The sequence below is a fragment of the Streptomyces sp. SID5464 genome (assembly GCF_009862985.1).
Taxonomy (GTDB): Bacteria; Actinomycetota; Actinomycetes; order Streptomycetales; family Streptomycetaceae; genus Streptomyces; species Streptomyces chartreusis_D.
Genome location: NZ_WWIQ01000075.1, coordinates 165644 through 248995, shown reverse-complemented (window position 1 = coordinate 248995; position 83352 = coordinate 165644). Strand labels below are relative to the sequence as shown.

Genomic DNA, 83352 nt, shown 5'->3' with positions numbered 1-83352 from the left:
GAGAGTAGGACGCCGCCGAACTCCTTTTAGAGCTCTGGCTCTTGGGCACTCAGCCCGAGAGCCAGAGCTTTTTTGCGTTGAGGTAAGGTCAGGGAGCATCATTGGCACGTTTCCCACAGGAGGCCCCCGGGTGGAGGTTCAGGAGACTCGCGTCCAGACGGACCGTGTGCTCACCATCCCGAACATCCTCAGCATGGCCCGCCTCGTCGGCGTGCCCCTCTTCCTGTGGCTGATTCTGCGGCCTGAGTTCGGTGGGCCCAAGAGTGACGGCTGGGCCCTTCTGGTACTGGCCCTGAGCGGCATCAGTGACTACCTGGACGGCAAGCTCGCGCGGCGCTGGAACCAGATCAGCAGCCTCGGCCGGCTGCTCGACCCCGCGGCCGACCGGCTCTACATTCTTTCGACTTTGGTCGGCCTCACCTGGCGCGAGATTCTGCCCCTCTGGTTGACCGCTGTACTTCTGGCGCGAGAGCTGGTTCTGCTGGTGATGGTGGGCATCCTGCGCCGGCACGGCTATCCGCCGCCACAGGTGAACTTCCTGGGCAAGGCCGCCACCTTCAACTTGATGTATGCCTTCCCGCTGCTCCTGCTCAGTGACGGAAGTGGTTGGATCTCGTCACTGGCTGCTATTTTCGGATGGGCGTTCGCCGGATGGGGTACAACGCTGTACTGGTGGGCAGGAGTCCTCTACGTGGTACAAGTCCGCCGCCTGGTCCGTGCGGACGCCACGCCCGATTGAACTCGCGGATTGCTCCCACCGAAGCGGTGCGATGGCCCGTCGTGCAAAAGTGCGGGACAATCCTCGCGGGGGAAGTCGGCTAGACCGTCGTCTCTTTGAGGAGGACGCTTCCGACATGAAGGCCGTCGTGATGGCCGGAGGCGAAGGCACGCGCCTTCGCCCCATGACCTCAAGCATGCCCAAGCCGCTCCTGCCCGTGGCCAACCGCCCGATCATGGAGCATGTGCTGCGGCTGCTCAAAAGGCATGGGCTCAACGAAACAGTCGTAACTGTCCAGTTCCTGGCCTCGCTCGTCAAGAACTACTTCGGTGACGGCGAAGAGCTCGGTATGGAGCTCACCTATGCCAATGAGGAGAAGCCACTCGGTACTGCCGGAAGCGTCAAGAATGCCGAAGAGGCGTTGAAGGACGATGCCTTCCTCGTCATCTCAGGCGATGCGCTGACGGATTTCGACCTCACCGAGCTCATCAATTTCCACAAGGAGAAGGGTGCACTGGTCACGGTCTGTCTGACGCGTGTGCCCAATCCGCTGGAATTCGGCATCACCATTGTCGACGAGGAAGGCAAGGTGGAGCGCTTCCTCGAGAAGCCCACCTGGGGCCAGGTCTTCTCCGACACCGTGAACACCGGCATCTACGTGATGGAGCCCGAGGTCTTCGACTATGTCGAGCCCGATGTGCCCGTCGACTGGTCCGGCGATGTCTTCCCGCAGTTGATGAAGGAAGGCAAGCCGATCTACGGCTATGTGGCCGAGGGGTACTGGGAGGACGTCGGCACCCATGAGAGCTATGTGAAGGCGCAGGCCGACGTCCTGGAGGGCAAGGTCGACGTCGACATCGACGGGTTCGAGATCTCCGCCGGGGTGTGGGTCGCCGAAGGCGCCGAGGTCCATCCCGACGCCGTGCTCCGCGGGCCGCTTTACATCGGTGACTACGCCAAGGTCGAGGCCGGCGCCGAAATCCGCGAGCACACCGTCGTGGGCTCCAACGTGGTCGTCAAGAGCGGCGCATTTCTGCACAAGGCCGTCGTTCACGACAACGTCTACGTGGGGCCCCACAGCAATCTGCGTGGCTGCGTGGTCGGAAAGAACACCGACATCATGCGCGCGGCGCGGATCGAGGACGGCGCGGTCATCGGTGATGAGTGCCTGATCGGTGAAGAATCGATCGTTCAGGGTAATGTTCGGGTCTATCCGTTCAAGACCATCGAAGCCGGTGCCTTCGTCAATACGTCGGTCATCTGGGAATCCAGGGGACAGGCGCACCTCTTCGGCGCCCGCGGTGTGTCCGGAATCCTGAACGTGGAGATCACGCCGGAGCTGGCGGTACGGCTTGCCGGCGCCTATGCGACCACCCTGAAGAAGGGCTCGACCGTCACCACGGCCCGCGACCACTCGCGTGGTGCCCGCGCGCTGAAGCGAGCGGTGATTTCCGCGTTGCAGGCCAGCGCCATCGACGTACGCGACCTGGAGAACGTGCCGCTGCCCGTGGCCCGGCAGCAGACGGCGCGCGGCAGTGCGGGCGGGATCATGATCCGTACGACGCCCGGGGTGCAGGATTCCGTCGACATCATGTTCTTCGACGGGCAGGGCGCCGACCTGTCGCAGGGCAGCCAGCGCAAGCTGGACCGGGTGTTCGCGCGGCAGGAGTACCGGCGTGCGTTCCCCGGGGAGATCGGTGACCTGCACTTCCCGGCGAGTGTCTTCGACTCGTACACCGGGTCGCTGCTGCGGAATGTCGACACGACCGGGATCGCGGACTCCGGCCTGAAGGTGGTCGTGGACGCGTCCAACGGAAGTGCGGGACTCGTCCTGCCGAGTCTGCTGGGGAAGCTCGGTGTCGACTCGCTGACGATCAATCCCGGTCTCGACGAGTCCAGGCCGACGGAGACGGCCGACATGCGCCGGTCGGGGATGGTGCGTCTCGGGGAGATCGTGGCGTCCTCGGGGGCCGCGTTCGGGGTGCGGTTCGATCCCGTCGGCGAGCGGCTGTCCCTCGTCGACGAGAAGGGGCGCATCATCGAGGACGACCGGGCGCTGCTGGTGATGCTGGACCTCGTCGCCGCCGAGCGGCGCAGCGGCCGGGTCGCGCTTCCGGTGACCACGACCAGGATCGCCGAGCAGGTGGCGGCGTACCACGGGACCCAGGTCGAGTGGACGACCACGTCTCCCGACGACCTCACGCGCGTGGGTGGTGAGGAAGGGACGATCTTCGGCGGCGACGGCAAGGGCGGGTTCATCGTCCCGGAGTTCAGCAGCGTGTACGACGCCACCGCGGCCTTCGTACGGCTCATCGGGCTCGTGGCGCGGACGCAGCTCACGCTCAGCCAGATCGACGCGCGGATCCCGCGGGCGCACGTCCTGAAGCGGGATCTGGCGACTCCGTGGGCCGTCAAGGGGCTCGTGATGAGGCGGGTCGTCGAGGCGGCCGGAGACCGGTTCGTGGACACCACGGACGGCGTGCGGGTGGTGGAGACGGACGGCCGTTGGGTGATGGTGCTGCCCGACCCGGCCGAGGCCGTCACCCACCTGTGGGCCGAGGGGCCGGACGATGCCTCCGCGCAGGCCCTGCTGGACGAGTGGTCGGCGGTCGTGGACAGCGCCGGCCGGTAGAACGGTCTGCACGCGGGCGTGCCGGACAGGTGTCCCCAACGGGGCCTGTCCGGCATGCCGGTGGGGCCGTTTCGGAGGTGGTGGCCGCGACGTGCGACGATGTGCGGCATGCCGCAGCAACCCCCCATTCGGAGCACACCGACGCGGCCCCGGCGCCCGGACGCGTCCATGTCGTTGATCACCAACGTCATGGACCACAGCCTCGACGACGGATACGCCGAGGCCGCCGCGCGGAAGCGGGCCGCGGGCGACGGTGGCATGCCGAAGACCCTCAGGGCGAAGCTGGGACTCGCTGCGGGGCTGGTGCTCGCGGCGCTCATCGTGACCGTGGGAGCGGCCCAGGCGCGCGTCGCCGCTCCGGTCGTCGCCAAGGAGCGGGAGGAACTGGTCGACCGGATCGACCGGGAGACCGAGAAGGCGGACAAGCTGGAGGACTCCGTCGACCGGCTGCGCGAGGACGTGAGTGCCCGCCAGCGGGAGGCGCTGAAGCACAGCGGCGGCAGCGCCGGGTCCGAGATCGTGGGCATCCTGTCGGGCGCCACAGCGGTGCACGGCCCCGGCGTGAAGCTCGTGGTGAACGACGCCAAGGACGCCGGTTCCGGTGGTGACGGCAACCCGCGTGAGACCACCGGGTTCTCCGATACGGGCCGGGTGCGCGACCGGGACATGCAGCGCGTGGTCAACGGGCTGTGGGAGTCGGGCGCCGAGGCCGTCTCGATCAACGGGCAGCGGCTCACGGCGCTGTCCGCGATCAGGGCTGCGGGGGACGCGATACTGGTCGACAACAAGCCGCTGGTGCCGCCGTACACGGTGCTCGCGGTGGGGGACGGGCAGCGGCTGAGCACCCGGTTCCAGAACAGCGCGGACGGGCTGTATCTGAACGCGCTCCAGGAGAGCTACGGCATCAGGACAGGCATCTCCGTGGAGGACGACCTCCGGCTGCCTGCCGCGCCGAGTGTGATCGTACGTACAGCACAGCCGAGCATTGAGAAGAGCGAGAAGGGCACATCGTGATCGCCGTACTGGGCCTCGTCGTGGGAGTCGTGGCCGGCCTGTTGGTCCGGCCTGAGGTTCCGGCGGTGGTCGAGCCTTATCTGCCGATCGCTGTCGTGGCGGCGCTCGACGCCGTCTTCGGCGGCCTGCGGGCCATGCTCGACGGCATCTTCGACGACAAGGTCTTCGTGGTGTCGTTCCTGTCGAACGTGGTGGTGGCCGCGTTGATCGTCTTCCTGGGGGACAAGCTGGGCGTGGGTGCTCAGCTGTCCACCGGTGTGGTGGTCGTCCTCGGCATCCGGATCTTCTCCAACGCCGCGGCGATCCGCCGGCACGTGTTCCGGGCGTGAGGCAGATGAGCGAGCACGACGACAAGCGCCCCGCGGAGAACGGCGATCCGCGCGCGGACCAGCGCGACGGGAACGGCGAGTCCGGTAGCCGACTCCGCAAGGAACTGCCCCAAGAGGTGTCCGCGCCGGTATCCGCCGCCCGGGACGCCCCGGAGCCGGAACCGGAACCAGAGCCGGAACCGGGGCCCGAACCGCAGGCGGCTGCCGCGTCCGAGCCGCAGCTGACCGGACGGCAGCGGCTGGTGAAGGGGCTGTGGCCGCCGCGGGTCTCACGGGCCCAACTCATCGTCGCGCTGCTGCTGTTCGGCCTCGGGTTCGGGCTGGCCGTGCAGGTGGCCTCGCACAGCAACAGTGACAGCGCGCTGCGCGGTGCGCGTCAGGAAGATCTTGTCCGCATCCTCGATGAACTGGATGACCGTACGCAGCGTCTTGAGGACGAGAAGCAGGGTCTCGAGAAGCAGCGTGACGAGCTGGAGAACAGCTCGGACCAGGCCGAGGAGGCCCGGAAGCAGACCATCGAGAAGGAGAGGCAACTCGGCATCCTGGCCGGCACGGTGGCCGCGCAGGGGCCCGGCATCACCATGACCATCGAGGACACGAAGGGGACGGTCGAGGCGGACATGCTGCTCGACGCGATCCAGGAGCTGCGCGCGGCGGGTGCCGAGGCGATCCAGGTGAACGGCGTGCGGGTCGTCGCGGGCACGTATCTGACGGACTCCGGCAAGGGCGTGAGCGTCGACGGGAACAAGATCAACGCGCCCTATCGTTTCAAGGTCATCGGCAAGCCGCAGGATCTCGAGCCGGCGCTCAACATCCCCGGAGGCGTGGTGCAGACTCTCGAGAAGGAACAGGCCACGGTCACCATCGAGCGGTCGACCAAGATCGTCGTGGACGCCTTGCGGGCGGTGAAGCGGCCTGACTACGCTCGGTCGTCCTCGCAGTGAACCGGGGGTGCATGGGCGAGGTCCGGCGAGGGCATGAGGTTGCGGGGGGTCGGCGCACCGAATGGGTGGTGCGTGGTGGAAACTGTCTGGTGCAGACGGACGTTGTCAGGATGTCCGGGTCGGCCAGAGTGTTCAGTCAGGGTTCGTCCTGCCCCACGGGCGGGTCTGTTTCGGTCAAGGGGAATCGCCCGTGAAGTTGTTTGCGAAGTTGTTCGGCAAGAGCGCGCGAGAGGGCAGCGACAATGCGACCGCTCGCCATCGCGCACAGCCTGACGCGGAGGGCCAGCGGCCGCTGTTCCGGGACCAGGTCGGTGGCCCGGGCGGTGACGTTTCCGGAGGTCAGGGCGCGCCGTCGGTTGACCCTGCGCGGCCCGGCGGCATAGGTTTCGGGCAACCCTCAAGTGCGGGTGGAGGGTTTTCCGACCCGTATGCGTCCAATGCCCCCGGTGGGCAGCCGCGGCAGGAGGATCCGATGTCGGCCCTGGTGTGTACGAGGTGCGGTAACCGCAACGCGGAGAACAGCCGCTTCTGTTCCAACTGCGGCGCGCCGCTGCGGGCGGGGGCGGCGGCGGAGCGTCCGTCCGAGACGACCTCCACGATCTCCATCTCCGGTCTCGAGGCCTACGACAGCGAGACCACCGGCCAGACGCCGATGCCGACGCTGTCGCCCGAGGCGCAGGCGGCGGTCGACGCGCTGCCGCTGGGTTCCGCGCTCCTGGTCGTGCGCCGCGGGCCGAACTCGGGCAGCCGCTTCCTGCTGGACGGCGATCTGACCACGGCCGGGCGCCATCCGCAGAGCGACATCTTCCTGGACGACGTGACGGTCTCCCGGCGGCATGTGGAGTTCCGCCGCGGGCAGGACGGCTCGTTCACGGTGGCCGACGTGGGCAGCCTGAACGGCACGTACGTGAACCGCGAGCGGATCGACCAGGTCGCCTTGAACAACGGCGACGAGGTGCAGATCGGCAAGTACCGGCTGGTCTTCTACGCCAGCCAGCGGGGCTACTGACCGGATTCCGGCCGGGGAACCCCGCGAAGGTCCGTCCGTCAGGGAAGGTCCATGCTGCAAACACCGAGCGGCGGTGCCGGGCACGGCACCGCCGCCACGGACAGGCTGATGAGCATCGGCACGGTGCTGAACGTGCTGCGCGACGAGTTCCCCGAAGTCACCATCTCCAAGATCCGTTTCCTGGAGGCGGAGGGGCTCATCGAGCCGCAGCGGACCCCGTCGGGGTATCGCAAGTTCAGCGCTCACGACGTCGAGCGTCTCGGCCATGTCCTGAGGATGCAGCGGGACCACTATCTGCCCCTGAAGGTGATCCGCGAGCATCTGGAGGCCATGGAGCGCGGCGAGGCCGTCCAGCTGCCGGCCCTGGGCCGTCAGCGCGACGGCGAGAGCGTGGCCGAGCCGCCCGAGGCGCCCACGGCGGCCAGGATCGGGCGCCAGGAGCTGCTCGCCGCCGCCGGTGTCGGCGAGGAGGAGCTCAGGGAGTGGGAGTCGTACGGGCTCGTCACTCCACTGGAGGACGGGGTGTACGACGCGGAGGCGGTCACGGTGGCCTCGCTGATCGCCGAACTGGGGCGGTTCGGGATCGAGCCGCGGCACCTGCGGGTGATGAAGGCCGCCGCCGATCGCGAGGCCGGGCTCGTGGACCAGGTGGTGGCCCCGCTGAAGCGGCACCGGAACCCGCAGACCAGGGCTCATGCCGAGACCCGTACCAAGGAGCTTGCGGGGCTCACGGTGAAGTTGCACGCGGCGCTGGTGCAGACGGCGCTCGGGGTGCGGCTGCCGTGAGACGGCCGGTCGTGGGCGGGCCGGATCAGGCGCCCGTTCCCGGCCCGACTACCCAAACGTCCCGAGCACGGCCTAGGGTTGCTGTGTGAACGAGCTCGATGTCGTAGGTGTCCGGGTGGAAATGCCCTCCAACCAACCGATCGTGCTGCTGCGTGAAGTGGGGGGCGACCGTTACCTCCCCATTTGGATCGGACCGGGGGAGGCGACGGCGATCGCCTTCGCCCAGCAGGGCATGGCTCCCGCGCGGCCGCTGACCCACGACCTGTTCAAGGACGTGCTGGAGGCCGTCGGCCAGGAGCTCACGGAAGTGCGCATCACGGACCTGCGTGAGGGCGTCTTCTACGCGGAGCTGGTCTTCGCCAGCGGCGTCGAGGTGAGCGCCCGCCCGTCCGACGCCATAGCGCTGGCCCTGCGCACCGGGACACCGATCTACGGCAGTGACACGGTGCTCGACGACGCCGGCATCGCGATCCCGGACGAGCAGGAGGACGAGGTGGAGAAGTTCCGCGAGTTCCTCGACCAGATCTCCCCGGAGGACTTCGGCAGCAGCAGCCAGTGAGCGCTGGATTCCGGCGAGAGCCGGATGGCGGGGAGTGGCGGCGGCCAGTGAGGCGTGTGGGCGGCCCGGCGGACGATGTGGTCCGCGGCAGGGTCGCCCGCCGTGTGTGACGGGTGAAATGCCCGCATGTGCCGGAGGCGAGTGAGAGCGTCACGCGGCCCGTATCGGAGGCATTCGGCTAGCCTTTCCCCGCGGTGGGGCACGGGAAACCACTCTTAGGGTGATTATCACTCGGCGTGGCGAGTGTGGCGATCGTTGACGCACCCCGGGTGACTGCCTACCGTCGAGAAGGCAGGTCAAGGACGGAGGTCGGCGTGAGAAGCAGCGGCGACGGTACGGCTGGGGGTGGCCCCGAGCGCAGTCTCAGGGCGAGCGGTCCGTACCCTCCCCCGGGCTCACGGCTCCGCCCGAGCGGGGGGCGCCCCCAACCGGGCGGCGTGGCTGATCACGTTCCGCAGCGACCGACGGCCGTGCCGAGCAGCGGAGGGACGACGTCCATGGCGTCCGAGCAGATCGGCTATCGCGGCCCCACCGCCTGTGCGGCCGCCGGTATCACCTACCGGCAGCTCGACTACTGGGCCCGCACCGGCCTCGTCGAGCCGAGTGTGCGCCCCGCCTACGGGTCGGGGACGCAGCGGCTGTACAGCTTCCGGGACGTCGTCGTCCTGAAGATCGTCAAGCGGTTCCTCGACACCGGGGTGTCGCTCCAGAACATCCGCACGGCCGTCCAGCACCTCAGAGAACGCGGTTTCCGCGACCTGGAGCGGATGACGCTGATGAGTGACGGAGCGACGGTCTACGAGTGCACCTCGCCGGACGAGGTCCATGCCCTGCTCCAAGGGGGTCAGGGCGTCTTCGGGATCGCCGTCGGTGTGGTGTGGCGGGATGTCGAGAGCGCGCTGTCCCAGCTGCACGGCGAGCGGATCGACACCGGCGAGACCCTGGTCGGGCCCAACCCTGCGGACGAGCTGGCGCGGCGGCGGAACCGGGCCGTCTGAGTCGTCCGGCAGGGCGGTGGCTTCGTGGTTGTTACCGGCGGGACGTTTCCGCGCCGGGCTGCAAGCGCTTTCTCCCGGGGGCGTAGGTGCGTTGGCGGGGGCGTTGTCAGTGGCGTAGGGCAGCATCGGAGATGTGAGAACCGCGCCCACGATCCTGCATCTCGACATGGATGCCTTCTTCGCCTCGGTGGAGCAGGCGTCCAAGCCGAGTCTGCGCGGGAAGGCCGTCGTCGTGGGCGGGCTCGGGCCGCGGGGTGTGGTGGCCACGGCGTCGTACGAGGCCAGGGTCTTCGGTGTGCATTCGGCGATGCCGATGGGGCAGGCCCGGCGGCTCGCGCCCCATGCCGCGTATCTCGTGCCGCGCTTCGGTTTCTACAAGGCGATCAGCGAGCGGGTGATGGAGCTGCTGCGGGCGTTGTCGCCGCTGGTGGAGCCGCTGAGCCTGGACGAGGCGTTCGTGGACCTGGAGGCCGGTGGAGCGGCCTGGGACGAGCAGTCGGCGCGGCTGGTCGGAACGCGGTTGCGCGCGGACATACGGGCCGTCACCGGGCTCACGGGGTCGGTGGGGCTCGCCGCCTCCAAGATGCTCGCGAAGATCGCTTCGGAGCAGGCCAAGCCGGACGGACTGGTGGTGATCGAGCCGGGGACCGAGCGGGCGATGCTGGGGCCGATGTCGGTGCGGACGTTGCCGGGGGTCGGGCCGGCGACCGGTGACCATCTGCGGCGGGCCGGGATCACCACGGTCGAGGAGATCGCCGAGGCGGGGGAGGACGAGCTGGTCCGGCTGCTGGGCAAGGCGCACGGGCACGGGCTCTACGCCATGGCGCTGGCGCGGGACGACCGGCCTGTCGTGGCGGAGCGGGAGGCGAAGTCGGTGTCGGTCGAGGACACCTACGACGTGGACATCCACGACCGGGTGCGGGTCGGTCTAGAGGTGCAGCGACTGGCCGATCGGTGTGTGCGGAGGCTGCGCGGGGCGGGGCTGTCCGGGCGGACCATCGTGCTGAAGGTGCGGCGGTACGACTTCTCGACGCTCACCCGGTCCGAGACGCTGCGCGGACCGACGGACGATCCCGGGGTGATCCGGGAGGCGGCGGCCAGGCTGCTCGACTCGGTCGACACGACGGGCGGTGTGCGGCTGCTCGGGGTGGGCGTCAGCGGTCTCGCCGACTACACGCAGGAGGATCTCTTCGCGCAGGCGGCGGGGGAGCGGGCGGAGACGGAGGGGCCCGTCGAGAAGGATGCCGTGGCGCCGGTCGAGGAGCAGCCGGCGCTCGCCGAGCGGCGGTGGCCCGCCGGGCACGACGTACGGCACACCCTGTTCGGGCACGGGTGGGTGCAGGGCAGCGGTCTGGGGCGGGTCACCGTGCGGTTCGAGACGCCCGGCTCGGAGCCCGGGCGGGTGCGGACCTTCCGCGTCGACGATCCGGACCTGGAGCCGGCTGATCCGTTGCCCCTGGTGTTATCGAGACCGGAGGAGAGCCCTGGGACGGAAGGTGGGGCCGGAGCCGTGGGGCTGCGGTCCGCTGCTCCATAGGTGGCTTGCCGGGCTTCAGGCCGTCTCGTCCGTGCCCGCCAACTTGCCGAAGTCGCGGTCCGCGAGAGGGGGAGGCGCGGTGACGTCGAGGCCGTAGTGGTGGTAGAGCTGCAGCTCTTGCTCCGGGGAGAGGTGGCGGCCCACGCCGAAGTCGGGGGCGTCCTTGATCAGGGCGCGGTCGAAGGGCACGTGGAGGGCGCCGTCGATCAGTTCGCTGGGCTCGAGGGGGACGAAAGCGTCCCTGCTGAACAGGCCGGTCCGTATGGCCGCCCATTCCGGCTCGCCGGTGGCGTCGTCGAGGTAGACCTCGTCGATCGTGCCGATCCTGGTTCCGTTGCGGTCGAACGCCTTGCGGCCGATCAGGTTGCGCGGATCGATATCGGTTCGCACGGGCCCTCCACATGGGTCGCAACTCATCCGTAAGCACAACAAAACGGCACAATCGGAGAGGTGGCCACTCGAAGGTTCGTCCGTGAGCCTCGCTGGTACGCTGGCAGCGGCTGCTGACCCCGTGCGGGAGAGTCCTCCAGACACCATCGGAGGCGCCGAAGGAGCAAATCCTCCCCGGAATCTCTCAGGCTCACGTACCGCACGGACGAGGTCACTCTGGAAAGCAGGGCGGGTGTCGACGGCTTCCGCTCTCACCGACGGTGAAAGCCGGAGGCCTTCGGGCGATCCGGTGAAGCTCTCAGGTTGAGATGACAGAGGGGGAGGCCGTCCGGGTACCCGTGCCGTGGTGCCCCTCGAAGGTCGTGTCAGACCAGGAGGCCTCCGCAAATGACCGCCCATCGCATCCCGCTCTCCGAACTCGAAGAGGCAGTCCCCTTCGAGCAGCGCCACATCGGCCCCGACCACGAGGCCTGTGCCAAGATGCTCGCGCAGGTCGGCTACGGCTCGCTGGACGAGCTCACGGCCGCCGCTGTCCCGGCCGTGATCAAGAGCGCCGAGGCGCTGGACCTGCCGGGCGCCCGCAGCGAGGCCGAGGTGATCGCCGAGCTGCGCTCCCTCGCCGACCGCAACCAGGTCCTCGGCTCCATGATCGGGCTCGGGTACTACGGCACGTTCACGCCGCCGGTCATCATGCGCAACGTCATGGAGAACCCGGCCTGGTACACGGCCTACACGCCGTACCAGCCGGAGATCTCGCAGGGGCGGCTCGAGGCGCTGCTCAACTTCCAGACGATGGTCGCCGACCTCACCGGACTGCCCACCTCCGGTGCCTCCCTGCTCGACGAGGGCACCGCGGCCGCCGAGGCCATGGCGCTGTCGCGGCGCCTCGGCAAGAACAAGAAGGGCCTGTTCCTGGTCGACGCGGACGCCTTGCCGCAGACCATCGCCGTGATCCAGACCCGGGCCGAGCCGACCGGCGTCGAGGTCGTCGTCGCCGACCTCGGCGAGGGCATTCCCGCCGAGATCGCCGAGCGCGAGATCAACGGCGTGCTGATCCAGTACCCGGGCGCCTCCGGGGCCGTACGGGACATCAAGCCGGTCGTCGACCAGGCGCACGAGCTCGGGGCGCTCGTCACCGTCGCCGCGGATCTGCTCGCCCTGACGCTGCTGAAGTCCCCCGGTGAGCTCGGCGCGGACATCGCCGTCGGGACGACACAGCGCTTCGGCGTGCCGATGGGCTTCGGCGGTCCGCACGCCGGTTACATGGCGGTCAAGGACAAGATGGCGCGCAGCCTGCCCGGGCGGCTCGTCGGCGTGTCCGTGGACGCCGACGGGAACAAGGCGTACCGGCTGGCGCTCCAGACGCGTGAGCAGCACATCCGCCGCGAGAAGGCCACCAGCAACATCTGCACCGCCCAGGTGCTGCTCGCCGTCATGGCCGGCATGTACGCCGTCTACCACGGGCCGGAGGGCCTCAAGGGCATCGCGCGGCGCACCCACCGGTACGCCACGGTCCTCGCCGCCGGGCTCGCGAACGGCGGGGTCGAGGTCGTGCACGGGTCCTACTTCGACACCCTGACCGTGCGCGTCGCGGGCCGGGCCGCCGACGTCGTGGCCGCCGCGCAGGAGAACGGGGTCAACCTGCGGCTCGTCGACGCCGACCACGTCTCGATCGCCTGCGACGAGACCACCACGCGGGCCCAGCTGCGTGCCGTATGGGCCGCCTTCGGGGTCGAGGGCGTCGTCGAGGCGCTGGACGCGGCCACGGAGGACGGGCTTCCGCAGGCCCTGCTGCGGACCGACGAGTACCTGACGCACCCCGTCTTCCACCAGCACCGCTCCGAGACCGCCATGCTGCGCTACCTGCGCCGGCTGGCCGACCGCGACTACGCGCTCGACCGGGGCATGATCCCGCTGGGCTCCTGCACCATGAAGCTCAACGCGACCACGGAGATGGAGCCGGTCACCTGGCCCGAGTTCGGGCAGCTGCACCCCTTCGCGCCCGCCGAGCAGGCCGGCGGCTACCTCACGCTCATCCGTGAGCTGGAGGACCGTCTCGCCGAGGTCACCGGGTACGACAAGGTGTCCCTCCAGCCGAACGCCGGGTCGCAGGGCGAGCTGGCCGGTCTGCTCGCCGTACGCGGGTACCACCGGGCCAACGGGGACGAGCAGCGCACCGTGTGCCTGATTCCCTCGTCCGCGCACGGGACCAACGCCGCGAGCGCGGTGATGGCGGGCATGAAGGTCGTCGTCGTGAAGACCGCCGAGGACGGCGAGATCGACGTCGAGGACCTGCGGGCGAAGATCGAGCAGTACCGCGACGAGCTGGCGGTGCTGATGATCACGTACCCGTCCACGCACGGCGTGTTCGAGGAGCACGTCTCCGAGATCTGCGCCCAGGTGCACGAGGCGGGCGGGCAGGTCTACGTCGACGGGGCCAACCTCAACGCGCTCGTCGGACTCGCCAAGCCGGGGCACTTCGGCGGGGACGTCTCGCACCTGAACCTGCACAAGACCTTCTGCATCCCGCACGGCGGTGGCGGCCCCGGTGTCGGTCCGGTGGCGGTGCGTGAGCACCTCGCGCCGTACCTGCCGAACCACCCGCTCCAGCCCGAGGCGGGCCCTCACACGGGTGTCGGTCCCATCTCCGCGGCGCCGTGGGGCTCCGCCGGCATCCTGCCGATCTCCTGGGCGTACGTCCGGCTCATGGGCGGCGAGGGGCTGAAGCGGGCCACGCAGGTCGCGGTGCTCAGTGCCAACTACATCGCCAAGCGCCTGGAGCCGCACTACCCGGTGCTCTACACCGGCCCCGGCGGGCTCGTCGCGCACGAGTGCATCATCGACCTGCGCCCGCTGACCAAGGCGACCGGGGTGAGCGTCGACGACGTCGCCAAGCGGCTGATCGACTACGGCTTCCACGCGCCGACGATGTCGTTCCCGGTGGCCGGGACGCTGATGATCGAGCCGACCGAGTCGGAGGACCTGACCGAGCTGGACCGGTTCTGCGAGGCGATGATCGCCATCCGTGCGGAGATCGAGAAGGTCGGCTCCGGCGAGTGGCCCGCGGACGACAACCCCCTGCGGGGTGCCCCGCACACCGCCGGGACCCTCGCCGGCGAGTGGGAGCACGCATACAGCCGTGAGGAGGCCGTCTTCCCGGCCGGGGTCTCGACCGCCGACAAGTACTGGCCGCCGGTGCGCCGCATCGACCAGGCCTTCGGCGACCGGAACCTGGTCTGCTCCTGCCCGCCGCTGGACGCCTACGAGGACTGATCGGCCGCCCGGTCGTCCGGGCGCAGGAGAGGGGCCCCGCACCGCGGAGCCCCTCTCGTCATTCGGCGGCGAGGGACACCTCGGTCGACTTGATCAGGGCGACGACGGGGGTTCCGGCCGACAGGCCGAGGTCGTCCGCGGCGTCCCTGGTGATCGCGGCGGTCAGTTCGCCGCCTTCGACGGTGACCCGCACGGACGCCATCGCGTCACCGGTGGCGATGCCTCTGACCGTGCCGGGGAGCCGGTTGCGGATGGAAAGGCCCTCGACGGGGGCGGTGGCCAGCGAGACCTCCGTCGACTTCACCAGGGCGCGCACGGCGGTGCCCGGCGTGAGACCGAGGTCGTCCGCCGCCTCGCGGGTGATCGCCGCGGTGAGGGCCTGGCCGCCGGTGAGGCGCACCCTGACGATCGCCATGGCCTCGCCCGGCGTGACGGCGGTGACGGTGCCGGGAAGCTGGTTGCGGATGCTCAGGCTCATGGGTGCACGGTAGCCCGGCGAGCCCCTTATGCCGGGTATGCGTGCGTCTGCGTCGCCTTGACCGTCGCCCATACCGCGGCGCCGGGATGCAGGTCGAGTTCGGCCGCGGCGACCGTGGTGAGGTCGGCGGTCAGGGGGAGTTCGCCGGTGAGGTCCGCGCGGATCTGGTCGCCGTGCGTCTCCAGCCCGGCGACCTCGCAGCGCCACAGGTTGCGGGCGCTGGAGCCGGTGGGGCGCTCCCGGTACAGCGTCACGGCGCCGGGCGGGAACGCCACGAAGGCCGGGCCCGAGAGCTCTTCCGTGGTCGTGACGGCCGGGCCCGCGTCGAGCCGGACGGCGTGGCCCTCGGCCCGTCCTCGGTAGAGGTTGAGGCCGACGAGCCGGGCGATGTAGTCCGTGCGGGGGTGGCGGGCGATGTGGGAGGGCGTGCCCTCCTGGACGACGTGGCCGTGCTCGACGACGACCAGGCGGTCGGCCAGCACCATGGCGTCCAGCGGGTCGTGCGTGACGAGGACGGCCACGGCCTCGAACTCGGCGAGGTGGCGACGGAGCTGGGCGCGCACCTCCAGGCGGGTGCGGGCGTCGAGCGCGGCGAGGGGTTCGTCCAGGAGCAGCAGCCGGGGCCGGGTGGCCAGGGCACGGGCCAGCGCCACGCGCTGGGCCTGGCCGCCCGACAGACGGCGGGGCTTGGCGCCGGCGTGGTCGGCCAGGCCCATCCGGTCCAGCCACTCGGCGGCCTGGGCGCGGGCCTCGGCCCTGCCGGCGCCCCGGCAGCGCGGCCCGAAGGCGACGTTGTCCAGGGCGGTCAGGTGCGGGAAGAGCAGGTAGTCCTGGAAGACGACGCCGACCGGGCGGGACTCGGGCGGCGTACGGTCCAACGGCCTACCCTCCAGCACCAGATGCCCCGAGGTGAGCGGGGCGAGGCCGGCGAGGGCGCGCAGGGCGGTGGTCTTGCCGGCGCCGTTGGGGCCGAGCAGCGCGACGACGTCGCCGGGGGCGGCGGTGAGGGCGACATCGAGGCGGAAGGAGCCGCGGTCGACGACGAGGTGGGCGTCGAGGCCCTCGGTGCGGAGGCCGGGGGTTGGGCCGTCGCGGTCGGTCGTCTCGGTCATGAGGTTCGCGTCCAGGTGGTCAGGGGGGGCAGAGGGCCGTCATCCGGTTCCGGGCCGTGCCGGCAGGCCCTCGTCCGGCAGTCGGTCCCGGACATCACGACGGCGTCATCCAGCGGTCGCGCAGGGCCGCCAGTACCGCGATGGACACCGCCAGCAGTACCAGGCTGAGGGCGATCGCCGCCGCCGGGTCGTTCTGGAGAGCCAGGTAGACCGCCAGCGGCATGGTCTGGGTGCGGCCCGGGAAGTTGCCCGCGAAGGTGATCGTCGCGCCGAACTCGCCGAGGGCCCGTGCCCAGGCCAGCACGGCACCGGCCGCGATGCCCGGCGCGATCAGCGGCAGGGTGACCCGGCGGAACGCGGTGAAGCGGGAGGCCCCCAGGGTGGTGGCCGCCTCCTCGTAGCGCGGGTCGGCGGCCCGCAGGGTGCCCTCCACGCTGATGACGAGGAACGGCATCGCCACGAACGTCTCGGCGAGTACGACACCCGTCGTGGTGAAGGGCAGGGTGATCCCGAACCAGGAGTCGAGCCACTGCCCGATGACGCCGTTGCGCCCGAAGGCGAGCAGCAGGGCCACACCGCCCACCACCGGCGGCAGCACCAGGGGCAGGGTCACCAGGGCCCGGACGAAACCCCGGCCGGGGAACCGTGTGCGGGCCAGCAGCCAGGCCAGCGGTACGCCGACGACCAGACTCAGGCCCGTCGCCGCCGTGGCGCAGAGGAGCGACAGCCGGAGTGCCTCCCACACCTCGGCACTCGTCAGCTGCTCGGGGAGGCCGCGCCACGGCGCCCGTACGAGCAGGGCGATCAGAGGCAGGAGCAGGAACGCCAGGCCGACCAGGGCGGGCACCAGCAGGGGCACCGGCACCGCTCGTGCCCGGCCACGGGTGCGATCGCGGCGGGGCCGGCTTTCCAGCGTGTCGGTCACGGCTTGAGGAACCCGGCCTCGGAGAGCACCCTCTGGCCCTCGGCGGATCGCACGAGGGCGACGAACGCCTTCGCCGTCCCGGGGTTGGGGGCGTTCTTGAGCAGGGCGATCGGATAGTCGTTGACGGCCTGGGCCGACTCGGGGAACTCCACGCCGTACACCTTGTCACCCGCCGCCCGCACGTCGGTCCGGTAGACGACGGCGGCGTCGGCCTCCTTCAGCTCGACCTTGGTCAGGGCGCTCTTGACGTCCTGTTCGTACGAGACGGGGGTGAGCTTCAGGCCGCCGGTGTCCAGCGCCTTCTGGGCGGCGGCGCCGCACGGCACGGTCTTGTCGCACAGGACGACCTTCAGGCCGGGCTTGGTGAGGTCCTTCAGGGAGGAGATCCGGTCGGGGTTGCCCGGGGGCGTGGCGATCTCCAGCCGGTTGCGGACGAAGGTGACCGGCGTGTCCGCCGCGTCCTGCTTGTCCGTCACGGTCGCCATGGTCTTGGCGCTGGCGGCGGCGAAGACATCGGCCGGGGCGCCGCTGGTGATGCTGGCGGCGAGGGTGTCGCTGCCGCCGAAGTTGAAGGTGACCTTCGTGCCCGGGTGCTCCTTCTCGAACGTCTTGCCCAGGGCCTTGAAGCTCTCCTCCAGGGAGGCGGCGGCGAAGACGGTGACCGTGCCGGAGGGTTTCGAAGGGGAGGAGCCCTTGTCCGAGCCGGTGCCGGAGGAGCAGGCGCTCAGAGTCAGCAGCGCGGCTGCGGACACACCGGCGACCTGGAGGATCCGGCGGGTCCGGTGCGCGGAACGGGTCATCTCGGGGCCACTCCCTCGGTGTGCGGGGGAAGAGCCGCTGGGCTCCTCCGATACGCCGATCATACTGACGCATCTGCGAGGCGTAGGTCTGCTGTGGCTTCGCATGAGCCAGGGGAAGAGGGCTGCTGGGTGTGTATGTGCGTTCCTACGGACCTCAGACCCGGTCGATATGGACGTTCGTCGACTTCACGCGGGCCGTCGCCTCCATGCCGACCTCCAGGCCCAGTTCCTCGACGGCCTCGCGGGTGAGCAGGGAGACGAGGCGGTGCGGGCCGGCCTGGATCTCCACCTGGGCGGCGACGTCACCGAGCTTGATCGCGGTGACGATGCCGGGGAAGGCGTTGCGGGCCGAGGTGTACGGGGTGTCCTCCTCGGCGGTGCCGGACCTGGCGAGTTCCACCGAGAACGCGGCCAGGTCCCGTCCGTCGACGAGCCGCCGTCCGGCCTCGTCGCGATGGGTGGTGATGCGGCCCGCGTCCGCCCAGCGCCGGGCGGTGTCCGGGCTCACGCCGAGCAGTCGTGCTGCCTGGCCGATCGTGTAGGACTGCATGCCGGTCACGATAGGGGCGTGGGACGGGAACGGCGGATGCGGGGTTGGCCGTTGGGTATAACGCGATATAGCGTTAGTCGTCGAGTGGGTGGGCCGGGTGCGTGCCCGGGGAGAGTCGGGGAGAAGTGATGACGGGGGAACTCTCGCGTACCGGTGGATCGCCCGAGGTGAGGGCCTCGCACGCGGACCGGGACCGGACCGTGGACGTGCTGCGCGTCGCCGCGGGGGACGGCCGGCTCACCCTGGAGGAGCTCGACGAACGGCTGGAGGCCGCGCTGTCCGCCCGTACGGTGGGCGAGCTCGCGGTGCTGACCGCGGATCTGCCCGCAGTGGCGGGCGGGACCGGCGTCGACGCCCAGGAGGTCGTCCGGATCGAGCAGGAAGGGTCCTCGACCCGGCGCGGTGACGGCTGGGTGGTGCCGCGGCGGCTGGAGGTCCGGTCGGCGTGGGGCGAGGTGACGCTCGACTTCACCGACGCGGTGATCACCCAGGACACGCTGCACATCGACCTGGCCATGCGGGCCGGGGCCCTGAAGCTGCTGACCCGGCCGGGGGTCGTGGTGGACACCGGCGCGCTCGTGACGAACTACTCCCAGATCAAGGCGCGTGCGGCGGCGGACGCCCCGGTCGTGCTGCGGGTACGGATCACCGGCGAGATCAACTACGGGCAGATCGTGGTGCGCCCGCCCCGCAGGGGCTTCGGCCGGCGGAGACCGACGGCCTGACTCAGCCCACGTGCACCCTCGGCCGCCGCTTCCGGTCCGGTTCCGCCTCGCGCAGGACCTCGCGGGTCACCGGGGCGACTTCGCCCTGCCCGAACAGGAAGAAGCGCAGGAGGTTGGCGAAGGGGCCCCCTTCGGTCCACTCGAAGTAGATGTGCGGGGTGCGGCCGGTCATGTCCCGGACGTGCAGGAGGAGCGCGGCCAGGGCGTTGGGGATGGAGGAGGACTCCAGGGTCAGGACGCGGTAGCGGCCGTGGAGTACGTCGCCGCGTACGGTCAGGCCCGCCTCGAACTCGGACGGGTCGGTGACCGTCACCTCGACGAAGACGAAGTCCTCCTGCCCGGATACGTCGTTGTCGTGCCGGATCTGCTCGATCTTGTCGCGGTACTCGGCGATGTCGCGCCGGTCGGGTTCGTTGGCGATGAACCGCATCCGTCGGCTGGCCATGTCCCGGACGAAACGCTCCGCCATGGAGTCCAGCGTCACGCTGGTCACGCGGAGTTCGAACGACCGGGCCAGCCGGGACAGCAGGGAGACCAGGATGATGCCGGCGATGAAGCAGGCGCCGATCTTCACGCCGTCCGGGCGCTCGATGACGTTCGCGACCGTCGTGTAGAGGAACACCGCGGAGATGACCGCGAAGGCGATGGTCCAGTTCCGCTGCCGTGCCTTGCGGGCGGCGATGGTCACCGCGATGGCCGCGGAGCTGATGAGGACCAGCACACCGGTGGCGTAGGCGCCGCCCTGCGCGTTGACATCGGCGTCGAAGATCCAGGTGACGAGGAAGGCGATCAGCGTGAAGACGATGACCATGGGGCGGACGGCCCTGGCCCAGTGCGGTGCCATGCCGTAGCGGGGGAGGTAGCGCGGCATCAGATTGAGCAGGCCGGCCATCGCGGAGGCGCCGGCGAACCACAGGATGGCGATCGTCGAGGCGTCGTAGACGGTGCCGAAGGTGTTGCCCAGGTACTGGTGCGCCAGATAGGCCAGCGCACGCCCGTTGGCCTGGCCGCCCGCCTCGAACTCCTTCTCCGGGATGAGGAGCGTGGTGATGAAGCTGGTGGTGATCAGGAAGCCGCTCATGATGAGGGCGGCCGTGGTGAGCAGTTTCTTCGTGTCGCGGATGCGGCCGGCCGGCCGTTCCTCCGTGTCGTCCGGGTCGCCCTTGACGTGCGGCATCACGGCCACGCCGGTCTCGAACCCGGAGAGGCCGAGGGCCAGCTTCGGGAAGACGAGCAGGGCCACGCCGATCATGACGAAGACATTGCTGTGCTGAGTGGTGAGGGCACCGGCCCAGTCGGTGACCACATGGCCCGCGGTGACCACGTGGTAGAAGCCGACGGCCACCACGACCACGTTGAGCGCGAGGTAGGCGCCCACCAGGGCGACCGCGACACCGATGGCCTCCAGGAAGCCCTTGAGGAACACCGCGCCGAGCAGTGCCACGAGGACGAGCGTGATCAGCATCTGCTTGTCGTGCAGGACGCCGGTCAGATGAGGGTTCTCCACGAGGTGGGTGGATGCGTCGGCGGCCGACAGGGTGATGGTGATCAGGAAGTCGGTGGCGGCGAAGCCCAGCAGGGTCAGCACGAACAGCTTGCCCTGCCAGAAGGAGAGCAGCCGCTCCAGCATCGCGATCGAGCCCTCGCCGTGCGGGCTCTCCTCGGCCACCCGGCGGTAGACCGGCAGGGCGCCCGCCAGGGTGACGATGACCAGCACGATCGTCGCGACCGGCGACAGCAGCCCGGCGGCGAGCGCCGCGATGCCCGGCTGGTAGCCGAGCGTGGAGAAGTAGTCGACGCCGGTCAGGCACATCACCCGCCACCAGCGCTGGCCCTTGTGCGGGGGCTCCGGTTCGGCATGGGGCCCGGTGTGGCCGCCGCCCTTGCCCATGTCGGACAGACCCTCCAGCATCCAGGCGCGCAGGCGACTGGGTGGAGCGGGCTCCGTACGGCTCGGCGGCGGGTGCTCAGTGGTGGCCATCGACGTGCTCCCGATGTGCGTTCAGCATGATTCCGGCCATCACTGGACGGCCCGATCAGCGTAAGCGGAGCGTGATGCGATGGCCTGTGGATGAGGTCACTGAGCGCGTCAAGCTTCCGTTAAGACTGGCCGCCGGGGCGGCGGATCTGCGCCGTGAACGTCAAACCACGAGCTGAGAGCATGTTGGGCGGTCGCCGAGCCGCGTATTCCGTTATGCGGGCGACGGTCCTGCGCCGGCCGAGGGGTGAACACCCTCCGTGATCGCGGACGCGGAGGGCGTCGGGTATCGGTCTTCTTGTCGCCGGAGTGGGTGACACCTGCAGGGCACCTTCGTAACGTTCGCCAAGTGACCCGAATGTTTCGTCCCCCAGCATCCATGTGCGGGCTCCCACAGCGCACCCGGCTCTCCTTCTATTACCTCGTCTGCTCCCTCAGTTCCACCTCCTCGGTCCTTCGAACCCGAGCCGGTGCGCGACGACTTCGATGGGGTGCGCCCAGCCGGTCACGGCACGCTTGTCTTCTCGCTCGGCGGAGGCGGCGAACGACTGGTCCGCATGCGTCCCCGCCTCCGTCCGACCGCTCCTTCCGGAAGGCCGCGGAAAGTCGACGCTCGGCCCAGCCTCCTTCAAGCCCCGTGTGCCGGTGACAGATTCACCGTGCACAAGGGGTTGCCACCGTTTGGCGGCTGTCTCTAGGGTGCGGCAACAACGAAGCTTTCTGGATCTCTTTCGAAACTTTCGATCCAGTGGACGGACGCGGTAGCGCCGTCCCGTACCCAAGGAGCGCATGATGGGCGACCCGGCACTGTCCCGCCGCGGCTTCCTGGCGGCCTCCGCCGCGGCCGGTCTGGGAATGGCACTGACCGCATGCGGCGGGGACTCGGACGGAGGGTCGTCGGGGACGACCACGATCGAGTGGTGGAACATCTCCACCACCGAGCCGGCCAAGACCGTCTGGGCCGCCCTCGCCCGGAAGTTCGAGGCCCAGAACCCCAAGGTCAAGGTAAAGATCGTCCAGATGGAGAACGACGCCTACAAGTCGAAGATGACGGCGTTGACCTCCTCGGGCAAGCTGCCCGACATCTTCCACACCTGGGGCGGTGGCGTACTCAAGCAGCAGGTCGACGCAGGCCTCGTCGAGGACCTCACGGACAGCACCAAGCCGTGGGGCGACGCCCTGCTCCCGGCCGCCCGGGAGCCGTACCTGATCGACGACAGGGTCTACGGCATCCCGTTCGACATCGGCATGATCGGCTTCTGGTACAACAAGGCGCTCTTCGCGAAGGCCGGCATCAGCGCACCCCCGACCACCTGGAACGGCTTCCTCGACGCCGTACGCAAGCTGAAGTCCGCCGGTGTCACGCCCCTGGCGCTGGCCGGCAAGGAGAAGTGGCCCGGCATGTACTACTGGGCCTACCTGGCGATGCGCACCGCCGGTGTCGAGGCCCTGCAGAAGGCCTACGACGACAAGGACTTCACCAGCGCCCCCTTCGTCGAGGCGGGAGAGCACCTGAAGGAACTCGTCGGCCTCCAGCCGTTCCAGAAGGGCTTCCTCGGCGCCGCCTACTCCACCCCCACCGGCCAGGCCGCCGCCGTCGGCAACGGCAAGGCGGCCATGGAACTCATGGGCCAGTGGGCGCCCGTGGTGCAGGCCGACGCGGGCAAGGGCCTCGGCAAGGACCTCGGGTTCTTCCCGTTCCCCGCGGTCGAGGGCGGCAAGGGCGCCATCACCGAGGTGTTCGGCGGAGGCGGCGGGCACGCCCTGCGCCGGGGCGCCCCGCAGGAGGCCGTCGACTTCCTGAAGTTCTTCGCCTCCGAGGCGACCGACCTGGAGCTGGTCAAGAAGACCGGCGTCCTGCCCGTCGTCCCGGCGGCCGAGAGCGCCATCGCCGACCCCAACATCAAGGCCGTACAGGAGCAGCTGAAGAAGACCACCGGCTTCCAGCTCTACCTCGACCAGGCGTACGCGCCCGCCGTCGGCCAGGAGGTCAACGACAGCGTCGCCGCGCTCATCGCCGGTTCCCGGTCGCCCGAGCAGGTCGGCCAGTCGATCACGAAGACCGCGAAGGAAGAGCAGTAACCGGCGATGACCTCCACGTTCCTGCCGGACAAACGGACCGGCCGCGACGCCGGCCTCCCGCCCCCGGCCGCGGACCGCCCCCGGAGCCGGGCCCGGCGACGGGTTCTGAACTGGCTGACCGCGGCCGGCTTCCAACTGCCCGCCCTGGTGCTGTTCATGGGGCTCGTCCTGCTGCCGATGCTGTTCGCGCTGTACGCCGCGTTCTTCCGCTGGGGCGGCTTCGGCATGCCCTCCGACTACGTCGGCGGCGAGAACTTCACCCGGCTCTTCCAGGACGACGTCTTCCTGGGCGACCTGTGGCGCTGCCTGGTCCTGGTGGTGCTGTCGCTGGTCATCCAACTGCCGTTCGCGCTCGCCATGGCCGTCCTGCTCAACCAGCGGATGCGCGGCCGGGCCGTGTACCGGATGCTGTTCTTCGCCCCGTACGTCCTGTCCGAGGCCATCACCGGAATCCTCTTCGGCATGATCTTCGCCCCGGACGACGGCTTCGCCGACCAAGTCCTCGGCAAGATCGGACTGGAGGGGCTGGGCGGGGAGTGGTTCGCCGATCCGTCCACCGTCATGGCGACCCTGTTCCTCGTCATGACCTGGAAGTACTTCGGCTTCCACATGATGCTGTGCCTGGCCGGGCTCCAGGCCGTCCCCCGGGAGCTGACCGAGGCGGCCCTCATCGACGGGGCCGGCCCATGGCAGCGCTTCCGCAACGTGACGCTGCCGCTGCTCGCGCCCACCCTGCGCATCAGCGTCTTCCTGGCGGTCATCGGGTCCATCCAGCTCTTCGACCTGGTGTGGGTGACCACCGCGGGCGGACCGGACCACCACTCCGAGACCATGGCCGTGACCATGTTCCAGTACGGGTTCAAGCGCTACCAGGTCGGCTACGCCAGCGCGATCAGCGTGGTCATGTTCGCCATCAGTCTCGTCTTCGCCCTCGCCTACCAGCGGTTCGTGCTCCGGCGCGACCTGGAAGGGGCCACCACGACCATGCGGGGAGACGGAAAGTGACGCACAGTCGGACATCCCGCAGGGGCAGGAGCCTCCCTCTGCACCTCGTCCTGGTCCTCGTCGGCGCGGTCATGGCCGTCCCCCTGGTCTACGCCGCGCTCTCCGGCTTCAAGTCCACCGACGAGCTCTCCCGCAACCCGGTCGGTCTGCCCGAGTCGTGGGTGACCTCCAACTACACCCAGATCCTCGGCTCGGGGGACTTCTGGCGGCTGATCGGCAACAGCACGCTGATCGCGGTGGGCACGACCGTGCTGGTCGTCGCGGTCTCCGCCCTGTCGGCCTTCTCGTTCGCGCGGTTCGCCTTCCGCGGCCGGGAGGTGCTGTTCACGCTGTTCACGATGGGGCTGATGTTCCCGTTCGCGGTGGCGGCCCTGCCGCTGTTCCTGCTGCTGCGGTCCCTGGACCTGCTGGACAACCCGCTCGGCGTGATCCTCCCGCAGGCCGCCTTCGGGCTGCCGATGACCATCATCATCCTGCGCGGCTTCTTCCGGCAGATCCCGGGCGAGCTGGAGGAGGCGGCGACGCTCGACGGGTGCAGCTCGTTCGGCTTCTTCTGGCGGGTGCTGCTGCCCATGGCGCGGCCCGCGCTCGGCACCGTCTCCGTGCTGGCCGTCGTCACCAGCTGGAACAACTTCTTCCTGCCGCTGCTGGTGTTCACCGACGCGCAGTGGTGGACGCTGCCGATCGGGGTGCAGCAGTACCAGGGGCAGTACTCCGCGGAGTACGCCAAGGTCTTCGCCTATCTGGTGCTGGCCATGGTCCCTGCCCTGGCCTTCTACTCGGTCGCCGAGCGCCAGCTCGTCGGCGGCCTCACCGCGGGCGCCACCAAGGGCTGACGCGCGCCGCGAACGTACGGCTCTGTTCTCCCCATCCCTGTCGTGAGGAGTCGCACCATGCGCAAGAACCGTCTGAGACTCGTCGGCGCCGTCACGGCGCTTCTGGTCGCCGCCGGCATCGGCGTCGGCTCGCCCGCCCAAGCGGGTCACCAGCAACCCACCCTCGCCGATCTCGCCCAGCGGCACGGCCGCTACTTCGGCAGCGCCACCGACAATCCCGAGCTCGTCGACGAGCCGTACAAGGCCCTGCTCGGCAGCGAGTTCGACCAGATCACCCCCGGCAACGGCATGAAGTGGTACGCGACCGAGCCCGAGCAGGGCGTGTTCGACTTCTCCAAGGGCGACGAGATCGTGAACCTCGCCCGCGCCAACCGGCAGAAGGTGCGCGGCCACACCCTCGTCTGGCACAGCCAGCTGCCGGAATGGCTCACGGAGCGGGAGTGGACGGCCCCTGAGCTGAGGGCCGTGCTGAAGAAGCACATCCAGACCGAGGTACGGCACTACCGGGGCAAGGTGTTCGCCTGGGACGTCGTCAACGAGGCGTTCAACGAGGACGGTACGTACCGGGAGTCGGTCTTCTACAAGACGCTCGGGCCCGGTTACATCGCCGACGCGCTGCGCTGGGCGCACCAGGCCGATCCGCGCGTGAAGCTGTACCTCAACGACTACAACATCGAGGGGATCGGCCCGAAGAGCGACGCGTACTACAAGCTGGCCAAGGAACTGAAGGCCAAGGGCGTCCCGCTGCACGGAATCGGCCTCCAGGCCCATCTGGCCCTCCAGTACGGCTATCCCTCCACACTGGAGGACAACCTCCGCCGCTTCTCCCGGCTCGGCCTCGACACCGCGCTCACCGAGGTCGACATCCGGATGCAGCTGCCCGCGACCGAGGAGAAGCTGGCCCAGCAGGCCGAGTGGTACCGGGACCTGACCGAGGCCTGCCTGGCGGTGCGCCGCTGCGTCGGAGTCACCCTCTGGGACTACACGGACAAGTACTCGTGGATCCCGGCGTTCTTCCCCGGCGAGGGCGCGGCCCTGCCGTGGGATGAGCAACTCACCCCGAAACCGGCGTACTTCGCGCTCCGTGAGGCGCTCGGGGGGAGGTAGCGGGGGCGGGGGACCTGCCGCAGGGGGTGCTGTGGGGGCACCGGTTGGTCCGGCCTTGGCGGGCGGTGGGGCGCGGCCCGCCAAGGCCGACGGGTGGCGTCGGGCCTTGCGCCGGTGCGGGATCGGTTGTCTTGTCGGGGCCGGGTCGGTGCCTTCGCTGGTGCTGGGTCGGGTGTCTTGCGCCGGTGCGGGGTGGGTCGGGTGTCTTGTCGGGGCCGGGTCTCTGCCTTCGCTGGTGCTGGGCCGGGCGGCTTTCGCCGGTGCTGGGTTGGGTGTCTTGTCGGTGCCGGGTTGATGCCTTCGCTGGTGCTGGGCCGGGTGCCTTCCGCCGGGGCTGGGTCGGCGACCTCCCCGGTGCGGGGCCGGGTGGTTCTCCTCGGTGGTGGGTTCGCGTTCCCGTCGGCACCGGGCCGCGCGCTCCTGTCGGCGCCCGGCCCGCGGCGCCCCCGGCCGGCTTCCGCCCAGTCGGGTGAGTGCGTCAGGCACGTCCCGGTGGGGGTGCCGTGCTGGCCCGGACCACCAGGTCGGTTCCCAGTTCCACCCGGGGTGACCCGGGCTGTTCGTCGCGGGTGAGCTGGAGGACCGTGCGGACGGCCAGTTTGCCCATGTCGGCCAGGGGCTGGCGGACGGTGGTCAGGGGCGGGGCCGACCAGCGGACTTCCGGAAGGTCGTCGAAACCGACCACGCTCATGTCCTGCGGCACCCGCAGCCCTCGTCGGCGCAGTGCCTCGATCGCGCCGAGTGCCATCTGGTCGCTGGCCGCGAACACGGCGGTCGGCGGCTCGGGCAGGCGGAGCAGGGCGTCGCAGGCGGTGAAGCCGGACTCGGGGCGGAAGTCGCCGGGGACGACGAGGGACTCGTCCATCGCGATGCCGGCGCCTTCCAGAGCCGCGCGGTAGCCGTCCAGCCGGGCCCGGGAGCACAGCAGCCGGGGCGGCCCCGCGATCAGACCGATCCGGCGGTGGCCCAGGGACAGCAGGTGCTCGGTGGCCGCCATGCCCCCCGACCAGTTGGCGGCACCGATGGTGGGAGCCTCCAGGGCGGGTGAGCCCGCCGGGTCGACGACGACCAGCGGGACGCCGAGAAAGCGCAACTCCTCGTGGAGCGTCGGCTCCAGGGCCGAGGTGACGAGGATGACGCCGTCCGAGGCCCGCGCCCGGAGGTTGCGCATCCACTCGCGGGCGTCGCCCGAGTGCCCGTGGATGGCCGACACCACCGTGCCCGCCCCGGCCGCGTGCGCGGCCTCCTCGACCCCGCGGATGATCTCCACGGCCCAGGGGCTGTCGAGGTTGTTGAAGACCAGGTCGAGCAGGCCGGCACGGGTGCCCGGGGTCCCGGGGCGCTTGCGGTAGCCGTGCCGGCGCAGCAGATCCTCGACGCGGGCACGGGTCTGCGGCGACACGTCGGACCGGCCGTTGACGACCCGGGACACGGTCGGTACGGACACGCCGGCCTGCCGGGCGATCTCCGTGATCGTGACCTTGCCCCCGGCCTCACCTGCTGCCACTGGCCCCACCTCCGTCGACGAGTGACCCCGAAACTTCCAGGAGTCTTCCGGAAAACGGGCATCCGGGGGAAGGCGTACCAGCAAGGCGTACGAGCCATGAACGGGGCGTCGCAGGAAGTGACGTGGAGTGACGACTCCCGCCACACGCGTCGGGGCCGGTTCGCAGGGTGCCCCGCGGCCGGCCCCTCATGTGTGCGGGCGGGACGTCACGCCGCCCGACGACCTCAGGCGGCCGTCATCACCTGGCTGGAGGCCAGCGGACGGTGCGGGGCGATGATCCTGCCGTCCGGCAGGAGCTCGCCGGTGTCCTCGAAGAGCACCACACCGTTGCACAGCAGGCTCCAACCCTGCTCCGGGTGGTGCGCCACGAGACGGGCGGATTCCCGGTCGGCGGATTCGGCTGACGGGCACGGAGTCTGGTGCTGGCACATGGGTGGGATCTCTCGCTGTGTCGTGGTGGATGAGATGAACGAGTCGGCCGAGTCGGCTGAGTGGGCTGTCGAGTCTGTTCCGCGGCTAGAAGTGTCGTTCATGGCCGCCCCCCGTTGTGATAAGTCGTCGGAACCCAGTGTTGCCCCACGGGCGTCGATCCGCAGGGATTTCGCGGCACCGCTTCTCACAGGTTCATGACGCGTCACCCGCGCGGATGGTTCATCCCAACTGGACTGTCACTTCGGATGGTTCGTGGTGGCCGAATGGGGCTAGTCCGGTCGGGCAGACGGTCGATTCCGGCTCGTACGAGCTATTCAGTGCTCGTACGAGCGGGAAAGGGCGACCGAGCGGAAAAAGGGCGACCCCGCCGCCGGAGAATTCGGCGACGGGGTGCGGAGGGCTTCGGTGCGGAGACTTTCGGGGCGCGGCGCTTCAGGCGGGTGAGCCGAGCAGCCGCGTCGGAGTCACCCGGTGGGTCAGCACCGGGAGCAGCTCGGCGACGCGGTGCGGGCGATGGGCCGCGATACCGGGAGGTGCGGGGGCGAGTGGGACGAGCAGATCGGTGGCGGCGGGATGGCCGGCGGCGCCGTCGGCGGTGCAGTCCTCGTGCAGCCAGAGCGTCAGCATGTACAGGCCGGGCACGGACAACAGGCGCGGCTGGTACGGCTGCGGCATCGTCTCGGCCTGGCGCAGGGCACGCTCGGTGGAGGCGATGTACGGGCCCTCGAAGAACCGGGAGAAGGCCCAGCCGTCGGGGGTCAGCACGGTGTCCGCGGCGGCCACCGCACCGTCGCCGCAGCGGATCAGGAAGCGCCACCCGGCCAGCCGGGTGGCCGACACCCCCTCGGCCGTGACGCGGTCGAGGACGTGGACGGGCAGGGGGAGCTCCGCAGTGGCGGGTCCCTGGGCGCGGAGCAGGGAGGGAGTTCGGGCCTCGACGACCGCGGTGGGAGAGGAGAGCGCAGTCAGTACGGAACGGAGTGCGGGCGCGGGAGCCGGGGGGACATGCAGCGGCATGGTGGGTCGCCTCTCATTTCAAAGGCACGGTGGCACGAGGGCGGGGGCGGACGGCGCTGTCAGCTCACGAAGGTCAGAGAGGCAGGGGCCGGGGTCTCAAGAACGAGAGGGGGGTGGGGTCCGCCGAACAAGGCCTCGACGGCATGACCCATCGACCGTGGGCGCCAACCTTCTGCCTGTTCGCGGAGTTTATACGACACGGGTTCAGACTGTGTTTCGTCTAGCCGTTTCCGGTGAGTAGAACAAGGGTACATTCGGTCGGCGATACGCGAGAATTATCCCGATTCCACGCGGGTGTGTGCGGCGATGACCTCGGCGAATGCCCGCGGGGCGGTCGGCCTATTCTCGTCGGCGTTTTTCACGAGTTCGCGTGATCCCGAAACCCGGGCTTGACGCGTCATGCCGAGTGAATGTGCCACCGGTCATACGTGACCAGCGTAGCGGTCGACGGGTCCGTCCGGGACGTTATCGATCGCTTTCGCTGGGCATCCTCCACCTGACCGGGACCCCGGCGGCCGGATCTTCGGCCCGCATCATCCGAGGAGGGACGCATCGATGGGGGAGAAGGTCGTGGCAGGCCGGTTCGACCTGTCCGATCGCCAGCGCTACCGCGACAAGCTCCGTCGGTGCCTGACGGGCTTGGAGCGACTCCTGGCGGAGAAGCGGTTCGATCGCCCCAAGAACCTCATGGGGCTGGAGATCGAGTTGAATCTCGCGGGCGCCGACGGCATGCCGAAAATGTTGAACGCGCAAGTCCTGGAGCGTATCGCGAGCCGCGATTTCCAAACAGAACTCGCCATGTTCAACCTGGAAGTCAACATTCCCCCACACCGTCTGGGAGGTCGGGTATTCGACCGGCTCGCGGAGGAACTCCGTACGTCACTGGCATATGCCGACCGGAAAGCCGGTGAGGTCGATGCGGGAATCGTGATGATCGGTATTCTGCCGACCCTCGACCGGGACGACCTGGTGTCGTCGAACCTCTCCGACGTCGACCGCTACACCCTCCTCAACGACCAGATCGTGGCCGCCCGCGGCGAGGAGTTCACCCTCGACATCGCCGGCGTGGAGCACCTCAGCTGCACCTCCAAGTCCATCGCGCCGGAGGCCGCCTGCACCTCCGTGCAACTGCATCTCCAGGTCACCCCCGCCCGCTTCGCCGACGTGTGGAACGCGGCCCAGGCGGTCGCCGCCGCGCAGATCGCCGTCGGCGCCAACTCGCCGTTCCTCTTCGGCCGTGAGCTGTGGCGCGAGTCGCGGCCCCCGCTGTTCCAGCAGTCCACCGACACCCGCCCGCCCGAACTCCAGGCCCAGGGCGTCCGGCCACGCACCTGGTTCGGGGAGCGCTGGATCACCTCGGCGTACGACCTGTTCGAGGAGAACCTGCGCTACTACCCGGCGCTGCTGCCGATCTGCGACGACGAGGACCCGCTGGAGGTGCTCGACCAGGGCGGCACCCCGTCGCTCGCCGAGCTCGTCCTGCACAACGGCACGATCTACCGCTGGAACCGCCCGGTGTACGGCATCGCCGACGGCGTCCCCCACCTGCGCGTGGAGAACCGCGTCCTGCCCGCCGGGCCCAGCGTCATCGACGTCGTCGCCAACGCCGCGTTCTACTACGGCGTCGTCCGCGCCCTCGCCGAGGAGGCCCGGCCGGTGTGGGCCCGGCTGCCGTTCGAGGCGGCCGCCGCCAACTTCGACGCCGCGTGCAAGGACGGCATCGACGCCCGCTTCACCTGGCCCCGGCGCGGCCGCTACGGCGGCACCGCGCAGGTCGACGCGGTGAGCCTGGTCCGCGACGAACTGCTGCCGCTCGCCGAGGCCGGGTTGGACGCGTGGGGCGTGGAGCCGGCCGACCGCGACCTGTACCTGGGTGTGATCGAGGAGCGGTGCCGGCGCAGGGTGAACGGGGCGAGCTGGCAGGCCGCGACCTTCCACAAGGCGCTGGACGCGGGCCACTCGCGCGGGTCCGCGCTGGCCGCCACGACCCGGCGCTATCGCGAGCTGATGCACAAGGGGGAGCCGGTGCACACCTGGCCCGTGGGGCTGCCGGAGCCGGTGCCGTTGGGTTGACGCGCCGCTGGGCCGGTGCACCGCCGGCCTCATACTGATCCGACAGGTCGGTGAAGTGGAGGCAGGTGTGCAGGCGGAGGCGGGCCCGGTGGCCGACGATTCCATTCCCCAGCAGCGTCTCTCGCGGCGGATGCTCCGCAACGAGACGCTGCTCGTGCTGGCGCTCTCGCTGGGGGCGAGCGGAGTCTCCGCCCTGATCAGCTTCATCGGCTCGGTCACCAAGCCCGGCGGGCTGAAGGACCAGGCGGCCACGATGAACGCCTCGGCCGCGCCCGGCCGTCCCTGGCTCGACCTGGCCTGGCAGCTCTTCGGGATCACCACCGCGCTCGTGCCCGTCGTACTCGTCGCGCACTTCCTGCTGCGCGAGGGCGCGGGCCTGCGCGCCATCGGGTTCGACCGCACCCGGCCCTGGCCCGACCTCGGCCGCGGGGCGGCGATCGCGGCGGTCATCGGCAGCACGGGCATCGCCTTCTACCTGGCCGCCCGCGGCCTCGGCTTCAACCTCACGGTGGTCCCCGAGGCGTTGCCCGCCGTGTGGTGGAAGTACCCCGTGCTGATCCTCTCGGCGATCCAGAACGCGGTACTGGAGGAAGTGATCGTCGTCGGCTACCTGCTGCGCCGCCTCGGCCAGCTGGGCTGGACGCCGACGGCCGCGCTGGTCGGCAGCTCGGTCCTGCGCGGCTCGTACCACCTCTACCAGGGCATCGGCGGCTTCATCGGCAACATGGTCATGGGCGTGGTGTTCGTCTACCTGTACCGACGCTGGGGTCGGGTGGGCCCGCTGGTGGTGGCCCACTCGCTGCTCGACATCGGTGCCTTCGTGGGCTACGCCCTGCTGGCGGGCAAGGTCGGGTGGCTTCCGACGGCGTGAGACACCCGGGGGAGGGGCGTCTCAGGCCAGCAGCTCGCCCTCGATGACGGTGACCGCCCTGCCGGACAGCAGGGTGCGCTCGCCGCGCAGCTCTGTGCGGACGCGGCCGGAGCGGGGCGAGGCCTGGAGGCCGGTGAGGCGGGGGCTGTCGAGGCGCTCGGACCAGAACGGGGCGAGCGCCGTGTGCGCGCTGCCGGTCACCGGGTCCTCGTCGATGCCGACGTTCGGGAAGAAGCAGCGCGAGACGAAGTCGTAGCCCCGGTCGGGGTCGTCCGCGCGGGCCGTGGCGATGACGCCGCGCTCGGAGTGGGCGGCGAGGGCCTTGAGGTCGGGGACGAGGCCGTGCACCGTCTTCTCGTCTGCGACCTCGACCAGCAGGTCGCCGATGTTCGGGCCGGTGTCGAGGACCGTGAGCGGCTCGGTGCCCAGGGACTCGGCGAGGCCGTCCGGCGGGTCGATCCGGGTGAGGGGAGCCGTCGGGAAGTCCAGCGTGACGGAGCCGTCCTCGGCGGGCGTGGCGGCGAGGACGCCGCTGCGGGTGGCGAACCGTACCGGGCCCACGTGGATGCCGGTGGTGTGCAGGACGTGGGCGGTGGCCAGGGTCGCGTGGCCGCACATCGCGACCTCGGTGGCCGGCGTGAACCAGCGCAGCGCCCAGTCGGCCTCCCCGCCCTCGGGGAGGGGGTGCGCGAAGGCCGTCTCGGCGTGGTTGACCTCCAGGGCGACGTTCTGGAGCCAGGTGTCGTCCGGGAAGGCGTCCGCGTCGTTCAGAAGAACGACTCCGGCCGGGTTTCCGGAGAAGGGGCGATCGGTGAAGGCGTCGACGATTCGAATCCGCATGCCCCGACGCTAGAGGCTCGCCGAAGCGGCGGACCAAGGCCAATCGGCGAGTCCTGGCCCGATTCACTCACGAGCCTCCTCTCTCGCCAGGCGCTCACCGAGGGCGACGCGGAGCGGTCGCCTGTCGGTCGCCCGGACGGCCAGTGCGCAGGCCGCGAATCCCGCCCCGAGGAGGCTGGAGCCCGCCCAGCCGTAGGTGGTGAACACGGCGGTCGTCGCGGCCGCGCCGAGGGCGGAGCCGAGTGAGTAGAAGACCATGTAGCCGCCGATGACGCTGCTGACGCGGTCCGGATACGCGGTGGTGAGCAGGTGCTGGTTGCTCACGTGCACGGCCTGGACGGCGAAGTCGAGAACCACGATCCCGGCGATGAGGAACCACAGTGACCACGGCAGTTGCGCGACCGCTGCCCAGGAGAGGATGAGCAGGGCGAGCGCGAGACCGGTGACCGGGGCCGCCCGCCCGGCATCCGCCCACCGTCCCGCGCGTGCCGCGCCGAGCGCGCCGGCGAGCCCGGCGATGCCGAACAGCCCGATCTGGCTCTCGCTCAGCTGCCACGGCGGGTCCGCCAGCGGCAGGGAGAGTCCGCTCCACAGGGTCCCGAACGACGCGAACAAGAAGAACGCGATGACCCCGCGCGTGAGGAAGGCACGCTGCCGGAACAGCCCGCCGAGCGAGGCGACGACCTGCCGGTACCCCGCAGGTGGCGTGAGGCGCTCGTCCGTCGGCAGCGCCGCGAGGACGAGGGCTGCGAGCCCGAGTGACAGCACCGCGAGTACGGCATAGACGCTCCGCCAGCCCCACAGCTCGGCGAGAGTGCCGGTGACGACCCGCGCACCGAGGATGCCGACGACGACGCCCGAGGTCACGACACCGATGTTCCGTCCGCGCTCGGCGGGCAGCGACACCGACGCGGCGTAGGCCACGGTGGTCTGCACCACGACCGCGAACACCCCAGCCGCAGTGAGTCCCGCGAACGCCACCCAGGCTGCTGACGCCGAGGCCGTAAGGATCATGCCCACGGCCGTGATCGCCAGGTGCACGGCGATGAGCCGACGCCTGTCGACCACATCGCCCAGCGGCACCAGGAGCACCAGGCCTGCCAGATAGCCGAACTGGCCGGCCGCGACGATCCACCCGGTGAGTTCCGTCGGCACACCGAGGTCGCGTCCCATCGGCGCCAGAACCGGCTGGGCGGCGTAGATGCTCGCCACGGCGACACCACACACCACCGCGAGCAGCAACCGCCGCCACGCGTCCATAGCTCCCCGACCCCAATCAGTAGCAGATTGCAACTGACCTGACCGTACGGCAGAATAGTTTCAATCCGCAACTCATTGGGAGGTGCCATGCCGCGTACCGCCACGCGCGCCTCGAACCCCGACTGGACCGACCCCGGCTGCCCCGTCGCCCGCACACTCGACCTCGTCGGCGACAGGTGGAGCCTTCTCGTCGTCCGTGACGCGATGGACGGGGCGCGATCGTTCACCGAGTTCCAGCGCCGGACCGGCATCGCCCGCAACATCCTCACGGACCGACTGCGCAAGCTCACCGCTCACGGGGTCCTCGTGCAGCGCGCCGCACCATCGGGGCGCCGCCAGGAGTACGTACTCACCGATGCCGGCCGCGACCTCTTCCCGGTCATCGTCACCCTGCGCCAGTGGGGAGAACGCCACGCCTTCGCCCCCGGCGAGACTCACTCCACCCTCGTCGACCGGTACGGCACCCCCGTGCCGGAGATCGTGCCGACCGGCGCCGACGGCACGCTCCTCGGCGCCGAGACCACCCGCGTGCAGAAGGTCTGACGGAGGTGTCCCCGGGCGGCAGGCGATCTTCTCTATGACGGCCTACGGTCGGGGCGACATCACTCCATCGACTCCAGGATGCGGTCGAGTGTCCGGCGCCCCATTCTGCTCATCGTCGGATTGCTCTCGGCGTAGTACCAGACAAGGCCCATCGCCTGTTCGAACGCCCATGCCTTGCCGCGCTCCCACTCCAGATCGTCACAGACCAGTGTCCGCCGGAGCACTTCTCGCGGGCCTGACTGCAACAGGTGCCAGGCACTGACCAGATCCAGCGCGGGGTCGGCCGGGCCGAAGCCGCCGGTGTCGAGTACGCCGCAGAGCCGGTCTCCCGCGACCAGTACATTGCCGGGAATCAAGTCACCATGGCTCATCACGTCGGCACCCGTGCGTGGCAACTCCCGAAACTGACTCCACACCCGGCGCAGCCGGGGCACGTCGAGCAGCCCCTCACTCTCCTCGAAGCACTCCGCCATCCAATCGTCGTGGTGGGCGAGGACGCCGCCACGATTCTCACCGCTGAAAAGCCGCCCCCGCGTCCCGGCGTCCCGCAGGGCTGCGATGAAGGCCGCAAGGTCCTCGGCGAAAGCGTCCGACCCACTCGGGTCGGCATCAAAGGCGACCGTTCCCGGCAGCCATGTCTGGACCGACCACGGCATGGGGTAACCGGCTCCGGGCTTTCCCAAGGCGACGGGTTCCGGGGCGGGGAACCGAGACACCTGTGCCAACTCCGCGCTCGCCCGGGCTTCCCGTTCCAGCACCGTCAGCACATCGGCAGCATCGGCCAGGCGCAGTGGGAAGCGCGCAGAAAGGTCGTTTCCGATGCGGAAGATGGCGTGGACCGTCCCGGTCGACGACAGGGGTTGGATCGCCTTGCCGCTCCACTGAGGGAACTGCTCTTGGATCAAGGCCGCAACGATGTCGGTGGTCACGTCCACCTGGTCATCGTGCATGGTCATCTCGCAGCCCCTCCGCTAGTCCCATTCGAAGCGCCGGAAGCAGACCGGATCACTGAGACGACAGCCAGTATTCATGGGCCAGGGTCCAGATCGACTGAGTTTTTTTCGGCCACCCAGGTGCCTCAACCGTTCTGGTCGCCCCAGGTCCCAACCGCGGCGGAGGCCTGCATCTGCTTGGCCGACCGCACGCGCATCGACGACCCGTGGTCCGGGGCTTGCCATGCGGACACTACCGATATATCGTTGAGGCATCGCGACAGATCAACGATGGAATGGAGAGTGTTTGCGATGCATACTCACGGATTCGAGCACGGGCATGGCCACGGTGGACCCCGTCACGGTGGCCGGGGCGGTTTCGAGGGGCTGCGTGCGGCCTTCGGGCCCTTCGGGCCGGGTGGTCCCGGCTGGGGCGGACCCGGTGGCCCGGGTTTCGGTCCCGGGCCCTGGGGCGGGCGAGGACGCGGGGGACCGAGGGGAAGGGCGCGGCGCGGTGACGTACGGGCCTCGATCCTGGCCCTGCTGAAGGACCGGCCGATGCACGGCTACGAGATGATCCAGGAGATCGCCGAGCGCAGCGGCGGGGCGTGGAAGCCCAGTCCCGGCTCGGTGTACCCCACCCTTCAGCTGCTGGAGGACGAGGGCCTGATCACCAGTGAGTCCGAGGGCGGCAAGAAGCTGTTCTCGCTCACCGAGGCGGGCCGGGCCGCGGCCGAAGAGGGGCCCGAGGCGCCCTGGGAGGAGGCCTCCCGCGGGGTCGACTGGGAGGCCCTCGGGGAGATCCGCCAGGCCGGCTTCGGTCTCATGGAGGCCTTCGGCCAGGTCTGGAAGACCGGCAGCAAGGAGCAGCGGGAGAAGGCGCTCGGCGTCATCAACGAGGCCCGCAAGAAGCTGTATCTGATCCTCGCCGACGAGGACTGACGAGGGCTGACGACGAGCACTGACGTGGACTCATGAGGCGCCCCGTGGAGTGATCCGCGGGGCGCCTCGGCCTGCGCCGGACTGCCTGGCGTGTCAGGTCACCAACCCGTCCAGCTTGCGCAGCGACTCGTTCAGGGCGGCCGTCGCCGAGTCCTTGAGCTTGCCCGCCATCAGCGACACCGTCGCGCCCGTGAACTCGCCGTCGATGCGGACCGCCGTCGCGTCGCCGTCGGGCGTGAGGGTGTAGCGCGTCGCGACGGTCACGCCCATCGGGCCCTTGCCGCGGATGGCGAGCACCCGGGCCGCTTCCAGTGCCTCGACGGTCCACTCCACCTCGGCCGGGAAGTTCATGAGCCGCATGTTCTCCCGGAACGTCGAACCCACTTCGAGGGGTTCGGGGCCGCCCGCCGGGAAGCTCGTGTGGGTCGCGTTCCACTCGCCGTACGCGGACCAGTCCGTGAGTCCGGCCCACACCTTCTCGGGCGGTGCCCCGATGCGGGCCTCCGCGCTGACTTCGGCCATGCGACCACCTCTTCACGTCGGGCTGGATGTCGCGGAACGTAGCCGCGACGGTCGTAATGTTCAATACTGACGAACTGTCAGGCCTGTTCTGACTGCCGGGTGAAACAGCCTGATGTCCTCCGTAAGGAGGAGATTCCGGCCGGCGATGTCCACTTCCTGTGGGACGCCGAAATGCTTCCCTCCGGGGATGACCCGGGCCCTCGGGACTGATGGGGTAGGGGATGTGCAACCCCGTATCCCCCGCCAGTCGGCCCTAGAGCACGGCATCCACCGCGCGGAGAGTGATGCCAGGTTCAGTGACGAGCTGGCATCGGTGATCACCGGTGCCCGCCGGAGAGCGGTCAGGGACGCGGACCGGCAGATCGACACCGCCCATCTGCTCCACTCGCTGCTGGAGTCCGACTCCGAGGCGCGTGCCGTCTGCGGCGACGGGCCGCAGATCGCGCGGCTGCTCGGCTACCTCGTCCAGCGCAGCATCGGCTACGGCCTGCGCTGGCAGAGCGGCGTCGAGGACTCCGGCGCCGTACCCGTCGTGACGGGGACCGCGGGTTACTCGCCGCTCGCCGCGGCCTCGATGGAGTACGCCTGCGAACGGGCCGCGCGGCACGGCGGTCCGGCCCGCGGCGTCGACCTGCTCGCGGCGATCGTCGTCGACTCACAGGCGCGCGCCGTCGAGGTGCTCCGACGCGCCGGGATCGACCCGCACGAGGTGCTCGCCCGGATCGACGGCTGGTCCGCGCGGCCTCAGGAACGCGTCGCCTGGTCCGAGGAGGGTGCCGACAGGTCTCAGGAGTGCGTCCGAGGGGGCGAAGGTCCTTGCTGACCGCCTGTGCGGAGCAGCCTCTCGCGTCCAGGCAGTGAGACAGGTGCCATAGGGGGTGACGCTCCTGTCAGGGCCTGTCATCATGTGCCGGTGCGTACGTCTGACAGCAGCCCCAGCAGGCACGGCAAGGGGGTCGGGCTCGGCCTCGCGCTCCTGTCCGCGGTCGCCTTCGGCGGATCCGGTGTCGCGGCCAAGCCGCTGATCGAGGCGGGCCTGGACCCGCTGCACGTGGTGTGGCTGCGCGTGACCGGGGCGGCCCTGGTGATGCTGCCGCTCGCCGTGCGCCACCGTGCGCTGCCGCGCCGCCGCCCCGGACTGCTCGCGGGGTTCGGGCTGCTGGCCGTCGCCGGTGTCCAGGCCTGTTACTTCGCCTCGCTCTCCCGTATCCCCGTCGGGGTGGCGTTGCTCATCGAGTACCTGGCGCCCGCCCTCGTGCTGGGCTGGGTGCGGTTCGTGCAGCGGCGGCCCGTGACGCGTGCCGCAGCGGTCGGTGTCGTCCTCGCGGTCGGGGGGCTCGCCTGTGTCGTCGAGGTGTGGTCGGGGCTCCGCTTCGACGCCCTGGGGCTGCTGCTCGCACTCGGCGCGGCCTGCTGCCAGGTCGGCTACTTCGTCCTCTCCGACCAGGGCAGCGACGCCGGGGACGAGGCGCCCGACCCGCTCGGCGTCATCGCCTACGGCCTGCTCGTCGGTGCGGCCGTACTGACCGCCGTCACCCGGCCCTGGAGCATGGACTGGGCCGTGCTCACGGGCACCGCGCGCATGGACGGCACGCCCGTCGCCGCGGTCGCCCTGCTCGCCTGGATCGTCCTCGTCGCCACGGTCGTCGCGTACGTCACGGGCGTGCTCGCCGTGCGCCGGCTCTCCCCGCAGGTCGCCGGTGTCGTGGCCTGTCTCGAAGCGGTCATCGCCACCGTCCTGGCCTGGATCCTGCTGGGCGAGCACCTGTCGGCACCGCAGCTCGCCGGTGGCGTGATCGTGCTGGCGGGCGCGTTCATCGCGCAGTCCTCGACGCCTGCGAAGGGCTCCGAAAGGCCGGTGGCGAGCGGCGGCCCGGAAAGGAAGTTGTCCCGGCCCGGAACGGCCGCATAGGGTGCCGATCATGCCTTCGAGCGCACTCGTTCTCCCGCCTCCGGCCGCCTGAGGCGGGCCCTCCGGAAACCGCGCCCGGCGTGTCACCGCCGGGCCGAACGGTGCTGCCCGCAGACGAAGTCCGCGGACCCCGCTGATCCGACGTGATCCGGGGCCCTTCCCGAACTTCCGCGCACCAGCCGCCGCCGATGCCGTGCGGTGCGCCGTGCGCGTCTGCGGAGAGAACACGTGTCGAACACTGCATCCGGCCTGCCCGTCGGGCGAGGCCTCCTCTATCTGATCGTCGCCGGTGTCGCCTGGGGCACCGCGGGCGCGGCCGCCTCACTGGTCTACCGGGCCAGTGACATGGGGCCCGTCGCCCTCTCCTTCTGGCGCTGCGCCGCCGGTCTCGTGCTGCTGCTCGCCGTCCGCCTCGTCCGGCCGCGCGCCCAGGACGCCGTACGCGGGCCGATCGGCCGCCGGGCGCTGCGGGCCGGGGTCACCGGGCTCGGGCTCGCGGTGTTCCAGACGGCCTACTTCGCGGCAGTCTCCGCCACCGGTCTCGCCGTGGCCACGGTCGTCACCCTCGGCGCCGGGCCCGTGCTCATCGCGCTCGGCGCCCGGCTGACGCTCGCCGAGCGCCTCGGCCGGGGCGGGACGGCGGCCGTCGCGGGCGCTCTCGCCGGACTCGCGGTCCTCGTCCTCGGCGGCGGGGGCACGGCCGTGCGCCCGTGGGGCGTGCTGCTCGCGCTGGTGTCGGCGGCCGGGTACAGCCTGATGACGCTGCTCACCCGCCGGTGGGGCCGGGACGGTGAGGCCGACGCCTCCGGGACGACCGTCGGGGTCTTCGCCGTCACGAGCCTGTGCCTGTTGCCGTTCGCCGTGGCAGAGGGGCTGCTGCCGCACACCGCGGAACCCGGCCGGGTCCTGGTGCTGCTGGCGTACGTCGCCGCCGTCCCCACGGCCCTCGCCTACGGCCTCTACTTCGCGGGTGCGGCCGTCGTACGGTCGGCCACCGTCTCGGTGATCATGCTGCTGGAGCCGGTGAGCGCGGCGGTGCTCGCCGTCGTCCTGCTCGGCGAGCGCCTCACGGTGGCGACGCTGGCCGGCACGTTGCTGATGCTGGGCTCGGTCACGGGGCTCGCGGTGGGGGAGGCGCGGGGTGCGAGGGCGCCCGAGGAACCAGGGACCCCCATCGCGGCGGGGCCGCACACCAGCGCGGCCCCGCGCCCCTGAAGGGCTTCGACCTCACCGTGCCCGCAAGTAGTCGGGCAGTTCGGTGCCGGGGGCCAGGTCGGGGTTGGGGACCGGGGCGTCGTAGCCCTTGCGCAGCGGGACGACGCCGGCCCAGTGGGGGAGGGCGAGGTCCTCGGGTTCGTCGTTCGCTCCGCCGGTGCGGACCTTGGCGGAGACCTCGTCCAGGTCCAGGCGGAGCACCGCGGTGGCGGCCAGCTCCTTCCTGTTGGCCGGCCGCGAGTCGGCGGAGCGGCCCGGTACGACGTGGTCGACCAGGGCGTCGAGGGCCTGCCGCTTCTCCTCGGGGTCCGTCACGTCGTGGGCGACGCCGTGCACCACCACGGAGCGGTAGTTGATCGAGTGGTGGAAGGCCGAGCGGGCCAGGACCAGCCCGTCGACGTGCGTGACGGTCAGGCAGACCGGGAGACCCGGGTCGGCCTGGCCGGCCTCCCGCAGCGGGCGCGAGCCCGTCGAGCCGTGCACATAGAGCCGCTCGCCGACCCGGGCGTACAGCGTCGGCAGTACCACCGGCGCGCCGTCGCGGACGAAGCCCAGGTGGCAGACGTACGCCTCGTCGAGCAGCGAGTGCACCAGGTCCTTGTCGTACGAGGCCCGGTCCGCCGAGCGAGTGGGGACGGTGCGGTCGGTCGGGGTGTAGGCGGCGGACTGCGACGGCGTCTGCGTGGTCCCCATGCGCTCTCCATTGTACTAGTGCATAATTAGCTTTGTGCTAGGAGAATATCGGATCAGTGGGCGTCGCGCAGCGGACATTTCCGCGAGCATCGAGCGGGCGGTGGGCAGCGGTGAGCTGCCGCCGGGTCAATTGCTGCCGCCCATGCGGGAGTTGGCGGAGCAGTTGGGGGTGAATCCCAACACGGTCGCGGCCGCGTACCGGACCCTGCGCGAGCGCGGGGTCATCGAGACCGCGGGCCGGCGCGGCAGCCGGGTGCGGCCCGCGCCGGCCACGACCGGGCGGGACCACATCAGGGTGGACGTCCCCGACGGCGTGCGCGACGTGGCGAACGGCAATCCGGACCCGGCGCTGCTGCCGCCGCTCGCCGGGGCGTTCGCGGCGGCAGCCGCCGAGGGCGACCGCGCGCCGGTCCTGTACGGGGCCGACCCGCTGGAGCCGGAGCTGGCCCGGATCGCCCGCGCCGCTCTCGACGCCGACGGGGTACCGGAGGGGCCGCTCACCGTGGTCTCCGGGGCGCTCGACGGGGTCGAGCGGGTGCTCGCGGCCCACCTCAAGCCCGGCGACACCGTCGCCGTGGAGGATCCCGGCTGGGGCCGCACCCTCGACCTCGTGCCGGCGCTGGGGCTCAGGACCGTCCCCGTAGGGGTCGACGACGAGGGGCCCCGTGCCGACGACGTACGGCGGGCGCTGGAGGCCGGGGCGCGCGCCCTGATCGTCACCGACCGGGCGCAGAACCCGACCGGCGCGGCGGTCAGCGCCACGCGTGCGCGTGCCCTGCGGTCCGTGCTCCAGGAGCACCCGGAGACCCTCCTCATCGAGGACGACCACGGGCACGGCATCGTCGACGTGCCCCTGCACCCCCTGGGGGGCGCCACCCGGCACTGGGCGTTCGTGCGCTCGGTCGCCAAGGCCTACGGACCCGATCTGCGCCTCGCCCTGCTCACCGGGGACGCCGTCACCGTCGACCGGGTCCGCGGCCGGCAGCGGCTCGGGCCCGGCTGGGTGAGTCGGCTGATGCAGCGGGCGTTGGTGCGGCTGTGGGCCGACGGGGCGGTGGACACGCGCGCGGTGGCGGCGGCGTACGGCAGGCGCCGGGACGTGCTGATCGGCGCGCTCGGCCGGCGCGGTGTCGTGGCGCACGGACGCAGCGGTCTGAACGTGTGGGTGCCCGTGCCGGACGAGACCGGTGCCGTGGCGCGGCTGCTGCACGCCGGCTGGGCCGTCGCCCCCGGCGCCCGCTTCCGGCTGAGCGCACCGCCGGGCATCCGGGTCACCGTCTCGACGCTCACCGAGGACGAGACCGAGGCGCTCGCCGCCGCGATCGCCTCGGCTCTCGAACCGGCTCCGGCACGGAGTTACGTCTGAGGCTTCCCGGCTGGGTCGCAGGTGTCGGCCCGGAGCCGCTGTGCCCGAGGCTTCGGCCGTACCTGTGTGAGTGCCGCACCGATCAGGACGATGACCGCCCCGACCGGTGTCGACCAGGTGAGCGACTCGTCGAGGAGGGCGACGCCCGCGGCCGTGGCGATGACCGGGATGAAGTACGTGACCATCTGGGCGGTCGTCGGCCCGACCTCGGCGACCAGGCCGTACTGGAGGAGGACGGCGAGGCCCGTGCCCAGTGCGCCCAGGGCGGCGATCGCCAGCAGCGGCCCGGCGGACAGGCTGGTCGGCAGGGTCGTGAACAGCGGTGTGACGACGGCCAGTTGTACCGTCGCGAGCAGCAACTGCGCGCCGGTCATCGACAGGTGTGAGTGGCTGGTACCGGCTAGGGTGCGGCGGACGTAGATCCAGCCGATCGGGTAGCTGAGCGAGGCCAGCAGGGCCAGCGCCGTGCCGCCGGCGTCCAGGCCGTGGAAGCCCTGCCAGGCGCCCAGCACCGTGAGCACCCCGAGGAAGCCGAGGCCGAGCCCGGCGACCCGCACCCGGGTCGGGCGGTCCTCCGACAGGGCGACCAGCGACAGTGCCATGCCCCACAGCGGCGAGGTCGCGTTGCAGATGCCCGCCAGCGTGGACGGGATGGTCAGCTCGGCGTACGCGAACAGCGAGAACGGCAGGGCGTTGAGCAGGAACGCGGCGACCGCCAGATGCCCCCAGGTGCGCGCCCCGCGCGGCAGTCGCTCGCGACGCACCGCCATCGCGGCGGCCAGCACCGCCGTGCCGAACACCAGTCGGCCGAGCGTGACCTGGAACGGTGCGTACCCCTCGGTGCCCACCTTGATGAGGAGGAAGCTGAAGCCCCAGATCAGGGACAGGGCGGCGAAGCGCAGACGCCAGTCGAGGCGGCGACGGGGGTGGTCGCCCGAGGGGGTGGTGACCCGGCCGGGGGTGGTGACGGTGCTCATGGGACCACGATGCGGGGCAGGAACCTCGTAGCACAATCGAAATTTCGTACCCGTAATTGCGTAGTATTGCTTACATGTTGAACTTGGAGCGCCTGCGCACTCTCGACGCCCTCGCCCGGCACGGCTCGGTCAGCGGCGCGGCCGAGGGCCTGCACATCACGACCTCCGCCGTCTCCCAGCAGATGTCCAAGCTGGAGCGGGAGGTCGGCCAGCAGCTCCTGGCCAAGAACGGCCGGGGCGTGCGCCTCACCGACGCGGGGCGGCTGCTCGCCGAGCACGCCGCGCGCATCCTGTCCCAGGTCGAACTCGCCCAGTCCGACCTGGAGGCGCAGCGCGGACAGGTCGCCGGCGAGCTGAGACTCTCGGCGTTCCCGACGGCCGCCCGCGGCCTGTTCCCGCTCGCGCTGTCCGCGCTGCGCGAGCGGCATCCCGCGCTCCGGCTGCGCTCCTGCGAGCTGGAACCGGAGCGCAGCATCGCCGGGGTGGTGCGCGGCGACCTCGACCTCGCCGTGGTGCTCGACTGGTACAACAAGCCGATGGCGCTGCCGGACGGCCTGGTCAAGGCACCGATCATGGACGACCCGGCCGATGTCGCCATGCCCGCGGACCACCGGCTCGCCGGGCGTGACGAAGTGGACCTCGCCGAGTTCGCCGACGACGAGTGGATCACCTGGGGCGAGGGGGAGTTCTGCCACGAGTGGCTGATGTTCACGCTCCGCTCGAAGGGCATCGAGCCGCTCGTCGGCCACCGCGCCGCCGAGACCCACACCCAGCTCGCGCTGGTCGCCGCGGGTCTGGGCGTGTGCGTCGCCCCGCTGCTCGGACGCCGTCCCGTGCCCGCCGGGGTCGTGACCGTCCCCGTCAGGCAGCGGGTCCGGCGGCATGTGTACGTGGTCTGGCGGGCGGACGCCGACCGCCGCCCGTCGATCCGGGCCGCGGTGAAGGCCCTTCAGGCGGCGGGGGAGAGCCTCGGCTGAGCCGGGGCCGCCTCTCTACTGCGCCGCCAGCTTGCGGAAGTCCCAGGAGACGATCTTCTGCGGCGTCAGACGCAGCCAGGCGTGCCGGCCGTCGTGCGGCATCTCCTCCAGGCCGAAGTTCTTCCGGGCGAACAACGTCTCGGGGACGTCGAGTTCGGCGCGCAGCTCGCCGGTGCGCGGGATCTCGCCCACGAACTCGGCGGTGCCCGACAGCTCGACGCCGCGCAGTTCGTCGTACTCCTCGCCGGTGTCGACGACGATCGCCACCCGGGGGTCGCGCCGCAGGTCGGTCCACCGTTTGCTGCGCACGACCGAGTACAGCCACATCGAGGTGCCGTCCCAGGCGAACCACAGTGTGCTCACATGCGGGGCGCCGTCGGCCGACACCGTGGCGACCCGGCAGGTGCGCTGGGTGGTGAGGAAATCGTCCAGCTCGCCGGGCGTCATCATGATCTTCCGGCCGCGGCGCTGCTGAGTGACGGTCATGCTCCCCCTCTTTCCTTCTTCTCTCACGTCGCGTCAGAGGAGATCCTCTGACATCACGTCAGAAAAGAATGTGTTCTCTTCCGTCCGTGCGCAATGGTGGCTACGCTCGCGCGCCCAGCCGCCGGCGCCCAGGGGGAACCGTGCCCGCGTACACAGAGCTCAGCGAACTCCTCGATCCGCGGACCACCGTGCTGCTCACCGTCGAGTGCCAGGAGGGCGTCGTCGGAGCGGACAGCGCACTGCCGGAACTCGCCGCGCAGGCACGCGCCGGCGGGGTGCTCGCCAACATCGCGCGGCTGGTGGACGCCGCCCACCGAGGAGGCGTCCAGGTCGTCCACGCCATCGCCGAGCGCCGCCCCGACGGTCGCGGGGCCAGCCGCAACGCCCGCCTGTTCCGGGCCGCCGAACGCCTGCCCGTCCAGCAGGTGTCCGGCACGCCGGCGGTGCGGGTCGCAACCCCGATCGAGGTCGCCGAGGAGGACCTCGTCGTACGGCGCCTGCACGGGCTGTCGCCCCTCCAGGGCACCGACGTCGACCCGCTGCTGCGCAACCTCGGCTGCCGCACGCTGATCGTCACCGGGGTCTCGGCCAACGTGGCCGTTCCCAACGCCGTGTTCGACGCCGTGAACCGCGGCTACACCGCCGTCGTCCCGGCGGATGCCATCGCGGGAGTGCCGTTCGACTACACCCCCGCGATGATCCGCCACACCCTCGCGTTGGTCGCCACGGTCGCGACCACGGACGAGGTGCTGGCGTCTCTGGAGCGTCCGGGTGGGGTCAGGCAAGCGTGATGGAGTCGCCGTTCACGCTGATCTGCTTCGCCTCCAGCGGCTCGACCGCGGGACCCTTCTTCACGCTGCCGTCGAGGACGGAGAACTGACTGCCGTGGCAGGTGCAGGAGATGATGTCGTCCTTGAGGTCCACCATCGGGCAGTCCCGGTGGGTGCAGATCGTCGAAAAGGCCTTGTAGTCGCCCGCGGCCGGCTGCGAGACCACGACCTTCTGGTCCTTGAAGATCTTGCCGCTGCCCTCGGGGATGTCGGTGGTCTTCGCGAGTGCCGCGCCCCCGGCTCCCGCCTCGGGCGACGAGCCGCCGCCGGCGCCCTGCTCGGTCGACGAGTCGGAGGCCTTGTCGTCCGATCCGCACGCCGTCAGCCCCACGGTGAGCCCTGCCGCGCCCACCGCCGCCACGAGGGTACGGCGGCTCGGTCCCGACTTCGGCTGAACTGATTCGCTGGTCATGCTGACGTTCCTTCCGCGGGTTCGTGATCTGCCGAGAGGTACGGCCGCTGGGGACCGGCTGTTCAGACAGTGTCGGAATCCTGACCGGTTCGTGGAACGACGCGGGTAAAGCGGAGCTGTCGGTTCGCTGTCGGGTTCCGGACTGCCACCGCGAGGCCGGGGGCCGGGCGGCCGCGTTGTCCGGTTTCTTTCCGTGCCCATTGCGAACGGAAAGGAAAATGAACTGCCGCTCCCGCGGCACCCGGCACACCCCGGCGGCGCACCGGCCGGGTCAGCAGCCGGCACCGCCCGCCTGCGCCCCTGACCCGTGATCACCCTCGGTTACTATGCTCACTTGATTGCCGAGGCCGGAAGCAGCGGGCCCACTGCCATCGATGGACTGCTCGGAAAGCAGGAAGACCCCCATGCCAGTCGAAAAATGTTGAACGAGGTCACCGCGACCCGCTACATCACGCCCCTGCGTGAGGGCGGTTCGCTGCCGGGACTCGTCGAGGGCGACGACTTCGGGACGTACGTCCTGAAGTTCACCGGCGCGGGACAGGGGCGCAAGACACTCGTCGCCGAGGTGGTCTGCGGGGAACTCGCCCGCCGGCTCGGGCTGCGGGTGCCACGCCTGGTCACGGTCGAGCTCGACGCGGAGCTGGGGCTCGGCGAACCCGACCAGGAGGTGCAGAGCCTGCTCAGGTCCAGCGGCGGCACCAACCTCGGCATGGAATTCCTCTCCGGCGCGCTCGGCTTCGACCCGCTCGCCTTCCCGGTGAGTCCCGGGGAGGCCGGGCGGATCGTCTGGTTCGACGCGCTGGTCAACAACGTCGACCGGTCCTGGCGCAACCCCAATCTGCTGATGTGGCGGGGCGAGCTGTGGCTCGTCGACCACGGGGCGACCATGATCTGGCACCACAACTGGCCCGGCGCGCAGGCCTCCGCGGCCCGTCCCTACGACGCCTCCGACCATGCCCTGGCGCCCTTCCGGCCCGATGTCGCCGCCGCAGCGGCCGAGTTGGCGCCCCGGGTCACCGAGGAACTGCTGGCCGACGTCACCGCGCGGATCCCGGACGCCTGGCTGACGGGGGAGCCCGGCTTCGGTACGCCGGACGAGCTGAGGCGGGCCTATGCACGGCCGCTGCTCGCACGGGCCGCCGTCATCCACGACCGCATCCAGGGGATCACGTGAGCGACCGGCACATCATCAAGGGCGGGACGCGCGACCGCCAGATCTACGAGTACGCCGTCCTGCGCGTCGTCCCGCGCGTCGAGCGCGGCGAGTGCATCAACGCCGGGGTGCTCGTCTACTGCCGCGCCGAGTCCTACGTCGGCGCCCGCACCCACCTCGACGAGGCGCGCCTGCTGGCCCTCGACCCCCGGGCCGACGTGGCCGGCGTCCACGCCGCGCTGCGCGCCGTGGAGGGCATGTGCGCGGGCGGCTCCGCGGCCGGCCAGGCGGCGGTCGACGCCCCCGGCCGCCGCTTCCGCTGGCTGGTCGCCCCTCGCTCCACGATCGTCCAGCCCGGCCCCGTCCACACCGGCCTGACCACGGACCCGGCGGCGGAGACCGAACGTCTGCTGGACCTGCTGGTGAGGTGACCGGTGTCCCCGGCCGTCAGTGCCGGCGGCGCTTCAGCACGTAACCGGCGGCGGCGACGGCGGCACCCGCCGCGAAGGTCAGGCCGATGGCGATGTCCCAGTCGCTCGGCCCCGAGGCCACCGCACCCCCGAGCCCGCCTCGCACGCCCCGGGTCGGGGCGGTGGTTGGAGTCGCGGTGACGGAAGCGGAGGGGCTGACGGAGGGACTGGCGGAGGGGCTGGGCGAGGTGGTGGGGAAGATGATTCCGCGGTGGGACAAGGCCTCACACGCGATGCCGTCGTCCGGGCCCTGGTCCTCGTCGAGTCTGTTGGGATCACTCGGATCCGCGTCGAAGACGGCCTGCGCGTCCTCCTGGAAGGAGAAGTCGCGGCAGTCCAGGTCCTGCCTGGCATGAGCGGGGTCGGCCAACGGCACGATGGCGGCGATCGCGAACAGCGTGCCTATGGCACCGGTACGACGGCGCATGGAGTGCCTCCCTTCACGAGTGGGTCGCGCTCCGACGCTAGGCGCCCAGAGGCGCGGTGGCGCGCGGCCGTAGGCCGAGCGGGTGTCCCGCAGGGCGTCGCCGGGCAGGGCAGGCGCGGGTAATGGATCACATGCCGAGCGTGGCCGTTGACACCGCGTGCCAGGGCTTCTAGCGTCACACCCACTGAAGGTACTAAGCGGTCGCTCATCTGAGGAGAAGCAGTCATGTCCACCACTGAGCAGCGGGTCGCCGTCGTCACCGGTGCCGCGCGCGGGATCGGCGCCGCCACCGCCGTACGACTGGCCGCCGAGGGCCGCGCGGTCGCCGTGCTCGACCTCGACGAGGCGGCCTGCAAGGACACCGTCGAGAAGATCACCGCCGCCGGTGGCAAGGCCATCGCGGTCGGCTGCGACGTCTCGGACGAGGCGCAGGTCGAGGCGGCCGTCGCGCGGATCACCGAGGAGCTGGGCGCACCGACGATCCTGGTCAACAACGCCGGCGTGCTGCGCGACAACCTGCTGTTCAAGATGAGCGTCTCCGACTGGGACACCGTCATGAACGTGCACCTGCGCGGCGCCTTCCTGATGTCCAAGGCATGCCAGAAGCACATGGTGGACGCGGGCTTCGGCCGGATCGTCAACCTGTCGTCGTCCTCGGCGCTGGGCAACCGCGGGCAGGTCAACTACTCGGCCGCCAAGGCCGGCCTCCAGGGCTTCACCAAGACCCTCGCCAAGGAGCTCGGCAAGTTCGGCGTCACCGCCAACGCCGTCGCTCCCGGCTTCATCGCCACCGAGATGACCAAGGCCACCGCCGAGCGCGTCGGCATGGGCTTCGAGGACTTCAAGGCCGCTGCCGCCACCCAGATCCCGGTGGCGCGCGTCGGTGAGCCGGAGGACATCGCCAACGCCATCGCCTTCTTCACCGGCGAGGCGGCCGGGTTCGTCTCCGGCCAGGTGCTGTACGTGGCCGGCGGACCGCTCGACTAGGGATCACAGGAGCCCACGGACATGACTGAACTCTCCGGCAAGGTCGCGCTCGTCACGGGCGCCAGCCGCGGCATCGGCTACGGCGTCGCCGAGGCGCTCGTCGCACGCGGCGACCGCGTGTGCATCACCGGCCGCAACGAGGACGCTCTGAAGGAGGCCGTCGAGCAGCTCGGCGCCGACCGCGTGATCCACGTCGCGGGCAAGGCGCACGACGAGGCCCACCAGGCCGTCGCCGTCGAGCGCACGATGGAGGCCTTCGGCCGCGTCGACTTCCTGGTCAACAACGCCGGCACGAACCCGGTGTTCGGGCCGATCGCCGACCTCGACCTGAACGTCGCCCGCAAGGTCTTCGAGACCAACGTCGTCTCGGCGCTGGGCTTCGCCCAGAAGACCTGGCACGCCTGGCAGAAGGACAACGGCGGCGCGATCGTCAACATCGCCTCCGTCGCGGGCCTGTCGCCCTCGCCGTTCATCGGCGCGTACGGCGTCAGCAAGGCGGCGATGATCAACCTGACGCTGCAGCTCGCGCACGAGTTCGCGCCCAAGGTGCGGGTCAACGCGATCGCCCCGGCCGTCGTGAAGACCAAGTTCGCCCAGGCGCTGTACGAGGGCCGGGAGGAGGAGGCCGCCGCGGCCTACCCGCTCGGCCGGCTCGGTGTGCCCTCCGACATCGGCGGCGCGGCGGCGTTCCTCACCTCCGGGCAGTCCGACTGGGTCACCGGCCAGACGCTCGTCGTGGACGGCGGCATCTTCCTCAACGCCGGCACGGGCTGACCCGCCGATGACACGGCCCGGCACGGGCGCCCCTGCGTACAGGCGGCGTCCGTGCCGGCGTAAAGTCCCGGCAAAGGGCGATGACAACGTCGTCAAAGGTTTATCGATCAAGGAGTCATGCCCCGGGGCGGGTCAGCGGGCACGGCACTGCGGTATGGTCTGCCGACCCTTGGTATGGCAGATCGAGGAGCGTGCGCGTGTTCAACCGGAACCGATGCCTGCGGCGGGTGGCGGCCATCGCGTCCATATCGTCCCTGGTCGCCGGGTGCGGCGTGCTGTCGTCCGACACTCCGGAGGACGAGGGGCCGATCGTCGTGGGCACCACCAGTGCTCCCAGCACGCTCGATCCCGCGGCCTCCTGGGACAGCTCCTGGGAGCTGTTCCGCAACATCTACCAGACGCTCCTGAGCTATCCGACCGGCGCGAGCGAGCCCCAGCCGGACGCCGCCGAGAGTTGCGGCTTCAGCGACTCCTCGAACCAGGTGTACCGCTGCGAGCTGCGCGAGGGTCTGAAGTTCTCCAACGGCGACGCGCTCGACGCCCAGGCCGTGAAGTACTCGTTCGACCGGATCCGCAAGATCAACGTCAACGGCGGCCCCGCCGGTCTGCTCGGCAGCCTCGAACGCGTCCAGGCGCCGAACGACCGCGAGGTGATCTTCCACCTCAACAAGCCCGACGCGACCTTCCCGTTCGTGCTCGCCACCCCTGCCATGTCGATCGTCTCCCCGGCCGCCTACCCGGAGAACTCCCTGCGCAAGGGCAGCGACGTCGTCGGCTCCGGGCCGTACGCCCTCGACTCGTACGACGAGGGCAAGGAGGCCGTCCTCGTCCGCAACGACGGCTACAAGGGCTACGCCGAGCGCCGGAACGACGCGGTGACCATCCGCTACTTCCAGGACTCCGGCGCCATGGTCAAGGCGCTGCGGGACGAGCAGATCGACGTGACCTACCGCGGTCTGGGCGCCGGTGACGTGGTCGACCTCCAGAGCAAGTCCTCCAACGAGGACGAGATCCAGCTCGTCGAGGGCACCGGCACCGACATCAACTACCTGGTGTTCAACCCGAAGGACTCCTGGGCCAACCGCAAGGCCGTGCGCCAGGCCATCGCGCAGGTCGTCGACCGGGCGGCGATCGCCCACAAGGTCTACAAGGACACCGTCGACCCGCTGTACTCCATGGTCCCCAAGGGCCTCACCGGTCACACGACGGGCTTCTTCGACGACTACGGCGACCCGGACGTCGCCAAGGCCCGCAAGATCCTCACCGGCGCGGGCATCAACCAGCGGGTCCCGCTCACCTTCTGGTACACGAGCGACCGCTACGGCTCCGAGACCGCGGCGGAGTTCAAGGAGCTGGAGCGTCAGCTCGAGGACTCCGGCCTGTTCGAGATCACCCTGAAGAGCCGCCCCTGGAAGACGTACGTCGAGGGCTACCGCAAGGGCGAGTACCCGGTGTTCGGGCGTGGCTGGTTCCCCGACTTCCCGGACGCCGAGAACTTCATCGCGCCGTTCGTCGGCGAGCAGAACGCCCTCGGAACGCCCTACCCGGCGCCCGAGATCACCGGCGACCTGCTCCCCCGGTCGCGCCGCGAGAGCGATCGCGCGAACGTGGAGAAGGAGTTCGAGGAGGCCCAGCGGATCCTCGTGGACGACGCGCGGCTGCTGCCGCTGTGGCAGGGCCGGCAGTACGTGGCGGCCAGCCAGGACATCTCGGGCGCGGAGCGGGCCATGGACCCGTCGACGATCATGATGATGTGGGAGCTGCACCGCAAGACCGCCTGGTAGGCGGGCGGGCGCCGGGCTCTCCCGGGCACGTTGTCAGTGGTCGCCTGTAGGTTCTGTGGCCTGGAAGTGACCGCACATCGTGAGGACGTTGACGTGACCGACATCGCCATGCTGCCCGAGTCCTGGCGCGGGGTTCTGGGTGACGAGCTGCAGCAGCCCTGGTTCAAGGAGCTGACGGAGTTCGTCGAGGAGGAGCGGGCGAAGGGTCCCGTCTATCCGCCGCGCGAGGAGGTCTTCGCCGCGCTGGACGCCACGCCGTACGAGAGGGTGAAGGTCCTGATCCTCGGTCAGGACCCGTACCACGGCGAGGGGCAGGGGCACGGGCTGTGCTTCTCGGTCCGGCCCGGTGTGCGGATCCCGCCGTCCCTGCGGAACATCTACAAGGAGATGCACGAGGAGCTGGGCACGCCGATCCCGGACAACGGCTATCTGATGCCGTGGGCGCGGCAGGGCGTCCTGCTGCTCAACGCGGTGCTCACCGTTCGCGGCGGTGAGGCCAACTCGCACAAGGGCCGGGGCTGGGAGAGGTTCACCGACGCGGTCATCCGCGCGGTGGCCGGCCGGCCCGACCCGGCCGTGTTCGTGCTGTGGGGGAACTACGCGCAGAAGAAGCTCCCGCTGATCGACGAGTCGCGGCATGTGGTGGTCAAGGGCGCGCATCCCTCGCCGCTGTCGGCGAAGAAGTTCTTCGGCTCGCGTCCGTTCACGCAGATCAACGCGGCGGTGGCGGCGCAGGGGCACGAGCCGATCGACTGGACGATTCCGAACCTGGGCTGACGGCTGACGCCCCGGCGACGTACGGAGCGGCCTCAGCTGGATCCTCCCCTCCTGCCGTTAGCGTCGGGAGGAACAGCGGGCGAGCGGTGCGGAGGGCGTGGCCGTGGAGCGACAGGGACAGGCGGCGCCGGATGCCGTGCCGACGCGGATCGGGCAGGTCGTCATGCTGCACCACGCCGGGGACCGGGAGGAGGCCCGGCAGCGGTTCCTGGACCTGTGGGCGGAGATCGGGGAGCACGGCGACCCGCTGCACCGCTGCACCCTCGCCCACTACCTGGCCGACACGCAGGACGATCCCGCCGACGAACTGGCCTGGGACCTGCGCGCGCTGACGGCGGCGGAGGAGATCACCGACGCCGGGACCACCTCGGGGGAGGGGGCCCTCGTGGTGCGCGCGCTCTACCCCTCGCTGCACCTCAACCTGGCCGCCGACTACGACAGACTCGGCCACCGCGACGCCGCCCGCGCACACCTGCGGCGGGCGCGGGGAGCGGCCACGGCCCTCACCGACGACCCCTACGGCGAGGGCGTCCGGGCGGCCATCAGCCGACTGGAGTCCCGGCTGGGCGAGGACGGCGGGGGGACGTGGGCACCGCCGAGGCAGCGGCCGTGAAGGAACGGGGCAGGGCCTGCCCGGCCCACCTGTCCCGGGGGCGCGTTTCGAGGGTGGTTCAACGCCCGTAGGTGTCGCGGCAGATGGTGGCCTCCGGGCTGTCCGCCCGCCAGCCTCCGTAGCGCCTGCCCAACGCACAGACGTCCGTGTTCTTCGGGACGTTCTCCCGGACGTCCTGACGTACCGAATCCGGGACGTCGGGCAGGCCGGTGTGCGGAAGCCGTGGGCCGCGCGGGGCCGGCTCGGGGCGTTCCGGGCGGGCGGGGCGCGGGCGGACGTCGCGGGTGCCGGGCGGCTGCCGCCGCTGCTGTGGCGCCGTCGCGGCGGGCGTGGTCAGGCGCGACGGGGACGCGGCCGGCTCCGGGCGGCGGGACGTCTCGATGAGTTCCAGGGCCTCCCGGGCCGGTGCCTGCACGATCTGCGTCTGCGTCTGCCCCTCCGGCTCCGGCGCCGACGTCCGGGACGGGCCCGCCGGCGACCCGGGAACGGGGGGACGCTGGACCGTCACACAGCCGGAGAGGGCCGAGACAGCCACGGTCACCAGGAGCGTCGCTGTGGTCGTCGTTCGATGCACCCGCGCCACTCTGGTGCGTCCGGCCCGCGGCGGGGCGGCGGACGGGTGGAGGATGCCCCGCACGGGTGATCTCGCGCCCCGTAGGGAGGCAGACGGCCCGTCCGGGGTGACGTCGGCGGGCTGTCCCGGGTGACGTCAGTCGCCGGTCGAGCCGTCGATGCGCTCGCGGATCAGGTCGGCGTGGCCGTTGTGCCGCGCGTACTCCTCGATCATGTGGGTGTAGATCCACCGCAGGTTGAACCGTTCGCCGGTGCGTCGGTGCTTGCCCTCGGAGATGTCGTCCAGGCCGAAGCGGGCGGCGTTGCTCCGGGCGGTCTCGATCTCGGCCTGCCAGGCCGCGTGCGCCTCCCGGTAGGTGTCGGCATCTGTCAGATGGAACTCGCCGTCCGGGTCCTCGTCGCTCCAGTAGAGCGGCGCCACGGCCTCGTCCGTGAGCACCCGGCGGAACCAGCTCCGCTCCACGTCCGCCATGTGCCGCACCAGCCCCAGCAGCGACAGGTCGGAGGGCTCCACGGCGGAGGACCTGAGCTGCTCGTCGGTCAGGCCCTCGCACTTCCACGCGAGTGTCTGCCGGTGGAACTCCAGCCAGCCCTCCAGCATCGTGCGTTCGTCGGCGGTCGTGGCAGGCATACGGCGTTCGGTCGTCATGCCCGCATCCTTTCCCAACGCCTCCTGCCGCACCACGGCTTTTTCAGGCCCCGAGCCTCCCGTCCAGCAGCTCGCGCAGCCGCCGTATGCTTCCGAGCAGACCCCGGCAGGCAACCGTTGGAGGAGAGCACCTCATGAAGGTCGGCTGCATCGGACTCGGCGACATCGCGCAGAAGGCCTACCTTCCGGTCCTCGCCTTCCAGCCCGGGGTGGAGCTGCACCTCCAGACGCGCACGCCCGCCACGCTCGACCGGGTCGCCGACGGCCTCCACGTCCCGCCGGAGCGGCGGCACACCACCCTCGACTCCCTCCTCGCGGCGGGGCTCGACGCCGCCTTCGTGCACGCGCCGACGATCGTGCACCCGGAGATCGTGACGCGGCTGCTGGAGGCCGGCGTGCCCACGTACGTCGACAAGCCGCTCGCCTACGAACTCGACGCGTCCGCGCGGCTGGTGGCGCTCGCCGAGGAGCGGGACACGAGCCTCGCCGTCGGTTTCAACCGGCGTCACGCGCCCGGCTACACGCAGTGCGCCGACCATCCGCGCGAGCTGATCCTGATGCAGAAGAACCGCATCGGGCTCCCGGAGGAGCCGCGCGCGATGATCCTCGACGACTTCATCCACGTCGTCGACACCCTGCGGTTCCTGGTGCCCGGCGAGGTCGACGACGTCACCGTGCGCGCCCGCGTCCAGGACGGCCTGCTGCACCACGTCGTGCTCCAGCTCGCCGGGGACGGCTTCACCGCGCTCGGCGTGATGAACCGGCTCAGCGGTTCGGCCGAGGAGATCCTGGAGGTCTCCGGGCAGGACACCAAGCGGCAGGTGATCAACCTCGCCGAGGTCGTCGACCACAAGGGGCAGCCGACCGTGCGGCGGCGCGGCGACTGGGTGCCGGTGGCCCGGCAGCGCGGTATCGAACAGGCGGTGCTGGCGTTCCTCGACGCGGTCCGGGCGGGCAAGGTGCTCAGCGCCCGGGACGCGCTGGAGACCCATGAACTGTGCGAGCGGGTGGTACGCGCGGTTCAGGAGCGGACCGCCTGAGCCGCAGCGTCCGCAGACCTTCACCGGCGCCCCAGGCGGCGAGGATCAGCATGGCCGCGTGCACGGTCCAGTCACCGAGGCGCACGTAGGGCGTGGTGCCGTGGGCGAGGGGGACGTCGTAGATCTGCGCGGCGGACGCGTCCGTCCCGAGCCACGAGCCGACCCGCTGCCCGCTCGGGCCGTAGACGGCGGAGACACCCGTCAGCGTCGCGTGCACCATCGGGCGGCCGGTCTCGGCGGCGCGCAGCGCGGCGAGGGAGGCGTGCTGCTCGGGCGCCCAGCTGTTCTGGAAGGTGGACGTCGACGACTGGCCGATCAGCACGTCGGCGCCCTCCCGGGCGAGGTGGCGGGTCATGTCGGGGAAGGCCGTCTCGAAGCACACCATCGGGCCGGCGCGCAGGCTGTCCCCCACGTTCATCACGACCGGCCGGGAGCCGCGCATGCGGTCCTCGCCCGCCGCCTTGCCGACGGAGGTGGCCCAGCCGAGCAGGGAGCGGGCCGGGACGTACTCGCCGAAGGGGACGAGCCGCATCTTGTCGTAGCGCTCGCCGGTGAGACCGTCGGGCCCGACCAGGATGGAGCTCTTGTAGATGCCGGGCTTGTCGGAGCGCCGGGCGTCCACGTTGACCAGGATGTCGGCGCCCGTCGCGCGGGACAGGTCCGCGAGCCGCCGGGCGAGGTCGGGCCGGTCCCCGAGGTCGAAGCCGACGCTGCTCTCACCCCAGACGATCAGGTCGACGTCCTGTCCGGCCAGCCGGCGGGTGAGCTGTTCCTCGCGGGCGAACCGGCGGTCCGCGCTGTCCGGGCCGCCGACGATGCCCGGCTGGACCACGGCGATCCTGACCTGGCCGTCGACGGCGGGGCGGGGCGAGAGGGGCCAGGCGGCGGAGGTGGCGGCGGCCGTGGCGACGAGACCGGCCATGGCGGGCACGCGGGCCTGACGGACCGCGACGAGCACGGCGACCGCGACGTTGACGGCCACGATCAGGAAGCTGAGCAGCCACACCCCGCCGATCGAGGCCAGCCGCAGTGCCGGCTCGACCTGCCACTGAGTGGAGCCGAGCATGCCCCAGGGGCCGCCGAGACCCTGCCAGGAGCGGACCAGCTCGACGGCCAGCCAGCCCGACGGCAGGACGACGAGTGCGGCCGCGATCCGCCGCCGCGAGGGGAGGCCTGCCAGCAGGCGGTGCACCTGCCACCCCCACAGGGCCCACAGGGCGCCGAGCAGCGCCGCGAGGACGAACGTGAAGACGTGCAGGAAGGGCAGCAGCCAGTGGTGCATGGCCACCATGAAGCCGAACCCGCCGCACCAGCCGTCGTACGCCGCGCGTTTCCCGGTCGGCGCGCTGCGGATCAGCAGGATCCAGGGGACCAGGGCGACGTAGGCCCACCACCACGCGGACGGGGCGGGATAGGCGAGTACGGGAAGGGCGCCCGCTATCACGGCGGCGGCCGAGCGCCGCCACGGGGAGGCGAGCCAGTGGCCGAGCGTCTTCATAGGCGCCTCCTACCCGCTCGTGCCTCCAGTGTGCGCCCTGGGGACGATCTACGACAGTGGACGCCGGGTCAGTTGACCACAGGTGCCGTCCGCCGCTCGGGAAGGCGCCGCCACTTCTCCCTCACGACCACCTCGCTCAGCCGCCAGCCGTCGATCGTGCGCCGCAGCCCGAACGCGTACCGGCCGCCGCACACGAAGTCGGGCGCCGGCCCTTCGGTGGCCATGGGGTTGACGTAGTCGGCCTGGACCTGGGCCGTGTCGCCGGTGTCCTGCTCCCAGACACCGAAGCGCACCCGCCGGTTGACGATCAGGTGCTGTCGCATCGGGAAGAGCCGCATGCTCTCGGCGAGCCACTCGGCGACCGCCGGGGCCTCCCCCTCGATGCCGCCGGCCGAGCGGTAGTCCGCCCGTCCCTGAGGGACGAACAGCCCCCGGTACGCCTCCCAGTCACCGTCGTCGACCGCCACCGCGTAGTCGGTGATCACTCCGTCGACGGCCAGCCGGTCTCTCACGGTGGCGAGCTCCACGCGCTGCGTCATCGGCTCAGTGTTGGGCATGGGAGGCGCGGAGCCAAGGGGTGTGCGGCGGGATCAGGCCGCCTTGACGACGGCGCCGCGGATCGCGGCCGCCCACTCGACGACCAGCAGCTCGTACTCCGCGCGCTCCTCGGCCGACAGGGTGCCGCCCGTGCGCCGCCAGAGCGCACGGATCTCCTCGTTGACCTCGGCGGCGGACCGCACGGAACCAGGGGTCAAGAAATCGGGGGACATGCCGACAAGCCTAGGGGGAGCCACTGACAGCCCGCTACCGGACGGCTACCCGATCGCTATGCGGTTGGTCACGAGACGCGGGTCACAGGCCGCCGGGGTCAGCCCGCCGACTCGGCCGCGTGCGGGCTCAGCGCGCCCATCGACACCAGGGCGATGATGACCACGCCGAGCGCGATCCGGTACCAGACGAACGGCATGAAGCTCTTGGTCGAGATGAACTTCATGAACCACGCGATCACCGCGTAGCCGACGCCGAAGGCGATGATCGTCGCGAAGATCGTCGGCCCCCACGAGACGTGGCCGCCCTCCGTCGCGTCCTTGAGCTCGAAGAGGCCGGAGGCCAGCACCGCGGGGATGGCGAGCAGGAAGGAGTAGCGGGCCGCGGCCTCGCGCTTGTAGCCCATGAACAGGCCGCCGCTGATGGTGGCGCCGGAGCGGGAGACGCCGGGGATGAGCGCCATGGCCTGGCAGACGCCGTAGATCAGGCCGTCCCGTACGCCGAGGTCCTCCAGGGACTTGCGCTGCTTGGGTGCGCGGTGCCTGCCGCCGCTCTCGTCTCGTGCCGCGAGCCGGTCGGCGACGCCCAGGACGATGCCCATGCCGATCAGCATCGTCGCGGTGATCCGCAGGTCGCGGAACGGCCCCTCGATCTGGTCCTTCAGCGTCACGCCGAGCACACCGATCGGTATGGAGCCGACGATGACCAGCCAGCCCATCCGCGCGTCGGGGTCGCTGCGGAGCGCCTTGTTCGTGAGCGAGCGCGTCCACGCCGAGATGATCCGCCCGATGTCCTTGCGGAAGTAGATCAGCACGGCGGCCTCCGTGCCGATCTGGGTGATCGCCGTGAAGGCGGCGCCCGGGTCCTCCCAGCCCGAGAAGGCCGCCGTCAGGCGCAGGTGCGCACTGGACGAGACGGGGAGGAACTCGGTCAGCCCCTGGACGAGTCCGAGGATGAGTGATTCGAACCAAGACATGAGGTAGCGGAGTCCAAGTGCCGATCGTGGAACGGACGACGGGCACACCGGCCCGCCGGGTGTGACGAACCGGGGGATCAGGTGTGCCGAGGGGGAAGCGTAGCGTCCCCGGACGGCCGCTCCGACACAGGGGTTTGGCCGGTGCTGTGCGGCGGGGCGGGATCAGGCCGCCGTCGGTCCGGTCACCGTCCAGCCGGGCGTCCGGGGGTGGGCCGTGAGGTCCTCGTGGCGCACCTCGTCGCCGCAGGCCCGGCAGGTGACGACCGGGGCGAGGGCCTGGCCGCAGGAGTGCTCCAGGACCATCGGACGGTCGCCGTCCGTGCGCAGGTGGCGGTCGCCCCAGGCCATGAGGGTCATCAGCACGGGTTCCAGTTCCAGCCCGGCCCGGGTGGGCCGGTACTCGAAGCGCTGCGGGCGCTCGCTGTAGGGCTGCTTGACCAGGATCCCGGCGTCGACGAGCCGGCGCAGCCGCGTGGCGAGGATGTCGCGCGGTGCGCCGATGTTGCGCACCAGCTGGTCGAAACGGCCGTTGCCGAGGCACACCTCCCGCAGGACGAGCAGCGAGTACTTCTCGCCCACGAGGGCCAGGGTGTCGGCGATGGAGCAGGGGCGCGGATCTTTGCTGGCGGCCATGAAGCCCAGTCTAGGAGAGGGTTGGATTTTCCAACCCATGGAGCTACGGTGAGTTTGGATTTCCTACTCACTGGTAGTCGTGGAGGCCCGCACATGCGTGACGCAGTCATCGTCGAAGCCGTACGCACCCCGATCGGCAAGGGCAAGCCGAACGGCGCCCTCGCGCACGTCCACCCGGTGGAGCTCCTCGCCCACACCCTGCGCACCCTCGTCGAACGCTCCGGCGTCGATCCGGCGCTGATCGACGACGTCATCGGCGGCACCGTCGACCAGGTCGGCGAGCAGGCCATGAACACCACCCGCTACGCCGCCCTGTCCGCGGGCTTCCCCGAGTCGGTGCCCGCGACCACCGTGGACCGCCAGTGCGGCTCCTCCCAGCAGGCCGTGCACTTCGCGGCCCAGGGCGTCCTCTCGGGCGCGTACGACCTCGTCGTGGCCTGCGGGGTCGAGTCGATGAGCCGGGTGCCGATGTGGTCGAACGTGCCCGCGGGCAAGGACCCCTTCGGCCCGGGGATCGCCGAGCGCTACCCGGAGGGACTCGTCCCGCAGGGCATCAGCGCCGAACTCATCGCCGCCAAGTGGTCGATCGGCCGCGAGCAGATGGACGACTTCGCCGTCTCGTCGCACCGGAAGGCCGCGGCGGCCTGGGACAGCGGGCTCTTCGACGCCGAGGTCGCGCCCCTGGAGGGCGTCACGCGCGACGAGTGCGTACGGCCCGGCAGCACCACCGAGGTCCTCGCCGGCCTCAAGCCCGCCTACTACGACCCCGGCTTCGCCGAGCGCTTCCCGCAGATCGAGTGGAACGTCACGGCGGGCAACGCCAGCCCCGTCAACGACGGCGCCTCGGCGGTGCTCATCACCTCCGGCGAGACGGCGGCCCGGCTCGGCCTGCGCCCGCTCGCCCGGCTGCACAGCTTCGCGGTCACCGGCTCCGACCCGCTGCTGATGCTCACCGGTGTCGTCCCGGCGACCGAGAAGGTGCTGCGCAGGGCGTCGCTCACCCTCGACGACATCGATCTGTTCGAGGTCAACGAGGCGTTCTCGAGCGTCGTTCTGGCCTGGCGGCAGGAGACCGGCGCCGACCTCGCCCGGGTCAACGTGCACGGCGGCGCGATCGCGCTCGGCCACCCCCTCGGCGCGAGCGGCACCCGGCTGACGACGACGCTGGTGCACGCGATGCGGGAACGGGGCGCCCGGTACGCGCTCCAGACGATGTGCGAGGCGGGCGGGCTCGCCAACGCCATGGTGCTGGAACGGGTGTGAGCCGGGCGGGCGTAACGGTCCGTCAGAGCTGGCGCAGGCGGTGCCGCTTGCGCCAGGCCACCACCACACCCGCCAGCGCGGGCAGGGCGATACAGGCCAGGGCGATCAGGAAGGCGGGCGACGTCGGGGTGGAGGCGCGGGCGCCGGCGACGACGTAGGCGGCGGTGTTCGGGATCGAGCCGAGGCCCGTGGCCAGCAGGAACGGCAGCAGGCCCATGCGGGAGACCGAGGCGCAGTAGTTCGCGGCCCAGAACGGCACACCGGGGAAGAGCCGCACCGCGAGCATCGAGCGGAAGCCGTGCCGGCTGAGCTGGCCGTCCGCGGCCTTCAGCCAGCGCCCGCGCAGCAGCGGCCGCAGGGCGTCCTGGCCCAGCGCCCGGCCCAGGCAGAAGGCGATCCCGGCACCGAGCACCGTGCCCGCCAGCGCCACTCCGGTGCCCAGTTGCGAACCGAACAGCGCCCCCGCCGCCAGGTTCAGCAGCGGCCTGGGCACGAACGCCACCGTGCACACGCCGTACGCCACCGCGAACACCAGCGCCGCCATGGCTCCGGAGAGCTGCGGCGGCCAGCCCTGCGTCAGCAGCCGCTGCGGCTCGAACAGCAGCACCCCGCACGCCCCGGCGGCGAGCAGCGCGACGAGCAGGGACAGCCTCGACCACGGGGAGAGCAGAACTCTCGTGCAGCGAGCGGCGAAACCGGTGGACGGGACGGGCGAGGCGGTCGTTGCCGAGGGGACGGCGACGGCGAGCTCCGCGGTGCTGGCCCGGGGAGAGGCCGTGGCGGTGCCCCCAGAGCGGGTGGTGGCATCGAGCATCCGGCGACACTAACCGACACATGTGTGTGATCGCCGTATGGTTCGTCTCACGAGCGTCACAGGCAGCCCCGCGCGTCCCCGCGCGCGGACCGACAGGGCGGCCGCCGAAAACCATTCGACGTGCGGTAAAGCGTCGGCAATGATCTGACTCATGTTCCGGCACGCCTTCACCCTCGCAGCATCCGTGGTCACGGATGCCCCGAAGGCTGCCGTCGTGGTTGTCACGGCCGTTGCAGACGGCGCCCGAAGCTGACCCTCTCCGGTTCGTCCGGCGGACCCCGCAGGGGGAGGGTCGGGCAGGTCCTCGGGGTCCCACTCCATGACGAGACGCTTCGAGGTACAGCCATGTCCAAGACGGCCTACGTCCGCACGAAACCACATCTCAACATCGGCACGATGGGTCATGTCGACCACGGCAAGACGACCCTGACGGCCGCGATCACCAAGGTCCTCGCCGAGCGCGGCACCGGCACGTACGTGCCGTTCGACCGGATCGACCGAGCGCCCGAGGAGGCGGCGCGCGGCATCACCATCAACATCGCGCACGTCGAGTACGAGACCGACACCAGGCACTACGCGCACGTCGACATGCCGGGCCATGCCGACTACGTCAAGAACATGGTCACCGGCGCCGCGCAGCTCGACGGGGCGATCCTCGTCGTCTCCGCGCTCGACGGGATCATGCCGCAGACCGCCGAACACGTACTGCTCGCCCGGCAGGTGGGCGTCGACCACATCGTGGTCGCCCTCAACAAGGCCGACGCGGGGGACGAGGAACTGACCGACCTGGTCGAGCTGGAGGTCCGCGACCTGCTCACCGCGCACGGCTACGGCGGCGACTCCGTACCCGTCGTACGCGTCTCGGGACTGAAGGCACTGGCGGGTGACCCGCGCTGGACTGCCTCGATCGAGGCGCTGCTCGACGCGGTGGACACGTATGTGCCGATGCCGGAGCGGTATCTGGACGCACCGTTTCTGCTGTCCGTGGAGAACGTGCTGACCATCACCGGGCGGGGGACCGTGGTGACCGGTGCGGTGGAGCGGGGCACGGTGCGGGTCGGGGACAAGGTCGAGGTGCTCGGGGCTTCCGTGGAGACGGTGGTCACGGGGCTGGAGACCTTCGGCAAGCCGATGGAGGAGGCGCAGGCCGGGGACAACGTGGCGCTGCTGCTGCGGGGGGTTCCCCGGGACGCTGTCCGGCGGGGGCACGTGGTGGCCGCGCCGGGGAGTGTGAAGCCGCGGCGGCGTTTCTCGGCGCAGGTGTATGTCCTGTCGGCTCGGGAGGGTGGGCGGACGACGCCCGTCTCCTCCGGGTACCGGCCGCAGTTCTACATCCGGACCGCGGATGTGGTGGGGGTGGTCGACCTCGGTGAGGTGGCGGTGGCTCGGCCCGGCGACACGGTTGCCATGACTGTGGAGCTGGGGCGGGAGGTGCCGTTGGAGCCGGGGCTCGGGTTCGCCATTCGTGAGGGTGGGCGGACCGTGGGGGCCGGGACCGTGACCGTGGTGGGTTGAGGTGGTGGGGGACTGCGGGCCGTCTTGGGCTGGTCGCGCAGTTCCCCGCGCCCCTCCTCTGCGTTGTCCCACGCACAATGGAGGGGTGAAGGACTCCATTCCCGTCGCCCGGTCCGTCGATCATGGGTTTGCCAAGCTGATGCCCGACGTCGACCGGGAACGGGCCTGGTTGCTGACCGTCGACGGGGCGCCGCAGTCCTATGTGGATCTGGACGAGCCGACGCATCTGGAGTTCGAGTACGCGCGGCGGCTCGGGCATGTGCTGGATGTCGTGGCGGAGCCGGGGGCCGCGTTGGACGTGCTGCACCTCGGCGGGGGGGCGCTGACCCTGCCCCGGTACGTGGCCGTGACCCGGCCGGGGGCACGGCAGGACGTCGTCGAGGCCGATCGGGGGCTGCTGGAGTTGGTGTCCGAGCACCTGCCGCTGCCGGACGGGGCGCGGGTCACGCTGCACGCGTCGGATGCCCGGGCGTGGCTGGAAAACGCTCCCTCGGACGCGGCGGACGTCATCGTGGCCGATGTGTTCGGCGGGTCGCGGGTGCCGGCGCATCTGACGTCCGTCGACTACGTCCGCGAGGCCGTGCGGGTGCTGCGGGACGGTGGGTTCTATCTCGCGAATCTGCCCGACGCCGCGCCCTTCGCCTTTCTGCGGTCGCAACTCGCCACCCTGGCCACCGTCTTCGAGGAACTCGTGCTGATCGCCGAGCCGGGGGTGCTGCGGGGACGGCGGTTCGGGAACGCGGTGCTCGTGGCCGGGCACCAGCCGGTCGACGTCGCCGCCCTGGCCCGGCTCATGGCCGCCGACGTCTTCCCGGCCCGGGTCGAACACGGCGCCGCCCTGCGGGACTTCATCGGGGACGCGCGGGCCGTGCGGGACGAGGACGCCGTGCCGTCACCCGAGCCCCCCGACGGGGCGTTCGGCATCGGCTGACGCGTGCCCGGTGCCGCCTCGGGCCACCGGGGCGGTCCTGCGCCGCAGGTTGCGTATGTCCGGTACGCACAGCGCGGCCGCCGTGACCAGGACGACCAGGCCGGCGCAGCCCCACAGCGCGGCCGTACGGCCGAACGCCTCCTCGGCGGGGCCGGCCGCGGCCGTGGCGAGCGGTACCAGCGCGACCGAGCCGAACCAGTCGTACGCCGAGACGCGGGAGAGCTTGTCCTCGGGGATCTCCTGGTGCAGGGCCGTCATCCAGGACACGCCGAACACCTCGATCGTAGCGCCGGCGACGAACATCACCACGTAGAGCACCCCGATCGGCACCGGCACGGCGAGCGCGGCCGAGGGCAGGGCCAGGGGGAAGACGCAGAGGGTGCCGGCGAGGAGCAGGCGGCGGGGTTTCCAGCGGGTCATCAACACGGCCCCGGCGACGGTGCCCGCCCCGAACGCGCCCAGGGCGAGGCCCCACGGGCCCGCGCCGCCCAGGTGGTCCCGGGCGACGAGCGGGCCGTACACCGCGTCGGCGGCGGAGACGACCGCGTTGGCGATCGAGAACTGGACGACGACGGCCCACAGCCACGCCCGGCCGGAGAACTCCCGCCAGCCCTCCCGCAGATCGGCGAGCAGACCACCGCCCGGTGCGCGCGGCGGGATGTGACCGACGTCGAGGAAGGCCCGCAGCACCCCGGCGACGGCGAAGGCCGCCGCGTCCGCCGCCAGCACCCAGCCGGGCCCGATCACGGCGACCATGGCACCGCCGACCGCGGCGCCGCCCAGGGCCGCGCCCTGCATCGCCATCCGGAACACCGCGAACGCGCGGCCCGCCTGCTCGCCCGAGACGGAGGACATCAGCATGCCCTCGGCGGCCGGGCCGAAGAAGGCCTGGCCGGTGCCGCCGAGGGCGGCGAGCAGCATCATCTGCCACAGCCGGGGATCCCCGGTCAGCACGAGGGCGGCGAAGGCGGCCTGGGAGACGCAGTTCAGGGCGTTGGCCGCCACCATGACGCGGTGCCGGGGCAGCCGGTCCGCGACGGCGCCGCCGATCAGCAGGAACAGCACCAGGGGGAGCATGCGGGCCGCCGCGACCAGGCCGACGTCACCGCCGTCGCCGCCCGTTTCGAGCACGGCGAACGCCGCGGCGACCAGGGCTCCCTGGCTGCCCAGGTTGGTGACGACCGCGGCGGCGGTGAGCAGGGAGTAGTTGCGCCCCGCCCAGGCGGGCCGGCGGGGGCGTCGGGCGGAGGCGGTGGGGGTGGGGGGCGAGGTCACCGGCCGACTATCGCCGCCGGGGGCCCGTCCTGCCAAACGGTTTGCGCGTTGTCGCAGGCGGGCCCGTTCGGCGGCGTCAGCCTCCGGTGGGCTCGCCGTGCAGCCGGACCGTGCTGAGGATCTTCAGGATGGTCTCCTTGGGCACCTCGTCCTTGACGCCCTTGGCCCCGAAGAAACTCCACGCGACGAAGTCGCCCGCCGAGTTCTTGAAGCCGAACGTGACCGCCTTGCCGTCGCTCGCGCACTTGCCCTTGTCGGGAGTGTTCTCCGACCACGCCCAGGCGACGCTGCCCTTCACGCCCGCGGTGGTGGTGTAGGGCCTGGCCTTCTCGTCGGTCTTGACGCTCTTCTTGTCCGGCTGCGTGTAACCGCCGTACACCCACCAGGCAACCTGGTTGAGGGCGACCTCATCGGTGTTCTTGGCCCCGTCCGCGCCCTTGGTGCCCGCCCCGGCCAGGGCCTCGCTCTCGGTCCTGCCGTCCTTGTTGTCGTCGCTGGTGCACCACTTGGACTTGTAGAAGGCCGGCGCCGACATGATGATGAGCGGCTTGCCGTCGTCGGACTTCTCGTCCTCGAAGAAGACGGACGACGTCGGGGACGCGACCTCCCAGTCCGCGGGCACGTCGAAGGCCGTGCCCCACTTGGGGTTGATGACGACCTTCCAGCCCTTGACCGTGGGCTTCTCCTCCCCGCCGCCGCGGGGGTTGTCGCCCGCGGCGGGCGTGCTCGCCTCCGCGGACGGGCTCGCCGGCGCCGTGCTCTTCTTGCTTCCGCCCTTGCCGCCGTCCGCCGTGTCGTCCTTGTCGCCGCCCAGCACCAGGAAGCCCGTGACACCGGCCGCCACGACGACCGCCGTGGCGGCGATGATCGCGACCAGCTTCGTCCGGTTGCCGCCGCCACCGCCCTGCGGGGGCTGCGGCGCGCCGGCCGGCCCGGGGGCACCCCACTGCGGCTGCTGTCCGTAGGGACTGGGCTGCTGCTGATAGCCCGGCTGCTGGTACGGATTCGGCTGCTGGTAACCCGGCTGCTGGTACGGGTTGTTCGCTTGCGGGTTCTGCTCGCCCCCGGGCGGCTGCTGTCCTGGCCACATGGGCAGCAACCCTAGCCGCGCTCCGGACACGATTCGGTCACTGCCCGTGGACGGAGGCGTAGCAACGCGGGAACGGGGCGGGGCGGACGGTCGGCGAGGACGATGCGGCGGCCGTCACACGGGCCTGGTCAGCTCTCTCTACTCGTGAGTAACATGCGGCCATGAGCGCAGACCAGATGTCCATCGGCGAGATGCTCGCCGCCACGGTGCCCATGGCCCGGACCCTGAACCTCGAATTCCTCGAGACGACGCCGGAGCGGGCGGTGGTGTCCCTGCCCGACCAGGGCGAGTACCACAACCACGTGGGCGGGCCGCACGCCGGGGCGATGTTCACGCTCGGCGAGTCCGCGAGCGGGGCGATCGTGCTGGCCGCGTTCGGGGACCAGCTCTCGCGCGCCGTGCCGCTCGCCGTCAGCGCCGAGATCGCCTACAAGAAGCTGGCGATGGGCGCGGTCACCGCGACCGCGACCCTCGGCCGCCCGGCCGCCGAGGTCGTCGCCGAACTGGACGCGGGCGGGCGCCCGGAGTTCCCCGTGTCCATCGCCATCCAGCGGGCCGACGGTGCGGTCACCGGCGAGATGACCGTGGTCTGGACGCTGCGCCCCAACGGCTGATCCGCCTGTCGCCTGCCCGGAGCCCCGGCCGAGTGCCGGGGCTCTCGCATGTCGGCCGCGATGTCCCGGGGGAGGGCTGCGCGGTCGGAGATTTCGTGGACCAACCGCCTTTGCGCCCACACAACTTGAGAGCCGCCGTCGGAGTGTTATCGAAAGCCGGTGCGGATACCGCCGGTAACATATCTGAATTCCTCTCGTTTTGAACTCGGGTCATCCGAACTCCTTGTTGCCTGTGAGTCGTATGTGCGAAAGTGAGCCACCTCACAGCCAAGTCCGCAGCTGACGCGGCATAGGTATGCACCAATCACGCACCTGCTTTCCGACGGACGCGCAATTCGCATGCCGTCCTGCGGCTGGAAGGAAATGGTTCAGTGCAATCCCCCTACCCCCCACGCCCCCCGTACCCGCCGCGCCCCGGAGCGGGTCCCGCGGATTCCGATCGCCATCTCCTCGCCCGGGTCGGTGATCCCGGCGAAGGCCCGCGCGCGGTCGCCCTGTTGCTGGCCCGGCACTGGCGGGCGGTGTACGAGTACGCCGTGATCTGCCTGGCCTCCTCCGAGGATTCGGCGTCCATGGCGGCCGCCGCCGCGTTCCGCCGGGAACTCGCCCGGCCGGGCGGCGGCGCGCTGCGCCCGCGGCTGCTCGCGGCCGTCCGGGACGCGGTCCGGGAATGGGCCGCCGACGACGGCATTTGCGGAGTACTGCCGGAACTCCGCAAAACCGTCGGCGCGCGCGGACTGCGTGCCGCGCGGTCCGTGACGGCCGAAAGGCGGCGGCTCGCCGAGCGCGCATTCGGGGCCCTTCCGGGGGCGTCCCAATGCCTGCTCTGGCATACCGAGGTCGAGGCCGAGCCCATATCCGTACCGGCCGGTCTGCTGGGAGTGGACGTCCGTACCGCGTCGGCCGCGCTGGAGCAGGCGCGTGAGCAATTCCGGGCGGGTTGCGTCCGGGCCCACCGGGAACTCGCGCCGACGCAGGAATGCCGCTTCTACAACCGGCTGCTGGACGTTCCGATGCGTCGCGGCGGGGCTCTGCTGCCGGACGTGCAACGGCATCTGATGGCCTGCCGCTACTGCCGGCACGCCGCCGAGCAACTCAGCCATTTCGAGGGCGGGTTGGAGGACCTGCTCGTGGAGACGGTGCTCGGCTGGGGCGCCCGCCGCTACCTCGAATCACGGCCCGGCCGGGACCGGGGCCGGGGTGCCCTGTCCGCGGCCGGAGCCGGTGGCCGCCACCGGCTTAGGGCCCAGGCCCTGCCGGCGGGCGGCCGGCCCGGGCCTTCGAGAAGACACACCAAGGCGCTGGCCGCCGCGGTCGGGGTGACCTCCCTCGTGCTGCTCGCGACGCTGCTCGCCGCCCGGGGCTGGACGGAGGAGGGCGGCACCGTCACCCCACGGGCCACCTGGGGAGCGGTCAGCGGCCACTCCGTCGCCCCCGACTCCACCGGAACCTCCTCGGCCGGGCTCCCGTCGGCCGCGTCCGCCGGCCACCCCGCCGAAGTGGCCCGCGGACGGCTGCGCAACCTCGACGCAGGCCTGTGCCTCGGCGTCCGGGGCGGCCGGCCCCGGGCCGACGCCCGCATGGTGCTGACCTCGTGCTCCGCCGCCGGGCCCCTCCAGTGGTCGTACCAGGACGACGGCATGCTGCGCAGCGCCGCCGACCCCACGCTCTGCCTCGGCTCCGACACCGCCGAGGGCTCGGTCGTCCTGGCCGGCTGCCTCGTGCACGAGGGAGTGGTGCGCTACGACCTGACCGTGCGCGGCGAACTCCTGCCGCGCGGCGGCAAGGGGCTGGCCCTTGCCCGTGGCACGGGCCGGAACGTGGTCGTCGCCGGGCGCGACGGATCCGCGGCGCAACGCTGGGCGCTGGAACCGGAGGTGGGGTCGGGGGGCGCCGCGGCGGGGGATTTTGGGGATGCGCGGGAGCCGGGGGAGCGGCGGGGCCAGGACGCGCCTCGGGAGAGCCGCGGGCAGGAGAGCCGCCGGGAGAAGGAGCTGTACGACGGGGCCCCGCCCGGGCATCGGCCCGAGCCCCCGCGCAGCGACTCCGGGGATCTGCCGCAGGAGCGGTACGAGACGCGGTTCGCCCAGGCGGACTGCTGCGGCGCGGCCGAACCGGGACGGGCCCCCGGCGACACCGGCACGCCCGGTACCGATGTCCTCGGCCCGGTGCCCCACGCCGACGTACTGGGGTCCGCGACAGCCCCCGTGACGACGGCCGTGATGACGACGCTCCACTCCACCGCGCTCCCGTAGACCGAGCCTCCGGGGTGTCGTGCCGCCAGGGCCCGGGGCGGGTCCGGGCGTCCGCGGGGTCGGCTCTCGGCTCACCGGCCCGGTCGGGCGGGGCCGTCCCGGCCTTCGGCGTCACCCACCGGGTCACCCGTCGTGTCACCCGGTCGGGCGGCCCGCCCCGGATCCCGACGCGTGGCCCATCCGGTCCGCCCGGCCCCACCGCGCAGCGGTCGGCACACGGCCGGGAGGCGCCGGGCATCGAACCGGAACAGACTGGTACTCCTCCTGAGGCCGTCGCCGAACCCAGGGAGTCACTCATGCCGGAGGCCCCGCGCCAGGACAGCAGCACGCAACCGACCGACGAGGAACTGCGCACGCTGGACGCCCACTGGCGGGCCGCCAACTACCTGGCGGCCGGCCAGATCTACCTGCTGGCGAACCCGCTGCTGACCGAGCCGCTGCGGCCCGAGCACATCAAACCGCGGCTGCTGGGCCACTGGGGCACCTCGCCCGGACTCAACCTCGTCCACACGCACCTCAACCGGGTGATCAGGAACCGCGCGCTGGACGTGCTGTGCATCTGGGGCCCGGGCCACGGCGGCCCGTCGGTGCTGGCCAACTCCTGGCTCGAGGGCAGCTACACCGAGAGGTACCCGGACGTGACGCGGGACGCGCAGGGCATGGAGCTGTTGCTGCGGCAGTTCTCGTTCCCCGGCGGCGTGCCCAGCCACGTCGCCCCGGAGGTGCCCGGCTCGATCCACGAGGGCGGCGAACTCGGCTACTCCCTCGCCCACGCCTACGGCGCCGCCCTCGACCACCCCGGCCTGCTGGTCGCCTGCGTGATCGGCGACGGAGAGGCCGAGACCGGCCCGCTGGCCGGATCCTGGCACGCCAACAAGTTCCTCGACCCCGTCCACGACGGTGCCGTCCTGCCGATCCTGCACCTCAACGGCTACAAGATCGCCAACCCGACCGTGCTGTCCCGCCTCCCGGAGTCCGAGCTCGACGCGCTCCTGCGCGGCTACGGCCACGAGCCGATCCACGTCAGCGGCGACGACCCGGCCGCCGTCCACCGCGCGATGGCCCAGGCGATGGACACCGCGCTCGACCGCATCGCCGAGGCACAGCGCGCCGCCCGCGAGGAGGGCGCGACCGAGCGCCCGCACTGGCCGGTGATCGTGCTGCGCACCCCGAAGGGGTGGACCGGCCCGGCCGAGGTCGACGGCGAGCCGGTCGAGGGCACCTGGCGCTCCCACCAGGTGCCGCTGGCCGGCGTCCGCGACAACCCGGAACACCTGCGCCAACTGGAGGCCTGGCTGCGCTCCTACCGGCCCGAGGAGCTGTTCGACGCCGAGGGCCGGCCGGTCGCGGACGTCCTCGCCTGCGTGCCCGAGGGCGGCAGGCGGCTCGGCGCCACCCCGTACGCCAACGGCGGGCTGCTCGTCCGCGACCTGCCGATCCCGCCCCTGGACGACTTCGCCGTCCCCGTCGACAAGCCGGGCACGACCCTGCACGAGCCCACGCGCGTCCTCGGCGACCTCCTGGCCCAGGTCATGCGGGACACCGCCGACCGTCGTGACTTCCGCCTGGTCGGCCCGGACGAGACCGCCTCCAACCGGCTGCAGGCGGTCTACGCCGCCAGCGGCAAGGCCTGGCAGGCGGGCACCCTCGACATCGACGAGGACCTCGACCGGCACGGCCGGGTGATGGAGGTCCTCTCCGAACACCTCTGCCAGGGCTGGCTGGAGGGCTATCTGCTCACCGGCCGGCACGGGCTGTTCTCCTGCTACGAGGCGTTCGTGCACATCGTCGACTCGATGGTCAACCAGCACATCAAATGGCTGCGCACCTCCCGGCGACTGCCGTGGCGCGCCCCTATCGCCTCCCTCAACTACCTGCTGACCTCCCACGTGTGGCGGCAGGACCACAACGGCTTCTCCCACCAGGACCCCGGCTTCGTCGACCACGTCCTCAACAAGAGTCCCGAGGTCGTCCGGGTCTACCTCCCGCCGGACGCCAACACCCTGCTGTCCGTCGCGGACCACGCCCTGCGCAGCCGCGACTACGTCAACGTCGTCGTGGCCGGCAAGCAGCCCTGCTTCGACTGGCTGTCGATGGACGAGGCCCGGGTCCACTGCGCCCGCGGCGCCGGCATCTGGGAGTGGGCCGGCAGCGAGGACGGCTCCCGCGAGCCCGACGTGGTGCTGGCCTGCGCCGGTGACGTCCCCACCCAGGAGACCCTGGCCGCCGCGCACCTGCTGCGCCGGCACCTGCCCGACCTGTCCGTCCGCCTGGTGAACGTCGTCGACCTCGCCCGGCTGCTGCCCCGGGAAGAACACCCGCACGGCATGAACGACTTCGAGTACGACGGCCTCTTCACGGCCGACAAGCCGGTGATCTTCGCCTACCACGGCTACCCCTGGCTGATCCACCGCCTCGCCTACCGCCGCGCCGGCCACCAGCACCTGCACGTGCGCGGCTACAAGGAGGCCGGCACCACCACCACGCCCTTCGACATGGTCGTCCGCAACGACCTCGACCGCTATCGCCTCGTCATGGACGTCATCGACCGCGTCCCGGGTCTCGCCGTGCGGGCCACGGCCGTACGCCAGCGGATGGCCGACGCCCGCACCCGCCACCACGCCTGGATCCGCGAGCACGGTACGGACCTGCCCGAGGTCGCCGAGTGGAACTGGAACGCCTGAGCCGCGGAGGACGTCTTGTCACCCGGTAGGCTTCCCGTGCACGCAGGGAAGCACAGGGAAAGGATCCGGCGTTGCACGTCCAGGAGTGGCTCGAAACGGTACCCGCGGTCGCCGTCTACGCACTGGTGGGACTGGTCATCGGCCTGGAAAGCCTGGGCATCCCGCTGCCGGGCGAGATCATCCTGGTCTCCTCCGCCCTGCTGGCCTCCCAGCACGGCCACATCGACCCCGTCGTCCTCGGCGCCAGCGCCACGGCCGGCGCGATCATCGGCGACTCGATCGGCTACGCCATCGGCCGCAAGGGCGGCCGCCCCCTGCTGGCCTGGCTGGGCAAGAAGTTCCCCAAGCACTTCAGCGAGGGCCACATCGCCACGGCCGAGCGGTCCTTCGAGAAGTGGGGCATGTGGGCCGTCTTCTTCGGCCGCTTCGTCGCCCTCCTCCGCATCTTCGCGGGCCCACTCGCCGGTGTGCTCCGCATGCCGTACTGGAAGTTCCTCATCGCCAACGTCCTCGGCGGCATCGTCTGGGCAGGCGGCACGACGGCGGTCATCTACTACGTGGGCATCGTCGCCGAGTCCTGGCTGAAGCGCTTCTCGTGGCTGGGCCTGGTGGCAGCGGTCCTCGTCGGCCTCACGTCGATGCTGATCCTCAAGCGCAGGGCGAAGAAGGCGGGCCAGAACCTGGAAGTGACGGAGGCGCAGGCCTCCTAGGGGCGCGTGCCTACGCATGCACCTCGCGATGCGCCTTCGCCAGCTCGGCGTACATCGTGCCGTTGAGGGTGATCCCCTGGCGCTCCTCCTCCGACAGCTCGCGCCGGACCTTCGCCGGCACCCCCGCCACCAGCGACCCGGGCGGCACCACCATGCCCTGCGGCACCAGCGCCTGCGCGGCGACGAGCGACCCGGCCCCGATCACCGCCCCGTTCAGGACCGTCGCCCCCATCCCGACCAGACAGTCGTCCTCGACGGTCGCGCCGTGCACCACCGCGTTGTGACCGATGCTGACCCGCTCACCCACCGTCACCGGGAACCCGGGGTCCGCATGCAGCGTGCAGTTGTCCTGGACGTTGCTGCTCGCCCCGACGGAGATCGCCTCGACGTCGCCCCGCAGCACCGCCCCGTACCAGACACTCGCCCCCGCACCCAGCGTCACGCCCCCGATCACCGACGCCGTCGGCGCCACGAACGCCGTCTCGTCGATCTCCGGCTCCCTGCCGCCGATGCCCGTGATCATCGCCCGCTGTCCCATGTCGGCCTCCAGAAACGTCGTAGACAACGCGCAAACCGTACGACACCCGGTAGGGCGAAGATCACAGGCCTCCAACACCACGGGGTGAGCTACCGCTGAGTACCGTGACCTCGTGCCGAAGCGCAAGAACACGTTCTCATCCTGGCGGCGCGGCCTCGCGCAGCGCGCCGTCCACGCGGGCTGGGCCTGGGTGCAGCGCACGGGCTCCGTGACCGCCGAACACCCCGGGCGCTACCGATTCGGCGCGATGGGAACAGGTACCAGACTCGCCTTTCCGCTCGGCACGGTCTTCGGCGAACCCTGGATCCACGTGGGCGCCCACTGCATCGTCGGCGAGCAGGTCACCCTCACCGCGGGCCTGATGCCCGACCTCGACCTCGGTCCGGACCCGATCCTGCGCATCGGCGACGGTGTCGTCCTGGGCCGGGGCAGTCACGTCATCGCGGACACGACGGTCACCATCGGCAGCGACTGCTACTTCGGCCCGTACGTCTACGTCACGTCCACGAACCACTCCTACGACGACCCGCACGAGCCGATCGGCAAGCAGTGGCCGCGGATGGAGCCGGTGGAGATCGGGCCCGGCTGCTGGATCGGCACGGGCGCGGTGATCCTGCCCGGTGCCCGGATCGGGCGGAACGTGGTGGTGGCCGCGGGCGCGGTGGTCCGGGGGGCGGTGCCCGACCACGCCGTGGTGGCGGGCGCGCCGGCGCGCGTCGTACGGCGCTGGACACCGGCCGACGGCTGGCAGCCGCCGCTGCGCACCCCGCCGCCGGTGCCGATACCGGAGGGTGTCACGCCCGAGCAGCTGCGCGCCCTGTCGGGCCTGGACGAGGAGACGGCGGCCCGGCTCGCCGAGCTGGACGAGGAGGCCGCGGCCGGACTGGCCGAGCTGAAGCCGGAATCCTGAACCGCCCCGACAGCCCGGTCGGCGTGGCCGCCGTCGCCGTCCGCCGGACGGGTGCCTCGCAGTACAGTTCGGTGAACGCTCAGGTCAACCACACCGTAGTGCAGCCGGATGCACTATGCCTTACGGAATATTGGACGGAATGTGTCGGACCTCGACCTGCTGACCCAGTCCCTGGCGCGCAGCGTCAAGCACTGGCGCGCGGTGCGCGGCTTCACCCTGGACGTGCTCGCCGCCCGGGCGGGCGTCAGCCGCGGCATGCTCATCCAGATCGAGCAGGCCCGCACCAACCCCAGCCTCGGCACCGTCGTCAAGATCGGCGACGCGCTCGGCGTCAGCATCACCACCCTCCTCGACTACGAGCAGGGCCCGAGGGTCCGCATCGTCCCCCCGGAGCAGGCCGTACGGCTGTGGCACACCGAGGCCGGCAGCTACAACCGGCTGCTCGCCGGGACCGAGGCGCCCGGCCCGCTGGAGATGTGGGACTGGCGGCTCATGCCCGGCGAGAGCAGCGCGTCCGACCCGCACCCCGCCGGCACCATCGAGCTGCTCCACGTCACGGCCGGGGAGCTGACGCTCACTGTCGACGGTGTCGACCACCGCGTGCCCGCGGGCGCGAGCGTGTCCTTCGAGGCCAACCTCCCGCACACGTACGGCAACACCGGCGAGGTGCCGATGGAGATGATGATGGCCGTCTCGGTGCCGCCCGTGACCTGAGGTGCCCGGTCCGAGGGCGGTCCCGTGTTGTTAGCGTGCGGTCATGCGCGCACCCATCGGACACTTCGACGACGCCCGTCCGGCCCCAGCCTGCCTCGACGAGCTCACCGACCCGGTCGCCGACGCCGTACGCCACTGGAACGGCAGCGTCCCGGCCGAGCAGATCCTCTACGTCGACACCGACCCGCAGTGGGCCGACACCGACACCTTCGTGGAGCACTACGGCCGTGACCTGCTGCAGTGGTCCGCCAACTGCGTGGTGGTCGCCGGCAAGCGCGGTGGTGAGACCACGCTCGCCGCGAGCGTCGTGCCGTCCACCGGCCGCGTCGACGTCAACGGCGTCGTACGCCGCCAACTCGGCGCGCGCAAGGCCTCGTTCGCCGCGATGGACACGGCGACCGGGGAGACCGGCATGGAGTACGGCGGCATCACCCCGCTCGGACTGCCGGGCGGCTGGCCCGTGCTGGTGGACGCGGCCGTCGTCGAGCTGCCGTACGCGCTGGTCGGCAGTGGCCGGCGGCGCGGCAAGCTGCTGGTGCCGGGCAAGGCGTTCGCGGAACTGCCGGGCGCGGTGGTGCTGGAGGGGCTCGGGGTCGCCTGAGGACGGGTCCTACGCCACCGCGTGGTGGGCCAGCGGCAGATGCGGGTCGGTCTCCCCCGGGGCCGGTTCCGGGTCGGCGTGGACCAGGGCCGCGGTGAGGCGGGGCACGGCGTGCAGCAGGGCGTGCTCGGCGTCGACCGCGATGCGGTGGGCCTGACGTACGGTCACGTCACCGTCCACCACGACCGCGACCTCGGCGCGCAGCCGGTGACCGATCCAGCGCAGCCGCAGCTCACCCACCCCGCGCACCCCGGCGACCTCGGTCAGTGCCCGCTCGGCCCGGTCCACCAGGGCCGGGTCGACCGCGTCCATCACCCGGCGGAACACCTCCCGCGCCGCGTCCCGCAGCACCAGCGCGATCGCCGCCGTGATCGCCAGCCCGACGATCGGGTCGGCCAGTTGCCAGCCCAGGGCCGACCCGCCGGCGCCCAGCAGCACGGCCAGTGAGGTGAAGCCGTCGGTGCGGGCGTGCAGTCCGTCGGCGACCAGCGCGGCGGAACCGATCGCACGGCCGACGCGGATGCGGTAGCGGGCCACCCACTCGTTGCCCGCGAACCCCACGAGGGCCGCCACGGCGACCGCCGGGACGTGCTGGACCGGGCGCGGGTCGAGGAGGCGGTCGATCGCCGTCCAGCCGGCGAAGGCCGCCGACGCGGCGATCGTCAGCACGATCACCAGGCCCGCCAGGTCCTCGGCCCGTCCATAGCCGTAGGTGAAGCGGCGCGTGGCCGCGCGCCGGCCGAGGACGAAGGCGATCCCGAGTGGTACGGCGGTCAGCGCGTCCGCCGCGTTGTGGACCGTGTCCCCGAGGAGCGCCACCGAGCCGGAGGCGGCCACCACCACCGCCTGCGCCAGGGCCGTCACGCCGAGCACCGCGAGCGAGACCCAGAGGGCCCGCATCCCGCGGGCCGACGACTCCAGGGCGGAGTCGACCTTGTCGGCCGTCTCGTGGGAGTGCGGGGTGAGGAGGTGGGCCATCCGGTGGAGCAGGCCGTGCCGGTGTCCGTGGCCGTGCGGGTGGGAGTGCTCGTGCCGGTCGCTCACGTGGGTCTCCTTCCGGTGCGCGCGAGTGGACGTCCACACGCCCGAGGAGCCATTATGTGCGTATGAGCGCACGCATGCACCTGTCAGCTGCGCACGATGCGCATCCGCGCAGCCCCGGCGAGGAACAGTTCGCGCTCGCCGCCGAACTCCTGGGCCTGCTCGGCGACCGCACCCGCCTCGCCCTGCTGCACGCATTGGCCGGGGGAGAGGCCGACGTCACGACCCTCACGGAGACGTGCGGGGCGGCCCGGCCCGCCGTCAGCCAGCACCTGGCGCGACTGCGTCTCGCGGGCCTGGTGAACACGCGCAAGCAAGGCCGCCGGGTGATCTACTCGCTCCGCGACGGCCATCTGCGCCGGCTCGTCGACGAGGCGCTGAACGTGGCCGACCACCGGCTCACCGACCGGCCCGTCCACGACTGAATCAGTACTGCGCTGCCGTCCCCAGGTACTGCTCGGCGAACGCGGCGGCGGCCGCCCGCGAGGTGAAAAGGCGGCGCAGCCGGGCGAGCGTGGTGCCCGCGCGGAACGCGTCGCCGGCCGCCGAGCCGTGGAACACCTCGGACAGCCACTGCGAGAACTCCTGGTAGTCCCACACCCGCCGCAGGCACGCCTCCGCATAGCCGCCGAGGCCGCTGTCGTCGCCGCCGGTCAGGTGGGCCACCAGGGCGTCGCCGAGCAGGAAGGCGTCGTGCAGCGCGAGGTTCATGCCCTTGGCGGCGATCGGCGCGACCAGATGGGCCGCGTCACCGGCGAGGAAGAGCCGGCCGGACACCATCGGCTCGGCCACGTAGTCGTGCATGTCCAGCACGCGCTTCTCGATCAGCCGCCCCTCGGTCAGCGGCGGCACACCGGACGCCCCGAGCCGCTCCTGGAGCTCCGCCCAGACGCGCTCGTGCGGCCAGTTCTCCGGGTCGTCGCCCGGCGGGCACTGGAGGTAGTAGCGGGTCACCTCCGGGCTGCGGGGCATCTGCCCGGCGAACCCGTTGGCGTGGCAGCCGAACAGCACGCAGTCGGCGGACGGCGGGGCCTCGGCGAGCAGGGCCAGCCAGCCGATGCCGTAGTCGTGCCGCGCGACCCGGACCCGCTCCGGCGGCAGAGCGGCCCGCGTCACTCCGCGCGCCCCGTCGCAGCCGGCCACGAAGTCGCAGTGCACGACGCGGTGTTCACCCGTCTCCGGGCACGTGTACGACACGGACGGCTGGTCGGTGTCGATGTCGTGCACCCGCACGTCCCGGACCCCGAAGCGGATCTGTCCGCCGCGTACGTCGGCGTACTCGCGCACCAGGTCCGTCACGAGCAACGGCTGTGGATAGACGAAGTGGTGACTGCCCGTCAGCTCACCGTAGGGGAACCGGTACCGCTCGCCGTCGAAGCGGAACTCGCACGCGGTGTGCAGTTCCGCGCGGTCCAGCAGGTTCCGGGCGAGGCCGCGCTTCTCCAGGCCCCGCACGGCCCATTCCTCCATGACTCCGGCCCGGGGCCGCTGTTCGATGAACTCCCGGCTCTCGGCCTCCAGCACCAGGCAGTCCACGGACGCGGCCCGCAGGATGTTGCCGACGGTCAGCCCAGCGGGACCGGCGCCCACGACAACGACTGGGAAGCGTTGCGGGGCGCCGGAGTCCGGAGGAGGAAAGGCGTGGGTCATGCGCTCATTATGGAGGCGCCGGCCGCGCGGGGGCGGTGTCAGTGGGCGGGCGCCTCGGTGACGGCCACCTCCCCGATGCTCCGCTCGATCTCCGCCGGCCGGGACGCCGACGCCCGGGCCCAGTAGTAGATCGCCAGGGAGAACACCGCGATGACCAGGATGTCCCACCACAGTCCGATGTGTCCCTGACCGCCGAAGCCGCCCTGCCAGGAGATGACGCCCATGCCCAGCAGGTAGACCGGCAGCCACTGGGCGGCCCTCCAGTCGAGCCGGGGTGCGTCGGGCAGGCCCTTGCGGGTGGCGTACCAGGCGTATCCGCCCAGCAGGACGTAGCCGAGGACGATGGCCACGCCGAGCCGCCACAGGGTGTCCCAGGTCGACCAGTAGATGATGAGGTTGGCCACGACGAACGACAGCGGGGAGATGACGTTCCCGCCGGGCAGGCGGTAGGGCCGTTCGCGGTGCGGCAGCCGGTCCGCGAAGACGCCGTACGCCAGCGGGGCGCCCGCGTACATCAGCACGCTCGCCGAGGTGATGAAGCCGACGAGCTGCTGCCAGCTCGGGAACGGCAGGAAGCAGACCACGCCGGTCACGAAGGAGACGATGAGCCCGAACCACGGCACGCCGCGCGCGTCGGTGCGCGTGAAGATCTTCGGCGCGTAGCCGTTGCGGGCCAGGCCGTAGGAGACGCGGGAGGTGGCGGTGGTGTAGATCAGGCCGGTGCCGCCCGGAGAGACGACCGCGTCCAGATACAGCACCACGCTCAGCCAGCCGAGCCCCAGCAGCGTGGCCAGTCCCGCCCAAGGGCCGCTGATGCCGGGGTAGTCGAGCTTGGTCCAGCCGTGCGCGAAGGAGGCCAGCGGCAGGGCGGCGATGAAGACGACCTGGAGCAGGACGTAGATCGCGGCTCCGATGGCGACCGAGCCGAGCGTCGCACGGGGCAGGTCACGCGCCGGGTCGCGGCTCTCGCCCGCAAGCTGGATCGCCTGCTCGAAGCCCAGCAGGGCGAAGATGATGCCGCTGGAACTGACGGCGCTCAGCACGCCGTGGGCGCCGAACGGGGCGAAGCCGTGCTCGGTGAAGTTGCCCGGGTGGAAGTTGCCGGCCGCGATGATGAAGATCGCGGCGAGCGGCACGGCCACCTTCCACCAGGTGGCGGCGCTGTTGGTGTGCGCCAGGAGCCGCACGCCGAGGAAGTTGATGACGACGAACACGGCCATGAGGACCACGGCGACGACGAACCCGCCGGCCGTCAGCGTCCCGTCCTTCGGGTGCTGGAAGCCCTGCGCCCAGTGCCAGTGCCCGGCGTAGCCGATCATGGCCTCGACCTCGATCGGTGCCACGGTCGCCGCCTGGAGCCAGGAGAACCAGCCGAAGGACATGCCGGCCAGTCCGCCGAAGGCGTAGTGCGGATACCGTGCCGTGCCGCCCGCGACCGGGAACATGCCGCCCAGTTCCGCGTGCACCAGGGCGAGCAGCACGATCGCGACCGCGCCGATCAGCCACGAAAGGATCGCCGCGGGGCCGGCCGCCACGACCGCCTTCTCGGCGCCGTACAACCAGCCGGAGCCGATGATGGAACCGACCGACGCCCACATGAGCCCGATCAGTCCGACGTCCCGGCGCAGTCCGCCCGGACCCCCCTTTACCCCCGCTGCTGCCTGGTCGACGCTCACCATGAATCAAGGGGCCTCTCATGAAGAACTCGGTGAGTTCTGCGAGCAAGAGGCCTCAGGCTAGGAATCGGTCAGCCGACGGCAGAAGGCGAGTTGTACAGCCTTGACCCGGCGCGGGCATTTCCTGGAAAGCGCTTCAGGGATTCTGTACGCGGTGATGAGGGAGTCGTGGGATCTCGATCGCCGGGCAGCGGTCCATCACCATCTCCACGCCCGCGGCGCGGGTCCGGTCGTACGCCGCCTCGTCGATGACGCCGAGCTGGAACCACACGGCCTTCGCGCCCTTTGCGACCGCCTCGTCGGCGACCGCTCCGGCGAGATCGCTGTTCACGAACACGTCCACGACGTCCACGTCGAAGGGGATGTCCGCGAGGCAGGCGTACCCCTTCTCGCCGTGTACCGTCTCCGCCTTGGGATGCACCGGCACGACGCGCTTGCCGTAGCGCTGCAGCACCTCGGCGACGCCGTACGCCGCGCGCCGCCGGTTCGACGACAGGCCGACCACGGCCCAGGTGTCGCCGAGTTCGGTGAGGATCTTGCGGACCGTTGCCTCGTCGCCGTACACCGTCGGCCTCCTCCCGTGGGTGAGCTCTCGTCCGGACAACGACGCAAGGCGGGCGGTGATTCCCCCGCGCCCTCCGTGATAGCTTGCCGAGGCCAGTCGAACCCATGTACGTGGGTCAGGGAATCCGGTGCGAATCCGGAACTGACGCGCAGCGGTGAGGGGGACGGGCGGGGCCTCGGCCACTGGACGGCGTGTGTGACGTCCGGGAAGGCGCCCCGCACCGGACGAACCCGAGTCCGAAGACCTGCTGGCGGCCCCCGCGGCCGTTCGCGGCGGGGGAGCACCGTACGACCGGGCTCCGCGATCGAGCCCTCGACGCCTGAGGACTGGTTTCCGTGCCCCTCGCCCGACCTGCCCGTGCCGCCGTCCTGCTCGCGGCCGGCTCCCTGCTCCTGACCGGCTGCGGCGACTCGCGGGCCACCACGGCGAAAGCCGCAGTCACGCTCGACAACTGCGGCCGCGAGGTGCGCGTGGAGGCCCCGCCGAAGCACGCCGTCTCCCTCAACCAGGGCACCACCGAGATCCTGCTCTCCCTCGGCCTCGCCGACCGTCTCGCGGGCACCGCCACCTGGACCGACCCCGTGATGAAGGGGCTGGAGAAGGCCAATGCGAAGGTGCCGCGCATCGCCGACGACAACCCGTCCTTCGAACGGGTCCTGGCCGCCGACCCCGACTTCGTCGCGGCCTCCTTCGTCTCCACCCTCGGCGAGGGCGGGGTCGCCACCCGCGAGCAGTTCGAGAAGCTCGGCGTCCCCACGTACGTCTCCCCGTCCGACTGCGCCGGCAAGGACAACTCCGGTGACGGTGACGGTGCGCGCGACAAGGCGCTGGGCATCGACACCATCTACGGCGAAGTACGCGACCTGGCGACCGTGTTCGGGGTGCCGGAACGGGGCGACAAGCTCGTGGCCTCCCTGCAGCGGCGCATGGCGAAGGCCACGCGGGGCATCCACGCCTCCGACGTCACCCTCCTGTACTGGTTCGCCAACTCCGAGTCCCCCTACATGGCGGGCTGTTGCGGCGCGCCCGGCATCATCACCCGGGCCCTCGGCGCGAAGAACGTCTTCGACGACACGCACGAGGAGTGGCCGCAGATCAACTGGGAGACGGTCGCCGACCGCGACCCCGACGTCCTCGTCATCGGCGACCTCACCCGCAGGTCGCAGACCGCCGAGTCGGCCGCGAAGAAGATCGCCTTCCTGGAGTCCAACCCGGTGACCAGGAACATGGACGCGGTCAGGCACAAGCGGTACGTGCTGCTCAGCGGGCAGGCCATGAACCCCACCATCCGCACGGTCGAGGGCGTGGAACAGGTCGCCGCCGGACTGCGCGAGTTCGGGCTCGTGAAGTGACCGTCCGCGGGCTCGCGCTCGGCACCGGAGGGGCCCTCCTGCTGGCCGCCTCCCTGGCCCTGGCGATCACCGTCGGCCCCGCCGACATCAGGATCGCGGACGTCTGGTCCGTCGTCGCCGCCCACCTCGGCCTCGGCAGTTCGGACCTGACGCCGATCCGCGACGGTATCGTCTGGCAGCTGCGGCTGCCGCGCACGCTGCTCGCGGCCGTGTGCGGGGCCGGACTCGCCGTGTGCGGGGCGGTGATGCAGTCGCTGCTGCGCAACCCGCTCGCCGACCCGTTCGTGCTCGGGGTGTCCTCCGGCGCCTCCACCGGCGCGGTCGTGGTCGTCGTCCTGGGTGTCGGCGGCGGTACGGTCTCGGTCTCCGCGGGCGCGTTCCTCGGCGCCCTGGTGTCCTTCGCGCTGGTGCTGCTGCTCAGCCACACCCTCGGCGGCACCACCGACCGGGTCGTCCTCGCGGGCGTCGCCGCCATGCAGCTCTTCTCCGCGCTCACCTCCTTCGTCGTGATGACCGCCGCGGACGCCGAGACGACCCGGGGCGTGCTGTTCTGGCTCCTCGGCTCGCTCGGGGGTGCGGGCTGGACCGACGTGTGGCTGTGCCTGGCCGTCCTGGCCGTGACGCTGGTGGTGTGCCTGTCGTACGCCCGTACTCTCGACGCCTTCGCCTTCGGGCAGGACGCGGCGGCCGCGCTCGGGGTGTCCGTGGCCCGTACCCGACTGGTGCTGCTGTGCGTCACGGCCCTGCTCACGGCCGCGCTGGTCAGTTCGGCCGGGGCGATCGGCTTCGTCGGGCTGGTCCTGCCGCACGCCGCGCGGGCCCTGGCCGGTCCCGGGCACGCCCGGCTGCTGCCGGTCACCGCGCTCGCCGGAGCGGTGTTCCTGGTATGGGTGGACACCCTCGCCCGTACGGTGCTGGATCCCCAGGAGGTGCCGGTGGGAGTCGTGACGTCGCTGATCGGGGTGCCGGCGTTCGTGGTGGTGCTGTACCGGACGCGGAGTGTGCGGTGAGCGGGACAGCGGGAGCAGCGGTGTCCGGTGCCGGGCTGCGGGCCGACCGGGTCGGTCGCCGTGCCGACGGGCGCCTCATCCTCGACGGTGTCGTCCTCGCGCCGGAGACCGGTTCCACCGTCGGCGTGCTCGGCCCCAACGGCTCCGGCAAGTCCACGCTGCTGCGGCTGCTGGCCGGGTTGCTCACCCCGACCGCCGGAGTCGTCACCCTCGACGGAACGCCGCTGGGCGACCTGCCCCGCCGTACCGTCGCCCGCCGCCTCGCCGTGGTCGAGCAGCAGGCCGACACGCAGGTCGAGTTGACGGTCGCGGACGTCGTACGGCTGGGCCGCGTGCCGCACCGCCGGGCCTGGACTGCCGGCTCGGCGGACGACGAACGGGCCGTGCGCGAGGCCCTGGGGCGCACCGGCCTCGCCGACCGGGCCGAGCAGCCCTGGCACACCCTCTCGGGCGGGGAGCGCCAGCGGGTGCAGATCGCCCGCGCGCTCGCCCAGGAACCCCGCGAACTCCTCCTGGACGAGCCCACCAACCACCTCGACATCCACCACCAGCTCGATCTGCTCGCCCTGGTCACCGGACTGCCGGTCACCACCGTCGTCGCCCTGCACGACCTCAACCTCGCGGCGATGTACTGCGACGAGCTCGTCGTCCTGAGCGCGGGGCGGGTCGTGGCGGGCGGCGCTCCGGGCGATGTCCTGACGGAGGAACTCATCGCCGAGGTGTACGGGGTGCGGGCCGCCGTCAGCCGTGAAGGCCCTGAGCAGCGGCCACACGTGCGGTTCCTGGGGACGCTGGGCTGAGCGGCGGTGGGCGATTCCCGGCAGGGCGGTCTGACGGAGCGGCGCGTCAGCGGCTGGGCGGCCCCACCCCGGTGACCGGTCCGTCCGCCACGCCATTGGTGGGGTCTTCCCGCCACGGTGGCCGGAAAAAGCCGCACATGCCTGCGTGCGCCCGCCCACCCGGCCTACGCTCGCCTCGTGCTGCGCATCATCGACGCCCGTACCGGCGAGCCGGTCGACGCCGCTCCGGCCCGCCGGGGCCTGACCCGTGTGGAGGTGCACGCGCCCGGCTCCGACATGACGAACCTGCGGGTGCTGCTCGTGGCGGACCTGCTCGTGCGGGCGCTGGAGCTCGGCGGCACACCCGTGTGGGCCCTGCTGACCGGCGGGCACCGCCAGGCGGAGCTGCGAGCTGACGCCATGGCCCTCGGCATCCGCCCCTTCGAGGACAGCCCCGACCTCAGCGCCGGACTGGGCGAGGCCCAGGTCGTCCATGTCGCTGCCGAGGGCGGGGCAGCGCCTGACGGGGTGCGGATCGCTGTCGCCCCCGTGGAGACGACGGGAGCGGCCACGCCGGTCGGTGAGCCGGCGGCATCGGCCACGGAGGTCGGCGGATCGGCGGTGTCCGACGCGTCGAACGGTCGGTCGG

82 protein-coding genes, 1 pseudogene and 2 riboswitches are annotated in these 83352 nt (G+C 71.3%); of the genes and pseudogenes, 49 read left to right on the top strand and 34 right to left on the bottom strand.

The features are described from left to right. Nucleotides 1–130 precede the first annotated feature (130 nt). The 10 genes from GTY47_RS37470 to GTY47_RS37425 all read left to right on the top strand — a co-directional run bounded on the left by GTY47_RS37470 (nucleotide 131) and on the right by GTY47_RS37425 (nucleotide 10526). The gene (locus GTY47_RS37470) at nucleotides 131–739 is read left to right on the top strand and encodes a CDP-alcohol phosphatidyltransferase family protein (RefSeq protein ID WP_010041409.1); all 609 of its coding nucleotides are present in this window, start codon (nucleotides 131–133) and stop codon (nucleotides 737–739) included. A gap of 115 nt (nucleotides 740–854) precedes the next feature. Further along, a complete protein-coding gene (locus tag GTY47_RS37465; RefSeq protein ID WP_010041407.1) occupies nucleotides 855–3350 on the top strand; it encodes a mannose-1-phosphate guanyltransferase in 2496 nt (831 codons plus the stop codon). Nucleotides 3351–3449: 99 nt separating this feature from the next. Beyond that, nucleotides 3450–4364 carry a DUF881 domain-containing protein gene (locus tag GTY47_RS37460; RefSeq protein WP_086012526.1) on the top strand — a complete coding sequence of 305 codons (915 nt, stop codon included), beginning with the start codon at nucleotides 3450–3452 and terminating at the stop codon, nucleotides 4362–4364. Further along, a complete protein-coding gene (locus GTY47_RS37455; protein ID WP_003988855.1) occupies nucleotides 4361–4693 on the top strand; it encodes a small basic family protein in 333 nt (110 codons plus the stop codon). Before GTY47_RS37460 ends, GTY47_RS37455 begins: the two co-directional genes overlap by 4 nt. Nucleotides 4694–4698: 5 nt before the next feature. Next, on the top strand, nucleotides 4699–5637 hold the full coding sequence (locus tag GTY47_RS37450; RefSeq protein WP_010041388.1) for a DUF881 domain-containing protein: 939 nt from the start codon (nucleotides 4699–4701) through the stop codon (nucleotides 5635–5637). Between the two features lie 61 nt (nucleotides 5638–5698). Further along, nucleotides 5699–6646 (top strand): FHA domain-containing protein, encoded by a 948-nt coding sequence (locus tag GTY47_RS37445; RefSeq protein ID WP_078602858.1) that lies wholly within the window; start codon nucleotides 5699–5701, stop codon nucleotides 6644–6646. Between the two features lie 51 nt (nucleotides 6647–6697). After that, nucleotides 6698–7432, top strand: a complete 735-nt coding sequence (locus GTY47_RS37440; RefSeq protein WP_010041384.1) for a MerR family transcriptional regulator — start codon at nucleotides 6698–6700, stop codon at nucleotides 7430–7432. Between the two features lie 85 nt (nucleotides 7433–7517). Next, entirely contained in the window at nucleotides 7518–7991 is a 474-nt protein-coding gene (locus tag GTY47_RS37435; protein WP_003988851.1) for a bifunctional nuclease family protein, read from the top strand. Nucleotides 7992–8305: 314 nt separating this feature from the next. After that, nucleotides 8306–8989, top strand: a complete 684-nt coding sequence (locus GTY47_RS37430) for a MerR family transcriptional regulator (RefSeq protein WP_086012525.1) — start codon at nucleotides 8306–8308, stop codon at nucleotides 8987–8989. Between the two features lie 133 nt (nucleotides 8990–9122). Beyond that, nucleotides 9123–10526 carry a DNA polymerase IV gene (locus GTY47_RS37425; RefSeq protein ID WP_010041371.1) on the top strand — a complete coding sequence of 468 codons (1404 nt, stop codon included), beginning with the start codon at nucleotides 9123–9125 and terminating at the stop codon, nucleotides 10524–10526. 15 nt (nucleotides 10527–10541) lie between these two features. Here the strand turns inward: GTY47_RS37425 and GTY47_RS37420 are convergent, their stop codons facing one another. After that, nucleotides 10542–10916 carry a PRC-barrel domain-containing protein gene (locus tag GTY47_RS37420; RefSeq protein ID WP_010041368.1) on the bottom strand — a complete coding sequence of 125 codons (375 nt, stop codon included), beginning with the start codon at nucleotides 10914–10916 and terminating at the stop codon, nucleotides 10542–10544. 114 nt (nucleotides 10917–11030) lie between these two features. Then, nucleotides 11031–11126, top strand: a riboswitch (glycine riboswitch). 177 nt (nucleotides 11127–11303) lie between these two features. Here GTY47_RS37420 and gcvP point away from each other — a divergent pair. Beyond that, on the top strand, nucleotides 11304–14189 hold the full coding sequence (gcvP, locus tag GTY47_RS37415; RefSeq protein WP_010041366.1) for an aminomethyl-transferring glycine dehydrogenase: 2886 nt from the start codon (nucleotides 11304–11306) through the stop codon (nucleotides 14187–14189). Nucleotides 14190–14247: 58 nt separating this feature from the next. Here gcvP and GTY47_RS37410 read toward each other — a convergent pair whose 3' ends face one another. The 5 genes from GTY47_RS37410 to GTY47_RS37390 form a co-directional block, all read right to left on the bottom strand. Next, the gene (locus tag GTY47_RS37410) at nucleotides 14248–14667 is read right to left on the bottom strand and encodes a TOBE domain-containing protein (protein WP_010041364.1); all 420 of its coding nucleotides are present in this window, start codon (nucleotides 14665–14667) and stop codon (nucleotides 14248–14250) included. 26 nt (nucleotides 14668–14693) lie between these two features. Then, the gene (locus GTY47_RS37405) at nucleotides 14694–15779 is read right to left on the bottom strand and encodes an ABC transporter ATP-binding protein (protein WP_010041362.1); all 1086 of its coding nucleotides are present in this window, start codon (nucleotides 15777–15779) and stop codon (nucleotides 14694–14696) included. 94 nt (nucleotides 15780–15873) lie between these two features. Continuing rightward, a complete protein-coding gene (gene modB, locus GTY47_RS37400; protein WP_029181272.1) occupies nucleotides 15874–16704 on the bottom strand; it encodes a molybdate ABC transporter permease subunit in 831 nt (276 codons plus the stop codon). After that, on the bottom strand, nucleotides 16701–17504 hold the full coding sequence (gene modA, locus GTY47_RS37395) for a molybdate ABC transporter substrate-binding protein (protein WP_010041355.1): 804 nt from the start codon (nucleotides 17502–17504) through the stop codon (nucleotides 16701–16703). Before modA ends, modB begins: the two co-directional genes overlap by 4 nt. Nucleotides 17505–17658: 154 nt before the next feature. Then, the gene (locus GTY47_RS37390; RefSeq protein ID WP_010041352.1) at nucleotides 17659–18054 is read right to left on the bottom strand and encodes a helix-turn-helix transcriptional regulator; all 396 of its coding nucleotides are present in this window, start codon (nucleotides 18052–18054) and stop codon (nucleotides 17659–17661) included. Nucleotides 18055–18182: 128 nt separating this feature from the next. Here GTY47_RS37390 and GTY47_RS37385 point away from each other — a divergent pair, with 128 nt between their 5' ends. Continuing rightward, a complete protein-coding gene (locus GTY47_RS37385; RefSeq protein ID WP_010041350.1) occupies nucleotides 18183–18779 on the top strand; it encodes a DUF1707 domain-containing protein in 597 nt (198 codons plus the stop codon). 1 nt (nucleotide 18780) lies between these two features. Here the strand turns inward: GTY47_RS37385 and GTY47_RS37380 are convergent, their stop codons facing one another. Further along, nucleotides 18781–20760, bottom strand: coding sequence for an APC family permease (locus GTY47_RS37380; RefSeq protein ID WP_029181271.1), 1980 nt, complete (start codon nucleotides 20758–20760; stop codon nucleotides 18781–18783). Nucleotides 20761–21549: 789 nt separating this feature from the next. Here GTY47_RS37380 and GTY47_RS37375 point away from each other — a divergent pair. The 4 genes from GTY47_RS37375 (at nucleotide 21550) to GTY47_RS37360 (ending at nucleotide 25787) form a co-directional block, all read left to right on the top strand. Continuing rightward, entirely contained in the window at nucleotides 21550–22839 is a 1290-nt protein-coding gene (locus GTY47_RS37375) for an extracellular solute-binding protein (protein WP_010041346.1), read from the top strand. Nucleotides 22840–22845: 6 nt separating this feature from the next. Continuing rightward, nucleotides 22846–23844 (top strand): sugar ABC transporter permease, encoded by a 999-nt coding sequence (locus tag GTY47_RS37370; RefSeq protein WP_010041343.1) that lies wholly within the window; start codon nucleotides 22846–22848, stop codon nucleotides 23842–23844. Nucleotides 23845–23915: 71 nt separating this feature from the next. Beyond that, the gene (locus tag GTY47_RS37365) at nucleotides 23916–24680 is read left to right on the top strand and encodes a carbohydrate ABC transporter permease (protein ID WP_231911258.1); all 765 of its coding nucleotides are present in this window, start codon (nucleotides 23916–23918) and stop codon (nucleotides 24678–24680) included. Between the two features lie 57 nt (nucleotides 24681–24737). Next, complete coding sequence (locus GTY47_RS37360; RefSeq protein ID WP_010041339.1) at nucleotides 24738–25787, top strand: endo-1,4-beta-xylanase; 1050 nt, start codon at nucleotides 24738–24740, stop codon at nucleotides 25785–25787. 478 nt (nucleotides 25788–26265) lie between these two features. On the opposite strand, the gene GTY47_RS37355 is transcribed toward GTY47_RS37360, so the two are convergent. The 3 genes from GTY47_RS37355 to GTY47_RS37345 form a co-directional block, all read right to left on the bottom strand. After that, nucleotides 26266–27294 (bottom strand): LacI family DNA-binding transcriptional regulator, encoded by a 1029-nt coding sequence (locus GTY47_RS37355; RefSeq protein ID WP_010041337.1) that lies wholly within the window; start codon nucleotides 27292–27294, stop codon nucleotides 26266–26268. Between the two features lie 224 nt (nucleotides 27295–27518). Continuing rightward, nucleotides 27519–27725 (bottom strand): DUF5999 family protein, encoded by a 207-nt coding sequence (locus tag GTY47_RS37350; protein WP_010041334.1) that lies wholly within the window; start codon nucleotides 27723–27725, stop codon nucleotides 27519–27521. Between the two features lie 433 nt (nucleotides 27726–28158). Continuing rightward, nucleotides 28159–28743, bottom strand: a complete 585-nt coding sequence (locus GTY47_RS37345) for a hypothetical protein (protein WP_010041331.1) — start codon at nucleotides 28741–28743, stop codon at nucleotides 28159–28161. Nucleotides 28744–29298: 555 nt separating this feature from the next. On the opposite strand from GTY47_RS37345, the gene GTY47_RS37340 reads away from it, so the two are divergent. Continuing rightward, nucleotides 29299–30816: a glutamate-cysteine ligase family protein gene (locus GTY47_RS37340; RefSeq protein ID WP_010041330.1), complete on the top strand. Its 1518-nt coding sequence runs from the start codon at nucleotides 29299–29301 to the stop codon at nucleotides 30814–30816. Nucleotides 30817–30883: 67 nt separating this feature from the next. Next, the gene (locus GTY47_RS37335; RefSeq protein WP_010041329.1) at nucleotides 30884–31687 is read left to right on the top strand and encodes a type II CAAX endopeptidase family protein; all 804 of its coding nucleotides are present in this window, start codon (nucleotides 30884–30886) and stop codon (nucleotides 31685–31687) included. 21 nt (nucleotides 31688–31708) lie between these two features. Here the strand turns inward: GTY47_RS37335 and GTY47_RS37330 are convergent, their stop codons facing one another. Next, nucleotides 31709–32527, bottom strand: a complete 819-nt coding sequence (locus GTY47_RS37330) for a PhzF family phenazine biosynthesis protein (protein WP_010041327.1) — start codon at nucleotides 32525–32527, stop codon at nucleotides 31709–31711. A 63-nt stretch (nucleotides 32528–32590) separates the two neighbouring features. Continuing rightward, complete coding sequence (locus tag GTY47_RS37325) at nucleotides 32591–33787, bottom strand: MFS transporter (RefSeq protein ID WP_010041325.1); 1197 nt, start codon at nucleotides 33785–33787, stop codon at nucleotides 32591–32593. Between the two features lie 87 nt (nucleotides 33788–33874). Here GTY47_RS37325 and GTY47_RS37320 point away from each other — a divergent pair, with 87 nt between their 5' ends. After that, complete coding sequence (locus tag GTY47_RS37320) at nucleotides 33875–34330, top strand: helix-turn-helix domain-containing protein (RefSeq protein ID WP_010041323.1); 456 nt, start codon at nucleotides 33875–33877, stop codon at nucleotides 34328–34330. A gap of 59 nt (nucleotides 34331–34389) precedes the next feature. Here GTY47_RS37320 and GTY47_RS37315 read toward each other — a convergent pair whose 3' ends face one another. Then, on the bottom strand, nucleotides 34390–35286 hold the full coding sequence (locus GTY47_RS37315; protein WP_010041321.1) for an aminoglycoside phosphotransferase family protein: 897 nt from the start codon (nucleotides 35284–35286) through the stop codon (nucleotides 34390–34392). Nucleotides 35287–35574: 288 nt separating this feature from the next. Between GTY47_RS37315 and GTY47_RS37310 the strand changes: the two genes are divergently transcribed. Beyond that, on the top strand, nucleotides 35575–36204 hold the full coding sequence (locus GTY47_RS37310; RefSeq protein ID WP_029181269.1) for a PadR family transcriptional regulator: 630 nt from the start codon (nucleotides 35575–35577) through the stop codon (nucleotides 36202–36204). Between the two features lie 93 nt (nucleotides 36205–36297). Here GTY47_RS37310 and GTY47_RS37305 read toward each other — a convergent pair whose 3' ends face one another. Beyond that, nucleotides 36298–36726 carry an SRPBCC family protein gene (locus GTY47_RS37305; protein WP_010041317.1) on the bottom strand — a complete coding sequence of 143 codons (429 nt, stop codon included), beginning with the start codon at nucleotides 36724–36726 and terminating at the stop codon, nucleotides 36298–36300. A 223-nt stretch (nucleotides 36727–36949) separates the two neighbouring features. Between GTY47_RS37305 and GTY47_RS37300 the strand changes: the two genes are divergently transcribed. The 3 genes from GTY47_RS37300 (at nucleotide 36950) to GTY47_RS37290 (ending at nucleotide 39853) form a co-directional block, all read left to right on the top strand. After that, entirely contained in the window at nucleotides 36950–37549 is a 600-nt protein-coding gene (locus GTY47_RS37300; protein ID WP_078602855.1) for a Clp protease N-terminal domain-containing protein, read from the top strand. A gap of 84 nt (nucleotides 37550–37633) precedes the next feature. Then, complete coding sequence (locus GTY47_RS37295) at nucleotides 37634–38638, top strand: EamA family transporter (protein ID WP_010041312.1); 1005 nt, start codon at nucleotides 37634–37636, stop codon at nucleotides 38636–38638. Nucleotides 38639–38866: 228 nt separating this feature from the next. Beyond that, on the top strand, nucleotides 38867–39853 hold the full coding sequence (locus tag GTY47_RS37290; RefSeq protein WP_010041311.1) for an EamA family transporter: 987 nt from the start codon (nucleotides 38867–38869) through the stop codon (nucleotides 39851–39853). A gap of 12 nt (nucleotides 39854–39865) precedes the next feature. On the opposite strand, the gene GTY47_RS37285 is transcribed toward GTY47_RS37290, so the two are convergent. Next, complete coding sequence (locus GTY47_RS37285; RefSeq protein ID WP_010041310.1) at nucleotides 39866–40546, bottom strand: pyridoxamine 5'-phosphate oxidase family protein; 681 nt, start codon at nucleotides 40544–40546, stop codon at nucleotides 39866–39868. Between the two features lie 34 nt (nucleotides 40547–40580). Between GTY47_RS37285 and GTY47_RS37280 the strand changes: the two genes are divergently transcribed. Next, nucleotides 40581–41912, top strand: a complete 1332-nt coding sequence (locus GTY47_RS37280; protein WP_029181268.1) for an aminotransferase class I/II-fold pyridoxal phosphate-dependent enzyme — start codon at nucleotides 40581–40583, stop codon at nucleotides 41910–41912. Here the strand turns inward: GTY47_RS37280 and GTY47_RS37275 are convergent. After that, the gene (locus GTY47_RS37275; protein WP_010041305.1) at nucleotides 41903–42889 is read right to left on the bottom strand and encodes a DMT family transporter; all 987 of its coding nucleotides are present in this window, start codon (nucleotides 42887–42889) and stop codon (nucleotides 41903–41905) included. The genes GTY47_RS37280 and GTY47_RS37275 overlap by 10 nt on opposite strands. 74 nt (nucleotides 42890–42963) lie before the next feature. Here GTY47_RS37275 and GTY47_RS37270 point away from each other — a divergent pair, with 74 nt between their 5' ends. After that, complete coding sequence (locus GTY47_RS37270) at nucleotides 42964–43866, top strand: LysR family transcriptional regulator (RefSeq protein WP_010041303.1); 903 nt, start codon at nucleotides 42964–42966, stop codon at nucleotides 43864–43866. 15 nt (nucleotides 43867–43881) lie between these two features. Here GTY47_RS37270 and GTY47_RS37265 read toward each other — a convergent pair whose 3' ends face one another. Then, on the bottom strand, nucleotides 43882–44352 hold the full coding sequence (locus GTY47_RS37265; RefSeq protein WP_010041301.1) for a pyridoxamine 5'-phosphate oxidase family protein: 471 nt from the start codon (nucleotides 44350–44352) through the stop codon (nucleotides 43882–43884). A gap of 140 nt (nucleotides 44353–44492) precedes the next feature. On the opposite strand from GTY47_RS37265, the gene GTY47_RS37260 reads away from it, so the two are divergent. Then, the gene (locus GTY47_RS37260) at nucleotides 44493–45143 is read left to right on the top strand and encodes a cysteine hydrolase (protein ID WP_010041299.1); all 651 of its coding nucleotides are present in this window, start codon (nucleotides 44493–44495) and stop codon (nucleotides 45141–45143) included. On the opposite strand, the gene GTY47_RS37255 is transcribed toward GTY47_RS37260, so the two are convergent. Then, the gene (locus GTY47_RS37255) at nucleotides 45130–45594 is read right to left on the bottom strand and encodes a Rieske (2Fe-2S) protein (protein WP_010041297.1); all 465 of its coding nucleotides are present in this window, start codon (nucleotides 45592–45594) and stop codon (nucleotides 45130–45132) included. The genes GTY47_RS37260 and GTY47_RS37255 overlap by 14 nt on opposite strands. Nucleotides 45595–46012: 418 nt before the next feature. Between GTY47_RS37255 and GTY47_RS37250 the strand changes: the two genes are divergently transcribed. Together GTY47_RS37250 and GTY47_RS37245 are read left to right on the top strand one after the other, a co-directional pair. Continuing rightward, a complete protein-coding gene (locus GTY47_RS37250) occupies nucleotides 46013–46768 on the top strand; it encodes a HipA family kinase (RefSeq protein ID WP_010041295.1) in 756 nt (251 codons plus the stop codon). Continuing rightward, complete coding sequence (locus GTY47_RS37245; protein WP_010041291.1) at nucleotides 46765–47178, top strand: DUF3037 domain-containing protein; 414 nt, start codon at nucleotides 46765–46767, stop codon at nucleotides 47176–47178. The genes GTY47_RS37250 and GTY47_RS37245 overlap by 4 nt, the downstream gene beginning before the upstream one ends. Nucleotides 47179–47194: 16 nt before the next feature. On the opposite strand, the gene GTY47_RS37240 is transcribed toward GTY47_RS37245, so the two are convergent. Continuing rightward, entirely contained in the window at nucleotides 47195–47644 is a 450-nt protein-coding gene (locus tag GTY47_RS37240; RefSeq protein ID WP_010041289.1) for a hypothetical protein, read from the bottom strand. Nucleotides 47645–47869: 225 nt separating this feature from the next. Between GTY47_RS37240 and fabG the strand changes: the two genes are divergently transcribed. The 5 genes from fabG (at nucleotide 47870) to GTY47_RS37215 (ending at nucleotide 52579) form a co-directional block, all read left to right on the top strand. Continuing rightward, the gene (fabG, locus tag GTY47_RS37235) at nucleotides 47870–48631 is read left to right on the top strand and encodes a 3-oxoacyl-ACP reductase FabG (RefSeq protein ID WP_010041288.1); all 762 of its coding nucleotides are present in this window, start codon (nucleotides 47870–47872) and stop codon (nucleotides 48629–48631) included. A 21-nt stretch (nucleotides 48632–48652) separates the two neighbouring features. Further along, nucleotides 48653–49405 (top strand): SDR family oxidoreductase, encoded by a 753-nt coding sequence (locus GTY47_RS37230; protein ID WP_010041286.1) that lies wholly within the window; start codon nucleotides 48653–48655, stop codon nucleotides 49403–49405. A 197-nt stretch (nucleotides 49406–49602) separates the two neighbouring features. Further along, nucleotides 49603–51189 carry an ABC transporter substrate-binding protein gene (locus GTY47_RS37225; protein WP_029181267.1) on the top strand — a complete coding sequence of 529 codons (1587 nt, stop codon included), beginning with the start codon at nucleotides 49603–49605 and terminating at the stop codon, nucleotides 51187–51189. Nucleotides 51190–51282: 93 nt separating this feature from the next. Next, on the top strand, nucleotides 51283–51966 hold the full coding sequence (gene ung / locus GTY47_RS37220) for a uracil-DNA glycosylase (protein WP_010041283.1): 684 nt from the start codon (nucleotides 51283–51285) through the stop codon (nucleotides 51964–51966). Between the two features lie 163 nt (nucleotides 51967–52129). Beyond that, on the top strand, nucleotides 52130–52579 hold the full coding sequence (locus tag GTY47_RS37215; RefSeq protein ID WP_158688416.1) for a hypothetical protein: 450 nt from the start codon (nucleotides 52130–52132) through the stop codon (nucleotides 52577–52579). Between the two features lie 58 nt (nucleotides 52580–52637). Here the strand turns inward: GTY47_RS37215 and GTY47_RS37210 are convergent, their stop codons facing one another. Together GTY47_RS37210 and GTY47_RS37205 are read right to left on the bottom strand one after the other, a co-directional pair. After that, entirely contained in the window at nucleotides 52638–53153 is a 516-nt protein-coding gene (locus tag GTY47_RS37210; protein WP_029181266.1) for a hypothetical protein, read from the bottom strand. A gap of 135 nt (nucleotides 53154–53288) precedes the next feature. After that, the gene (locus GTY47_RS37205; protein WP_010041278.1) at nucleotides 53289–53801 is read right to left on the bottom strand and encodes a DinB family protein; all 513 of its coding nucleotides are present in this window, start codon (nucleotides 53799–53801) and stop codon (nucleotides 53289–53291) included. 134 nt (nucleotides 53802–53935) lie between these two features. Here GTY47_RS37205 and GTY47_RS37200 point away from each other — a divergent pair, with 134 nt between their 5' ends. After that, complete coding sequence (locus GTY47_RS37200) at nucleotides 53936–54841, top strand: Gfo/Idh/MocA family oxidoreductase (RefSeq protein ID WP_010041276.1); 906 nt, start codon at nucleotides 53936–53938, stop codon at nucleotides 54839–54841. Here the strand turns inward: GTY47_RS37200 and lnt are convergent. From lnt to GTY47_RS37175, 5 genes are all read right to left on the bottom strand, one after another. Beyond that, the gene (gene lnt, locus GTY47_RS37195) at nucleotides 54765–56339 is read right to left on the bottom strand and encodes an apolipoprotein N-acyltransferase (protein WP_010041274.1); all 1575 of its coding nucleotides are present in this window, start codon (nucleotides 56337–56339) and stop codon (nucleotides 54765–54767) included. The genes GTY47_RS37200 and lnt overlap by 77 nt on opposite strands. Nucleotides 56340–56407: 68 nt before the next feature. Next, the gene (locus GTY47_RS37190; protein WP_029181265.1) at nucleotides 56408–56878 is read right to left on the bottom strand and encodes a nuclear transport factor 2 family protein; all 471 of its coding nucleotides are present in this window, start codon (nucleotides 56876–56878) and stop codon (nucleotides 56408–56410) included. 51 nt (nucleotides 56879–56929) lie between these two features. After that, nucleotides 56930–57109 (bottom strand): hypothetical protein, encoded by a 180-nt coding sequence (locus GTY47_RS37185; protein WP_078602854.1) that lies wholly within the window; start codon nucleotides 57107–57109, stop codon nucleotides 56930–56932. A gap of 98 nt (nucleotides 57110–57207) precedes the next feature. Continuing rightward, nucleotides 57208–58083 (bottom strand): undecaprenyl-diphosphate phosphatase, encoded by an 876-nt coding sequence (locus tag GTY47_RS37180; RefSeq protein ID WP_010041268.1) that lies wholly within the window; start codon nucleotides 58081–58083, stop codon nucleotides 57208–57210. A 162-nt stretch (nucleotides 58084–58245) separates the two neighbouring features. Next, nucleotides 58246–58716, bottom strand: coding sequence for a helix-turn-helix domain-containing protein (locus GTY47_RS37175; protein WP_010041266.1), 471 nt, complete (start codon nucleotides 58714–58716; stop codon nucleotides 58246–58248). Nucleotides 58717–58809: 93 nt separating this feature from the next. On the opposite strand from GTY47_RS37175, the gene GTY47_RS37170 reads away from it, so the two are divergent. Next, nucleotides 58810–59979, top strand: a complete 1170-nt coding sequence (locus GTY47_RS37170) for a thiolase family protein (RefSeq protein WP_010041262.1) — start codon at nucleotides 58810–58812, stop codon at nucleotides 59977–59979. A gap of 22 nt (nucleotides 59980–60001) precedes the next feature. Here the strand turns inward: GTY47_RS37170 and GTY47_RS37165 are convergent, their stop codons facing one another. Then, nucleotides 60002–60793 (bottom strand): TVP38/TMEM64 family protein, encoded by a 792-nt coding sequence (locus tag GTY47_RS37165; protein WP_010041260.1) that lies wholly within the window; start codon nucleotides 60791–60793, stop codon nucleotides 60002–60004. A 345-nt stretch (nucleotides 60794–61138) separates the two neighbouring features. Between GTY47_RS37165 and tuf the strand changes: the two genes are divergently transcribed. Together tuf and GTY47_RS37155 are read left to right on the top strand one after the other, a co-directional pair. Continuing rightward, nucleotides 61139–62308: an elongation factor Tu gene (gene tuf, locus GTY47_RS37160; protein ID WP_010041258.1), complete on the top strand. Its 1170-nt coding sequence runs from the start codon at nucleotides 61139–61141 to the stop codon at nucleotides 62306–62308. Nucleotides 62309–62393: 85 nt separating this feature from the next. Continuing rightward, a complete protein-coding gene (locus GTY47_RS37155) occupies nucleotides 62394–63239 on the top strand; it encodes a fused MFS/spermidine synthase (RefSeq protein ID WP_010041256.1) in 846 nt (281 codons plus the stop codon). On the opposite strand, the gene GTY47_RS37150 is transcribed toward GTY47_RS37155, so the two are convergent. Then, nucleotides 63201–64514 carry an MFS transporter gene (locus GTY47_RS37150; RefSeq protein ID WP_010041255.1) on the bottom strand — a complete coding sequence of 438 codons (1314 nt, stop codon included), beginning with the start codon at nucleotides 64512–64514 and terminating at the stop codon, nucleotides 63201–63203. The two genes, GTY47_RS37155 and GTY47_RS37150, sit on opposite strands and share 39 nt — an antisense overlap. Nucleotides 64515–64590: 76 nt before the next feature. Next, on the bottom strand, nucleotides 64591–65604 hold the full coding sequence (locus GTY47_RS37145) for a hypothetical protein (protein WP_010041253.1): 1014 nt from the start codon (nucleotides 65602–65604) through the stop codon (nucleotides 64591–64593). A gap of 161 nt (nucleotides 65605–65765) precedes the next feature. On the opposite strand from GTY47_RS37145, the gene GTY47_RS37140 reads away from it, so the two are divergent. From GTY47_RS37140 to GTY47_RS37125, 4 genes are all read left to right on the top strand, one after another. Beyond that, nucleotides 65766–66218 (top strand): DUF4442 domain-containing protein, encoded by a 453-nt coding sequence (locus GTY47_RS37140; protein ID WP_173937324.1) that lies wholly within the window; start codon nucleotides 65766–65768, stop codon nucleotides 66216–66218. 371 nt (nucleotides 66219–66589) lie between these two features. Further along, complete coding sequence (locus GTY47_RS37135; protein ID WP_102514899.1) at nucleotides 66590–68473, top strand: RICIN domain-containing protein; 1884 nt, start codon at nucleotides 66590–66592, stop codon at nucleotides 68471–68473. A 296-nt stretch (nucleotides 68474–68769) separates the two neighbouring features. Beyond that, nucleotides 68770–71157 (top strand): phosphoketolase family protein, encoded by a 2388-nt coding sequence (locus GTY47_RS37130; protein ID WP_010041249.1) that lies wholly within the window; start codon nucleotides 68770–68772, stop codon nucleotides 71155–71157. 71 nt (nucleotides 71158–71228) lie between these two features. Beyond that, on the top strand, nucleotides 71229–71867 hold the full coding sequence (locus GTY47_RS37125) for a DedA family protein (RefSeq protein ID WP_010041248.1): 639 nt from the start codon (nucleotides 71229–71231) through the stop codon (nucleotides 71865–71867). Nucleotides 71868–71877: 10 nt separating this feature from the next. Here the strand turns inward: GTY47_RS37125 and GTY47_RS37120 are convergent, their stop codons facing one another. Next, complete coding sequence (locus GTY47_RS37120) at nucleotides 71878–72405, bottom strand: gamma carbonic anhydrase family protein (RefSeq protein WP_010041247.1); 528 nt, start codon at nucleotides 72403–72405, stop codon at nucleotides 71878–71880. A gap of 112 nt (nucleotides 72406–72517) precedes the next feature. Here GTY47_RS37120 and GTY47_RS41770 point away from each other — a divergent pair, with 112 nt between their 5' ends. The 3 genes from GTY47_RS41770 (at nucleotide 72518) to GTY47_RS37105 (ending at nucleotide 74630) form a co-directional block, all read left to right on the top strand. After that, nucleotides 72518–73315, top strand: a complete 798-nt coding sequence (locus GTY47_RS41770) for an acyltransferase (protein ID WP_010041246.1) — start codon at nucleotides 72518–72520, stop codon at nucleotides 73313–73315. A gap of 141 nt (nucleotides 73316–73456) precedes the next feature. Further along, the gene (locus GTY47_RS37110) at nucleotides 73457–74029 is read left to right on the top strand and encodes an XRE family transcriptional regulator (RefSeq protein ID WP_010041243.1); all 573 of its coding nucleotides are present in this window, start codon (nucleotides 73457–73459) and stop codon (nucleotides 74027–74029) included. A 43-nt stretch (nucleotides 74030–74072) separates the two neighbouring features. Next, nucleotides 74073–74630: a YbaK/EbsC family protein gene (locus GTY47_RS37105; RefSeq protein ID WP_010041242.1), complete on the top strand. Its 558-nt coding sequence runs from the start codon at nucleotides 74073–74075 to the stop codon at nucleotides 74628–74630. A gap of 9 nt (nucleotides 74631–74639) precedes the next feature. Here GTY47_RS37105 and GTY47_RS37100 read toward each other — a convergent pair whose 3' ends face one another. Then, nucleotides 74640–75674, bottom strand: a complete 1035-nt coding sequence (locus tag GTY47_RS37100) for a cation diffusion facilitator family transporter (protein WP_010041240.1) — start codon at nucleotides 75672–75674, stop codon at nucleotides 74640–74642. A 62-nt stretch (nucleotides 75675–75736) separates the two neighbouring features. Between GTY47_RS37100 and GTY47_RS37095 the strand changes: the two genes are divergently transcribed. Next, a complete protein-coding gene (locus tag GTY47_RS37095) occupies nucleotides 75737–76096 on the top strand; it encodes a metalloregulator ArsR/SmtB family transcription factor (protein ID WP_010041238.1) in 360 nt (119 codons plus the stop codon). Between the two features lies 1 nt (nucleotide 76097). Here the strand turns inward: GTY47_RS37095 and GTY47_RS37090 are convergent, their stop codons facing one another. The 3 genes from GTY47_RS37090 to GTY47_RS37080 form a co-directional block, all read right to left on the bottom strand. Beyond that, on the bottom strand, nucleotides 76098–77321 hold the full coding sequence (locus GTY47_RS37090) for a 4-hydroxybenzoate 3-monooxygenase (RefSeq protein WP_029181263.1): 1224 nt from the start codon (nucleotides 77319–77321) through the stop codon (nucleotides 76098–76100). A 38-nt stretch (nucleotides 77322–77359) separates the two neighbouring features. Further along, the gene (locus GTY47_RS37085) at nucleotides 77360–79000 is read right to left on the bottom strand and encodes an APC family permease (protein ID WP_010041234.1); all 1641 of its coding nucleotides are present in this window, start codon (nucleotides 78998–79000) and stop codon (nucleotides 77360–77362) included. Nucleotides 79001–79133: 133 nt separating this feature from the next. Further along, nucleotides 79134–79562, bottom strand: a complete 429-nt coding sequence (locus tag GTY47_RS37080) for a CoA-binding protein (RefSeq protein WP_010041231.1) — start codon at nucleotides 79560–79562, stop codon at nucleotides 79134–79136. Nucleotides 79563–79638: 76 nt separating this feature from the next. Then, a riboswitch (cobalamin riboswitch) is annotated at nucleotides 79639–79829 on the top strand. Between the two features lie 68 nt (nucleotides 79830–79897). Here GTY47_RS37080 and GTY47_RS37075 point away from each other — a divergent pair. From GTY47_RS37075 to GTY47_RS37060, 4 genes and pseudogenes are all read left to right on the top strand, one after another. Beyond that, a complete protein-coding gene (locus GTY47_RS37075) occupies nucleotides 79898–80914 on the top strand; it encodes an ABC transporter substrate-binding protein (RefSeq protein ID WP_010041229.1) in 1017 nt (338 codons plus the stop codon). Further along, nucleotides 80911–81924 carry an iron chelate uptake ABC transporter family permease subunit gene (locus GTY47_RS37070; protein WP_010041227.1) on the top strand — a complete coding sequence of 338 codons (1014 nt, stop codon included), beginning with the start codon at nucleotides 80911–80913 and terminating at the stop codon, nucleotides 81922–81924. The genes GTY47_RS37075 and GTY47_RS37070 overlap by 4 nt, the downstream gene beginning before the upstream one ends. After that, nucleotides 81921–82724 (top strand): ABC transporter ATP-binding protein, encoded by an 804-nt coding sequence (locus GTY47_RS37065; protein WP_231911188.1) that lies wholly within the window; start codon nucleotides 81921–81923, stop codon nucleotides 82722–82724. Before GTY47_RS37070 ends, GTY47_RS37065 begins: the two co-directional genes overlap by 4 nt. Nucleotides 82725–82901: 177 nt before the next feature. Beyond that, nucleotides 82902–83352: pseudogene (locus GTY47_RS37060) on the top strand (hypothetical protein); the annotation flags it as partial.

What these genes read in the sequence shown, in the direction of transcription:
- GTY47_RS37465 (WP_010041407.1), top strand. Translation starts at nt 855, where the DNA reads ATGAAGGCCGTCGTGATGGCCGGAGGCGAAGGCACGCGCCTTCGCCCC.
- GTY47_RS37460 (WP_086012526.1), top strand. Translation starts at nt 3,450, where the DNA reads ATGTGCGGCATGCCGCAGCAACCCCCCATTCGGAGCACACCGACGCGG.
- GTY47_RS37450 (WP_010041388.1), top strand. Translation starts at nt 4,699, where the DNA reads ATGAGCGAGCACGACGACAAGCGCCCCGCGGAGAACGGCGATCCGCGC.
- GTY47_RS37445 (WP_078602858.1), top strand. Translation starts at nt 5,699, where the DNA reads ATGGGTGGTGCGTGGTGGAAACTGTCTGGTGCAGACGGACGTTGTCAG.
- GTY47_RS37440 (WP_010041384.1), top strand. Translation starts at nt 6,698, where the DNA reads ATGCTGCAAACACCGAGCGGCGGTGCCGGGCACGGCACCGCCGCCACG.
- gcvP (WP_010041366.1), top strand. Translation starts at nt 11,304, where the DNA reads ATGACCGCCCATCGCATCCCGCTCTCCGAACTCGAAGAGGCAGTCCCC.
- GTY47_RS37410 (WP_010041364.1), bottom strand. Translation starts at nt 14,667, where the DNA reads ATGAGCCTGAGCATCCGCAACCAGCTTCCCGGCACCGTCACCGCCGTC.
- GTY47_RS37405 (WP_010041362.1), bottom strand. Translation starts at nt 15,779, where the DNA reads ATGACCGAGACGACCGACCGCGACGGCCCAACCCCCGGCCTCCGCACC.
- modA (WP_010041355.1), bottom strand. Translation starts at nt 17,504, where the DNA reads ATGACCCGTTCCGCGCACCGGACCCGCCGGATCCTCCAGGTCGCCGGT.
- GTY47_RS37390 (WP_010041352.1), bottom strand. Translation starts at nt 18,054, where the DNA reads ATGCAGTCCTACACGATCGGCCAGGCAGCACGACTGCTCGGCGTGAGC.
- GTY47_RS37385 (WP_010041350.1), top strand. Translation starts at nt 18,183, where the DNA reads ATGACGGGGGAACTCTCGCGTACCGGTGGATCGCCCGAGGTGAGGGCC.
- GTY47_RS37380 (WP_029181271.1), bottom strand. Translation starts at nt 20,760, where the DNA reads ATGGCCACCACTGAGCACCCGCCGCCGAGCCGTACGGAGCCCGCTCCA.
- GTY47_RS37375 (WP_010041346.1), top strand. Translation starts at nt 21,550, where the DNA reads ATGGGCGACCCGGCACTGTCCCGCCGCGGCTTCCTGGCGGCCTCCGCC.
- GTY47_RS37370 (WP_010041343.1), top strand. Translation starts at nt 22,846, where the DNA reads ATGACCTCCACGTTCCTGCCGGACAAACGGACCGGCCGCGACGCCGGC.
- GTY47_RS37365 (WP_231911258.1), top strand. Translation starts at nt 23,916, where the DNA reads ATGGCCGTCCCCCTGGTCTACGCCGCGCTCTCCGGCTTCAAGTCCACC.
- GTY47_RS37360 (WP_010041339.1), top strand. Translation starts at nt 24,738, where the DNA reads ATGCGCAAGAACCGTCTGAGACTCGTCGGCGCCGTCACGGCGCTTCTG.
- GTY47_RS37350 (WP_010041334.1), bottom strand. Translation starts at nt 27,725, where the DNA reads ATGTGCCAGCACCAGACTCCGTGCCCGTCAGCCGAATCCGCCGACCGG.
- GTY47_RS37345 (WP_010041331.1), bottom strand. Translation starts at nt 28,743, where the DNA reads ATGCCGCTGCATGTCCCCCCGGCTCCCGCGCCCGCACTCCGTTCCGTA.
- GTY47_RS37340 (WP_010041330.1), top strand. Translation starts at nt 29,299, where the DNA reads ATGGGGGAGAAGGTCGTGGCAGGCCGGTTCGACCTGTCCGATCGCCAG.
- GTY47_RS37330 (WP_010041327.1), bottom strand. Translation starts at nt 32,527, where the DNA reads ATGCGGATTCGAATCGTCGACGCCTTCACCGATCGCCCCTTCTCCGGA.
- GTY47_RS37325 (WP_010041325.1), bottom strand. Translation starts at nt 33,787, where the DNA reads ATGGACGCGTGGCGGCGGTTGCTGCTCGCGGTGGTGTGTGGTGTCGCC.
- GTY47_RS37320 (WP_010041323.1), top strand. Translation starts at nt 33,875, where the DNA reads ATGCCGCGTACCGCCACGCGCGCCTCGAACCCCGACTGGACCGACCCC.
- GTY47_RS37315 (WP_010041321.1), bottom strand. Translation starts at nt 35,286, where the DNA reads ATGACCATGCACGATGACCAGGTGGACGTGACCACCGACATCGTTGCG.
- GTY47_RS37310 (WP_029181269.1), top strand. Translation starts at nt 35,575, where the DNA reads ATGCATACTCACGGATTCGAGCACGGGCATGGCCACGGTGGACCCCGT.
- GTY47_RS37305 (WP_010041317.1), bottom strand. Translation starts at nt 36,726, where the DNA reads ATGGCCGAAGTCAGCGCGGAGGCCCGCATCGGGGCACCGCCCGAGAAG.
- GTY47_RS37285 (WP_010041310.1), bottom strand. Translation starts at nt 40,546, where the DNA reads ATGGGGACCACGCAGACGCCGTCGCAGTCCGCCGCCTACACCCCGACC.
- GTY47_RS37275 (WP_010041305.1), bottom strand. Translation starts at nt 42,889, where the DNA reads ATGAGCACCGTCACCACCCCCGGCCGGGTCACCACCCCCTCGGGCGAC.
- GTY47_RS37270 (WP_010041303.1), top strand. Translation starts at nt 42,964, where the DNA reads ATGTTGAACTTGGAGCGCCTGCGCACTCTCGACGCCCTCGCCCGGCAC.
- GTY47_RS37265 (WP_010041301.1), bottom strand. Translation starts at nt 44,352, where the DNA reads ATGACCGTCACTCAGCAGCGCCGCGGCCGGAAGATCATGATGACGCCC.
- GTY47_RS37255 (WP_010041297.1), bottom strand. Translation starts at nt 45,594, where the DNA reads ATGACCAGCGAATCAGTTCAGCCGAAGTCGGGACCGAGCCGCCGTACC.
- GTY47_RS37250 (WP_010041295.1), top strand. Translation starts at nt 46,013, where the DNA reads ATGTTGAACGAGGTCACCGCGACCCGCTACATCACGCCCCTGCGTGAG.
- GTY47_RS37240 (WP_010041289.1), bottom strand. Translation starts at nt 47,644, where the DNA reads ATGCGCCGTCGTACCGGTGCCATAGGCACGCTGTTCGCGATCGCCGCC.
- fabG (WP_010041288.1), top strand. Translation starts at nt 47,870, where the DNA reads ATGTCCACCACTGAGCAGCGGGTCGCCGTCGTCACCGGTGCCGCGCGC.
- GTY47_RS37230 (WP_010041286.1), top strand. Translation starts at nt 48,653, where the DNA reads ATGACTGAACTCTCCGGCAAGGTCGCGCTCGTCACGGGCGCCAGCCGC.
- GTY47_RS37215 (WP_158688416.1), top strand. Translation starts at nt 52,130, where the DNA reads ATGCTGCACCACGCCGGGGACCGGGAGGAGGCCCGGCAGCGGTTCCTG.
- GTY47_RS37205 (WP_010041278.1), bottom strand. Translation starts at nt 53,801, where the DNA reads ATGACGACCGAACGCCGTATGCCTGCCACGACCGCCGACGAACGCACG.
- GTY47_RS37200 (WP_010041276.1), top strand. Translation starts at nt 53,936, where the DNA reads ATGAAGGTCGGCTGCATCGGACTCGGCGACATCGCGCAGAAGGCCTAC.
- lnt (WP_010041274.1), bottom strand. Translation starts at nt 56,339, where the DNA reads ATGAAGACGCTCGGCCACTGGCTCGCCTCCCCGTGGCGGCGCTCGGCC.
- GTY47_RS37190 (WP_029181265.1), bottom strand. Translation starts at nt 56,878, where the DNA reads ATGACGCAGCGCGTGGAGCTCGCCACCGTGAGAGACCGGCTGGCCGTC.
- GTY47_RS37185 (WP_078602854.1), bottom strand. Translation starts at nt 57,109, where the DNA reads ATGTCCCCCGATTTCTTGACCCCTGGTTCCGTGCGGTCCGCCGCCGAG.
- GTY47_RS37180 (WP_010041268.1), bottom strand. Translation starts at nt 58,083, where the DNA reads ATGTCTTGGTTCGAATCACTCATCCTCGGACTCGTCCAGGGGCTGACC.
- GTY47_RS37175 (WP_010041266.1), bottom strand. Translation starts at nt 58,716, where the DNA reads ATGGCCGCCAGCAAAGATCCGCGCCCCTGCTCCATCGCCGACACCCTG.
- GTY47_RS37170 (WP_010041262.1), top strand. Translation starts at nt 58,810, where the DNA reads ATGCGTGACGCAGTCATCGTCGAAGCCGTACGCACCCCGATCGGCAAG.
- GTY47_RS37165 (WP_010041260.1), bottom strand. Translation starts at nt 60,793, where the DNA reads ATGCTCGATGCCACCACCCGCTCTGGGGGCACCGCCACGGCCTCTCCC.
- tuf (WP_010041258.1), top strand. Translation starts at nt 61,139, where the DNA reads ATGTCCAAGACGGCCTACGTCCGCACGAAACCACATCTCAACATCGGC.
- GTY47_RS37145 (WP_010041253.1), bottom strand. Translation starts at nt 65,604, where the DNA reads ATGTGGCCAGGACAGCAGCCGCCCGGGGGCGAGCAGAACCCGCAAGCG.
- GTY47_RS37140 (WP_173937324.1), top strand. Translation starts at nt 65,766, where the DNA reads ATGAGCGCAGACCAGATGTCCATCGGCGAGATGCTCGCCGCCACGGTG.
- GTY47_RS37130 (WP_010041249.1), top strand. Translation starts at nt 68,770, where the DNA reads ATGCCGGAGGCCCCGCGCCAGGACAGCAGCACGCAACCGACCGACGAG.
- GTY47_RS37120 (WP_010041247.1), bottom strand. Translation starts at nt 72,405, where the DNA reads ATGGGACAGCGGGCGATGATCACGGGCATCGGCGGCAGGGAGCCGGAG.
- GTY47_RS37105 (WP_010041242.1), top strand. Translation starts at nt 74,073, where the DNA reads ATGCGCGCACCCATCGGACACTTCGACGACGCCCGTCCGGCCCCAGCC.
- GTY47_RS37095 (WP_010041238.1), top strand. Translation starts at nt 75,737, where the DNA reads ATGAGCGCACGCATGCACCTGTCAGCTGCGCACGATGCGCATCCGCGC.
- GTY47_RS37090 (WP_029181263.1), bottom strand. Translation starts at nt 77,321, where the DNA reads ATGACCCACGCCTTTCCTCCTCCGGACTCCGGCGCCCCGCAACGCTTC.
- GTY47_RS37085 (WP_010041234.1), bottom strand. Translation starts at nt 79,000, where the DNA reads ATGGTGAGCGTCGACCAGGCAGCAGCGGGGGTAAAGGGGGGTCCGGGC.